The organism is Hyphomonas beringensis, from assembly GCF_000682755.1.
Lineage (GTDB): Bacteria > Pseudomonadota > Alphaproteobacteria > Caulobacterales > Hyphomonadaceae > Hyphomonas > Hyphomonas beringensis.
Map to the genome: position 1 here is coordinate 1 of NZ_AWFF01000076.1, position 115343 is coordinate 115343.

Here is a 115343-nt window from a genome sequence, read left to right on the forward strand (position 1 = left end):
GAAGGGCCTTGCGGGCCCGCTTGAACCCGGCATCCGATGCGAGGAAGGTTTCCAGCATGACAGGAACCAGGGTTTCGGGTTTCTCTTCGGTGCCATAGGTCTCGGCATAGATCGCCGCATAGTCGGCAAGCGCGGACGCGAGATCGGGTTCAACAGAGAGGGTCAGTTTGACCGGCGTGCGATCCGGCAGTTGGGCAATGCGAAGGCTCATCAGCGGCCTCCCTGAGAATAAGGCCGCAGGACAAGATCACGCGTCACGATGACCCGCACCGGCCAGCCGGGCCGGATACGAAGGGTCGGCTGGATGCCGAGGTTGCGATCAACGACGCGCTCCCCGGCCTCAGACACGCTGTCGCCGAACCCGCGCCGTATGGCACGTTCGATATCATCCTCGTCTGATCCTAGTTCCGCGCCGATGCCGAGAACGGTCGCAAGACCAGCGGCGACAAATACCCGGTCCCAGTGATGGTCTGTGCGGTCAGAAAGGCCCGCAAAACCCTGCTTGTCTGCGGCAGGTTCAGATATCTGCACAGAACTGCCATCCGGGAAGATCATTCGGTCCCAGATCAATAGTGCGCGCTGCTGGCCGAATGAGATTTCGGACTGGTAGCGCCCGATCAGCCGGGTACCCTGCGGAATGAGAAGATAAGCTCCGGTGACGGTGTCATAGACCGGCTGGGTGACCTGTCCGATGATCGAACCCGGCAGATCCGAGTTGAGGCCTGTCACAAGCGAAGCCGGGATAAGCGTGCCCGCCATGACCTGGTAGGGCGAGACCGGTGTCTCGAGATCATGCGGGTTGTAAATCGCCCCATCGCGTGCCTCGTCCGCGAAGGCGATCTTGCGGGCTTGCAAGTTGTCATCCTTACCTGGACCTGTCGGCAAGGCACCGGCGCTTTGGCTAGCGAGCGCCAGCAGCTCAGAGCCGAACGAGGCCGGAACTCCGGCAGACGGCAGGGATGCCGGCCCGATGCTCGGCCCAGCGCCAATGTCAAAGAATACGGAGGATTTGCCCGCTGCGTCGGCAAGCTTAGCCGCGACAAGACGTTCGGCCCGAAGGGCTTCATCTTCAGGCGAGGGCCTGAAATCATCCGAGGCTGCGACATCCCACTCCGGATCGAGCCCCCATTCGCGTTCCTCCGAAACCACTGTCCCGCCGAGGTCGCCGGCCATGGGTGCGCCAAGCTTTGGCGTTCCGGGCGACGGCGTCCAGGTCGCATAGGACGAGGGAAGTTCTGCCAGTCCATCCGGCGCGCGCTTCGTGGCCGTGTTGTAAAGTTCCTGGCGATCCGCGGGATCGACGGCCTTGGGCGGATCGAGCGCAATGGAGGCGGCAGCAAAGAGCCCCAGCACACCGAGCCCGGCGCCGACCATCAGGACTTTCCGGTTGATCCGTGTGACGGGTCGCGGCCGCGCGCGCAGTTTCAGGGCATCGGCCTGCTGCGGGAAAGGGGCTGGCTCGCTCATCCCTTGCTCCCGAACAGGCTGACCAAACCCGACCGCGGCTTGCGTTTGCGGATGCGCACGACGGTCTGGGGTTTCTCACCGAGCCGAAGTTCGGCGGCACGGAAGAGACGATCGACGATGTAGTAATTGCCCTTGAGGCGATAATTGACGAGTTCGGCCTCGCCAGAAGCGCCAAGGACAAAGAGGGGCGGGGCCTCCATGGTCGACAACCCTTCCGGCATCTGGATGAAAACCTGCCGCCCATCATCGAACACGCGGACGGGTCGCCAGTCTGGACGGTCACCATCGATCAGGTAATCAAAGTCCAGCCGGTCGAGAGCAACACCCGGCATGATTGATGTCTCTTCCCGCGCGAGCGCTGCGCTGTTGCGAGAGATGAGTTGCGAGAGCTCGTCGGCCGGATAGCGCCAAGACAACGCCGCCATATAGGTGCCGTCACCGCTCTCCAGTTCCAGATGATAGGTCCGCCGGTCTGTCGCAATCATGAGATTGGTCGAGAGGCCGGCGCCGATCGGTTTGACCAGAACATGTGCGCGTGCTGTTCCGCCTGAACCGGAGGATGTATCTCCCACAATCCAGCGCACCGTATCGCCAGCCGAGACAGAGACCAGCGTCTCGCCGGGCTGCAGCGCAATGTCGGAGACCTGTCCCGGCGCGGCATACAATCTGTACAGCGCCCCTTCTGTATAGGGATAGACCTGAATGGCATTTACATAGCCGTCCACGGATGGTTCGATCCGGGCTTCTGATGTGCCCTTGCGGATCGTCTCGGAGGGCGAGGTATAGACACGGGTTACCGTGCGCTTGACCCCGTCGACCGGTTTCATCTGGCCGGGAAGCGGCAAAGGTGTTGGTGTTTCGACGATCTCGACAGGACGGGGCTCTGCGTCCTCGACCTGCGCGGCGGCGACAAACAGTTCCGGCTGGATCGGCGCGGCCTCCGGAACGCTGGCGCAGGCGGTGGCAAGGGCCAATGTGGATACCAGTGTGAGAGTGCGGATCATTTGTTGTCTCCTGTGACAAGGTCTTCGCCCCAATTGAGGCTGTGGATGTAGAGGCCGAGCGGATTGGCGCGCAGCGCCCCGGCATCGCGCGGCGGGGAATGGACAAGCGTGAAGAGGCCGGTGAACCGTTTGACCCCCGTCAGCGCGCCATTCTCATAGGTCTTCTCGAGCCAGCGGGCCTGGAAGGACTCGTCTGAGACGCGCACCACGCTGACGACATCAACACTGCGCGAGCGCCGACCGATCTCGGCGAACGGGTCATTGTCGCGCGCATAGTCACTGAGTGTGATGGCCGCCTTGTCAGTCACATAGTCATAGGCGGCAAGCCAGTTCTGCCGGACGATGACGGGATCAATGGATAGGCTCCGGACATCGGAGATGAAGTTGGCAAGGTGATGCGCGACCTGCGCATCGGTCGGGTCGTAATTGGAAAGCGCGGGACCAACGGCTTTCACAGAGCCTGTGTCGTCCACTTCGACCACATATGGCGTCACCGTGGATTGCAGGCTGCGCCAAACAAGGGCGGCTGAAGAGGCCGTCAGAAGGACCAGCAACCCGAGTGCCATCAGCCGCCAGTTCCTGGCCTGTACGCGGGCAGATCCGATCCGGTCATCCCAGATCTGGCCGGCTTTCTGGTAGGGCGTTTCGGGATGCGGGCTTTGCCCGTAATGGGTGGAAGTTCGCCTGAACATGGGATCAGTCCTCGTCTCTCTGGAGTTTCGGGTTGTCGCCTGCCATGCTGCAGGCGTTGTTCTGTTCGCAGGCGCTGCGCCCAGGCCGGACTGGAACCGGACGCGCCGGACTCATTGGAAGATGCGCCTGTGGTGCCGCCCGTCGCGGCGAAAGCCGCTTCACTGCCACGGCGATAGGCGTTGCCAACAGATCTGAAGGGCCGGCCCGCCATACGGCGGACGGCGTCACCTCCGGCCTGGGCCATGCCGGCCACGCCTGCGGCCCGCCCGCGCCAGCCATCCGCGCCCGAACCGAGCCGTCCAAGGTCATAGGAGGTGCGGGCCGCGCCCGACATGGAAGCCCCGGCCTTGACCGCTGCCGAGGCCCCACCGATAGCGGCACGCCCGGCTGCAACTGTGCCTGTGCCCGCGAGGATCGCGCCTGCGCCAACTGCCGCCGTCGTGCCGACGACCGAACCGGCGCCAAGCTGCGGCGCCCCGGTGACAAGGCCCGACGCAATGCCCGGCGCGAACACACCCATCCAGAGAAAGACGATGGCGGCAAGCACGGTGCCCATCACTTGCGCCAGAGTCGTATCGCCCGGCCCGGTGAAAGCATCGGTGATCGAAGCAAAGAGCGTTGAGCCGATGCCAATGACGACAGCGAGCACCATCAGCTTGATGCCGGAGGTGACGACATTGCCGAGCACGCGTTCAGCGAGGAAGCTGGTCCTGTTCCAGAGCGCGAACGGGATCAGTACGAACCCGGCCAGCGTCGTCAGCTTGAATTCCAGGATCGCCACGAAGAGCTGAACCGCGAGCACGAAGAAGGCGACGAGGATGATCGCCCAGGCCAGGAACATGACAGCGATCAGGATAAAATTGTGAAAGAAGCTGATCGGGCCGAGCATGTCGCCGATTTCGGCCAGCAAGGGTTCTGCCGCCTCGAACCCGACGCCGGCAATATAGCCTGGTCGCATGAGATCACCTGCGGTCAGCGTGCTGGAGCCCGCTTTCACACCGAGGCTCGCAAAGCTCTCGAACACGATATTGGCGAGCAGGGTGAAGTTGCCAATGATGAAGGCGAAGAAGCCGACATAGAGCACCTTCTTCAGCAGCCCTGACATCACATCGGCATTCTGCGACAGAGCCCAGAAGAGACCGGCCAGCGTGATGTCGATCACGATCAGCGTTGTTGTCAGGTAAGCGACATCGCCCGCGAGCAGGCCGAAGCCTGAATCGATATAGGCAATGAAGGTTTCGAGGAACCGGTCGATGACGCCCATCTCTTCCATGGCGGGTCAGTCTCCGAGGAAGGATTTAAGACGGGCCCGGCCGCGTTCGGCCTCTTCAAGCTCGCGCGCGCGGTCGAAAGCGATGGCGCGGTAATGGGCGGCCATCAGCGCTTCCATCTGGATCAGCTGTTCGGCCGAGAGTGCACCGATCTGGTTGCCGGCCTGCAGGGCCTGGAGATTGCCGATGGCTGTCTGGCTCTCATCCACCAAGCCGGTCAGTGCCTCGGAATCCTCGGCATTGTTGCGCACGGTCTCAGCGACCATGAGGAGCGTGTGCTTGTGGGCACTACGCGACTGGCGCCAGCGGGTGCGGGCATCCTCGACGAGTACGTCTGATTCAGGCGGCGTGTCACCATAGGTTTCAGGATAGAGGTCCTCATACTCCTCCTCGACCTCCTCGACGCCGTATCCGATGCCTTCGGCGTCGCGCATGAGTTCTCCGATGCGGCGGATGCGGTCGGCGATGATGGCGCTGGCGACTTCGACAGGCAGGGTTTCGAGATCGCGCGCCATTTTCTCGATCATATCGATCTCATGGGTAAGCTGGCGGACCTGGTTGTCGATTTCCTGAAGTGCCCGTACGGCCTGCAAGATGTTCTGGGCATGATTGGCCGGGTCGTAGACAGCAAGCTGCGCCGAGGCGGGCGGGGCCATCAGGCCAGACAGAGGAATGGCAACAAGCGCGACGGAAGACAGAAGGGCTTTCATTTGGGGGCTCCTATTCAGCGGCGATTTGTGGGAGGGGTGCGCTCGGCTGCTCGGCCAGCAGGTCGGCGGCCCAGCCAAGCTGTTTCAGCTCCAGCCAGCTCCGGGCGAAGCCCGCTTCCGCGCCGGCTTCAAGAAGCCCATCCATCTGCTTCTGGTCGGTCGGTGAGGCAGCGCCGCAAAAAGCGAGCGCGACTTCGCCAAGGCCAAGCTCGAACAAGCGGCAGCCAAGCGGCGAGGTATAGTAATAGTCGCGCTTCGGTACGGACTTCGCGATGATGTCGATCTGACGATCATTGAGGCCGAAGCGGCGATAGACAGATTGTGATGTCGGCTCGAGCGCGCGCTCATTCGGCAGGAAAATACGCGTCGGGCAGGATTCGATCAGGGCCGGCGCAATCGAGGCCCCCTCAATGTCGGCAAGCGACTGGGTCGCGAACACAACCGCCACATTCTTCTTGCGCAGCGTCTTCAGCCAGTCGCGTAGGCGCGCGGCGAACACCGGATGGTCGAGGAACAGCCAGGCCTCATCGAGGATGAGCAGGGTTGGTCGGCCATCGAACCGGTCTTCCAGACGGTGGAAGAGATAGGTGATGACCGGCGCCACCGCAGATGGGGTCTGCATCAGCTCGTCCATCTCGAAACAGGCAACCGATGACAGGTCGAGGTCTTCGGCATCGCTGTCGAGCAGATGCCCGTAGGCGCCCTCCAGCGTATAGGGATGCAGCGCGGCCTTCAGCGTATCCGATTGCAGGATCAGGCTGAGTCCCGTCAGCGTGCGTTCGGCCTCGGGCGCCGAAGCCAGTGACCGCACGGCGTCCCACAAGACGGACTTCAGGTCCGGCGTAACGGTCACGCCTTCGGCCTCGATCAGACCGAGCAGCCAGTCTGCGGCAAAGCTCGCACCGCGCTCGGTGTCGATGTCACGAAGCGGCTGCAGCGCCGGACGCTCATCTCCGGCCAGCGGCAACCAGGTGCCGTCCGTGGCCAAGGTGACCGCCCGCGCGGATCGTCCCTTGTCGAACAGGAATATCTGGGCGTCCTCATAGCGCTGCCATTGTGCGGCGAGCAGTGACAGGAGCACGGACTTTCCGGAGCCTGTCGGACCAATGATCAGCGTATGGCCGACATCGCCGACATGCAGGTTGAGCCGGAACGGTGTCGTGACTTCGGTTTGCGCTTCGATCAGGGCGCGATCTGCTAGATGCGCATTCCACGCATCGCCGGCCCAGACCGACGAGATCGGCACAAGGTGAGCGAGGTTCAGCGTATGCAGGATCGGCTGGCGGACATTGGCATAGACATGCCCCGGCAGAGACCCAAGCCAGGCTTCGACGGCGTTCAGCGTCTCGCGGATCGTCGTGAACCCGCGCCCATTGATCACGCGCTCCACGGCGCGTGTGCGCTCTTCGACTTCTTCACGCGAGGACCCCATCAAGGTCAGCGTGGTCGTGACATAGCCATAGGAGACAAGATCCGAGCCGAGTTCCTGCAGCGCTGCATCGGCATCGGCGGCCTTGTTGTCGGCATCATTGTCGAGAAGTGCGGCCTGTTCGTTGAACAGTGTCTCCCGCAGGACCGCGCCTACGGATTTCCGCTTCGCAAACCAGTGTCGCCGCTTCTTGGCGAGGAGCTTTTCGGCCTCGGCCTTGTCCATCGCGATGTATCGCGTTGTCCAGCGATAGGCGAAGCCAAGCCGGTTGAGTTCATCCAGCATGCCGGGCAGTGTCGAGGCCGGAAAGCCCAGCAAGGTCAGCGTCGCGAGGTGCGCCTCGCCAATCCGCGGCTCCAGCCCGCCTGCAAAGCTTTCATCGGCGAGTACCGCATCGAGAAATACCGGCAGCTCCGGCACAGACACGCGGTGCCGCTTCGACGAGATGCAGGCATGGAGATAGGTAAGCGTCTCTTCATCCGAGAGCGGATGGATCTCATCCAGGGCCGTCGCAAGAAGATCGAGCGTCTGCGCGGCGCGTGTCTGGAAATGTTCGAGCCGCTGGCGCCAGTCCTCACCATCCCGCTTCTCGGGCCGCTCGATCAGCGCCTTCTCGGCCCGGCCCGTCGCATCGGCCGGCGGGAGCCAGAGCAGAGTGAGATAATAGGCGCTCTCGAACCGGGCGCCGGTCTCTTCGGCGGCTGCGCGTCGTTCCTGCTCAATCAGCCAGGCTGCCGAGCATTCAAAAGAGCTTTCCTCTAGCGATACGGCTTCCTCCCGCACCGCTTCGAAGACGAGCGCCCAGCCGGACCCGAACCGGCGGAGAACATTGTTGACCCGTGCAGTGACTGCAACGAGTTCGGCTTCTGTCGAGCTTTCAAGGTCGGGGCCCCGATAGCGGAAGCTTGCCTGGAAGGCGCCGTCCTTGTTGAGGACGACGCCCGGCGCGACGAGGCACGCCCAGGGGAGGTAGTCTGAGAGGTGTGCCGGTTTCGCCGCGTATTCGGAAAGGTTCAGCATGAAAGATGTTCCTTGTGACGGGCAGACCGGATTGCGACGGCGAGAAAATCCGGATCGGACCGGGCCATGAGGACGGCTAGCGAGTGTCCCGCCACCCAGACCACAAGCCCCGGTATCCAGAGCCGGAGGCCGAGGGCCAAAGCGGCTGACAGCGTCCCGATGGCGATGGCGGCCGAACGTGGCGCGCCGGCCATCAGGATGGGTTCGGCGAGCGAGCGGTGGAGGGGGATCTCGTAGCCGTCGAGCATCAGAGCACCGCGCCGCCGCCGAAGCTGAAGAAGGTCAGGAAGAACGATGTGGCCGCAAAGGCGATCGACAGGCCGAACACGATCTGGATCAGTTTGCGGAATCCGCCAGAGGTCTCGCCGAATGCGAGCGTCAGCCCGGTCAGCGTGATGATGATCACCGCGACAATCCGGGCGACAGGGCCTTCGATCGATTGCAGGATCTGGTCGAGCGGGCCTTCCCAGGGCATGCCGGTGCCTGCGGCATGCGCCGGCAAGGCGAGCAGGCCGACCGATGCAATTAGCGCTGCTGCCTGAACGCTGCGATTGAGCGCCTTGATCTGGTGATAGTGCATGGAATCTCTCCTCAATTGACGATGCTGATGAAGGGGGCGGCGAGCGGCTCGGTGCGATAATCCGCGCCGTCAAAGCCTGTAATGCGTAGGGCCTGCTCGACGCGCCGCGACCCACTGGCGCGGGACATGAACACGATTACATCAACCGCCTCGCCGATCAGGGCGTAGGGCAGGGCGCTGGTTGCTTCTTCGACCAGCTGTTCAAGCCGGGTGATCCCGCCTAGCGCCGAGTTCGCATGAAGCGTGGTGATCCCGCCCGGATGGCCGGTATTCCAGGCCTTGAGAAGGTCGAGCGCTTCGCCGCCGCGCACTTCGCCGACGATGATCCGGTCGGGCCGGAGCCGCATGGTCGAGCGGACAAGGTCGCGCAAGGTGATGCCTGAGCGATGCGTGCGAAGCTGTGTGACATCATCGGCTGTGCAACGGAGTTCGCGGGTGTCCTCCAGGATGACAATCCGGTCGTCTGCCAGAGCGGGCTCAGACAGGAGCGCATTGGTGAAGGTCGTCTTGCCCGACGAGGTTCCGCCCGCGACAACAATGTTAAGCCGGTCTTCCAGCGCCTGGCGCAGTCCGGCGCAGAGAGCGGGTGTCAGCGCGCCGGTCTCGACATATGTATCAAGAGCAATCGGACAACCGGCAGGTTTGCGGATCGCAAAGCAGGGCGCTTCGGCAATTGGCGGCAGGATGCCTTCGAACCGTTCGCCTGAGCCCGGCAATTCGGCTGACACAATCGGCGAGGACCGGTCGCAGGCTTCTCCGACGGAGGAGGCGACAAGCCGGATGATCCGCTCGCGTTCAGCGCGGCCGAGCGTCTCGGATGCACGGCGCAAACCAAAACCCGCCTTTTCGACCCAGACTGAACCATCGGGATTGGCGAGGATCTCGATTGTATCGGGCGCTGCGAGTGCTGCCCCAACCGGCCCATCAAAGGCGGTGCGGAGCATCGCCGTGCGGCGGGTCTCGGTCTCGCTGGGCTGGGGCATGGCAGACATGGCAGGGTGTGGTCCTCATCGCTGATGAGACCAAGATCACGTCGTTGCCGGTCGCTGCACAGATGGGCTAGAAGGGGACCGAAGGATGGGGAAGGATAGGGAAGGAGCCCAAACGGGCCAGTATCTACGCCGAAGTTTTGCCAACGCTGTGGCGTTGTGGAAAATGAGTTGAAGAATACCCGGGAGAATCTTGTTACCTAGGGGTTGAAACAACAAAGGCGACTTTCATTGGCTAAAGCGGCGTCAAAGCGAAGGAAAAAAATTGAGTTTCTCGACGGGTACCAGCTTGGCGAGACATACCTCGTCCCGCCCGACGCAAGAAGTGGCCGAGCGGGAATACTGGAAGGGTTTTCACCGGCTGGAGATGAAGTCATTGTTCGCGAGTGGCGACGAAAAGCCGGTGACGAAGATCTCGTGGAGATTTGGAAACACGAGCTCCGGCAGCTCTATCGGCTCGCCGGCTATCCGGGGGCTAGCGAACTGATTTGCCAGGTTGCTGCAGCCGGATTTGACAAGGACTCTTATTATATTGTTCTTAGCCCGTCCCAACGCCGCCCACTGAAAGTGTTCCTTGAAAGTACAAGTTCACGCGCCGCGTGGTTGCGCGGGCTCTCCCAACCCCAAAACCGCATCCGCATTTGGAAAAATGTTCTTTGTATCGTGGATGGGATCGGGATCCTCCACAAAGAGGGAATAGTTCATCGCAACCTAGACGAATGGGCTATCTTGACGTCCGCAGGGGATGAACCCGACTTCCAGCTGACTGGTTTCGAATGGTCCCTCAGGCTGAGCAGCACTACTGACAAGAAGCTTGACGATTTATTGGGTGATAGTGGCGTAATTTCCTTTGCTAGGGATTGGCATGACTTGGCGCTCTTGATTGCCCGCCTGTTCAACATTGAAGAGCAGCGACTCGGTGACCCCAAGATCGCCGACCATCGTGTCCATGAGCACATAACAGCCGCCGAAGTGCGCCTGCTGAGGGACATGCGAGCCCCCGGCCTGTTCGACAATTTCAATAGCTCCCAAGTCCGGCAACGCATCAAGGAAATAATTACTAACCTTCAAGCCTTCTCGGTCACGAATGAAGCGTCCTGGCTCCTTGTCTTCAACTTGTCGCAAACAAGCCCTCTCTCAAGGACAGTGAGGGAAGCGTCGTCGCAGGAAGTGGAAATGGACGACAAGGATGGACAGCTGAGATGGATCAGCGACGATCTGTCCCCGAGTGCAATGCTTGTTTCCACGGAGCATGATGGTCGTAAGCGCTTCTGGCTCAAGGGCAGGGAGCTTGCCTTTGAATTGCGCCAATTCGATTCGAGGAAGCGAACCCCGAGCTGGCGCATGGCGTTTGTGTCAAAAGGCATTCCGAAAGGAGAACTCATAAAGCCGTCCGAAGTCGAAGTGCCAATTCGCGTAGATGCGTTGAGGCTGTTTGATATCGGGAAAGCACATGAAGCGTTTGACAGGGTGATCGACAAGGCACCGGATTGGGAGACGCTGTTTTCGACCCTCAACAGCTCGGACAAGGACTTCTCGAGTCCATCCGACCGCCTGGTAACCGGATTCCATTTATTGCACGCGATCGATGTGGCGCTTGCCGCCACTCTCGCATTTCCAGTCGAAATTGTATCCCACCAATCCCAAGAGCGAACTATCAGCCTAAAATACAGGCGCGATTCGTCGCTTGAGCGGCTCTCAAGCGCCCTGGGTATGGAACATCCTGCTGAACGCCTCGCGCAAGCGCTTGCCGAAGAGGAATTGGACAGCAGTGATGGTTGGATTCTCAGTGAGTCGCTCAATATTGGGCGTACCAGCCAATCAAACATTGAACTCGAATTTGCGCATCTCTCTGAAGAGCCGGCTGATGATCCGCTATATACATTTACGGAACAGTTGGGGGTCAATATTCCAGGCCGGAAAGGGTACCTGCAACCCTTGGACCTGGTCGGGACCTTTACGCAGTTGCAAAGGCGCTCCAAGGCGCTGCAACTCTTAAGCGAGCACACCGAGCTAGTTGGAACCCTGGTTGATCCCAGGAGCCGTATCTCGGATACGCATGAGCGGGTGAAAAAGGACAGTTCATTCCAAGAACTGGATCTACCCAAACAAAGGGCTCTCGAGGATATCCTCTCGGTATTGCCCTTGTTCACGCTCCAGGGGCCGCCGGGGGTTGGGAAGACTTTCCTGCTGAGAGATCTCTTGGAACGCCGCTTCAGGGGCGACCAGACTTCGAGGCTATTGGTGAGCTCCCAAGGCAATCACGCGCTAGATCATTTGCTGCATGAGTTCCATTCGGGTTGGCAGGAATCTGGTGAAGAACAGCCGCTTACTGTCAGGTGCAAGTCTCGTTTCAACCGGAGTCCTCCCTCCGACTACGATATTGACAGTGTGCGAAAAAAATTGGCGACTGGTATTACGTCTTCCAGCTTGATCAGTGTTGCTTCCGGTCAAGTCGAGCAGCGCCTGCAGGACTGTGCGTCGGGATCGGGGAGCGGCGAGCGGGAAGGACGTGCGCTTGAGGCGCTTATTCTCAGGTCTGCGAACATCGTCTTGGCAACCACCAACTCTGAAAGCTTGGCGACGCTGTTGGATGAGCATGCCCAGTTCGATTGGGCAATCATTGAGGAAGCTGCAAAGGCCACCGGAAGTGAGCTTCTTTCACCAATGATGTTGTCCCACCGGCGCTTGCTAATTGGTGACCACAAGCAACTCCCGCCATTCGGCACGCGCGAAGTGGACAGGTTGCTGGGCGACCCCTCCAGGCTGAAAGAAATAGTTGTATCCCTGCCTTCGCTCTTGGACCGCAGCGTGGCCCACCTCCTTGACGACGAGATTGAAGTACGCCTTGGGAATTCAGTCGAAGAAATGGAGAAAACCTGCGGACAGGCCGCTCAAGCCTTTTCGCTGTTCAAGTCTATCCTGTTGGACGAGATCGACCGGCAATCAACAGGGAGGCCGGGCCGGAAGACCGGAGGGGCGCTGACGGAACAGCACAGGATGCACCCTGCGATCTGTGAAGTCGTGTCGAAGTGTTTCTATGATAACAAGCTCGTGACGTCTGGGCGAAGGGAGGTCTCAGCGAAGCGAAATGAGTCTTGGATCGGAACCAAGGACCCGTCGAAGTTACCATCTGCACCTATTGTCTCACTCAATATGCCATATGAAAGGACGGAAATCGGTGCGGGCCGGTTTGAACATGAGCCGAGATTTACAAACCCCTCGGAATGTCAAGTCGTCCTTGAAGCTATCGCAAACCTTTCGGTCCAGGAGCACCGGCTGGGATTACCCTCGCTTGTGGTGCTGACCCCTTACTTGGAGCAGGTCCGTTTAATTCGTCGCGAAATCAACGACTCGGAAAATGCCAAGCAATCCCTCAAGCAATTCCGGTCAGTCTTGCCAGATGGTGGTTGGGTGGCAACTGTCGATAGTTTTCAAGGGAACGAAGCAGACGTGGTCGTATTCTCACTTGTGAGGAACAACCGGGCAGCAACAATCCGCCGTGCGTTGGGATTCATAGCTGATGAGCGCCGGTTCAATGTCCTACTCAGCCGAGCCCGGGAGCGCCTAGTTTTTGTGGGAAGCCGTGAGTTCCTGAAGACAATCTCAGAACCTTTGGGATTGGAATCCAGGCAGGACGCTGCCTTCCTGAGAACCTACCTGGAAGTGACCGGCAAGTTGGGCAAAAGCGGACAGCACAGGGTGAGGGACGTCCGGATCGAGGATATCAAGGCATGAAACGGCCCGTCTATGTTGCGATGCCCATGTTGCAGCAGTCATACGAGTTTGAACTTGAGAGCGGTCGGCGCTGGAATGCAGTCGAGCACCTAATCCTCCAAGCGATTTGCCAGAAGGCCCAGTCCGCCGGCGATATTTCACGGGCGGGCAACATGCCTCGGCGGGTCGCACTCGAAGCACTCATCCGGCTAATGAGGGCCGGATGGGTCGAGTTGAGCCAAGCTGCAAGCGAAGTCCACTTTTCCGCGACGGACCGCGGACGGACTGTAGCACTGTATGAAGATCTGCCATTCACGACAGAAACGAAAACCAGGCGGCTGAGCTTTGCAGTGGATCTAGTGTCGGGCAAAGTCCTCAACAAGCGCGAACTCAAGCTCATGCGACCCGATGAATGGCGCGAATTTGCAGAAGGGAAAGTTGCAGTTGAAGTCTCCAAGCCAGATATCAGCAATACTGATTTTGGCCATACAGCGCCACTGATCCGGGCGTTGGTTCGGGAAGATGAAGATGTCGTTCGAATAAAGCCATCAGTCCATCCTCCTTTGGATAGGCTGGCAGTATTCCTCGTGCGGGGGGATAATGTTGAAGGCTTGCCCAGAGATGCAGCCGGACTGAATGGTTCGATACTTGAAGCAGCCAGTAGAGTGCCAAGCGAGGCAAAAGCAGATGGGGCGGCCAAACAGGTCAAGATAATTGCACCGGACAAGGAACAAGTCCGGCCGGTCCGTCATACGGCGGTGAGGCATGCGGATTATGTCCTAGGCGGAGCTGATCACCGTAGCCTAATACAACGGACGCTGCGCAAGGCTCGGAAACTAGTGGTTATTCACACCACGTTCCTGCGCGAGGGGGCTTTCCTCGCCCTCCAAGAGGATTTCAGGGCAGCAGTGAATCGCGGTGCAAAGATCCATGTGTTCTGGGGGCAGGGTGACAGCGCTACGGAGGCCGCCAGTTCGAGGGCCGAAGCGGAAAGGTTACGCATACAGTTAGGGAACTGGGGGTTAAATTCCAACATAACAATTCACAACGCTTCGACCAATTCTCACGCCAAGATACTCTTAGCCGATGACGGCAGCGGTGATTTTACCGCTACGATCGGATCGTGCAACTGGCTGTATTCCGGTTTCGACAGCTTTGAAGCGTCCGTTATCTTGCGCGACCCGCGACTGGTCTCGGATGTGTTATTCGAGCTGGCTGAAATGGTGCGAACGTCAAATCGGGACTTTACCGATATTGGCGTCAATTTTCTACAACTCGCCCGAACGCTCGCGATCCGCTCACCTAGGAATGGGACCTCCGAGGTAAAGATCTTGATTGGGGAAGAGCACGATGATTGCGTGCTTGATGCTAGGGACAATGCGCAGCGGCAAGTCGACGTCATTAGTCACAGGCTTGGCGTCACAGCCGTGCCAGCAATTATCCTGCCCATGGTGTCAGCGACACGGGCAAGGGGTATACAGACAAACCTGTTCTATTCAAAAGCAAGCGGGCCTGTAAGCAGCGAAGACTCACAAGAGGTGCGGAATGGCTACCAGGGCGAGGGCGTCAGTATCACCCCCGTTTACTCTCCAAGAGTACATGCGAAGATGCTCCTGCGCGATGACGATCATGGGATCATAACCAGCCTCAATTGGCTATCCGCCGATACCTCCAATGCGCGGCCACACCAAGAAATGGGCGTCATGATCCGTTCCCCTGGCTCGGCGCGGCACTTACGGGAACAGTTCCAGGTTAAGCGCGAGTATGCAAGCTAGCCGGTCCTGCAACGATTAGTTCCAGATATGCGGGTTGGAGCGGTCGACGACGCGTTTGGTCAGCGCTTCGAGCTCGCTTCGCGCACGAGCTGCATCCGCCGGCGTTTCGAACGGGTTATTGCCCGGCCGCTGCTTCAGCCATTCGAAGATGAATTCGACCAAGAGGTCCGTCTGGAACGCTGTTCCGGTCTCCAGCTTCTCGATCTGGTCTTCAACGCGCTCCAGCCGCTGGATGATCGCCGCATCGGGCCGATCTTCAGGCGGCGTGAACAGCAGGGTCAGCGCCTCATCTATCAAGGTGCCGACGTGGACGCCATGCTCTGCAGAGAACTGCTTCACCTTGCGATGGTTCGTCTCGGAGACGCGGATATGAAGCCTGGGATTGCGCGCCATGTCCTAGATCTCCCGTCCGCCATTTTCCTGGGCATGCAGGTAGTAGCGCGCAATCTGGTCTTGGATGCTACCACGCTGCTGCGGTGCGCGTTCTTCCTCCGCCGCAATATCCTGCGTGGCCTCATCCTCATCGCCGATGTCAGGGCCTACGGACCGCGCCAGCCCACCTGCATCGTCGTTAGAGGGCGACGGACCAGACTGATGATATCCGCCAAACCACGATGTATTGGCACTGGCAGCCACACTCGGCAGAGCACCGACCCGCTCGGTGAAATTTCGGTCTTCATAGTAGCGGAGTTTCTTCGCGCGGATCGGTGGATGGCTCGCCAGAAAGATCAGCGCGTCATCGGTCGGCATCTGCATCACTTCGCCGGGTGTCAGGAGCGGACGCTGTGTTTCCTGCTGCGAGACCATGACATGACTGAGCCAGGGCGCGAGCCGGTGACCAGTATAATTCTTCTGGTTTCGCTGCTCCGTCGTGGTTCCGAGCATGTCGGAAATACGCTTGGCGGTGCGCTCGTCATTCGTCGCGAACGCGATCCGGACATGGCAATTATCGAGGATCGAATTGTTCTGCCCGTATGCCTTCTCGACCTGGTTCAGAGACTGAGCAATCAGGAAGGCGCGGATCCCATACCCAGCCATGAAGGCCAGCGAACTCTCGAAGAAGTCCAGCCGTCCGAGCGCCGGGAATTCATCCAGCAACAACAGGGTCTGCCGACGGTCCTGCCCATGTGGCAACTCTTCACAAAGCCGGCGCGCAATCTGGTTGAGGATCAACCGCATCAACGGCTTGGTCCGTGAGAGATCAGACGGCGGAACGACTAGGTAGAGCGATGCTGGAATCTCTCCCCGGAACAGGTCCTCGATCCGCCAATCCGAGCCGGATGTCGCCCGCTGCACGACCGGGTCGCGGTAAAGCCCCAGGAACGAGATCGCCGTCGACACGACCGACGACTTTTCATTCTCAGACTTATTCAGGAGTTCTCGCGCTGCTTCCGCCACAACCGGATGCGTCAATGGCCGGTCACGGCTTCCCAGATGGTTCGCCTCAAGCATTCGCTCCAGCGTGTCATCGATCGGCCGGGCCGGATCGGACAGCAGGGTCGCCACGCCCGCGAGCGACTTATCATCTTCAGCGTAGATAACATGCAGGATTGCACCAACCAGCAGTGAATGCGCCGTCTTGTCCCAATGACTTCGCCGCTCGAGGGATCCATCCGGATCGACCAGAATGTCTGCCACATTCTGCGCATCCCGAACCTCGTGCGCGCCGAGCCGCACTTCCAGCAGTGGATTGAACCGCGAACTCGACAAATCCGTCGGATCGAAACGGACACAGCGAGAGAAGCTCGATCGCCACTTTGAGGTCAGCGCCCAGTTCTCTCCCTTGATGTCATGAATGATCGCATTGCCGGTCCAGGAAAGAAGGGTAGGGATCACCAAGCCCACACCCTTGCCCGACCGGGTTGGCGCAAAGGCCATTACGTGCTCGGCGCCAGCGTGCCGGAGATAGCGTCCGTTGAACTGTCCCAGCACCACACCTGACGAGCCAAGCAGGCCGGATAGTCGGACATCCCGAACCGATGACCAGCGCGCGGAGCCATAAGTCGTCGCGTTCTTCTCGCGTCTTGCCCGCCAGAGCGACGCGATGATCGCCATCACAATCCCGGCGATGCCCCCCAGCGAGGCAATCAAACCCGCACGCGCAAATACATTCGGCGCATAAGCGTCATAGGCATACCACCACTGGAACAGCCGCCAGGGTTTGTAGACCGGCTGACCCGCCACTTCGAACCAGGCTCCGCCCAAACGAGGTTGATGGTCTAGAACCCCAGCCACCCACTGCGTCGCAATCCACACCGAACAGGTGATCAGGAAAAGCGTCAGAAGAAATTGGCCAAAGAGGAATTTGGTAGGGGTCATGATCCGCCCGTCCGATTGAGAACCGGTAGGAGAATTGCCCGCCAAGCTACATCAAGCGACATGGAGCTTGAGGAGTTCCAGGGAACCAGAGGTCTCGGGGACGCGGGGCAAGGACTGGCTAGGTTCAGAGCGATTGCTTAATGTCCAACGCAATTTGTTGTTCCTCAATTGTTCTGGCCTGGGTATAAGTATGGCCATGGATCAAGCAAAAGAGAGCGAAAGCAGAACACTGCCCCAATCCCAACTTGAGGCGATTGCGCAAGCTCTGGGGGATACAGAAGACGGCTTAACGAACAGCGAGATTGATCGGCTGATCGTCGAGTGCCGAATGGTTGATCCTGGACCGGGCACCAAATGGAAGCGGATATATAACGCTTTCGCTGAAGTGCAGAACCGCAAGCAAAATCGCACTAACGTACTTGAGTTCATCCGTAGAGCGATGGCGCCGGTCAAATACATGAAATCGCCGGAACGGTTTGAGACCCTCCGCAGAAACCTCAATGGCGTTTTGCTGTTCTCGGGGATGCTGGTGGATGATCGGGGTAAATTGGTTCCAACAACAACGGCAAGCACTATCTCAGATGCCCGGCGGCGCGCAAATGATCTACGCGCTGATCTGAAAGATCGCGGTGTTCATCCTGATGTGTTGGCTTTCTGCAAGGAAGAGCTTCTCGCGGACAATTACTTTCACGCGGTCCTAGAGGCGACGAAAAGCATCGGTGACAAGCTTCGTACCAGAACGGGCTTGCAAGACGATGGAGGCGTTCTCGTTGACCGGGCACTATGCGGTAACCCGCCAATGCTCGCGATAAATCCGCTTAAAAAAGAAAGCGAAAGGTCTGAGCAAAAGGGTTTTGCCAACCTCGTCAAAGGAACATTCGGGATGTTTCGGAATCCCACCGCGCACGAAGCTCGCAAGAATTGGAACATGAGCAAGGATGATGCGACGGATTTGTTGTCATTGGTCTCGTTGATTCATCGCCGGGTTGATGCGTCGCATATGCCTGACAGGACAACAGCTAAGAACTAAGAAGATGAAGAGGTATTTGGTTTATCCGTTTGACTTTGACACGCGCGCCGAGTTGTTGCGCACGGAAATTCAAGATTCATGGGAAGAGAAGATAAAGGCGCAATGGCGCACAAATAGGGAGAGTCTTGAGGCGAGCCTTCGCAAGGAACTTGGTGACCACAACTTCGATATGAAGTTGAAGAATTTTAGAGACTGCGGATCAGCACCATTTTCCATCGTTTCGTATCACAACCCATTGTACCATCAGGCACGGTACGCGTTTTATCATGGGTACTACTATCCCGCGCTTCTGGCCGCCTGTGCTTTGGGAGAGCGTATGCTCAATCATATGATATTGGACCTGAGGGACGAGTTCAGTGGCACAGAGCAATACCGAAAGGTTGCTAGGAAAAACTCGTTCGATAATTGGGACGTTGCGATCAGCACTCTTGAGGCTTGGGATATCTTTCAAGCCGATTGCGTTACCGCCGATTTCCGCGCCTTAAAACGACTTCGGCACCGTTCTGTTCACTTTTCTCCTGAGACGTATCGAACGTTGCGTGAAGACGCCCTCAGCGCTTTGCAGCATTTGGCGTCGATAATCCGCGTACAGTTTGGATTTGACGGGGCGGCCAGATGGATGCTGCCTGGCACGAAAGGAAACCGTTTCATTAAGAAGGACAGTGAAGCCGACCCCTTCCTGGTGAAGTATTATCTTCCCCAATGCCCGCTTGTCAGCCCGATGTTTTCGATCAACTTCCAGCCTCAGGGCATCGGCTTCTTCGACTTTAAAGACACCGAGGATCGAGAGGTTTCCGATGCCGAGTTCGCTCGTCTCTACAACGAACGTGATCCGACCTTGATTGCACCGTCAAAAGTGCCGCCGGAAGACAACATAGTGTGGTATCTGCGCCAATAATGAACCTGCGCTGTCTTCTTGTTGTTTCTCTCGGATGCAGAAGAGCGGCCTGGCCACGTTTGCCTATCTCAGAGCGTCTACAATCGTTGACTAAGTTCGATAAGGCGAGAATCGGATCGCAACGAGGGATCGGCTTCTGCAAGAACTGACAAAGCAGTTTCAGCCCCATAAGGCCATCGTGACTTGTCATCGGGAAGGACCGCATACAACAGGGTCAACATGGCGGTTGGGTGTTGTCCGGCAATCGTTTCATCGCTTTTACGGAGTTCGGGGATGAAAAGCCGATCATCGCCGACTTTTGTGACCAGGGTTGCTACAATCTCTGCAATTTCCGGAAATTTGTCTTTCTGAGCTAGAGCCAACTCTACAAGGCGTGCTGACATCTTACTGGTGCGCAATGATTTTTGCTTCGGCCACACGTTGCGAAGGAATTCGACCAAATCCTCCGACCATTCTTCTTGTTTACGTGAGAAACGGTCTATTCTCCATAGAATGTTGCTCTGGAACCGATCACTCCCCTCGATGATCAGAGAACGTAGTTCTTCGTTGGAAACCACACGTTTTCCGTCGATTGTTGTTTTCCACCCCGACAAAAAGAAAACAGCCAGGAATTCGGAATTCCTATTCTCATCGTCCTCCTGTGTTCGCACAACAGCTTCAAGGTGGGGGCGGAGCGTAGTGTAGAGAGGTATTTGTGGAATGGAGCCGCTACTGAACACGCCAGCCCAGAATGCTTCAACATCGCGGCAGTCATCATAGCCATCTTGCAGGACGGAAAGGAGGCTGTCTTGCGTCCATGATGGGTCAACATAGTTGAACCAACGAATGCGCAGGCAGAACACACAAATGCAAAATGCTCTTGTGTCTTGAGGCAGGGCAAGAAGTTGTTCGGCGCTTCGTTTCCAGGATGCAGGAAGTTTTTCGCCTTTTTCAAACTCCTTATCGCCTATAGCGCTCACCAGCATTTCGGCCAGCCTTCCGGGGGAAGAATTTATCGCCGCACTCACCCAGTCACGCTTACGTTCTGTGTCGACTATTGCACTCTGTCCAGCAGTGTTGCACTGCTTCAGAGTTTCAACAAATAGCGCCCAAAGTTTCTGGTAGCTCTCTGGGGCATCGCTCAGGAGAGCGGGAGCCACTGATTCAAACCAGAATGAAGCGGAGTGAGACAGGCTTGAAAACTGTTCATCTGAGAGCTTGCATAGAGCGGCAATAATCTCTTTGCGAAAGGCAGTTGTGTCACCTTTCCGATTTTCCACCCGAAGGAACTTGTCCCAAAACTCCTCTTCAAAATGGCCGCTTGAAAGACGTGCACACAGCGCATCCAGTGCTCTCCGGGGTTCAGCAGCGCTTAAGCCGCTAAAAGGTTGGTACTCGACCAACTTACCCACAGGCCTTCGATTCATATCCAGAAGCATTGGAATGATATCTGCGCTTTCGACGCCTTTTAAAATACCAAAATCCGTATCGATGCGGACCATTCCACCACCTCCGTCGTGAGCACTTGCGGCGCTTTGCGCATATGTGTCACTCCAGTCGGGGGCATCCTTTCTTAGAAGTTCGAGTTCTTTGTCGAGGTCAAATGTGAACGAGCACCCTTGGGTGTTGAGCCATATCAGTCGTCGCAGAACAGAATGAGCGACGTAGGCTTTCTGATCATCTCTTGTCCCGCGCTTGGTCTTCGCGCGACCTGCACGAATACGCTTTTCGATTTGCGTTCGCTTCTCGATGCTAATCTCGTTCCAGCGCCTTGACAGTCCGAGAAGCAAATCTCGCTCACCTTTGAACGGCCAGAATGCATCACGGCTCAACGCCAACATAACGTCAGCAAATTCGTCTGCAGGTGCAATATCCAAATTCCCGAATGCCCAAACGCGCAAGCGTTCCCACATTCTTCCACCAGTCGGCCAACTTCTGAGCAAGGCGAGCGCCTGCGCGGGTGAGATAGCCGCCATACGTTTGAAGAGGTCCGTAAAGAGGATCACGTGCCCGGAGAGCTTGTAGCTTCGATGAAAGCTGGAATCTCCCTCATCTTCGTTCGGCTCGTCAGGCTCGATAGAGCAAATGTCCACCCACGATGAGCGGCGACTTTCAAGGTCCCAGGCAAACTCCAGTGAAGATTTCAACTTGGGCAGTAGCGCTGGAAGATACTCATCCGGAACTGCGACCTGACGAATCCCTTCTGAATAGTCCACCTCAACTTGCACAAGGTCGGAGGTCTTAAGTTTTTTGGATAGTTTGGGCGGAACGGGGCGACGGCGGTAATTTGTTAGTTTTAGGCATGGACTGAATATGTCCGCATATTCCCGTGCAAGCGATTCGTACCATCCTGTATTTCCCGTGTGTAGCGTGAGCGCATAGGCCTTATCCTTGTCGGCTTTTAAAGAATGAAATTCCCTTATCGCGCGCCAGGCGTCGAGAACCGCCTGACTGGTTCCCTCCTCCTGTTTGCGAAACAGTGAGAAATCGACGCCATCCATTACACGACGATGGATATTGCCCTGCTGGCCCGCCCACCAAGCGCATGCAGGTTCATATGCAACCCGACCTATCCAATCAGCTAAGTAGTCTATGCGTGGCGGGAGGCGTGGCACTTCATCCGCATAGTATCCACGCAGGTGAGTTACATTGTCATGCGATATACTGCGGAGATCCTTGGGCGTAGGGGAGAATGCATCCCATGTTTCCGGCGGAATACGGCCTACCCGCATCCCACCTTGTTCTTCTTTTCGTGGCGGGTGATCGCTATCCAGCTTGTAAAGGTCGAAAGGGTTTATGTTTTTCGTTTTATCATAGGAGCCGTCTTCTGGTGCAGGCTCCCCATATCGAATAACGGGGTCGAACACGCAGAGCCACTCAGATGGGAGCGGCGGGCTATACTGAGCGAATGCTTTTGCTCCCGCCGTCGAACGAACGATATGGGCAACTGCGCCTCGCTCCGCAGGGGTCAATCTTCGTGGTCCTCGTGCCGCAGATTTTAGTGTTTTGGATCGCCACTTCGATGGGTTGACTGAGCGCTTTGCCCAAACTTCAAGACTGTCCCATAGAGTACGATGCCCGCATCCGCTGTGTGTGTCGTAGAGGATGGGATCAACGCCTTTCTCGTCCCACTCGGCGATTGCTTTAGGATCACTCGCGTCCTGAAATGCATAAGCCCGTCCTTGTGAGGCATCGGATTGCCTTAGTCCTTCCAGCAAGTAACGGATCGGGGGGTCGTCAGCAGAATAGCCGACAAACACGGCGACATGCCTATCAAGTACATTTTTAACGAACTCCCGTGCCCAACCCGCCGCGAGATAGGCATCGCCAAATGAAGCACTTGAAAGGACGAACCCATCCTGTGTTGCTCCGCGATAGTCTTTGTCAACGACACCATGAAGATGTACGATCCCCCAGTCCGCCTCATTGAAAGCTATGTGAGGAAGATTTGACCGAGTCGATGTGATCAGGTTCTTCCCGGCCGTCTCAAACAACCGATCAAAGTTCGTCGTTACAATACGAATCTGTCCGGTTAGCAGGGTGCTCAGTTTGAGCAAGGTTCGATGAGCACCGAGGTCAACTTCGCCGACGCTCGATAGCGCTTCTGCGACTGCGGCTTCAATCTGAGTTCGTGTGAACTCTCGCTCCAGCAGGCCAAAAACCCTATCTGATGTAACGACACCAGATAGTTTATGCTGATCTTCGACGGACTGACCGACCTCGTATAGGCGTCTAGCTGGACTGTCATGCTTTGCCCCCAACCTGTGCAGAACGTCGGTTGTAAGGCGTTTGAAGTCGGGCAGGTCTGCGCGTGCTCTGGACACTCCCGCTCCACAGAAGAAAACAACTCGGCCTTCGTCCTGCGCCCAAAGCAGATCATCGGGTATGTCTGGTCCATCGGCAATGAAGCGCATTTGCTATCGTCGGATCTTTTACTGAGAGTTCAACGTTTCTCTGACCGTGCTATCACGGTTTGTGCTCGAGGTGATGGATAGCTTTTTCAATTAGCTGCCTTCTATGCTAATCGTCCGTGGCAACTCCTCTCAGTCGTGCTGATAGTTGTCCGTCTCGACTATTGCAATCACCTTCGATAATCCAACGGATCAGGCGTCAATGCACTTAATTGGTTGGTTCGTGAGGTTTGTTGTTCGCGAATTGCTGGAGCTTGTTTCTTTGTACCCATCTCCGGTTCGGTCAGGCTCAAAATGTTGTGCACGAAGAAACTCAGAGAATGATTGTACGTCCTTTCGCCAGCCGCCACTGAACCGAGCTTCCAGACCGCTCCAAAACCAATTCCTTGCCACGCCACAACGCATTTCGCTTAGACCATGCCGCTAGCGCAAATCCATCAGTGCCTTCAACGACCGCAAATCGTCCCTGAGCCAAGTCGACATTCCGAGTGTAGACCCCCTGAAAGCCTCGCTGAGAACCAAGCGGCACAAATGCCTTACCCTGACGCGTTTCCTCAGCCGCGATCATCTTCTCCATTTCCACTCTGCGAAGTCGAACGATAGCGTCACCCGAAAGCCGCCCATCGGGTCCAAATTCATGGCCTTCCCGGCCTAGCCAGGCAGATCGTGCCTGAACAGCAGACCTCACCTCCCGTGCAAAATCCCCGCGCCACGCTTCGATATCCTGACTGTCGATCCCGTCCAACCAGGTCTCGGCTTCGCGTTCAACCAGGGCTTCGACCTGCAACCACGACCGGACGTTGATGGAAAAGCTCCGCTGTCTCGCATCAGCATCCAGCGCGCGCCTCCTTAAGTCCGCAGGAATGCTCCAGCTGCCATCACTCCTTCGCTCAACAATACTGAGGCGCCGCAACGCCTCCAGCCGACGCTTGTGAGCAAGCCGAAACGCCGACGAACTCGTCGGGTCTGCGGCCTGGTGCAGTTCCTCAGAATACTCCCCACCATTCTGCTTTGCGATTGCCGCAATTGTGCGATCTGCAGGCTTTGGTTCGACCGTCTTCCGTCCGACTGAAACAATCCCGCCCGGCTTCGGCAGCTGAACCGCTTCCTGTTCGGTCATCTCGACTGACCAAACCCGACCATCGAGGCCTTCGATCAGTGCCGTCGTTCCATTCCGCAATTCGTCACCCGGCAAGGTGGCGGCCAGCCGTCCCAGGATTTCGCCAGCGGAGCTCAAATCACGGGGCAGGGCATGGACACGCGACGCATCGATTTTCCGGCCCTCAAGATTGGCAAGCGACCGAACCATGTCTCCGCGCCTGCCGAGGGCCCGCAGCGTATCCTGCCAACCGTCTTGCATAGCCCAGCTGCCATTCTCGTGTCGTGCCGCAAGGTCGAGCGTCCGAAGAAACCGCAGACGCCGCTTAACGACCGCACCATCGAACCTCGATAATCCGCCGCGTTCACTCTCTGGTGTGTAACGACCATCGGTCAGCGACCGCGCAATGTCATGATCGATCGCCGTAAGCGCCTCACGTTCGGCATCGTTCGACCTCGCCGCAGCCATTTCCCGCAGCCGCCGCTGGCCAAGCTCGAGCGATACGAGCTCCTGCGCCCGCGCCCGAAATCCGTGCGTGATGTATTTGCGGTCAATCAGCAGCTCGCCATTCCGGGTATTGCCGCCGCGGATCACGATATGAACATGCGGCTGCGCTGTGTCGTGATGGTTGGCAGCCACCCAGTCGAGCCGGCGGCCGAGATCCTTCTCGACCTGGCTCATGAACTCCCGCGTGAACCGCGTCAGATCCTTCATCCGCTCGGCATCCTCCGGAGAGACGATCAGTCTGAACTGCCGCCTGTCTTCAGAAGCGCGTTCGTTAAACGATTTAGCATCGGCCTCATCGACGCTCCGGTCATAGAGCTTTCCGCGCTCGCCCTCGCGCCCGGCACCTTCGCGGCGGATGTAGGCGACGTGCTTTGTAAAACTCGCCGCGCCGGTCGGGCCTGCCCGCGCAATATGGACTTTCACAATGACACGCTTGGCCCGCTGGTTGGACCAGTGCCGGGCAAGGGCGGCCTGCACCTTGCCTCGTCCTGCATGACGCACCGCTCCCGGTGCCAGAGAATTGCGGCCACGCGATCCAAGCCGCCCCTTCGCGACCACGCGTTTCAACCGCTTCAGCTGGGTCTTTGCCTTGCCCTGCGACCTGATCTTCCCGAGTCGCGGAACGAAGTCGAAATCGTTGCTCACGGCTCTAAGCGCGCTGCGGATTGCAAATCCGTGCACCCGTCTTCCGGCGCCGGGTCACACAAAAAAGGATGTGCAGACAATGGGTTAAGTGTCGCCGGGTGACACTCCCTTAATCTTGCCCTCCGGGACACAGAAGCCATTCCCGTCCCGCTATCTATCGCTTTGACGGTCGCCTGATCCTCAGCCGACCGGTTGCCATAAGTCCATATGGACCTGGCGACGCCAATGATGCGCGCGCCGTCCTGAACGCCGAAGTATCGTCCATCGACTGACAGGGGATGAGAGTTGAGCAGGAAAACTTCGCCGGCTTTGAGGGTCTGACAGCCCTGCCAGACGGGAAGGGCGCTGCCGGACTCGGTTACTTTGAGCGCATCAACAGATGTGATCCCGTTGATGGAGACCTGCGTATCGCATCTGCAAATCTCGTCACCGGATAGGCCCGCAACATGCTTCAACAAGGGCCAGTCAGAGCCAACAATTCCCTCATCGTTCAGCCAATGTCGAACCTCATCCGAGGGCGCAAACGCTACCAGATCGCCTGTCGAAATTCGCGCCGACCGGTCAACAAAGTAAAGGCCCTTGGGCACGCTTTCCGTCCGGTTCCAGATGAAGTCGGACCGGTTGATAATGCTGGCGGAGACCATGAGGCTTAGCCCGCATCCCATGCCTAACAACGCGGTTCTACGACTCATCGCGAAGGCCTGTCCCCATGAACCTACGTCCATTAGTGTAAGCGATGATGTCCTTGCCGCGATACCAGACCTTGGCGCCGATCTTGTGATAAACCGGGCCTGTTCCCAGCGAACGCATATTGACCAGGGTCTTCGGTTTGAGGCCGAGATGGTCAGCGGTTTCATCCGTGTTCATCCATTCGGTCGGGGTTGGGAGGTTTGATTTGGGTCGAAGCTCCTCTCCACTTCTATTTGTCTCTGTCATAGCGTTGCTTCTCCTTTCCTCTACGCAACTCGAAGCCCTGACAGACTGCCAACTCATCCTCAGATTAAGAGTGTCGAACTTGCACCACACGCTCGCGACACCCTTGAGTTCCCAAAGAAACCTCACGTTAGAATGCAGCGCTGATAGGCGTATCAGCACCTTCGTCTCAGACCCTTTCGGCATGAAAGAAGACCGCTCCGGAGATGTCTCCGGAGCGGCTTGGCAAGGCTGTGATCTACCCTAGTCGCGCGCGTTCCAGAGGATGACGTGCCGGCCTTTCTTGCCCTTGACCGGGGCAAGGTTCGCAAAGATCCGGCGCGGTCCGATCTGCGGGTCTGCCAGCGTCAGCGAGACATAATCGCGTCCCGATGCCTTCGACTTGCGCATCCAGCCGCCGCCGATTTCGGTCGAGGTTTCACCGGCATAGATGCGGTAGTCCGGATGACCGTCTTCGGTCTTTTCCGCATTCTTCTCTATGCGGATTGCAGCTGAGAGGTTCATCATTGCGAGGGTGCCTTCAAAGCCGGACTTGGTCTCGCTGACATATCCGAGTGCGTTTGCCATGGGGGTCTCCTTTTCTTTCCTTGGCTAAGTCTCCGGGGACCCCTTGTCCCCGTCGACGCCGGACCGCCCGGACGGGCTGAGCTGGGCCTGAACCGCATGCGGGCGTAGCGAAGCGGAGCACCGGACGGGCGGGGAATTTTGTTGCGCGAGGAAGGCGCGACAGCGCCGGGGAAAATTCTTCGTCTGTCCGGTTTCAGGGCCGGGTCAGCGCGCCCAGGTCATAAAGGCAAAGACGGGAGCAAGGGGGCCGAGGCATGCCTCCCGGAAAAGAAATCAGAACTCCCCGAAAACGTCCCGATAATGTCATTCGAGACCTCAAGACGCGCGATTTTTCTGAAGGCATTTTACAATCGCCCAGGCCTTACAGCCGCCAACCGCACGCCCGAGAATGCGCGGAGCCGCCCGGTGGTAGACACCGGACGGCTCCATATGCTGCTGAACAGGAGACGAATGCTCAGGCAGCGTCCTGTTGCGTCTCACGCGTCTCATCGGGCGTGGCTTCTGCCTCCGCTTCGAACAGTCCTGCGACCCGTGTCCACGCATCGGCGGGTGGTGACCCGGCCCCTTCGACAAGGCGTGTCGGTGGCACCTGCATCCAGCCCGGCCGCCAGTCAGGATTGGCCTCACACCCCTCACCCGCAATCCGGTTGGCCAGCACCTGCTTCTGCGCCTTGCCCGTCTCGGTCCGGCAGGAATCCGCGAGCGATGCGGTGGCAATATCCGCGATCATCGCATTGATAGCGCGCTTGTCCTTGGTGAGATCGAAGAAGGTCTCGTCCGGTTTCCAAGCCGCCGAAAGGTCGGTGCCGCAGACATGCAAGACGGCTTCGACAATGCTATTCCCGGCCTCGAGCGTGCGGGCCATGACACTTGCCAGAACCGTCAGGACTTCCTCATCCGACATGGCGAGCAGCGCAGAGAAAAGCTCGCACAAGCGGTAGTCATCGCCGTTCCGGCGAAGCGCTGGACTGACGTTGAGCGCCTTGAACAGAGCGTCGGTCTGCGCCGTCGCTTGAGCGACCGCCGCCACAGATGCCCCACCTTCCACACTCGCCTGCGTCTCATCTTTCCGGGCGCGAAGCTCGTGAGGACGCACGTCCCAAAGCGCGCTCCCCGCCATGGCATGCGCCACCATCAAGCGGAGGGCAATCGCGGGGGATGTGGCCAAACTCGCCTGAGCAGCCGCGTGGCGATGAAGCAGGATGTATTCCGCGAGCGGGCCGGACATTTCTGGCCGAACGGCTGCCGGAACGGCATCGCCTTCACCCTTCGAACCCTGTTGCCGCTTGCGGGCCTCGGCCGAGGTTACTTGTCCCTCGTGGAACTGGACCGTCCCGTCATGGCGGATTTCGATGAAGACCTTGCCGCCGTCTTCCTTGGCGCACTGGACATACTCCCATCGGTGGAAGTAGGCCCCGCGCTCAAGGCAGATAACATCGCTCCAGCCGTCGGCCCTGTGGGCCTCGACCCGCTCGGCAATCGCGGCGGATTGTGCCTTCCAGAACTGATCCGCATCCGCAAAGACGCCATGCTCGCCAAAGAGGTCGGCAGTGACCTGTCCCTCATAGGCATCAAGATCGAACAAGGCCTTGTCGGTCGTGATCGTCGTTCCGCCCGTGATCCAAGCCTTGCACGACCGCCCCATCGGGGCGCGTTCGGTTTCGCTCTGGAAGAGGCGGAACCATTCGGCCTGCTGTTCTGGCGTCGCAAGCGTAAGCGCGCGGATCGTTTCGCGGTCCAGTTCGTCTTCGGCGTAGAGTTTCCGTATCGGTTCGTCGAGCGAAGCAAGCGCGAGCACACGGCGCACCAGAAGCTCAGTCACTCCGAAGAAGCTGGCGATATCCTCCAGCGCCTTGCCTTCATCGTTGAGGCGCTTGAACGCCTCATATTGCTCCATTTCTGTCGCAGGCAGGCGTCCGACATTTTCGATGACAGATGCCGCAATCGCGGAGGCCGCATCCTTTTCAGTCATGATCGCGCATGGAACGAACGGCACCTCGCCTGTCTCCTTCGCGATTTCTTTGAGCGCAAAAAAACGGCGGCGTCCGGCGATGACGCCATAATATTTGCCTTCGCGGCGAACGAGCAAAGTCTGACGCAATCCGCTCTCCCGGATGGACGGCAGAATGTCGGATACGTCCGGCTTCTTGCGCCCATGCCGCATATTGAGTTTGGAAATCCGAAGCTCGTCGAGCGGGATGTGTTTGAGGTCGGGCTGTGCCATGGAGGTCTCCTTTTCTGGCGGGTAAAGCGAGAGACCCAGCGCCCACGCGGGGCCTCTCCAGTTGATCTTGGTGAAGGGAAAGCCGTCCGCGTCCCGGCTTGGTTGGGGGTCGGTCTCGCCCCAGTCATAATCGCGGATCGTGATCAGCGGCGCGCGGCCCTCGACCCAGATTTCGGCGACCTGGGCCTCGGCAACGACAAGCGTCATACGGGGCCGTGGGCCGAGCAATTCAGTGAGGGTGCGGGCCGCGCTCATGTCGCGGCCCAGCCTGTCACGGTCGCCGCAAGCCGCGAGGCTGCGGCACGCCCTGCGTCCAGCGCCTCCGGCAGCAGCTCGCTCGCAAACGTGGTGAGATAGCTGTTATCCGTGCCGGGATAGTTGCATTCGACGCCCCAGAGGCTGGCGGCATGACGGTCCAGTTCAATGCCGTCGCGCTCGACCGAAAGCACGATCCCGCAATAGAACCACTCGCTCTTGCGCCATGCTTCCATGACGGCTTCCGCCTTGGCCTGCGCCTCGGCGAAGCGCTGGCGGAAGCTGTTGCCCGGCCCGATGAAGCCGGGCGCATCCTTGTAGAGCGACGGCCAGAACCCATCCTGCCGCTGGTCCGGCGCATCGAGGCAGTCATCGGCAACAATCCGGGCCGTGACAATGAAGCCCTTTGCCTCGCAGCTGATCGCATCGCCTTCGCAGGCGTAGGCATCGAAGTGCTCGGTAAAGCTCATGACGCCCTCCGAAGCTCGAATCCCATCCGGTCGCAGAGTGCGCGCAGCTCGCGCGCCTCTGCCTCGTCGAACCCGTCACCGGACTGGTGATAGATCGTGCCCTGCGCGAACCCTTGCGGGGTCTTCACGACATGCGCCCAGCGATAGGGGCCAAGGCCATCTTCGCGCGGTCTTGCCTGAAATCTCGCCATGGCGCTCATCGCGTCCAGAAGACGTGAACGTCTTCGAACCCTGTCTCGAACACCATGATGTCGCCACCCAGCTCCATGTCGCGGGCGAGCGCCGACCAGTCGATATAGTATTCGAGGGCTGCGGGAATTTCGGTGCCGGTGTCGCGGTGCAGGTCCTCGGCGAAGTCTGCCCGGCTCGCATAGGTGCCTGCATAATCGTCGAAGGACGCTTCGGCCTGCTCAAGGTCGTCGCCAAAATGGCGATGGACCAGCGCGCCGAGCCTGCCATGTTCGGCAATGAAGTCGGCCAGATTGCAGACCGTCTCGAAGCTCTCATATTCCGACAGGTGCGCGCCTTCGAAGCCTTCATAGTCATGGATTGCCCATTCTTCGGCATCGGGCAGCGGCGAGTCCGCCAGCATGGCGCGAACCTCGGACATAACCTCATCTGGCGTCGTCGCCTCGATCCAGCGCCCGTGCAGGCAGCCATTATTGTAGGCGGCAAGACAGGCCACATAGATACGGGGGCGGATTTCAGGTGTGGGTGCAGCGTCTGCCGCAAGGGGGGCTGAAGGTTGCGGTGTGGTCATGGCGTCAGTCTCGTCTCCCCGCCCAAATGTCCCTCCCGCATCAGGCGGGGGTGGGCGGCGAGAAGGCCGGCAGGCCGGACCCATTAGCCGGTTGGGCAAGGCGGAAAGGTAGGACGCTGCGACCGCTTCCAGACACCTTCAGTCCCGGCGCCTTGCGCAAGCGGCGGGTCCGGGCAGACCGGTCGTTCGCCCACCTCCGTCTGAGAGGGAGATTGTCATGGACGCCAGGAAGACCGATGCGGACCAGGCTGCAATGCGCTTCAGCTTTCACCGTCAGACGATCATCGAAAACGTCATAGGTCCGCTTTCAAAGGCCACGCAGCCTGTGACCCCTCTGCATTGCAGTGGGAAGCGCAGGCTGGCGCGATCACCGGCGAGACACCCGCATGCCGCTGGGCTGCCCGGAAGGGCAGGCCAGAGGTCCGGAGACGAGCCGGGCCGCTGGCGGCGTGCCGCCCGCGAAACAGCCCCCTCGCGTCAGCGAGGGGTGATCGCCGGATCAAGGTCTGATGCCAAATTGGATCTGCTCAGGTCTGTGCAGTCAGGAGGTCCCTGTATCCGCCATCCCGGAGTTCACGTCCTCGCACGAGGGCGCGGCGCATTTCGTCTTTCATGGCCCGGCTGGGGCTCTGCCAGGCTTCGGTGGCGCGATCCTCGCCATAGATGATGGCAGCGGTTTCAAAATAAGTTAGACCGGTCTCATACGCATCGAGCGCAATGAGCGCATTGCGAAACGCAAGCGATGAGCGTGTCCAGGTGTCGTTGAAACTCGAATCGTCCTTGCCAAGAATACGCTGAGCCTTGCCGATGACTTTAAGTGTTTCGTCCATGCTCGACACATTATCGATGATCAGTTTCATGCGGACGGGTTCGACGCTGAGTAGTGACAGACCAGAACAAGCGACCTGGATGCTGTGGCCGTGCCCACGGATCATCAGGTATTCCCGGCCGACGCGATCTGTGAGGTGAGTGACTTCACACACATTGATCGTCTGATCGAAAATATCGTCGCGCTCGCTCGGATGACGCGGTACGACCTGCATGGTCAGGGCGCGAGCATAGAGGGCAGGGATCCAGAAGACGTCGGCCTCATAGCCATTCGCGTCTATGTCGGGAAAGAAAACCAAGCCGAATTTCTCAGCGTCGATCTGGTCGCATAGCGGCCGGAGCAGCCGGATGCCATGACAGGCTGGCTTTTCAGATATCTGTGAGTCGCCAGCCCGCAGGGCGGCTTGCCTGAATTCGCTATTTCGCCGAAGAAATTCCCAAGCCCAGCGACTTCTGGAGAGTCGGCAAGTATAGGCGTAGTCATCCAGATCAATACGGACCGAGGGTGTGTCGGCGGGACTCATCAGGTGCCTCCTTCACAAGCGGGTGCTGCAAAAGAGGTGCCAAAATTCTACTTCAGGCTAAAAGAAGCGCGTTTTCGACGGGTCCGAGAAGCGTTGCATAACCGCCGTCCCGCAGGTCCCGGCCGCGGGCAAGGGCACGTCTCATCTCGTCTTTCATCGCTCGGCTTGGGCTGTCCCAGGCTTCGCGGGCCCGTTCTTCGCCATATATGAACCCCGCCGTCTCAAAATATGAGAGTTTGGCATCATGACAATCGAGTGCGACCAGTGCATTGCGAAGGGCCAAGGAATGGCGAGTCCATTCCGGGATATCCGCCTCTGCTTGCGGGTCATAGACACGCTGGGCGCGCTGGAGCGTTTTCAGCTTGGCCTGGAATTCGTCGAGACTGTCGATGATGAAGCTGAGCTTGACAGGTTCGCGGGCCAGAAGTGACATGCCCGTGCAGAATACCTGAATGACGCAGCCATTTCCCTTGAGAAGAAATTGTTCGCGGCCGGCGAGGTCGGTGAAGTGCGTTATCCTGCAGATGCCAACAGTGCGATCATAGAATTCACAGGATTCATTAGGACCACTCGGAGAAACTTGCATGTGAACCCGCCTCGGATAGAGACCTCCCGACCAGAACGCGTCGGCTTCAAGGCCGCTTTCCTCTGGATCCGGGAAGAAGGCGAGCCCCCATCGCTCAGCAAGCGCCTGAGAGGCTCTAGGGCGCACGAGGGTGATCTGATGGCAGGCGGGAGCGAAACTAAGCTCACTCGCGGAAGGAAGCGACGAGTCCTCAAGAAACCGGCGGTTTCGGCGCAGGAACTCCCAGGCCCATCTGCTGTCTGACAACAACCATGTGTAGTCATAAGCACTTATATGATCTGCCAGCCGGGACATTTGTCCTCGTTTCCCAAGAGAGATTCAACTCAACAGGGAAAGCAAATTCAATGCCGGAATAGAAAGTTGATCGAGTAAATATTTGTTACGGTAACGCTTGGGAACCCATCATGCGAGGCCCAGTGACGCTGCGCGCGCACCATTTTGAGAATTTTACGCACTTGTTTCATTCCGGGTTTGGGGCATCATCCTGACTGATGCTTATCAGCATGCGCATCGCGCAGAATATCGATTCCACCATATACCGCAATCGCCGCGACTCCCAATCCGACAAGCAGATCTGGCCAGTTGGACCCAGTCCACAGTACGATTACGCCCGCGAGAATGATCCCCCCATTCGAGATGAAGTCATTGAAACTAAATGTTGTAGCGGCTCGCAGGTTTACATCCTTCTTTTCTATTTTTTTCAAAAGCCAGAGACAGATCAGATTTACAACACCTGCAATCGCGGCCATTGCCAGCATGATGAGACCGAGGGGTTCAGATCCTTCAAAGTATCGACGGATTGCGTCGCCGGCGACGCCGACGGCAAATACAAGAAGCATTCCACCTGACAGTCGAGCGGCGTTGCGTTTCCAGATCTGCGAACGTGTAAGTGCAAGCAGGCTCAAGCCATACACAATCGCGTCCGAGGAATTATCCAGCCCGTTCGCCAGGAGGGCATTGGAGTCGCCGAACCAGCCTGTGACAAAAAAGCCAATGGCTATGAGTATGTTTAGCCATAGTACGATTTGAAGAGTTCGGCGCTCGTCTGACGTCTCGATTTTCAAGTCTTCGCTACCCATCCTATGATTTTACCAACCGTTGTCTGTGAGGGGAGATGCACCGTAAGAATTTTATCGAAGCGTCTCCGTTAGAAAGCTTGGTATTGCGAGCGTATTGAGGATAGCTGGAGTAGCGGTAGGGCCCTGAGGTGGCAAGTGTGCCCTTGGCTCTTGGTGTCTCGTCGAAACCGAACCGGAAATCTGCGCGCCAAACCACCATATTCGCGATGATGAGAGGGGCAAACCCGAGGCCGAATATCGCCCAGCAGGGTACGGGAGCGGTTCCCCTACCTGAAGCCCCAATCGACAGCGCCGCTCCGAAACTCGTGATCGTACCCATCCAGATGATTGGTGCCACAAAACGCGAATAACGCTGCGGGAGCCAAATTCTCTGCGCGGGGAAGGCTGCAGACCAAATAGGAATCACAGCAACTGCGCCACCTGTGGCAATGCCGAGTATCTGGATTGTCGTATCGCCACTCATGTTGCCTCCTGCGCTTGTGTTTTCAGCCGTCAGGGTTATTTCCTGCAGTCTACAGTAACTAGAGGGGCAAGGGGCGCTATCATGGCCTTGATGACGATCGGAAAACTGTCAGGGGCGACGGCCGTAAAAGTCACGACAATCCGCTATTATGAATCCATTGGCCTGCTCGACGAGCCGCAACGCAGCGCAAGCGGACAGCGGTTGTACGCAGGGGACTCTGTAGAGCGTCTCCGTTTTATACGTCATGCAAGGGATCTGGGGTTTCCCGTCTCAGCGGTAAGGGAACTGATTTCGCTGCAGGTAGAGCCAGGCAGGGAGTGCGTCCTGGTTGACCAGATTGCACGTCGCCAGCTTGACGAGGTTCGCCGCAGGCTGACCCAATTGGAGGCGCTCGAGGCCGAGCTCAAGCGCATGATCCGCGCTTGCGAAGGCGGCAAGATCGGATCCTGCTCTGTACTCGCTGCCCTTGGCCAGCACGAGAATTGCTTGCACGAACAGCATGATGGCGCCGAGGTGCTTGCAGGGCTTCCGTCAAGAGGCGCTTGACCCTCCAGTGACTGGAGGTGCTAAAAAGAGAGTGAGCCTGTTTACCCGATCGTAAAAGAAAGTAGCTAGCCCAGCAATCATGTTTTCGTTCCAAGTCATAACGTGTTTACGAAGGTTGCTCGTCATGGTGATGGCGATAGCTTTTGTTATTGCGCCGATGACGGCTGCGGCGGATATCATGCATCCGGGCAATCAGGCCGCAGAGGAATGTTCTACGAGTGAGCTGGCCCAAGATGCCCCTGATAAGGAGCCATCGCATGAAGGTCATGACCATACCGCGCATCAGTGCGGAAGCTGTCATTTCCATCTGATAGGCGGCGGCGATCTAAGCGGCGCTCCGAAGTCTGTCGTGCAGACAAAACATTTGTTGCCTGGCGGTTCTTTTCTCGAGAACCTCCGCCCAGACGGTCTTTACCGTCCTCCTCGCGCCTAGACCAACGACACAGGAATATTTTGCGTGGCTACGGCCTCGCTGTCGTTGAATCTGGACGAGGAAACCAGCAAAAATGAAAATTCTTATATGCAGCGCGATCACCGCGCTCGCCCTGCCGGTCATGGCCGGTACGGCCTATGCGCAAGGGTGTAGTTCTGTCTATGTCGGCGCGACTGACTATGATCAATCCCGACCACTGACGCTCGACGCGGCTATTGCTCGCGCCGCCAATGCTTCGCCTGAAGTTCTGACGGCGGCTCTCGAGGCGAAAGCTTCATCGGCCGACGCCGATCAGGCGAGCCGTTGGCTTAATCCATCTCTGTCTGTCGAAACCGAGAACTTTGCCGGCAGCGGATCGCTTGAAGGCTTCAATGCCTACGAGACGACCCTGGTAGTGGCGCAGACCTTACAGCTTGGCGATAAACGAAGACTTTCCGAGCGGGCCGCCAGAGCTGAAGCCGCATTGGCGAGTGCCGAATGTTCTGTACGAAGCCTGGAAGCTCAGAAACTCGCAGGGGAACTCTATCTGGAACTTCGTGCCGCTTACGACATGGCCGAGGTCGCTCAGGCCTCAGCCGATCTCGCATCCGAGTTCTCTGGCGTCGTCCAGCGCCGCGTGGACGCTGGAGCGTCGGCTCCGCCTGAGTTGCTGCGCGCGCGGGCTGAAGCAGCAGCGCTTCAGGCGGTTGCGGATGGTGCGCGGGGCCAGGTCGAAGCCAAAGGGCTAGCGCTTGCGTCCGTTTGGGGTAGTCCAGAGATCGACTTTGTCTTGTCTGGCACTGCGGAAATCGTAACAGATCCGGCGGGTGGGTCGGCTCAACCAGATTCTGGCGTTCATCCGTCACTTGCGGCGGCTAAGGCCGGAGCGACGGCTCGTAGCGCGGCGACGGACCGGGCCCGCGCCGGCGCATGGCCTGATATAACCGTATCGGCTGGTGTCCGAAGATTTGAGGACACGGGCGATAGCGCGTTTCTGGCGGGTGTCAGTGTTCCTTTGCCGGTCTTTGACCGCAATCAGGACGCAACGCGGGCGGCGGGATTACGTACCCAGAGTGCCGAGCTATCAGCACAGACTGTTGAGGCAAGGTTGCGGGCCGAGCAAGCGAGCCTCGCCGCGCAGGTGCGGGCTGCGAAGTCTCGCTTGCAGCGTCTCGAGGGCGAAGCGCTGCCGCTCGCAGAAGAAGCCTATACAGCTGCGGCAGAGGGCTACCGGGTTGGCAAGTTCGACCTCACAGCCACGCTCGATGCGCGGCGCAGTCTGATTGAAACCCGCGCCGCCGTAATCGATGCCCGGCTGGCGCTCCAGACATACACGCTGCGGTTGCGTGCGCTGATTGGCGCCGCGCCGTTCGAAGGAGAGATCCAATGAAACTGAATTTATTCTATGCGGCGCTGCTTTCGCCAGCGCTTTTGTATCTTAGTGCTTGCGGCAGTGACGCCTCCGATTCGTCTGGTGCAAACCGGACGCCCCCACAAGCCGAAGATGGCCATGACGACCACGAAGACGGTAGTGATGAGGAGCATGAAAGCCATGATGAGGCCGATGGCGACGATCATGAGGGACATGAAGAAGGAGGCGGTCATACCGAACACGAAGGTGAAGGCGGCGATCATGTCGAGCTGACCGCCGAGGAGGCGGAAGCTGCCGGTATCCGGACCGGGCGAGCCCAAACCGGAGCGGTTTCGGGCCAGCTGGAACTGCCGGCCGAGATCCGTTTCGATGCGGACCGTGTCGCAAGGGTCTCGCCACAGGTCGAGGGCACCGTTGCTCAGCTCTATGCAGGCGAAGGCGATATCGTGAAAGCCGGCGCCACGCTTGCCCGGCTGACCAGTCGTGAACTCGCCGGCCTAAAGGCCGATTATCTGAATGCCCTGAGCGCCGAGCGCCTCGCGCAAGCCGAGCTTGAGCGTGAGGAAAACCTCTGGGAGCAGAAAATCACCGCCGAGGCCGATCTGCAATCGGCGCGTGCGGCATTCGCCGCAGCCAATGCCGGCCGGGAAGCTGCTGAAAACAGGCTTCATGCGATCGGCATTGGTCATGGCACACTGGACAAGCTTAATGAAGCTGCGGATGGGTCACTTGCACAAGCCTATGTGACGGCTCCCCTTGCCGGAGAGGTGATTCAGCGGAGCGTTTCTCTTGGAGAAACCGTATCGGCTGGCGGCGCGCCCATCTTTGTCATCATCGATGATAGCGTCGTCTGGGCCGACATCGCCGTCTACAAGGAAGATCTCGGCAAGGTCAGCGAAGGCCAGACCGTGACATTCCAGCAGGAGGGTGGCCGCGTCCTGGCCGAGGGGACAATTTCAAATGTCCTGCCTGTCATCAATGAGGCATCCCGCACTGCGACCGCGCGGGTCATTGTCGACAATGCCGAACACAGGCTGAAGCCCGGTCAGTTCGTAACGGCGCGGATCGACACGGGAGAGGGGCGCCCCGTCGTGCGCGTTCCCTCCGATGCGATCGTCAGCGTCGAGGACAGGATTTCGGTCTTCGTCCCGACCGATGACGGGTTCGAACCGCGCGAGGTCCGCACAGGGGACAGCGCGAGGGGCTATACCGAGATCATTTCCGGGCTCGAGGCCGACGAAGCATTCGTTGCCGAAGGCGCCTTCACCCTGAAAGCGCAGCTTGAAAAAGACGCTTTCGGCGACGGCCACGCACACTAGGAGACCCGCAAAATGATCAATTTGATGCACCGCCTTGCGGGTGGCCGGCTGCTTGCCGCCATTGCCGCACTCGCCCTGTCGATCGGGGGGCTGTTTGCCTTTCGCAGCCTGCCTGTCGACGCTTTTCCCGATCCCTCACCTTCTCTGGTCCAAGTCTTCACCGAAACTGAAGGCCTGTCGCCCGAAGAGGTCGAACGCTATGTCACCTATCCGATCGAGACGGCCATGTCCGGCCTGCCCAAGGTCGACGAGATCCGCTCGACATCCAATTTTGGCCTGTCTGTCATCAATATCTATTTCGAGGACGGCACGGACGTCTATTTTGCCCGCCAGGTCGTCGGCGAGCGCCTCGGCGAGGCCGCCGACGCCATTCCCGACGGTTTCGGCACACCCAAGATGGGGCCGATTTCGACCGGCCTTGGTATCATCATGTACTACCGGCTCGTCGATGAGACCGGCGAGCGGTCGCTGGTTGAGCTGCGCGAGATTGCCGACTGGATGATCAAGTATCCGCTTCAGTCGGTTGAAGGGGTGACGGAGGTTCTGTCACTAGGGGGGTTCGAGAAGCAGTACCAGGTCCGCCTCGATCCCGATCAGCTGACATCCTATGACCTCAGCGTCGGCGAGGTGATTGCCGCCCTGGAGAGCGCCAATCGGACGGCCGGCGCGCAATTCATCGAAATTGGCGCCGAACAGTACACAGTGCGCGGGGTCGGGCTCGCTCGCTCCCTCGATGATCTGCGTGAAACGCCGGTCAAGACCGTGGATGGACGAACCGTCCGCGTCAGCGACCTCGGTGAAGTCGCGATAGGTGGCGGCGTCCGGCAGGGGCTCGCAACTGCCAATGGCGAAGGGGAGACCGTCGCCGGTCTCGTCCTGAAACTTTATGGCACAAACACGTCTGAGGTGATCGAGAACGCGCAAGCGCGCTTCGACGAGATCAACCTGTCGCTTCCCGACGGTGTCAAAGCCGTTCCGTATTATGATCAGGGCGCGCTGGTGAATAAGGCAGCCGCGACCGTGACGACCGCCCTCTGGCAGGGCGCGCTCCTGGTCGCGGTCATCGTCTTCCTGTTCCTCGGCGGCTGGCGTCCAAGCCTCGTGGTTGTCATGGCCATACCCTTCTCGGTCGGCTTTGCCTTCATCGCGATGAAATTCCTCGGCATCGGGGCCAATCTGATGACGCTGGGCGGGGTGGCGATCGCCATCGGGATGATGGTCGACGGCGCCATCGTCATCGCCGAGAACGTGGATCGCGGCTTGCGCGAACGACGCGAGGGTGAAGATAGCCGCACGACGGTCGCGCGAGCGAGCGCCGAAGTGATCGCGCCGCTGATTGCTGCCGTCCTCGTGGTGATCATTGTCTTCCTGCCGCTCTTTTCGCTACAGGGCACTGAAGGCAAGACGTTTCGGCCGCTCGCCGCTTCTGCCGCGCTCGCCATGACAGGGTCGCTGATCTATGCCGCGCTCATCGCTCCGGCGATGGCGCTCGGCCTCATGCGTCCGCCCAAGAGCAATAGCCAGGAGAGCGACAGCCGGCTTGTTTCGCTGATCAAGCCGCTTGCGGCCTTCTTCGTCCGGCGACGTCTCGCGGCGGTCGGGCTAGCAGGCGTCCTGCTTCTGGTTGGGGGCCTCTCAGCGACACGCCTTGGCTCGGAGTTCACGCCTGCGCTGGAGGAAGGCGATGTCCTGTTGCGTGTGACGATGGCGCCGTCCATCTCGCTAACCGAAGCAAAGGAAACGTCGACCCGCATCGAGGCAAGACTGCTTGAAGCCTTCCCCGAGATCAGTTCCATTGTCAGCCGGATCGGTCGTGGGGAAGTCGGCGCGCATGCCGACCCGGTCAACAGTATCGAGGCCTTCGTGGCGCTCAAACCCCGAAGCGAATGGCGCACTGGCATCAGCCCGGATGAACTCCGGGCGTCGATCTCCGAGAATCTCGGCGGCTTTCCAGGCGTCAGGGTCAATGTTGGCCAGCCAATCGCCATGTCGGTTGATGAGCTCCTGACCGGCACAAAGGCGCAACTGGCGGTCAAGATCTTCGGTCCGGATACGGCGGTCCTGCTCGAAGGCTCGCAGGACTTGCAGTCCATTCTTCAGGAGGTTCCAGGGGCGACCGACGTCCAGGCCGATCAGATCACCGGCGCGCCGCAGCTTGTGGTCTCGCTCAACCGTCCTGCGCTCGGCCGGTATGGACTGAGCGTGGAGGAGGCGCTCGATGCCTTGCGTTCCGGCGTCGGCGGGGCAGAGGCTGGTGCCGTTTTCGAGGGGGTACGTCAGTTCCCTGTCATCGTGCGCTATGCCGAAGAGGACCGCAACACGCCCGCGGCCATCGGACGGATTATTCTGGAATCGTCCAGCGGCGCACGGGTTCCACTCGAAAGCGTGGCAAACATCAGGGAGATTGTCGGTCCACGTCAGATCACGCGCGAGAATGGTGAGCGATTCATCACCGTTCAGCTCAATGTGAGAGGACGCGATATTGGCAGCTATGTCGCTGATGCGCAGCAATCGGTCGCCAGCCAGCTCGACCTGCCGGCTGGTTATCGCGTCGAATGGGGCGGACAGTTCGAACTCCAGCAGGAAGCGAATGCGCGGTTCGCGGTCGTGATCCCGATCACGCTCGGTATCGTATTCCTGATCCTGCTATTGACGTTCGGGCGCATGAAATCGGCCATCCTGATCCTGCTCAACATTCCGCTGGCGCTGACCGGCGGGGCGATGGCGCTCTGGATTGCAGGCCTGCCGATCTCGGTGCCTGCGACGGTCGGCTTTATTGCCCTGTTCGGTATCGCGCTCGGCAATGGCATGGTGCTGGTCAGTTTCATGGATGATTTTGCCAGGGAGGGCCGTGGTCGCGATGAACTTGCCGTCGAGGCGGCAGGCTTGCGGGCACGTCCTGTGCTGATGACCGCCCTTACGACGGCGCTCGGCCTTGCGCCGCTGCTCTTCGCAAGTGGTGTCGGTGCTGAAGTGCAGCGGCCACTGGCCACGGTGGTCATGGGCGGGCTGGTCTCCTCGACCGTGCTAACTTTGCTGGTGCTACCCGCCCTTCACCGCTGGTTCGCACCAAAGCCCGACGCGCACCATTCCTTGTTGGAGGCCGAGCATGTTCATCCATCGTGAACTTCGCTTCGCGGTCATGTCCGTTTCTCTCGCAGCCCTGGCCGGCTGCGAGAGTCTCGACAACGTGATGGGGGCCCTTTCAAGTGAGCAGGCGGCCAAGGTGCAGGAGGAATGCGGCCTGATACCACCAAAGAGCCGTGTAAAAAACGCGGTACACGCGCGGCGACGCGCGTATCTCGATTGCAAGCGCAAGGTGCTGGAAGAGGAGGCCGATCCTGAGCCACGCACATGATCATGACGATCTTGATCCCGCGAGCGATGATCGTCGGGTCTCCATTGCCATCTGGTCAATAAGAGTGTCATACGAATCACTGATCCGCCCGCCGTTGGTGGCTGGATGATCGTTATTCTTGGCGGTGTTGCGCTGGTCATTGCAGAGCTTACAGCCCTCCTGATCTATTCGGTGCAGAATGGGAGCGTGAATATCCGGGCGCTCCTCCTTCACAATCTGTCCGACGCACTCGCATCTGTAGCCGTGGTTGCGGGCGACGCGCTCATCCTCATCTATGACTGAAAACTGTTCGATCCGTTCGTGACGATTGGTATCGCGGTAACATTCTCTGCCTGTCGTTCCGCGAAATCGGCGGGCGATCCACATGTTGTGGCTAGGTAGTCCGCCGGACATTGACAACGGTGCCGTCATTGAGGCGATGCGGAGCGGTGATGGTGTCGTGGATGTCCATCAATTGCATCTCCGGCAGATGCAGGAGCCCCTTTTGTCAGCTATCTTCGAACAGTTTGTCGGTGAGTGCGCAATCGGGTGTTTCAGCGCCGGTGCAACCAGCCATGATCTCGCCGAGCCGTCGATCCATCTGCTTCAGATCGGCGATGCGTTTACGGATATCGCCCCGATGTGCTTCTGCCAGCGCCCTGACCTCCGCGCAGCTCGGCCTGCCATCATTGATGCCAAGTAGCGAGCGTACATCTTCCACGGAGAAGCCGAGGCTGCGGGCTCGCAATATGAAACGCAGTCGTACCTGATCTTCATTCGAATACAGCCGGTGGCCACTTGCCGTGCGGGCTGGTTCGGGCAGCAATTCGATCTTTTCATAATAGCGGATCGTTTCAAGATTGCAGCCGAGCCGCCCGGCCAGTTCAGCCCGTTTGAGTGCTGCTCGCGGCGATGTGATGGCCATGATGAAATACCCACTTGTGTCTGTACCAACTACAGAGCGTAACGTGATCATGATCAATAAAGCAATGGGAACAGCTGGTCATGGCAGGTACGGAAAACAGCCCAGCAAATGAGCGTCGCTCAAGGTGGCTTGTTGCCGGTGGCACGCTGGGGGCATTCCTTGCATCATCCTGCTGCATCGTGCCGCTTGTGCTGATCAGTCTCGGTGTTTCCGGAGCGTGGATTGGCCAGTTGACGGCGCTGGAACCCTACAAGCCCCTTTTTCTTCTGGTCGCGATCGGATTTCTCGCGGCTGGGTTCTGGGATGTCTATTTTCGAAAAACCAGTGTCTGCGAGGATGGTAGCTATTGCGCCCGTTTGCAGTCGTCAGTCGTCAAGCAGGTCGCCCTGTGGAGCGGCGCGCTTGTCGTGCTGGCGGCCTTGACCATCGATGTATGGGCACCGTTATTTTACTAGCCAGGGAGACAAGTATGAAACGCACATGGATGATCGCCGGACTGGCAGGTCTGGCACTCGCGGGGGGGCTCGCAGTCGCCGGCGCGCAGAATGCTCCGGATGCCTCGGTGGAGGTCGAACAGGCGACAGCCCGTTTTACGATCGGAAACATGACCTGCGCGACATGTCCGATTGCTGTCAGGAAAGCGATGATGCGTGTCGAGGGCGTTAAATCTGTCGATATCGATTATGCGGCCAGGACCGCAGAGGTGGTTTACGATACGGCGGCGACAACGCCTGAGCTGATCGCTGCGGCTTCAACCGATGTAGGATACCCGGCAAGCGTTACGGACGGTTGAACACGCAGCATCTGGAATATCCTGATGAGGCACCTGCCAGTCGATGTTCGCATACATCGTCAGATTTTCACACAAGGCTTTCACTTTGATGTCAAAATGGACTGACCGAAAACTGCTGATAACGGGTCTGGCCGGTACCGTCATTGCGACACCTTCTTGTTTTGCATCAATGAGCATGTGCCTCAGCCCCGGCCGGGTACCAAAAATGGACAGGCTGAACCTTGAAGCTGCCTGCGCCGAGTGCACTCGGCGGGGCATCCAGGTGAACACATCGATGCGTACGAGCGATCCCGCGGTCTTCGCCGCAGGCGAATGCGGCGACAGCGGCCCCAACCTGATCCCGGCCACGCCTCCGACATCGGGTCGATGGTGTGATTTTGAATACTTGATCGAGGCCGCGTCGCCATGCCTGGTCACAAGCCAAGGAAGAAATAATGAATCAAACCGTAAAGACAGGCGATTGCTGCTCCGTCAATAAAAACGGCGACGACAGCTATGACCTCATCGTCATAGGTGCTGGCTCGGCCGGGTTTTCGGCTTCGATTAGCGCGGCCGAGGCCGGCAGGCGCGTGGCCATGGTTGGACATGGCACCATCGGCGGCACCTGCGTCAATGTCGGCTGCGTGCCGTCCAAGGCGATGATACGGGCCGGTGAAGCGGTGCATGCTGGTACAGCGGCGGCACGGTTTCCGGGCATTGAGCCCTGTGCGCAGAGCGTGGACTGGTCAGCGGTCGTCAAGGGGACGGCCGAACTGGTCGACGAGATGCGCCAGAAAAAATATATCGATTTGCTGCCTTCCTATGAGAATATCACCTATATTGAGAAAGGTGCCGCACGCCTGATCGAAGGCGGGATTGAGGTCGGCGGGCGGATCATCGCTGCACCGAAGGTTCTAATCGCCACCGGCTCGCGCCCTTTCTTGCCGGAAATTGACGGGATCGAGACCGTGGAGGCGCTCGATTCCTGGGACCTTCTCAGCCTGCCCGATCAGCCCGAAAGCATCCTGGTACTGGGCGGCGGCTATATTGGCTGTGAACTGGCGCAGATGGCGTCGCGGCTGGGCGTCAAGGTTACACTGGTCACGCGTTCGCGCCTTCTGCCCGGCGTGGAACCGGAAGTGGCCAAGGCGTTGACCGACGCGTTGAAGGCTGAGGGTGTCGCGGTCGAGACCAGCCTGTCCTACCGATCGGTGAGACGGAGTGACGGCGGCGTCACGCTGACAATCGAACGGGGTGGAAAGCCTGTGACCCTCTCCGCGCAGCGGCTTGTGGCCACCACAGGCCGGGTGGCCAATTCCGAAGACCTCGGCTTGCGCGAGTTCGGCATCGAGACCGATGCGCGTGGATCGATCAAGGTCGGAGCCGACATGGCCACAACGCGGCCTGGCGTCTGGGCAGCGGGTGATGTCACCGATCGCGACCAGTTCGTCTACATGGCCGCTTATGGGGCCAAGGTGGCGGCCAACAATGCGCTCGGGCTTCAGGATTTGCGCTATGACAATGGGGCCATGCCCTGGGTCGTGTTCACCGATCCGCAGGTCGCCGGCGTCGGCCTTTCCGAGGTGCAGGCGAAGGCAGCCGGTCATGACGTCAAGGCCAGCGTGCTGACGCTGGACCACGTGGCACGCGCCGCCGCCGCCCGCGATACCCGCGGCGTCATCAAGCTGGTCGCGGATGCGAAGACCGACCGCCTCCTGGGCGGACAGATCGCGGCGCCCGAAGGGTCTGATGCGATTCAGACGCTGGCTATGGCGTTGAAGTTCGGCATGACGAGCAAGGCGCTTGGCGAGACAATTTTTCCATACCTGACAACTGTTGAAGGGTTGAAATTGGCGGCACAGACGTTCGACAAGGACGTGGCGAAGCTTTCATGCTGCGCAGGCTGAAACCAATTTTAACCGCAACGGGGCCTCGCCAGTCCAGCCAGATCAGGAAACGTCCCAGCCATGGATATTCGCGCGACGTTGTTGATCTATGCTGGCGCGGCAACCGCCGAAATTGCCGGTTGTTTTGCATTCTGGGCCTGGCTGCGGCTTGGAAAGTCCGCTTTCTGGCTGGTTCCGGGGATGATATCCCTTGTTGTATTCGCTTGGCTGCTGACACTGGTGGAAGCGTCTGCAGCCGGGCGCGCCTATGCCGCCTATGGTGGGGTTTACATAACTTCCTCGCTCATCTGGCTATGGACCATTGAGGGGATTCGTCCCGACCGCTGGGATCTGATAGGGGTTGTAACCTGTCTGATCGGGGCTGCGGTTATTCTTTTTGGTCCGCGCATGCCAGTTTGACGCTATGGCGAAACGGGTCTTTATCGTCTTCCCTTTAGCTCGATCGGGGACAGTGCCGGAGTATGCCGCCTTACTGATCTGGAGGGTTGTCCGGATAAATCGTTTCTTGGTCCGGGCAGTCGCGGCCATTCGCGGGAATGCTGCAAATTTCCATGATGCGATGAGAACCGTCCCGGCCCCGTTTGACCTGGAAGATCACGTCATCGCCTTCAGAGAGGTCAGTCAGCTCAACATCGCCCATTAAAGCGAAACTCATGGTCATCGCGCCCATGGCGATGCCTTCGAAAGGGCCATGGTCGATGGTGACCCGGCCGTCGTCGCGATCAAGGGATGTGATCCTGCCCGTGGCCCGTCCAGTATCGCCGGGCATAGCTTCATCTGCCTGTTCGAACGGTTCAGGCCTGGTCTGGTCCGCAGGGCCGGATGCTGGCGGCGTTCGGCTTTCGGGGTCACTGCAGGCTGTCAGGGAAACGGAACCTAACAAGAAGGCGGTAATCAGAATTCTTTGAGTCATTGGGATTTCCTGGTGAACTAATCGGGAGACGCAGGCATTCCGGCCGCGGAACGCGGCCGGAACCTGATTTACGAATTTTTTGCTTGAAACAGAGGACCGGCTAGTGATCGGTGTCGTCATGATCCTTGCCTGACATGCCGGACATGGATCCGTGTCCGCCCATGTTGCAGTCCATCATGCCTTTGCCTTTCATCATCGACATCATGGATAGTTTGAAAGCATCCGGATCGCCGCCGATCGGCATCATCATGGCGATATCATAATTGTCGCTGTCGTCCTGCTTGAGCATGAAATGGACGTTGTCGCCATTCTCGAATTTGTCGAGCGCAACCATTCCGCCGACCTCGAAGTCCATTGTCATTTCACCCCAGCCGATCTTCTTGATCGGATCGTGTGAAATATTGACGGTTCGGGCATCCAGATCGACGCCGTTAATGACGCCAAAGCCGGGCGCCATGTCGCCGCAGCAGCTCATGCCGGACATGTCCATGTCTTTCATGCTGTCCATTTTCATGCCGGCCTCCTGGGCGAGCGCCGGACCAATCAGGGCCAGTCCGAGGATTGCGCCTGTGACTGCTGTCTTTCTGACGAGGGTTTTCATCGTTTTCTTCCTTTTTGATTGTCAGGCGCGGCTTTCAACAGAGGCCCCCGATGCGCGCCGGGACGGGGGAATAGGGTGGATGGACACGGGACTATTATTTCGACCTCAGATATTTGATGAGGGCAGCGATCCCGAGCAGGAGGAGGAGCACAGCAAGCAGCATGAACACCGTGCCGAACAGGCCGCCACCCATCATGCCGCCGTCGATCATCATTCTGCCTGATGAGCGATCCTGCGCGGCCGCCGGCAGCATGGCGCCACTCAGAAGCAGTGGAAACAAAAGCTGAATTTTCAACAGGTGTCTCGTCATGGTTTTTCTCCTTCGGGGGTGAATGAGCCGGCCCGGTTATCCGGTTCGGCCCGGGGTAAATCTGATGGAATCTGCAGCCCGACCCGGATGTAGTAGATGGCCGGGATCACGATCAGGGAGAGGATGAGGGTTGAGGCCATGCCGCCAAGCATGGGCAGGGCAATCCGGCGCATGACGTCCGATCCGAGGCCGTCGGTCAGGAAGATCGGGGCAAGACCTGCAAAAATGGTCGTGACCGTCATCAACTTCGGCCTGACGCGCATGGCCGCGCCCTTGCTGACAGCTGCGAAAAGCTGGCTCCTGTCAGACGGGTTCGCCTTTCGGACTTCCGCGTCGATATAGAGCAGCATCACGACGGCCGTCTCGACAGCGATGCCGCCCAGGGCGATGAAACCGACCGCGACGGCAACTGACAGATTGTAGCCTGCCAGCCAGACGGCCCACATTCCGCCGACCAGGCCGAATGGCAGGCTGGCCATGATGATCAGGGTCCGGTCGAGCCGGCCGAAATGTAGCATCAGCAGCAGGAAGATCAGTGCAATCGCAGCTGGAATGGCGATTTTCAGCCGCGCATTCGCTTCCTGCATCTGTTCATACTGTCCGGAGAACTCCACCGCATATCCCGCAGGCAGGTCGACGGCGTTGGCAATCACCTGTCTGGCGTCTGCAACATAGCTGCCCATGTCCCGGTCCGCGATGTCGACGAAAACCCAGCCAGTCAGCCTGGCATTTTCCGATCGGATCATTGGCGGGCCTTCCGCATAGGAAATGTCCGCCAGTTCGCTGAGAGGGATATGGGCGCCGGACGGGGCGGGCACGAGTATCTCTTCCAGGTCTGTGGCACTCTCACGAAATGGCCGATCATAGCGCAGGATGATGTCATAGCGTTCCCGGCCCTCGACAGACTGGGAGAGCGTCATGCCGCCCAGGGCGGTTTGGATCACGGACTGGAAGGCTGCCATGTCGATATTCCGCCGGGCGAGTTCGCCCCTATCCGGCGTGATCTCGAGATATTTTCCGCCCATGACCCTGTCGGCGAAGGCCGAGCGCGTTCCGGGTACGTCCGAAATGGCCGCTTCTATGTCCCGGGCAATGGTCTCAATCTCTGTCAGATCATCGCCGGTAACCTTGATGCCAATGGGCGTGCGCACACCTGTTGAAACCATGTCCATGCGAATCTTGATCGGATAGCCCCATGAATTCACGAGGCCGGGCATTTGCAGCTTGGCATCGAGCTCATCGGTGATGTCCTCGACCGTCACACCTGGCCGCCAATCCTCCTTCGGTTTCAGCTTGATCCATGTTTCGATCATGGTGAGTGGCGCTGGATCGGTTGCGGTATCGGCGCGCCCGGCCTTGCCGAAGACACGATCGACTTCTGGCACGGTCTTGATGACGCGGTTTGTCTGGCCAAGAATCTCCCGCATCTTGGTGGATGACACGCCGGGCAGGGTGGTCGGCATGTAGAGGAGCTCGCCTTCATAAAGGGCCGGCATGAATTCCGAGCCGATCCTCTGGACCGGCACGATGACACTGGCCGTCAGCGCGAGCGCAAGGGCGACCGTGATCCATTTGAACCTCAGGGCTAGATGGAGCAGCGGTTTGTAGGCCCAGACGAAGAAGGCGTTCAGGGGATTGGCTTCCTCGCGCCGGAACCGACCCCGCATCAGGTACAGCATCAGAACCGGGACAAGTGTCACCGACAGAATGGCCGCGAAGGCCATCGCATAGGTCTTGGTATAGGCGAGAGGACTGAAGAGCCTGAAGCTCTGACCGGTCAGGGCAAAGACCGGCAGGAAGGAGACCGTGATGATGAGGAGTGAAAAGAATATGCCGGGGCCGACTTCCTGAGCCGACTCGACCAGCGCCTGGCGGCGCACGCTCGGATCGGGTTTCGGTCCCAGATCCGCCAGTTTCCGGCTGGCATTCTCGACAAGCACAATCGAGGCGTCGACCATGGCGCCGATCGCGATGGCGATCCCGCCAAGTGACATGATGTTCGCTGTGACACCTTGCCAGGACATGATCAGGAACGCGCCGAGCACTCCGAGCGGCAAGGTGATGATGGCAACCAGAGATGACCTTACATGGAGGAGGAAGATCAGGATGACGAGCGCAACCGCGATGCCTTCCTCGATCAGCTTGTCTTTCAGATAATCGACCGAACCCTCGATGAGTGGCGCGCGGTCATACACAGTGACAATCTCGACACCTTCCGGCAGGCCGCGCTGGAGACTATCAAGTTTCTCCTTCACACGTTCGATCACCGACAGCGCATTCTCGCCATCGCGCATCACCACGATGCCGGACACCGTTTCGCCTTCGCCATTGAGTTCGACAATGCCGCGCCGGAGGGCCGGGCCTTCGACAATCCGGGCGACATGGCTCAGCTGGACGGGGGTGCCATCCTCTGCCTTGACCACGACCTGTTCGAGATCAAGCTTCTCATCGACATAGCCTGATGAGCGGATGACATATTCCGTTTCGCCCTGTTCGAGCACGCGGCCACCGACTTCGCTTGAGGCTGCGCGGACCGCGTCACGGATACGGGTGATCGACAGGTCGTAACTTCTCAGGCGATTGGGATCGAGGAGAACCTGGTATTCCCTGACAAAACCGCCGACCGAGGCGACTTCAGAGACCCCCTCCACACCGGCCAGTTCGAGTTTCAGGAACCAGTCCTGGAGTGAACGCAGCTCGGCGAGATCGGTCTTGCCGGTCTTGTCGACCAAGGCATACTGATAGACCCAGCCAACGCCGGTCGCATCCGGTCCTATCTGCGGTACGGCGCCTTCCGGGAGTTCAGACCCCAGCCGGGACAAGGCTTCGAGCACGCGCGAGCGGGCCCAGTAGAGGTCAACATCATCGTCAAATATGACATAGACAAAACTGGTGCCGAACATTGAGGAGCCGCGCACATCCTTGGTCTTCGGCAGACCGAGAAGGTTCGTCGATAGTGGATAGGTGACGAGGTCCTCGACAATCTGCGGGCTCTGGCCCGGAAAATCGGTACGAATAATGACCTGGGTATCTGTCAGGTCCGGCACTGCATCGAGCGGCGTGCGCTGGATCGCCATCCACCCGGTCACAGCCAGTGCAGCGGCGAGCATGAGGACGATGAGCTGGTTGGAAACCGACCAGGAGATCAGCTTTGCCACCCATGATCTGGAGGGGTCTTGCCCCGCGAGGTCTCTGTCGTTTCGTTCAGTCATGACCGTCCCCCGAATGCCCAGGGGCCTGGTCAGCGCCAGTCTCGCCGTCATTGGTCGTCATCGACATGCCGGCCATCGGGTTGGGCCAGTCAATCCGTTCAGCTCCATCTGCGCTGTACGGATTGGCCGGTTTGGCTTCTTCCTGCAGCCAGTACCGGCCCGTTGCGGTGTCCCGGTAGAGCACCAGACCAGCCTCGCTGTAATGCTGAGGTGCGCCTTCCAGCAGCCAGGGTTTCAAGGCCTCGACCAGGTCTGAGAGTTGTGTGGCAAGGTCTTCGCGGTCCGTGGCGTCCTGCGCGGCGGCGAGAGCGGTTTGCGTAGCATCCATGACCGGTGCCAGTTTCGTGTTCGCGTAACGGTCCCGCAGCACAGGCACCAGGGCGAGGGCGGGGTCCACGAATAGCGGATCGATGTCATACCCGTCTGTCAGGGCCTCGTGGAAGTAGAGCGCCATGTCAGTGAAGTGATCGATTTCGGCGAGGGCTTTACTGTCCACCGGTATATCGGAGAGCGGTGTTTCCGGACTGGCCGCACTCGCATCTGGAGCTTCCAGCTTGGCAAGGCCTTCTTTCAGGTTGGCTTCGCTATCGAGCAGGAACTGCCCGCTGGCGACGACCATGTCGCCGCTTTCCAGACCCGACAGGATTTCGGTCCGGCCATTGGCCGAAATGCCGGTTTGCACGGCGCGTCCGGAGAAGCGGCCATTGCCCTCGGCGATGACGACACGGGCGCCCTCGCTACCAAGTAGAATGGCTTCACTCGGAACCGAAAGACGCGGTCGGCCGCCGATATTCAGCCTTATGTCCGCATAGGCGCCCGGGCGAAGATAGCCCGACACATTGTCCACTTCGATCCGGACGTCGGCTGTACGGGTTTTCGGGTCGATTGTCGGATAGATATAGTCGACCTGGCCTTTGCCGGGGGCATCGGGCGCGCTCGGAAAATCGAGTTCGGCCGGCATGCCTGCCTGCACCAGCGGCAGGTCGCTCTCCGGCACAGAGGCAATGACCCAGACATCGGCATAGGATTGCAGGCGCAGTATGGGTGTACCGGGTTTGACATAGTCGCCATTGCGGATCTGAAGCTCGGCAACCGTGCCGCCGGCTTCTGCGTAAACCGGAACACGTTCAATGACCTGGCGGGTTTCGGTCAGCCGGTCGATGGCCGCATTCTGCATGCCAAGGGAGCGCAGGCGTTGGCGAACCGACGCGATGCGCGCTTCGTTGCCGATCTTGAACGAGTTCAGATAATCTTTCTGCGCGGCGATCAGGTCCGGACTGTAGATCCGGTAGAGGAGACTGCCGGGGCGGACGGTGTCGCCCTCGGCATTGACCGCCAGATTCTCAATCCAGCCTTCTAGCCGCGAGACGGTAACATTTTCGAGCCGTTCATTGGTCTCGACCGTGCCGAAGGCTCTCAGTACACGGCTGAAATCCCCGGTCTCGGCAGGTGCTGTCCGGATCCCCATGGTCTGGATCATTTCCGGCGAGACGGCCACGCCCGATCCGGTGCCATCGGCATAAACCGGGATGTAATCCATGCCCATGGAATCCTTTTTCGGAACGGGCGAGGTGTCCGGCTTGCCCATGGGATGCTTGTAGTAAAGGATTTCGCCTGCTGAGCTCGTTGGTTCCTGGGCCTTGTCGGCAGGCACCAGGTCCATGCCGCAGATCGGGCAGGTGCCGTCCGGATCGGTCGAAATATAGTGAGGGTGCATGGGGCAGGTGTATCGTTGCGTCTCGCTCGAGGCGTTCGGTTTTTCACCCTGGCCGCCCGGTGATCCGCCCGGTGCGCCGCATGCGGCGAGCAAGAGGGCGGCAGATGCGGTGCCCATTATCAGGAATGTCTTTTTCATTGTGTCACCAGGAGGGCATTCAGGCGTGCGATCGCAGCGGCCTTGCGGGCCGTTTCAGCTTCGATTTCCGCCCGGAGTTTGAGAATGGCGATCTCGCCGTCAATGATCGGCGCATAGCCGCCAACACCGGATTCATAGGTAATCAACTGGGCCTCGACTTCGTCTTCGACGGCAGCGATCTTGACCTGCAGGACGTCGATACTGGCATCGGTCGCGCGGATAATGGCGTCCCGGGACGCATACTGGGCCGCCGCATTCCGTGCGGCAGCCTGGTAGCGTTGCTCGGCGCCGGCCCGCTCAGCCTTTGCGGCGCGCAAGTTCGGTGCCTGCTTCCTTTCGGCCCAGAGCGGAACCGTAAAAGTCACCATACCGGAGACCCAGTCATCCCCCGCGAACATCGCGCCTTCATCGCGCTGTTGATAAGTGAGCTGAGCCCCCCATTCTGGCTTCCAGGCCGCGCGGGCCTCGTCGATACCGTAATCGGTAACGCGGACGGCCGCGTCGGCAATGCGTACGGTATGGAACTCAAGCGCTGCGCCGGACCAGTCTCTTTCAGTCAGGGGAGGGAGGCCAGTTGAAGGGACCAGTCCGACGAGTTCGATCAGGCGCGCATCGGTCTCGGCTTCCTGCCGATCAAGATCAACAAGCGTCCGGGAAACTTCTGCCCGTTCGCTTTCAATTTCGGCAAGGCGATAGACGGCCGGGCGGCCCGCGTCGATCTCGGCCTCGACAATGTCGACAAGCTCGTCATATTTGGCGTTTCGCGCTTCGGCGAGGGATCTCTGCCTGGTCAGTCTAGTCTTGTCAGCGAGAAAAGCGATGAGTTCGGCGCGCAAGGCCGCATAACGGGCATCGCGAACCGCCTCGGTCTGTGCTGACATCGCCCGGGCTTCACCGGCGCGGGCTTCACGGCCCGCGAAGCTCGGAAATTGTTGCCGGATACCAACGGCTTTATTGGTCGGCAAGTAACTGTCGAATGAGGGATCGAAAATCGGAATGTTGTTGATCCCGAGGGATACGACGGGGTCCGGGAGTGCGGTTGAGGCGACAGCACGCTCCCGGTCGGCTTCGGCATCGTAACCGAGAGCGGAGAGGCTTGGATGGGCCTCGAGACGGGCTTCAAGCTCGGCAAAGCTCTGAGCGCTGGCAACCGCCGCCAGGGGCACAGCGGCAAACGCTGCGACCAGCAGCATTCTCGAAATGTGGGGCATGATAAAACAGGCTCTTCTGAATTGTGTGAGACGATGACGACGGGCTGCTGTGGCAGCCGCAGGTCATCGCTCTCAATTCAGGAAGCGCTGCTTTAGCGATATTGGCGTGTGCTGGACGATATCCAGCCGAGGTGGAGGCCCGGTCTTTAGTGTTTCGCGCTCTGGCAGGAATGCCTTTGGTGGGTTAGCGAGAACCGCAGCAAATTCTGCGTCTACATTCGCAACAGGTGCAACTGGATTGGCGTCACTGTGCGCCTGGATAAGCATGGGTGCACAGTCGTATCCCGCGGGGCAATCAGACGATGACGCCTGATCTGTATGCCCGGTGTCGGCCATGGCTTCCATCGCCATGTCATGACAGGGATGATTGCTGCTCATTTCAGTCGGCGCGGTTTCGGAGGCCCCGACCATCAATGGACACGCCATGACCGGATGAGCCGCCATGAAGGCAGCGGCAAACAGTGTCAGGAGGCGGGTCACAAACTGCATCATTGTTCAAATACGTGAAAAGATTAAAACTTTCATTTCAACAAACTGTGAGGCCGCTACTTCTTGCGGCCACCAAGCACAGCAACAAGTTCCTCGACCTTTTCACGCCGGTCATCGACATTGCTTCCGGTCAGGGCATGATCCACACACGTTGCGATATGGTCATCCAGGATAACGGCCTCGAGGCCGACAAGCGCGGCCTTCACAGCCTGCACCTGACGAATGACATCAATACAATACCGATCGTCGGACACCATCTTCGTGATGCCGCGCACTTGTCCCTCGATGCGGGCAAGCCTCCGGGTCGCGGCCTCTTTGGTTTCAGTCTTCATGGCAAATACCCCATACAGGGTATCCATATGGGGACCTCGTGAAGCAATTTCCAGTCTCTTTATGCGTCAGAAACGAAAGGTTCAGCCCAAGATGGACTGACAGTCATCACTCAATGGCATTTCCAGCTGCGCTCCACGCCTTCATCGAGCCGATATAGACATCGACGTTCGAGAACCTCTTCCGCAGAAGCTGCGAGGCGGCAATCGTGGCACGTGCACCGCTCCCGCACATGGTCGTGACCGGTTTGTCCGGGTCGAGGTCACTGGCCGCATCAGGCAGCTTGCCGACATAAGCGTGCTTGCTGTCCTTGATATGGCCGCTCTCATATTCGTCGATGGCCCGGACATCGAGCAGGGTCCAGCCAGCCGGCGGGTTGTCTACGCGCGCGGCGACGGTTTCGGTATCGACGAAGTCGAGTGTGTCGAGCGGGCCGTTCTGGACCGCCACGGGCATGGCGCCGCTGACAAATCCGCTCACATTGTCGAAGCCGATCCGCTGAAGCGTGGTGGCCGCATCGACCGCCTGGTCGTCATCGCGTGCTACCAGCAGCACCGGTTTGTCGCCTGGCAGCAACCAGCCCGCGAAGGCGCCGCGGATCGATGACCGCAGCTTCACCATCGGCACTAAGGAAATAGGAAAGGTGGGCAAGGCCCTGTGCCTTGATCTTTTGGAGTCTCATTCTGTTTCGCTCCTTTTCGGGATCGAATGGGTCTGACTGGACGTGGAAGGCGCGTCAGTCCTCGGCGATGGCTGCCCCGGCAGCGTCGTCTGGGTTGAGCGTGCCTTCAAAGGGAGGAACGGGGCGGCTCGCCGCCTCGCTTTCCGTCGATGCCGGGCCATTCTCCGCGATGTCCGAAATCAGCCATTCCATTTCCTTGATCTCGCGGCGCTGTGCCGTGATGATCTCGTCGGCAAGCTCGCGCACGCGGACATCCTCGATGCCGGCGCGTTCACTTGTCATGATGGCAATGGAGTGGTGGGGGATCATCGCTTTCATGTAGGACCGGTCGTCGACAGTGCTCTGGCTGCGCACCAGCCAGAGGGCCAGGACGAACACGACCGCAGCGCCAATGAAAATGCCGAAATTGATCCGGCTGTCCTTGTACATGTTGAGCATGAAGCTCAGCATCACGACGGCCATCGCGGCGCCCATGATGAAGGCCATGTAGAAGCGCGTTTCGCTCCAGCGAACATGCTCCCACGCATAGGTGTTGAGGTACATCAGTCCAAACATCACGATCACCGATGTGATGATCATTGCTCCAAACCGCCAATAACTGTTCTTCATATCCACTTTCAACATCCTCCTTATACAGTGGTGGGGTATTTCCACGACTAACGGAGAAGTGTGTGAACAGGTTCCGAGTTAATCCGATTTTTGAATTCCGCCCGAAGTTGGACCATCCATTTGGTTTCGCATCAGGAGGAAAATGAAGGATGCCGAGCACGAAATCAGCAGGAAACCATTGAGTGATTCCAGTCCCGCCAGGAACCGCGAATGTCCGGTTGGATAGATATCGCCCAGCCCAAGCGATGTGTAGTTGACGAGGGAGAAATAGAATATGTCCATGAACCCGTCCGCTTCGCCGCCCTTGAAACCACCCAAGTCAAAGGCATCCAGTAGCGTAAAGCTGGTTGCATAGAGCGCTGCCTCAGCGAGGTGCGCCAGGCCTGCACCAATGATACCCGAAACAACGATCGGGAGACCTGAACGCGCTTCATGGTTCAGGCGTCGGTGCAGATGCGCCAGTGCGAGATAATGCACTGTGCTTGCCAGCACAAAAGTGAGCAGTCCGATCAAGGTTGCGATGATCATGAATGGGCTTTGTGCTGGTCGTTTCCGGACTCCTCTGCGGGAGGATTGTCGCGAAGACGTTTCAGGAAGAAATGCTCGAATAAAAAGACTGCAGCCATGCCGAAAGCCGCGATCATGATGATGACTGGATCGGCTTGCCACTTCAGGGCGATGAAGGCGATCAGGACGACGGCATCGAGTGCCATCGCACAGATAAGGATTGCGGGTGCGGCGCCGACATCCCGTCTCAAATGCCGGAAGACGCCCCAATGGATGATGATATCCATGACCAGATAGAAGATTGCGCCAAGCGAAGCGATGCGACTGAGATCGAAGAAAGCCGCGAGCAATCCGGCAGCCACAACCGTATAGACGAGCGTATGACGCTGTACCGTTCCGGGCATGCCGAAATGTCTATGCGGAATCAGGTTCATGTCGGTCAGCATGGCGAGCATGCGAGAGACGGCAAACAAGCTGGCAAGCAGGCCTGAAGCTGTCGCGATGATCGCAATCGTTACTGTGAACCACAATCCATAGTTTCCAAGTGCTGGCCGGGCCGCTTCGGCGAGAGCATAGTCCTTCGCCGCAACAATCTCCGAGACAGTGAGGGTTGATCCGACAGCGAAACAGACAAGGAGATAGATGAAAGTGCAGATCGCAAGCGAGATCATGATGGCCCGCCCGACATTGCGGGTCGGTTCCTTCACCTCGTCGCCACTGTTCGTGATGGTGGTGAATCCCTTATAGGCCAGGATGGCGAGCGCGACGCCGGCCAGGAACCCACCGGCAGATGTGCTGTCAGCGAAACCGTCTGCTGCTGGCTGGAAGCTGAATCCGGCAGCCCAGATCGCAATAAGCGCGAAAATCAGTATGCCACCAATCTTGAGAATAGCCGTGACCTTCGATACGCCGCCGATCACCTGATTACCGGCAATATTTATCACGAAAGCCAGGATAATCAGTCCGATTGCCAGCAAGGGGACGAATATGCCGCCCTCGACGCCAAACAGCTGCAGCGTGTACGCACCGAACGTGCGGGCGACCAGGCTTTCATTGATGATCATCGAGAACGCCATCAGCAGGGCTGCGCTTCCAGTCACGGTAGACGGGCCGTAAGCGCGTTGGAGTATCATCGCGATGCCGCCGGCGCTCGGATACTTGTTGGAGACCTTGATATAGGAATAGGCGCTGAAGCCGCTGATGATGGCTGCCGTGAGGAAGGCGAGCGGAAACAGGTCGCCTGCAAATTCAGCGACCTGACCGGTCAGGGCAAAGATGCCGGCACCGATCATCACGCCCGTCCCCATGGCGACGGTGCCCGCCAGCGTCAGTGACCCTTGCTTGTAGTCATCCTCACTCATGGTCTTGCCGGTTCGGAGACCAATTGCGTTCCCCGATAGGAGGCATATGTCCTGGCATCCTCTCCAGAGAAGATGATGACATCATACCGATCTGGCGCGTTCGGTGTTTCCATGCCGGGAGAGCCTTGCGGCATGCCGGGCACCGAGACGCCGTTGACGTCAGGCTTTTCTTCGAGCAAGCGTCGTATTTCCCGAGCGGGAACGTGACCTTCAACGACATATCCGGCGACTTCTGCGGTATGGCAACTCATCAGTTCATCCCGAACACCAAGCCGTGACCGAATGGGTGTCAGGTCCTCTTCCTCTTTCACGATGACGTCGAAACCCTCGTCATGCAGGTGGTCCACCCAGGCGGCGCAGCAACCGCACCATGGCGTCTTGTGTACAGTGACTGTTTGCGCGTTGGCTGTGGGTGACGCGGAGAAGAGCATCATACCCGCTATCAGGGCTGCAATCATCAGCGCACCGAGCGCGCTCATAGCAAGTGGTCTGGACATGTCTGTGCTCCGGAAAATTAGAGTTTAAGGGTTCTCAGCCGCAAGGCGTTGCCGATAACAGATACGGAGCTGAAACTCATGGCGGCCGCCGCGATCATCGGGCTCAGTAACAAGCCGAAGAAGGGATACAGAATGCCAGCGGCAACCGGCACGCCAAGCGTATTGTAGAAGAACGCGAAGAACAGGTTCTGGCGGATGTTGCGCATCGTGGCGTGGCTGAGCTCCCGGGCCTTTGCGACCCCGATCAGATCGCCTTTCACAAGCGTTACACCGGCACTCTCCATGGCCACATCGGTTCCGGTTCCCATGGCGATTCCGACATCCGCCTGAGCGAGCGCGGGCGCATCATTTATGCCGTCACCGCACATGGCCACGCGGGCACCGTTCTTCTGGAGTTCGGACACGATCCGATGCTTGTCTTCAGGCGAGACGTCGGCGTGAACCTCATCGATGCCGACCTTGTCGGCGACCGCGCGTGCTGTCGTCTCATTGTCACCTGTCAACATCACAATCTTCAACCCTTCGGCATGAAGACGTCTGATGGCTTCCGGTGTCGTCTCCTTGATCGGGTCCGCCACAGAGACAAGGCCTGCCGGTTTTCCGTCGACGGCGGCGAACATAACCGTCTGGCCTTCGGTGCGGTACTGGTCAGCGCGTGTCCCGAGGTCGTCAGACCAGCCCCCGATCCGCTGCATCATCTTTCTGTTGCCGATGGCGACGGTTTGGCCGTCGACGCTTGCCTGCGCACCTTCGCCAGTGACGGATTCAAATCCGTGCGCATCCTTGTGAGGCGCGCCCTTGCCTTTTGCGCCACGCACGATCGCGTCGGCAAGTGGGTGCTCGCTCAAACGTTCCACCGCGGCTACGAGACTAAGCAACGAGGCTTCGTCGAAGCCTTCGCCTGGCTGGACGCGTACCAGTTCGGGACGTCCGAGCGTCAACGTCCCGGTCTTATCGACCACGATCGTATCGACCTTCTCAAGCGTCTCCAACGCTTCAGCATTCTTGATCAGGATGCCGTTGGACGCGCCCTTGCCCGTGCCGACCATGATCGACATTGGGGTTGCCAGACCTAACGCACAGGGACATGCGATGATCAGGACGGCAACGGCATTCACGATCGCAAAAGCCATCGCCGGGTCGGGTCCGAACACGGCCCACACGACAAAGGTCAGGATCGCAATTCCAATAACAGCCGGAACGAACCAGGCAGCGACGAGATCAGCGAGCCGCTGGATTGGAGCTCGGGACCGCTGAGCGGCGGCAACCATTCGGACAATCTGGGACAAGAGCGTGTCTTCGCCCACATGTGTCGCCTTCATAACGAGCGACCCGGTTCCGTTGACCGTGCCGCCGGTCACACGGGCGCCAGTGGCTTTTTCGACGGGCAGGGGTTCGCCGGTGACCATGGACTCGTCAACCGACCCATGGCCGTCGACGACCTCGCCATCGACCGGGATCTTCTCACCTGGCCGGACCCGCAGCTTGTCGCCAGACTTTACATCCGCGAGATCGACATCCTGTTCGCTGCCATCGTCAGCAATCCTGCGCGCAGTAGCAGGGGCAAGCTCCAGCAGTGCACGAATGGCTCCTGAGGTGGCGTTGCGCGCGCGCAGTTCGAGCACCTGGCCAAGTAAAACCAGCGTAACGATGACGGCGGCCGCCTCGTAGTAGACTGCTACCGCGCCGCCATGCCCACGGAATGAATCGGGAAATATGCCGGGCGCGAATGTTGCGACCAGGGAATAAATATAGGCCACGCCGACGCCCATCGCGATCAGGGTGAACATGTTGAGGTTGCGTCGCTTCACGGATTGCCAGCCGCGCTCGAAGAAAGGCCAGCCGGCCCAAACGACAACGGGAGTCGCGATCAGGGCCTGAAGCCAGACACTCCATGTCGGATCAATCCAGTGCCTGAGCGGGCTGCCGGGAATCATTTCGCCCATGACAAAGGCGAGCAGTGGCGCCGAGAAGACAAGGGCGACCCAGAAGCGCCGCGTCATGTCATCCAGTTCGCTGGTATCCTGCTCGGCCGTCACCGTTTCCGGTTCGAGCGCCATGCCGCAGATCGGGCAGCCTGTATTGGCAGTTTCGCGTACCTGCGGATGCATGGGACAGGTCCAGACGGTGCCGGCATAGCCGATCGGAACCTTGTCATAGGCATCATCGGGCTTCTCTGGAGCGGCCTGATCGTTGTGATGGCACGCATGTCCGGAATGGGCGTGAGAAGTGTCGTTGGTCATGGCTCTGACTCTTTCAGCAGGAGTGCTTCACAGGATGAGGGTATGCATCACTTTTATGCGCTGCTGTTTCGGTTGAAGAAGTTGAACAAGGGAACGAACAGAAGGGCGATGTACCAGCCATAGAGATAGCTCTCGACAAGGCCGATCAGGAAACCAGTCAGCGTTCCAAACTCAAATCCGGGCAGTAGATCCTGCCATGCTGGATGCATGTGAAGGCTGGACGGCGTCACACTCCCCCAGCCGACGCACAGCAAATAACTGACGAGCAGGAACAGAGACAGCGAGTGTCCGACGGGGATAATTTTCATTCTGACCTCCAGCGGTCCAGGCAAGAGCAAGTAGGACAGTCATAGTATAATACCCCTAGGGGGTATATTCAATATCATCGCCGCTTGCCGGTTGCTTTTCAACTTGGCCGGCAAGCGGCAGTTTGGATTTCCTCCTTATCGCGGCGCACGGGAGGACGAGTGCGTGTGAATGACCTGCCAGGTGCCGGCGACCTTGCGGAACAGCACCGTTTGTTTCCCGATACGCTCCAGGCGTTCGCCATTGGAGCTGAACGTTCCACTGATCGCTGTGTCCGCGACAGCCCATGCAAAGTCACTTCCCTCGAATTGCACGTCTATATTCGAGAAGTCGAGTTCGAGATCCGGAATGGTATCTTTTTCGGGCTCGACATGATTTTCGACAAGGTCGAGCAGGCCAGTATTCTCGCCGCCTGACTCAAAGTACCGGGCGCCTGACCAGTCGAGAAAGTTCTGTCGGAACAGTTCGCCATCGCCGGTCTCCCAACCGGTTTCGATCGCGGCCATGATATCCAGGATCGCCTGTTCATCAGTCGAGACCGGTTTGGTGTCGTGATGGCCGTCGGAGTTGTCGTGTCCGGCGGGGACCGTGCCTGACATTTCTCGATCAGCTGCACCGTCGGTATGGTCGTGATCATGTCCATCGCCGCTCGCCGATGATCCATCCATCGTGTCGGATGGAGGCGCTCCGTGAGCGTCTTGATGATCGTCTGTTGAATTTACGGTGCCTTGGTCGCCATGACCGGCTCCGCCGCCATGATCATGATCGTGGCCTGGCCCGCTGGCTTCAGGAAGGGTCTGCACGCCAAGTCCGTACTTGTAGACAATTGTGCCTCCCCACCACGCTGTAACCGTCAAAAGACCTGCCACCACCAGGGCACTGATCGCAAATACCGGGCCGGGCGACGAGGCCCTTCTCAGCCAGCGCCAACCGGCGAGGGCCAGTAAGGCGAGGCCCGTGGGAACAGCCCAGTTGCGATGGGTTGTCATCGCTTCATGGGACGGCGCATCGTGAGCAACGCTGTAATAGGCCTGAAACCCGGCCGCGATGGTGGCCAGAACCGCCAAGGCAGCCAATGCCAGCATCCAGTCGGCGGCCGGTCGAAGGCTGTCGCGCCAGCGGCCTGCAGGTACGAGGAGGCCAGCCACATATGCCAGGGCTGCAGATGTGCCGAGGGCATAGGTAAAATGCACCAGCACGGGGTGAATATTGGGTTCTATGAAACCGCCCATCTTGTTCTCCTAATACCAGGTCCGCAGGCCCACGAGAAAGACGATATCGTCGCCTTCACCGCCTGCGGCTTTGATCATGTCGCGTGTCTCACCGAAGGCGCTTTGCCATTCGACGCCGACATAAGGCGCAAACTCCCTCCTGATTTCATAACGAAGCCGCAAGCCGGCATCGAGTGTGCTAAGTCCCGCGCCCGTTTCCCTTTCCGGTATGTCCTGCGCGGAAAGATTTGCTTCGATCCGAGGCTGCAAGATCAACCGCTGGGTCAGGAGCAACTCATATTCAGCCTCGATGCGGGCCGTTACATCGCCTTTTTCACTGAGAAAGGCGGAAGCGTCGACTTCGAACCAGTAGGGCGCCAGACCATTCAGTGCGACGACCCCATGCGCGAGACTATCCGGTTCGATGTCGTAGCGAACGCCCGCCTGAACATTCCAGAAAGGCGCAACCGCACGGGAATAGAGCGCCTGGATCTCGGCGTCATCCACGCCCTCTCCATTCAGAGAGGCGCGGCCCTCGCTCTTGAACCAGAGCTTGTTGATATCGCCTCCATACCAAGCCTGTCCGTTCCAGTACAAACTGTCGCCCTCGTCAGACATCTGAGCCTCGAGCTGGTTGAAGAGGATGTAGAAGCTCTTCTGGTCTCCGCCTTCGGCAAGAACGTCCCGGCGAGCCTCCGCCATTGCATCCTCGCCGTAGATGGCGTCGGCCTGATCCCAGGGCGGGGTTTGATTTGTGTCTTCCGCGAACGCGCTGCCGGTCGCGTAGAGCGCGAAGCCGAGGAGGAGAGGGGCTGCCAAATTCTGTTTCATCATGATTTTCCCTCCCCATGGTTCATGCCGTGATGGTCCATGGGCATATTCATCTGACCTGCCGGCATTTTTTCAGCTGGTGTCGTATCGTCTGCTGGCGGAATGACGCTGACGACCTGCATCATGCCAGCGTGCATGTGGTAAAGCAGATGGCAGTGGAACGCCCAGTCACCGACATGTTCTGCGGTGATGTCGACGCTGACCCTGTCTGCAGGCTTGACCGTTACTGTGTGCTTTCGAGGCATGTGATGACCACCGCCATTCACGAGATCGAAAAACATGCCGTGCAAATGGATCGGGTGTGGCATCATTGTATCGTTTACGAGCGTCAGGCGAACACGTTCACCCTCGTAGAACTTGATTGACTCGGTTACCTCGGAGAATTTTACACCGTCGAACGACCACATGTAGCGTTCCATGTTCGACGTCAGATGAATGACAATTTCGCGGCCAGGCGGGCGATGGTCCTCATTCATGTCGAGCGCGCGAAGCTGGTTATAGGTGAGCGTGCGGTGGGGGACATCATCAAGCCCGAGACCGGGTTCGCCCAAGCGGCTCATCGTCATGCCTGATACTTTTGCGACACCGGGGCCGCGCTCTATATCTGCTTCGATCTTGACGGGCTGGACCGCCGGACCATGAGGATCGGGCATCATCGACATGGCACCCATGTCGTGGCCTTTCATGTCGTCCCCGGCCGTCGCGGTGTCCGGACCATGATCCATGCTCCCCATGCCTGACATGCCCGCCATGTCTCCATGGGCCATTCCCATGTCCCGCATGGTCAGCATGGGCACGGGACGAAGCGCAGGCGCATCGGCCCGCATACCGGCACGCGGGCCGAGCGTGGCGACGGCCTGGCCGGAGCGGTCGATCGATTCGGCAACAAAGGCGTAGGCGCGCGCTTCGGTCGGCGCGATGATGACATCATACGTCTCGGCCACGCCCATCTGGAACTCGTCGGTCTCAACCGGCTGGACATTCAGACCGTCGGCCTGGACCACCGTCATCGGCAAGCCCGGGAGGCGGACATTGAAGAGGGTCATGGCGGAGGCGTTGATAATGCGCAGGCGAACCCGCTCGCCCGGCTGGAAGACCATATTGAAATTATCGGCCGTCGAATGGCCATTGATCAGGTAGGTGTAGGTTTCGCCGGTCACGTCTGCGAGATCGCGCGGGCTCATTCGCATCTGCCCCCACATGCCGCCAAGCCCGGTTGGGTTCGACAGGGTCGGGCGGTTGAAATTCAGGCTCTCGGCATTCTTCTTGAGCTTGTCGAAGATCCGGTGCGGATGCGTGAAACTCCAGTCGCTGAGGACGAGCACATATTCCCGGTCATAAGCCACTGGATCTGTACCTGCCGGATCTATGACGATCGGACCGTAATGGCCGAGTTGTTCCTGCAGACCAGAATGGGAGTGATACCAGTAAGTGCCATTTTGCGGCACCTTGAACTGATATTTGAACGTTTCGCCCGGTTTGATGCCCGGGAAGCTGACGCCCGGCACGCCGTCCATATGGAAGGGGACAAGCAGTCCGTGCCAATGGATCGAGGTGTCTTCGGCAAGCCGGTTGGTGACGTTCATTGTAACGTCATCGCCCTCGCGCAAACGCAAGAGCGGGCCGGGAAGTGTGCCATTGATTCCGGTTGCCATACCGACTTTGCCGTTGAGCCTGACCGGGAACTGCCCGATTTCGAGGTCGAAGCGCGTGCCCGAAAGTGAGGGCACACCAAGGTTTCCGTTGCTGGAAGATTTTGCCCAAGCGGGCAGGAGGCTGCTTGCCCCCCAGGCTGCGCCGGTGCCGAGCACCGTCTGCAGCATATGTCGTCTGTTCAACATAATCGTCTCCGTGAGGTGAATTTATGCAATCGGGCTGCTAATGCAGCGACGCACGAAATCAGCTCAGGGAACGCACCTTTAATGTGACTGGCGTTTGTTGCAGCAGGTAACTTCGGACCTCAGGCCAGGGCGTGCGGACATTGACGACGCGCTTCCATGCGTGTTGCCATGAGGGTGTAGCAAGCCCGATGGGCGTCGTATCGCCTGATACGTGCTGGACCGGGTTCGCCGTCTTGTCGGCTTGGGCGACCGTTGCTGTCTGAAGCTTGCAGTGATCAGTCTCATCATCGCAGGGCGCCTCAGGCCCATCGGCGGGCGCCTGGTGAGAATGAGCGGTGAACTCGGTTGCCATGCTGTTCGTCGCCGACATATCGACGGGACACGCGCAGAGCACCTGCGACAGGCTGAAAAATACAGTCACGAGAGTTGCGACAACAAAGTTCATGACCACCATTTATACCCCACAGGGGTTTAAATCAATAAAGAACCTCTGAGCTCTCGAAATAGGCCTGTGCCGGGCAGAGCGAACGCACAACCACCGGATAAACTCTCGGCGAACAAGTATGCGACGCGTTACACAAAGCGTTTCGCGCACAGACCCGCCCAATTATGATTGATCCAGGCCAGGAATGTTATTGGGGCGAGGTTCAGCAGTAGTGAAGGCGGGCCAATCTCGGTCACGTTCAGCCTTGTCCTCTCGTTACGATTGTGTCCTCACATAGCGCGCGATGAGCCACCACAGTATCGCCCAGGCCGCGCCAAATCCCCAACCGGCCACAACGTCGCTTGGCCAGTGGACACCAAGGTAGACACGACTGCATCCAACCAGAATCGAAATGAAAATCGCGCTCGCGATCAGAAATACTTTCAGGCGTTTATGGCTTTCCGCCTGAGCGAGAAGGAGGCCGAGCGTGAGATAGACCAGTGCCGAACTGGCGGCGTGTCCGCTCGGAAAGCTTGAACTCGAGGCGTGTGTCAAATGATCGACGAGGTCCGGGCGCGGCCGGTCGAAGCCGAGCTTCAGTAAAGAAATCAGAAGCGTGCCCGAAATGATCGAACAGACCAATAGCAGAGCTGTCCGGATCCTGTGCTCAAGGAGCAGGTAAAGTGTTGAAAGCACCACAATCAGAGTCAGGACCGCGTATCCACCAAGCGAGGTCATATCTCCCATTGCAAATTGCAGCCATGCCGGACCTATCGGGTCGCTGGTATCGCCCGCCTGTCTCAGCGCGAGCAAAAGTGTCTCATCGACCTGGTGGCTCTCGCCTTCAAGGACATCTTCTGCAATGGCCCCGAACAGCAATAGTCCACCAACCATGATGCCAAAAGCCACGATGACCTGGAGTTCGAATGCCGTGCCGGCGAACCGATGTCGCAGCCACGAAGAGAGCGCGCGAATCATGGCGCTGCCACGCTCCTGCGGCTTAGCGCTGCGTGGATTAATGGCGCGGCAATCAGAACGAGCGGCGCACCGACGATCAGTCCCGATATGATCGCGGTGGCCATCGGCGCGAGCAGGGCGGATCCTTGGCCGACCTTCAGAGCCAGGGGGGCAAGCGCCAGAATAGCAATGAGCGCAGACATCAAAATTGGGCGTAATCGGGCCTGGCCGGCAGAGATTCGGTCATCATGGGTCGCGCCATCGCCTTCGAGTTCTGCAAAATAGAAGACGCCGAGCTCGGCGATGATCCCGATCACCATGGTCAGGCCCATCATGGCTGAGATGTTGAGTTCCGTTCCTGTCAGGACCAGTCCGGTCAGGACCCCTGCAACCGACAGTCCGACAACGCCCAGGATGGAAACGGCCTGGGACAGGCTCTTGAAGAGGAAGAGGAGGAGGAGGCCGGACAGCAGGAAGGCTGCCGCGAACACGGCCATCAGGTCGTTGAACGATTTTTGCTGCTCTGCATAGAGTCCGCCAAATTCGTAGCGCACACCCGCGGGCAGGGCGAGGGCCCCGATCGCCTGCCGGACATCAACCATGGCCGACCCCATATCGCGTCCTTCAAGGCGGCCCGTCACGGCGGTCATCGGCTGCAAATTCTCACGGCTCGACTGGGCCTGACCGGACACGGTCTCGACGCTGGCGACGCGTTCGAGCGGTACGAGATGGCCGTCAGGCGCGCGCAGCATGAGATCCTCGATCTGCGGCACGCGTTGCCGGAGTTCGGGTGGCGACCAGAGGCGGATATTCAGACTGCGTTGCCCGGCGAGAATAGCGCCGGCAGATCGTCCCCCGACCAGCGTTTGAAGCTGCGCGCCCACGTCTGCGGGATCGAGGCCTTCAAAGGCCAGCGCGGTTCGGTCAAGCCTCACGACGATCGCATCGCCGGCTGTGCGATCTGATTTCCTGACCTCGACAACGCCTCGGACGCCTTCGAGCGCTAACAAGGCCTGGTCGGCCGCGATGGAGAGGGAACCTGGATCGTTGCCGTACAGTTTGACTTCAATAGGCTGCGGCACTGCCGTGAGATCACCGATCAGATCGCCCATGAGCTGTATGGTCTCAATCTCGAGCCCGGGAACGCTTTCGGCTACCCGCTGGCGGACTTCAGACATGACGGCTTCGATTGGTCGGCGGGGAAAGGGCGTGAGGCGGATAAACATGTCGCCTTCATTCGCCTCGGTGAGGCCGCCGCCCAGTTGGACGCCGGTGCGCCGCGAGTAGCTCGCAACATCGGGAATAGTCTGGATGATCTCTTCCATCTGCGACACAAGTCGGTCGGTTTCAGTAAGGGACAGGCCGGGCGGCGCGACATAGTCCAAAACGAATCCACCCTCATCCATTTGCGGCATGAAGCCGGACGCGATCCGGCTGGACGATAGGGTACCGGCACCAAGTGCCGCCACCACAAGCAAAAACGCCGCGACACGCGCATGGCCGAGCAGTTTTCGCATCAGTCCGGCATAGGCCCGCGCCAGCCCATCGAGCCAGCCAGCGGCGCCTTCGGCCCGGATGGCATCTTCCTTTCGTGCAAGCGTGCGGGCCAGGACCGGAACGACGGTCATGGCAAAGATCATGGAGAGAACCAGGCTTGAGGCCATGGTGATCGCCAGCGCTTTGAAGAATCCGCCCGTCACGCCTGACAGGAAGGCGAGCGGTGTAAACACAACAATTGTTGCGAATGAGGAGCCGACAAGCGGCTGTAGCATTTCGGAGGCTGCCTCGAGAACACCCTTTGTACCTTCGGCGAGACGCCGCGCGACATGTTCGAGCATGACCACGATATCATCGACGATCAGTCCGACCGCGGCCGCCATGCCGCCAAGCGTCATGATGTTGAGGCTCTGTCCCATGACCATCAAAAGCAGGGCCGTCGCGGCCAGTACAGATGGCAGCAGAATGGCCACGATCAGGACCAGCCTCAGACTGCGAAGGAAGAACAGCAAAACGAGACCCGCCAGCAGCGTCCCGATCAGAATGGCGTCACGGACGCTCCCGGCGGCGGATACAACAAGGTCTGACTGGTCATAATAGGACGTTAGGGTCAGATCCTTGGGAAACGCTACACGCTCCCTCGCGATCGTATTCTTGACGGCGGTGGTCAGGGCCAACGAGTTTGCGTCCGGCGACTGTCGGATGTTTAAAAGAACGGCCGGTTTCCCGTCGGCGGTCACCCGCGTCCAGTCCGGCGCTACGGCAAGGCGAATGTCGGCCACATCGGAGACTTCGACCGCGCCGCCACCGGCCAGGCTTTTCAGCACAATGTTGCCGATGTCTTCGGCGCCAGTAAGCTGATCGTCAACAATGGTCAGATAGAGCCGCGACTGGTCCTCAAGGCGGCCTGAGGCCGAAACGATGTTCGACGTGGAAATGGCGGTTTCGACATCCAGCACGGACAGGTCCCGCGCCTTCAGCCTCGCCGGATCGACGAGCACCTCATACTCAGCGTCGCGCCCGCCAAGCACGGAGACTTCGACGACGCCGTCAATTGACGCAATGAGAGGCCGCAGAGTGAATTGTGCGAACGTCTTCATCTCGACCTGGGACAGTGTGTCGGATGTCAGGGAATAGCCCATGACCGGAAAGATGGTCGGATCCATGCGGCGGATCTGGAAGGCAAAGCCCGGCGGCAGGGACGGCGCCAGCCTGGCGAGTTCTGATTCCGACTGGAGGGCTGCTGTTACGATGTCTCCCCCCCAGTCGAAGGTGACCGAAACCTCAGCAGAGCCTCGGCTGGTTTGCGAGCGGATATTGCGCACGCCGGGAACGGCGCGGAGCGCATCCTCGACGGGCCGGGTCACCAGCGCTTCCATCTGGTCGACCGGGCGGTCTCCAGCTTCCAGCGACACGGCAAGCCGGGGAAACTGGATGGTCGGAAACAGGCTGACAGGCAGCTGGGTCAGCGCGAAGCCTCCGCCTGCGGTCAGCAGACAAAACGCGGCAAGGATGAACCGCGCCTGCTGGCTCAGCCACCGGCTCATTTCGGTGCTTCCGGATTAACTGCCTGGCCGGTTGCGGTGTCGCCAGAGGTCAACTTCATCCCATCCGACAGAATTGCGCCGCCTTTAATGACCACCTGTTCGCCTTCCGAAACTCCAGAGACAATCTCTGTGAGGTCTCCATTCGTCTCGCCACTCTCGACCCTTCGGCGCTCCGCTTTGCCTTGTTGATCAATGAAGACATAGTCGCCCTGTTCGTCTGTAAACACCGCGCTGCGTGGCGTGAGAATGACTTGGGATTTTGTGTCCCCAACAGCCGTGGCGCGCACGGCCTCGCCCGCCAGGAACCCATTACCAGGAGGCAGCGGAACAATGATAGAGGTCATGCGCGTTGCCGGGTCGACCCGCAGGTCTATGGTCGCAATCGCCGCATCCGTCAGATGAGTTCCGCCATCAAGGCCTGTGAGATGAACGACATCGCCGCTTGCCAGCCGTGTCGCGTCTTCCAGTTCGAAATTGATCCGGGCCTGTATCGCATCCGGCTCTGACAATCTGACAAGCGGGCTACCCGCCGGAACCACGTCGCCGGGTGAAACGAGTACAGCATCGACCACGCCGCTCGATTGAGCCGATAGGGTCCGGACGTCACCGATATTCCTGCTCAACGTATTGGCTCTTGCCGTGAGATCATTCGCGCTCGTCTGTGCCCGCTCCACATCGCCGTCGCTTGCCAGGCCATCGGCCCGCAATCTTTGCTGGCGGGCCAGTTCATCCCGGGCGCCCGCGGCATCAGCCAGTGCCTGGGTCAGATCGAGGCTGGACGCCGAAGAGGGGGCGAGGCGTAGGAGTGGTGACCCCGCATCCACAGTCGCACCCGGCTGGACAAGGGTTTCTGCGACGCGGGACTCGATCTGGGTCGTCAGGACCTGCTGGCGCGAGGGATCAAATTGCACCGTGCCGTAACCGATGACATTGAGCGGGAGATCGCCGCGCACGGCGGGCGCCGTTGAGACACGGGCGACCGGCTCGGCGACAGGGGGCTCAGACGGCTTCGAGCATCCAGCTAGCAGGGAAAGTGTCAGGATGGCGATAGAAGGAAACAGGCGCTTTTTCATTTGTTTGTGTCCAGTGGCTGGCCGAGCGCTGTTTCCAGCGCGATTGATGCTTCGGCAGCCGAGAGTGCCAGCGTGTCTGCGAGGATTTCCTTGTCGAGTGCGGCCAGGCGTGTCGCAGCGGCAGATGTCTCGGCGATGTCGCCTCGGGCAGCTGCGGCCTCGGTTCGGGCAGCCTGGTCAGCGATACCCGACAGGCCTCTTATGACGTCAGCGCGTTGCCGGCGCGCAATCTCGAAAGCTGACACGGCTGATCCGATGTCCGCGCGAACGGTTTCGGCGCGCGCCTGATATTGCGCTTCCAGCACCGACAGGTCGGCCTCGGCCACTGCAATATCGCCGCGCGCCTGGTTCCAGACGGGAAGCGTGAACGTCACGGCCGGTCCAAGGGTACGGATGTTGCCTGTGTCTCGCCCGGCATTGATGGCAATTGAAGGTAGCGGGAAGCGGGACGCGTCGGCGACAGCAACCCCTGCGCTGGCCGCGCTCAAACCGTCCCGCAGACCTTTCAGGTCTGCGCGCAGCTCCAGAGCGCGCGCAAAGAGGTCCGGCATCGCGGGAAGATCGGCACTGAACGCTGGCGGCTTTTCTACAAGAATCGTGAGGCTTGGCGAGACGCCGAGCAGGCGATTTAAATCGAGGCGCGCTGCGGCAAGCTGGCTCTCTGCTGTGCGGTCCCGATCGGCGGCATCTGCGGCGCTCAGCCGCCGGGCATCGACCTCAACGGCGGCGATGTCGCCGCGCCCAGCTGCGCGCAGGGTGCGATCGAGGTCCTGATCGGCGACTTGCCGATATTGGATCGTCTTTTGCCGCACCTCTTCGAGCCATGATATCCGGCAGGCCAGCAGCTTGGCATTCTGCCGTGTTAGCCATTCAGCCCAGACTATGTCCTGGCGAACACTGGCCGCATTGGCTTTGGCTGCCTCAAGCCTGGCAGGTCGGGTCGAAAGTCCTGCCAGATCAAGTCCCAGAGACCCCGCGATGGCGAGGACTTCATTGGTTCCGTTCAGCGGCGCATCCACACCCAGGCTAAGGCTGGGATCGGGCAGTAGCCCTGCGGCAAAGATCTGGGCCTCGGCAAGGCCGGCCCGCGCCCGCATGGCATTCAGGTCTGGATTACCGAGCACGGCAAGCCCGGCGAGCTCGTCTGAAGCAAGAGGTGCGGCCGTCGACATCGAAGCGCCCGTGTCGGAAATCTGAGGCGCTGTGTAAGTCTGTACAGGCGTCGCGCAGGCGGCCAGGATAAGAAAAACTGGCAGGACCATAGGTGTTTTGATCGCGCTTCGTAAGCTTGGTTTGGTCACGGACCGAAACCCGCAAGCGTTTCGGTATAGTCGAGGGCTCCCCCTGTGCCGATCAAACATTATCGCCTCCTAGGATAAGGGTTTTGAGCCAATGCGGCGCCATTCGATCCAATCTGGGGTGCCGGTTGATTTGTCTTGCCATCCACTGCTTACCCTGGCGTGAGTTGCGGGCCAGCAAAGCCGCGCCCGCCACGCCAATTCCAACGCCGATCGGTATGAATGGAAACGGCGTCAGGATCGCGATAGGAACAGACAGGATGAGAAGCAGTACGCCCGTCCCCGCCAGACTGACTCGCCAGACGGATACTCTCTTGCGGGGGCTGTTTTGTACTTGCTCAGTCACGTGATTTCAACGCCTCCGAAAATGGTTTAAATCCCACGCGGACCGCTAGACCAGGCTTTGCATCTGAAAGTCGCAACCCGGCCTTATGCAGGTCGGCAATAGCCTTCACCAGGGCAAGTCCGAGGCCGGACCCCGGCGTATGTCGCGCCTTGTCGAGACGGTAGAACCGCTCTGTAACCCGCTCATATTCCTCTGGTGGAATGCCCGGTCCATCGTCGGATACGCTAAGCCAGACGCCATTCAGGCCGGAGCCGGTTTCGAGCCGGATTGTTGCGCCCTGACCCGCGTGCCTGATCGCATTCTCGATAAGGTTGGCGCCAAGTTGGGTGAGAAGGTCCTGATCACCATGTACGAGCGTGTTGGCATCCATGTTTGAAGAAACCAGTAATGTCTGTCCCGCATCGTCGCAGACTGCAGCATAGGCCTCGTACAGGGCTGCTGCGATACCGGCGATCGGGACAGCGCGAAATTTGGCCTTGCGGGCCCCCGCTTCGATTTGCGAGATTCGTAACAGCGCATCGAATGTGTTGGTGATCTGACGGATATTCGACGACGCCTGATTCAGTTTGTCCTGAAGCGCCGGCTGGTTGCTTGCTTCCAGGGTCAGGCTCTCAACCTGGATGCCGAGACGATTGATGGGCGTGCGCAGGTCATGGGCGATATCAGCGCTGACCTGTTTTATGCCAAGAACGGTGGCCTCCAGTTGTTCAAGCGCATCATTGATACGCTCGGACAGTCGGCCGAGATCGTCGCTGTGCCCATGCGTTTCTATTCTTTGCTGCATCTCCCCTGCGGCAACCTTGCTCAGAACGCTTGAGATCGCTTCGATCCGCAACTGTCCGCGGCGGGACAATATGAAGGCAACCAGTGCCGAAAGGAGCGTTACAATCAGGGTCGCCGCACCGAAGGACTTGAGCACCGTGCGGGCAATATCGTCTGTATCTTCATAACTGCGCGCGGTAATCAGGCGAAGATCACCGATTTGCCGGCTTGTCAGGAGGTATGTGTCGTCATCGTCCTGTCCCAGCCGGGTTCCGGACACATCACCGACTGCCAGGTCTTGTGGATCGGGCAGGCGGTGACCGGCGAGAAATGTTCCATCCGCAAGTCCGAGCCAGACGATGTCATCCTCAGGGTCTAGTGCAGTAGCACGCGCCCTAGTCGCCTCGACAAGCGCGTCTCTTCCATCTCTCTCAAAGGTGTCAGCCAGTTCGACCGACATCAAGACGGCAGCCTGTTCCACGCGGCGATCAAGGTCGTCATGGATCGCCTGGAAGGCAATCCAGCCCGCGCCGAGATTGGCCAAGACGAATAGGCCTGCCAGAACCATGGCAAAACGAAAGTACGTGCTTCGAAGAAGATCCCGGCTAAACACGAAGCGTGTATCCTACATTCTTGATCGTATGTAGAAGCTCAGTCTCAAAGGGTTTGTCGATCTTGGCGCGCAAGCGGCTGATATGGGTCTCGACCACTGTCGTCTGAGGGTCGAAATGGAAATCCCAGACCTGCTCGAGCAGCATGGTTCGCGACAGCACACGCCCTTCGGACCGCATGAAATATTCAAGGAGCTGGAATTCCTTTGTGAGGAGCTCAATAGGTTGTCCGGCGCGCGTCACGGACCGGCGCACCAGATCCATTTCGAGATCGGCAACAGTTAGTCGAGTCTGCTCAACTACCTGGGTGGGGCGCCTGCTAATGGCGCCGAGGCGAGCTGAAAGTTCGGAGAAGGCGAACGGTTTGGTCAGGTAGTCATCGGCGCCGGCTTCCAGGCCTTCGACACGGTCATCAACACCGCTGACCGCCGTGAGGAACAGGACAGGGGTCTGTACATTGGCGCCCCGCATCGCTTTCAACATGGACAATCCGTCCATGCCGGGAAGCATGCGGTCGAGGATGGCAGCGTCATACGAAGCGCGAAGCGCCAGGGTCAGCCCGTCGATGCCGTCTGTAGCATCGTCCACTACGTGTCCGGCGCCGCGGAGGCCATCGAGCACATATTTGCGGGTGACGTCATCATCCTCGACCAGCAGTATTTTCATGTTTCAGCCCCCTGCGCCGACCGGTTCTGTCAGTCTTCCATCTCGGTTTTCAGCACTTCGCCAGTCGCCGCGTCGATGATCACTTCGACTTCTTCATTGTCAGATCGCAGGACCTCTATCGAGTAGGCCCAGTGGCCATCTTCTTCTTCGAACTCACCAGACAAGGCCCGGCCATCGCCAGCTTCTTCGGCAATGCGCACCGCATCACGAAGCGATACAGTCGAAGCGAGGAATGCTGCAGCCTCGCTTTCGGAATCATCCTCTCGGCTATTTTCGCTGGCAAAGGCCGCAGTCGTTCCGGAAATCATCACGAGCGCTGCGGCAAAGATCTTAATAGGAGCATTTTTCATAGTGTGTTCCATATCTTGAGATTACCCTCTCAACCCTGCCGGAGTGATTACCCTACTGATCTCAATTACGCCGTTCGGCCAATATACATCGGTGTAAGCTTAGCACGCGCGAAACGCGCGACTGGTGCGCAGGGCTATCGTTCATCAGCGCTAGCGTGTCGGGTAGGCTTCTTTTAGCGAGCGAATTTGTATTCTCACGCGAATATTTGCATGGCTTCTGAAGCAGAAACGAAGTTGAATGTGTCGTGTAAATTGGGCGCTTGAGACGCAGTTCGGATCAAAGGATCAAGCATGTTGCCGGAATGCACCAAAAGCTTGTCAAGTTTACATATGGCACAGCCTACATGATTGAAAATCCAGCCAATTTTATTGTCGGAGCCGCTGACGGTAAAAGTTATCCACAATATTCTGCGAACTGCAGTAATTATTGCAGGATACGCAACTAGTTCATCATCGAGTGGGAATGATCCAGGATCTCCCGCAAATTAGAAGAGCGGGAAAAGCAACACAGCCTCAAGGGCGTGACGTTTGGGAAGATGGCGACCGCCTGGCTATTCGCTGACAGTACGCGGGATATGCGCCGAGCTATACTCGAGCCTATGAAAAGGCCGGCAGTAGCGTGCGTTCTCGTCGTAATAAGGTCGAGTACGTGCGAGTTCTCTGCTCGATTGTTGGAATGACGGCCGGAAAAGAATCCCAATGATTTGCGTCGGGCTGCCATTACCAGGCTTCGTATGCCTGGCCTTCCTGCGCACCCTGAAGCAGACCCAGCCATTCGGCGATCATGGCCGGGCGGTCCCTGTTCTCGATTTCGATATGGTTTTCTGTCTTGATCAGATATTGCCTGTCGCCACGGTCGCGAACCTCCAGGAGGCGCATCCGATTCCGTATGCGGCTGCCGACAGGAACAGGCTCGATCCACCTGACGCGGTCGAGGCCGTAATTGTAGGCATACACTACGTCCTCCGGCAGGAAATCGAGCGCGTGACTGAAATGTGTAAGCAGTGAAAGAGTCAGAAAGCCCTGGCCGATCGTCTGCCCCACAGGGCCGCGTTTGGCGCGCTCGACATCGATGTGCATCCAGTCGGGGTCAATCGTTACATCGGCGAACCGGTTGACCTGCTCCTGGCTGATCTGCACCCACGGCGAAACGCCCAGCTCTTGACCGGTTTTCTCAACAAGCTCTTCAAGTAGTCTTACGCTCACAATAGCATCCTCTTACACCGTGTCGCATTCGAGCATTTCGGCGAGCGCGCCCTTGTCCACCTTGCCAATTGGCAATAGCGGAAACTCTGACAGCGGAACAAATGATTTCGGTATTTTGTAGTTTGCCATGCGCGTCCCGAGGAAATCCTTGAGCGCGTCTGGCGCGAGTTCGGCTCCGTTTTTCAGACGAATGAAAGCAGCGCCGACTTCCTGGAATTTCGGATCGGGGATGCCGATCACTACCGCTTCCAGAATGTCCGGGTGTGTCTCGATGGCGAGTTCGACTTCGCGCGGATAAACATTGTAACCGCCGGACTTGAACATGTTCTTCGATCGACCGCAGATTTCAACCAGGCCGTCGGCGCGCAGAAAGCCCAAGTCGCCGGTCTTAAGGAATCCATCGGCGGAGAAGGCACCCTTCGTGCTCCTCTCATCTTCGAAATAGCCGATGAAGTTGGTCGGTCCGCGAACTTGAAGCTCTCCGACTTCCCCTTGAGAGAGAGGCGCGTCGGTCTCAGGTGCCGCGATCCGGAGCTCGATCTCGTCAATCGGCGTACCGATCGTCTCGGCCAGTTGGGCTTCGGACGCATCGTCAGGGGTGAAGCAGACATGGCATGACGTCTCGGTCATGCCGTAAGCCGCTTTCAAGCGCGCGCCTCGCGCTGAGAATTGCCCGACGGCACGCTGGGACATCGCGGCACCACCCCAGAGGACGAGCTCTACGGAAGACAGATCGGTCGATCGAAACGCTTTCTGCTCCAGTAGGGCATGAAGCATTGTTGGAACGCCGCCGATAATGGTCAGCTTTTCCTGTTCAATCGTTTCCAGCATCAGTATCGGGTCGAAGGCCTCCTGAAAAACCAGTGTTCCACCCCCGACCAGGGTCGTTGCACAGATATCCGCAACACAACCGACATGATTGATGGGCAGATTGCAGATGATTTTGGGGTCACTGACGGCAAAATGAGCCGTTTGTATCTTTGCGCCAGCCGCGAGCCCGTGGTGAGAAATCAATGCTCCCTTGGGCTTTCCTGTCGTGCCGGACGTAAAAACGATCAGTGCCGGATCAGAACCGCTTGCCGCGAATCCTTCGCTATCATCTGCCACAGGCGGGTGTGCCGGCTTCAACCGTTCAAGATTTGCAGACGCGCTGTCTGACGCATGAAGCCGCACCCGTTTCGGGAGTGCGCTGTCTTTGGAAAGCGCCAGTTCTAGCCGCCCCGGACGCTCTCCATCTGAGACTTCGAGCACCAGCTTGGGACGGGAGAGAGAGGTAACGTGGCTAATTTCCTCTGCGGAATATTTCGGATTGATCCCGACCCAGATAGCGCCGACCGAAATCGTCGCGAGGAACATGATGTAGAACTCCGGACGCGGCGCGGACATCATGGCGACGCGATCTCCGCGCTCAATTCCTGCCTCGATCAGCCAGGCGCGCAGAACACACACGCGCTGCTCTAGCTCGAGATATGTCCAGCGCTCGTGCTTGAATATGACGGCCGTCTTCTGAGGGCATGCGATCGAAAGGTCTTTCAGGGTGGATGGTAAGCTGCCGCTTGTCTCTTTGCTCTCAACGCCGCTCATGACCAATCTCGCTTCTGTGAGTGAACCTCGTAACTTTTTTTGATATCTGTGTCAAATTTATATAGCGCCGCCATAATTCCTTGCAAAAATTGATATATTTGTGCATTTTTAAGCTTAATTGGCCTATCCTCGGCCAAGTATATTGAGGTGGACCACAATGCCCGCAGCCCGCAAAGAATCAGAGAGGACGAAAAGTCCTGTATCGAAAGGCAAATCTGCCATGCCGGTTGCAGACCTGGCTTGCCACCCTCTATCGTTCGACATGGCCGAAGTGTTCGACGAGCAACAAGACGCGCCAGGTCTGACCAAAGGGCAGCGCACCCTTCTGAAGGTGAAAGCAGCTGTCGCACGTGCGCTAGAGCAGACGCCTTACCAGATGCTCCGCATTTCGGATGTCGCTGACCAGGCCCAGATTTCGTACGGACTTTTCTATCACTATTACAAGGATAAGGAGCGCGCGACGGTCGAGGTCCTGCTGGACTTCCTGGAGCATCTCGAAAAGACCTATGCGCAGATCCACGTCAGTGACGATGACTACGCGTCGCTGTACCAGCCCAATCTGTTCTATCTCGATGTGAATCGCAGAAATGCCGGTCTCATCCGTGCCTGCCTGACTGTTTCGGAGGAAGTCGAATCCTTCCGCGAACAGTACACTTTGCTCATCGACCGCTGGCACCGCCGAATGGCCCAGTCGATCCGGCGGAACCAGAAAACAACCGACGAGCTCCTGCCGGATGCCGAACTTGTCGCCTATGGCGTCGGCGGTATGATCGACCAGTATTGTCGGCAGGTTTACGCCCAGCAGAATCCATTTTTGTCTCGGCTCATCGAGAACACCCACCACTTCGCGGAAACGGTTTCCATCATGTGGTACCGTGCCGTGTACGGGCGATCTCCGACGAAGCAGCAGATCCTGAATTGCCGCCCAGATCATAAATCGGGCGAGTGAAGCGCATCATCAGATAACGGGATGATGCGCTCAGGCCTTACTCGGATAGCGCATCACTCAGGGCCTTGCTGAGACAGCTCAATCCCTCGGATAGCTCGTCGCGTTGAGGCCACGCATAGCCAACGCGAAAATATCGCCTGGACTGTTCAAACCAGTGTCCGGGCCCGACATATGTGCCGTATTTGTCGTTCAATATCTCGTAGAACCGGTTGATATCGACCTTGATGTCTTCTCGAATTCTGGGGAAACAGACACAGCCTCCCACAGGGCGCACCCATTCGAACCGGTCATCGCCTTCAATCCACGCCTCCACGAGACTGAGATGGTCAGCGATCAGTGCATTGTTTTCTGGAAGCCACTCTTCCCGTTGCTCCAGCACTTTCAAGGCAACCGCCTCGTCGAGGACGCTTCCGCAGATGGTAACCTGCTCTTTGGCGCAGAGCAGCCTGTACATAAAGTCCTTGTCCGTGCTCGCCGCCCAGCCGATGCGGATGCCCGGCACCCCATAAGTCTTTGACAATGAGGACACAGCGACGGCCATCGGACTGAGAGAGGCTGCGGACGGAAGGACCTGTTCGCTCGCCATTTCCCGGTACGTCTCGTCAACGAGAACCCGAATTCCGCGCGACTCGCCGAGCGCAAGAATGGATTTCAGGTCATCGACCGAAATCGACGCGCCGGATGGATTGTGGGGAAAGGTCAGGCTGATGAGCTTGGTCTCTGGGCGCAACAGCGCCTCTAACTTCTCAGCGGATACCTGAAACTTCTCCTCGAAGGCGAGGTCGTAATAGGAAATGTCGCATTCAAACATGCGCGGAGTTTCAATGTTTGTTGCATAGTTAGGCCGTACAACCACGATGTGGTCTCCGCGCTCCAGCGTCGCCATGGAGATGAAGAACAGTGCCGCCGCTGCGCCTGGTGTGATCAGAACGTCTTCTTCATCGATCCCACCGCATACTAGCGCGACCGCCGCCCTGAGTGACTTTTTGCCCAGGTGATCATCGTAGCACAGTAGGTCGTCCTGAATCGTTATGCCCAAATCCTTGAGCGAGCGATCGCGCACAGAGCTTTCGGTCAAGTTGTACTTGATGCGCTCATATCCGAATTGTTCAGGCGATTCCTGCTCGATCGGCATCCGGACCAGCTTCATTTCTGTCTCCAATTCATAGGTCCCTGCACGGAGGAACCGTTCTGAGTTTCAAAGGTGTTTCGTTAAGAGATGGGGCAGGGCATCAGCGCTTCGGCGATGCCCTGTCTCAATTGGCCGCGGCGACTTTCTAGAAGTCGAAAGACAGCATGACGCCGTATGTCCTCGGCTCGCCATATGTGGCGAAACGCTGCTCGACGCCGATGGTCGATGCGAGATTGCCGCCGTCATAAGCTGCGATCACATAATCTTCATCGGTGATGTTACGCGCCCAGAAGAATAGAGACACACCATTCTGTGAGGTCACGCCAATTCTGCCGTTCAAAGTCTTGATGGAGTCGAGCGCAGACGTCGGGTCCAGGCCATCTCCTGGTGTGTCGCTCCGATAGGAGTAATCAAGCCGTCCTGTGGCTTCCAGATTGGCGCTGATCGGACGGGTATACTGGGCCGCCGCACTGAGCGTCAGGTCCGGTGCATCAAGCCGCGTTCCGCTGAGGTCTACGCCTGGCGCGGCGTCCGGATAGCTTTTGTATTCTGCATCCGCATAACCAACCGCGGCCGAGAGATCGAGGCCCTCGGCAGGCCGGGCGGAGAATTCGACTTCAAAGCCCTGGCTGCGTGCCTCTGCTGCGTTCGCCGTCTCGAAACTGCTCGTCACAGAGTTGAAGCGGGACACCTGGATATCCTCATAACTCATGTGGAAGAGGGCGACATTCAACCGCGCGCGGCGATTGAAGAAATCCGTCTTCAGACCGACTTCATAACTGTCGATCGACTCCGCGTCGAAGATGATGTCTTCGGGATCCGGCGAGCTAAGAATGTCTGCGTTCCAGCCGCCGCTTTTGAAGCCGCGCGCATAACGTGCGTACAGCAAAGTGTGGTCTGTCGGGCTGAAGTTCAGGCCGATCGTAGGCGAAAGATCTTCTTCCTCGATCTCGTCGCTGAAAGGGGCGATCGTCGGAAGCCCCAGAACATCGATTCCGTCCTGACCGAAGACCAGGTCCTTGCTTTCCTTATTGTAGCGAAGACCACCTTCAAGCTCGAGACGGTCGGTGATGTCTACACTCAGATTGCCGAAGAGCGCGAACGACTGGGTTTCCACAGTCCCGAAATATGTGAGGTCATTAAGCAAGGCTGGAGGCACGCCAAGTGCGCCCAGCGTTGACCGCATGTCTGAGCCGAGGACGAGAGATCGGGAGGAATCTGAATCCTGATCCAAATAGTATATCCCGGCGATATAGCGCCAGCGCTGGTCCTGAGGCGAGGCGAGCCTGATCTCCTGCGTCAACTGGGAGATCTCGTCGATATAGTCTGTGGCAAGATAAGATGCCGGTTCACCATCAAGGTCGGCATCCGGCAATCCATATTCGATATTGCGCAGCGCCGAGATGGACGTCAGCTCATAGCCGGAGTCGAACGTGTATTCTGCCGTGAGAGACGTGCCCGACAGAGTCCGGTCTTCCTTGTTCTTGCCATCAATGGAGACAGTCCTTGGGCCCGGAACATCCCCGACAAGCGGAAGCCCGACGGGATTGCTGAGAATGGCTTCAACTTCACCATTCAGCACCCGTCGGTCAGCTGCGGTATAATCGCCCCGCAGAGCGATATCGAGCGCGGGTACCGGTGTGTAGCGAAGCTCGCCGCGAACACCCCAGGTGTCTTCATTGTTGACTGTTTCTGGTCCGTCCGGATTGATGTTCTCGACGAAACCGTCCCGCTGGCGCACATATCCGGAGAGTTTCGCGGCCAGTATACCTTCGACGAGCGGCCCCGACATATAACCTCCGACGTGAACGTGATCGAAGTTGCCATATTCAGCGAAGACGCTGCCCTCAAAATCATCTCCTGGCCGGCGGGTGACGATATTCAGCGCCCCCGAAACACTATTCTTTCCGAAAAGCGTGCCCTGTGGCCCGCGAAGAACTTCCACGCGTTCGATGTCGTCGAGCTGCTGATTGAAGCCTGACGTTCGCCCCATATACACGCCGTCGACATATACCCCGAGACTGCTTTCGAATCCGACATTGCGTGCCCCGGAAGAAACGCCTCGGATAATGAAGTTCGGATTGAAGTCGGTTTGCGAATAAATTGAGAGATTGGGCACCGCATCTTGCAGGTCGCGCAGCGATTCGGCGCTTCGGTTTCTCAATTCGGTTTCGGATATGGCGGTAACGGAGATCGGCACATCCTGAATGTTCTCAGCGCGCTTCTGTGATGTGACGACAACCACATCCAGCCCAAGATCATCTTGCGCTGCAGCGGACAATGCCGGCATCCCTGCAAGTGCGATTGCTACAGCCGAAACTGTCTTAAACAAGTCAGATAACCGCATTCCGGCCTCCATAATTGACAACAAAGTCAATAATGAAAAGTTTTTGATAATTTTGTCAACTTTTATAATTGCTGCCCATTGCGCCGTTTTCCGAAGTGACAAATTTACAACAAGTTTATTTAGGTCGAATCATGTGCCCCCAGGCCGGAAAATGGCCCATGCCTATGCGGATCAGTTTCGCAGCGAAAATACGGGCAGTGTGCCGGCGAAGGCCTCGCGCATCGCGCTGTCGCCACCGTCCACCGGAAGGATTACGCGTGTGTCTGCGTCGCCGGTCACTATTGTCCAGGTTGCATCTTCCTGGAGCGGAATACGATCAAACAGGCCCTTATCTGCGCCAGCCAGAGAGATTCGGATCCGGTATCCGGCGGGCAGCTCCACGGATGTCGCGAGAAGATCGATACGAAGATCGAAGACCTCGCTTGGTAAAGCTTCAGCCCCGTCCTCGCGCCAGAAGCCAGGAGGCGGCGTTGGCAATTGATAGGGGGGCTGACGATCTGACGTGCGTCTGTGCAGCAAGCGCATGACACCCTCGGTAAGGTAGACGACGTCACCGTCCGGCGACACGCCTTCAAGATAGGCAATGACGAGGCCGTCGCTTGCCGTGGTCGACATTTTCAGGCTGATGGCAGGCGCGCCCGTTATCGTGATGGCGCTCTCCGTCGGTGGCGTTTCGAAAGTAATCCGCGGGCCGTCTGCCAGGGCAGAGGATTTGTAAACCACATCGCCGCGGTCCATCTGCGTGTGCCATCGGGTCGAGCCTCCGGTCGATACATCGAAATCGACGCTATACGTCACCTCTTGCTTCGGAGCCTGGCCGCCGAGGCTTACAGAGACCATGTCGACGCCAGCAGGGGGCCAGACATCGGTTTGCGTCCAGGTGCGGGCGCCCATAGTAAAATAGTGAAGTTCGGACTGGGGCGGTGCTTGCCGGCCCGGCTGACGCAAGTGCCTATCAAAGAAGTCGGCAACTTGTTCCCATTGCTCTGAAGTGCTTGGTACTGGCGACGTGTCGGTAGGCGCAAATGGGTCCACATCCTGCTCACCGCCATGTGACCACGCGCCGAGATATACCGTCTGCGGATTGCTGAAGGTCATATATCTGGCAATTGCGCCGTCGGCGGTCGCTGCATCCATCCATCCTGCCAGGACGAACATGGGCGTATTCGATCTCTCGATTTGGTCTTTCGCTCCGTAGGGGCTGACATCCTTCAGTGACAGACCGTCAGCGCCCGCCATTTCGTCATCCCTGAATTCGACCGTCTTCAGCGCGTCCAGGACATTGTTGCTGCGCCGCTTCTCAAGAAGTTTCGAAAGCGTCTTGCCGGACCGGTCCTGATCGACGGGCTTTACGCCGCGGGTCCACCATTTCACGAGAAAGCAGCGCCAGGCGGGCGATTGCGCGAGGAGGCAGATGTCGTTCTCGTCCAGTGCGGCATTTGCCTGCCCCCATTGCGTAATGAACCCTGTATTAAATGCGCCGCCGGGCATGGCATTGTGAAACTGGGGATCGAAATCGCTGAAGAGAGGGGCAACGGCTCGCACGGCCGGTGTATTCGTCGTCGCAAGCATCTCGGCGGTGTTTCCTGAGTAGGAGACACCAAGAGCGCCGACGGCTCCGTTAGACCAGGGCTGCCTCGCGGCCCATTCGCCAATTTCTCCGAAATCCTCGATTTCTCGCGGGGACCATTCACTCTGGCGGTCACCGCCTGAGGCGCCTGTGCCGCGTGCATCAACCTTGATGACGATGAAGTCCCGCCGGTTGAGCGCATTGACGATAGTCGACTCGTCTGGCGAGGTGTCCAGCAAGCCGGCTCCGAAAGCTGCGCGCTGCAGCCAGCCTATATGTTCGGCCCGCCAATAACGGGTCATGGTCATCAGAACCGGAAGGTCTTGCTGCGGCTGGATGTCGGCGGGGAACCAGATGTCGATGGCGATGTCGGTGCCATCGGACATCTCGACATATTGCGCGATATTGCGCGGCATGCCGATCGCCGTTTCCCTTTCCCCGGTAAGCTTCGTGAAGGCGACGAGGCAGAGAACAATCACGCTCGTCAGCAGTAGGATAATAAGCATCAGGGCGCCGGCCGCTTGAATAACCGAACGAAAGAGAGGCCGTTTCAGAGAAGGCATGACGTCGCCCCTTCGTTTGACTGGAAATCAGCGTATTGAACGCCCGCTATCATTTATTGACTTTTGTATCAATTATTGATGCCTAGCCAAGTTGTGAAATATTTTTGCTTGCAGAAGAAAGAGAGTCTTCCAAATGAATTAATTGACATTGGTATCAATTTTATTCAAGGTGGCGATAAGGGCGCTCGGGGGCGCTGGAGCAAGAAGGTCGAGCCGATCGATGAAAGCCGAAATCAGTTTAACAGGCGCCGTCTTCATCATTGTCGGCTTCGTCATCGGCGCTTCGATCTATGTGTTGCCGGGCGACCTCTATGAACTTGCCGGCCCATTTCTCATCATTTCCTTTCTGGTCGCAGCCATACCGGCCGCAATGTCATGTCTACTTGCGGCCTGCATAGGCTCCGCCTTTCCCAGTGAGGCAGCGAACATAAAAGTGGTTCGGAGGGCTTTGTCTCCTTTTCTGGCGGGAATGACGGCTTGGGGCTTCGTCGGCGCCTCAATCGTAGGCACGTCTCTTCTTGCCTATGGTTTTTCCGATTACTTGATCACACTTTTCCCAAGCATTGGAGCAGGGCGCGCGGCAGTGGCCGCCGCTCTCGTCGTCGTGTTTGGAATGATCAATTTCTTTGGGGTGCGAAGCTCTGCCCGAATACAGACCTTGTTGGTCAGTCTGCTAATCATCGCGCTCTCGGGGTTTGTTGCATTCGGCGTCAAAGATTTTTCGGCGGACAACTTCATCCCATTCAGCGAGAAATCCCCGAATGGCGCAATTCTGGCGATCATTCCTTCGTTTTTCGCATTCCTGGGTTTCTCTATGGTCGTGGAGATTTCAGGGGACGTCCGGGACCCTGAGCGCAACGTGCCGCTTTCACTGGCTTGGGCGATGGCCATCATCGTCATGCTGTACATGGCGGCTATTGTGGTTGTGGTAGGTGTCGTGCCTGGCGACCTGCTCGCCGAAAGCAATTCGGCAATCGGTACAGCCGCTGAGATCATCTCGCCCGGCGTGTTCGCCTTCATCATCAAAGTCAGCGCTCTTCTGGCGGCAGCCACCTCGGTGAACGCGCTTATTTTGTTGTCATCACGGGATGCGCTCGCGTTCTTCCATATGACGAAACGTGCCGACCGGATCGAGCCTCACGAGAGCCGCCGATCCGAAGGGCTTGCCGTGATCGGCGTGAGTGCGGCAAGCATCCTCTGCATTCTCTCAGGACTGGATATCGCGACTTATGCCATCATTACGGTAGTCGGATTTCTGCTGTCGCAGATCATCATATGCCTTGCTGCGATGCGTCTGCCTGACCTTGCAGGCACGCGCTATGAGACGCTGCCTTTTCGTCTTTCGCCTTTGATGCTGCGATCGATTTGCTGGGCGCTGCTGATCTGCTGCGTTGCCTTCATCGGGGTGAGCTTGCTCGGCAGCGCAGGCCCCGCCATCGCGACGGCTATTTTCTTTGCCGCCGGCGCCGCCTTCTTCAAACTTATCCAGAAGCAAGATTCATCAGGAAATTTGCATGTTTAAACTCGGTATCGCGTTCAAGATTATAGCAGCTCTGGGGCTTTGCGCGGTCTTGTTCGCGTTCGGCTGCAGCTCCTTTGCACAAGGTTCTGACGCCACCGCCACTGCAGAGGGGGCCGTGCCGCCCAATAGCAAACTGGTGGAGAGTTTTCTCGAAGCGCGACTGGAACCGCTGGTCGAAGAGGGCGTAATCCCGGGCGCGGTAATCACCATCGTGGAGGGCGACAGGATCACTGTGCTGCGTGGTCTCGGTTATGCCGATATCGAACGCCGCATACCGCTTGATCCTCGCCGCACGCTTGTCCGCATCGGCTCCATTTCAAAGTCGTTCACGGCGGTTGCAATACACCAACTCATTCAGGAGGGGCGCATCAGCCTGGACGCTGATGCCAATGAATACCTCCGTACTGAACACATCCCCGAAAAATTCGGCGCTCCGGTGACAGTCCGTGATCTTCTTAGCCATCAAGCCGGTTTCGATGGCAATATCTCTTACGTCTCGTCGACGAGGAGAGATGAAACGCAGCCCGGGCAAGGGTGGATATCACGCCAGCTGAGACGGCTTCGGCCCGCGGGGCAGGTCTTCGCCTATGATAATAGCGCCTATGCCGTACTTGGGCAGATCCTCGTGGATCAGGAGGGGATGCCATATGGTGATGTCATCAAGAAGCGTATCTTCGAGCCGCTTGGCATGCGCAACAGCGTTATCGGTATCCCGGTAGACCGGGAGGGCGAGATCGCGACCTGTTACAATCGTGCGAGCGGAGAGCTCGTCGTGTGCGAGCATCAACTGCTCATGGAAACCTATGGCGCGGCCGGCGACATCAGCCTCACCGGTGAGGACATGGGCAAGTTCCTCATTGCTCTGCTCAATAAGGGCGAAGCGAATGGCGCCCGAATCCTGGAAGACGCTGAATTCAATGCGTTCAGCTCCATTTCCAGCCGGCTGCATGAGGACGGCCCAGGTGTCGCGCTAGGTGCCTATGAAATGGGACCGCCAGGACACCACGTGTTCGGCCATTCTGGCGGCATCCGCGGGGGCAGTTCGTTTTACGCCGTCATGCCTGAAGAAGACATCGCGGTCTTCGTCTCCATAAATGCAAGCCTGTCGACCGATGTCATATCGACCCTGAGCGGAATCGTCAGTCTCGCGACGGCGCCTTCGGTCGAGAACAATTTCGATCCTGGCGATCTGATGACGTATGAGTTTCCGGCGGCGGTGCCGGGCCTCTTCAACAGCGTGCCCGACACCGGCGTGTCTGAACAACACTGTGCGCTTGGAGAGCTGGAAGGCGAGTATCAATATTTGCGGGCGACGATGTTTTCCAGCCTGACCATGCGCCTCCTGGGCCCCCTAGCGCTCACGCCTGTCGAGGTTGAACGGCTGGAAGATGGCAGCTGGCGTATCGAAGGCGAGGGGCCGTATGACGAGATTTCGCCATGCCTCTTCAAGCTGCGGGGCGCCTCTTACGCTGACGGTCAGATGTCCACGCTGATTGGCTTCACGAAAACAGAAGACGGCACGATCATTGGCGGCAGCCACCCACTTGCCGCCTGGGCCAAGGTTCCCTGGCACGCCTCGGCAATGATCAGTGTCGTGCCGTATTTCGTCTCAATACTCGGGCTGATCATTATTGGCCTTGCCGGTAGCGTGTTCTCCAGCGCCTCAAGACGCCTCCATGTTGCAGCCCTGGGCGGTGGCGTGCTGCTTCTTCTGGGCCTTGTCTGCGAGATGCAATTCGAGACGCCAGTCTACCAGTATGGAGGCCATGTCCTACCTGTCCTAGCCTGGCGCATCGCGCTCAATATCGGCCTCGTCCTGATTGCATTTTCGGTGATTTTGGCGGTGAGGCGGATGGTGTCGCGGGGCAGGGGGGTGCCGGGACGGATCACAGTCTTCCTGATCGTGACCGCGGGCGTGATCAGCCTTTTGTTGAGCGCCTATTGGGGCGTGCTCGGAAAATTCCTCTGATTGCTGATGGAAGTGTGCGATGACGAGACATAGTGGATTTACGCGGCGAGCGGCGCTGCTTTCAGGTGCAGTCACGCTTGCAGGGTGCGCGTCACTGCCAATCAGAAGGCAGCCCGACATTCTGATCAGGAACGGGCTGGTTCTGGATGGAACAGGGCGCGATGGCGTTCGAGCAGATATCGCCATTCATGGCGATACAATTTCGGCCATCGGTAATCTCGCGGATGTACAGGCGAACTCGGTTATCGACGCGAGCGACCTTGTGGTCTGCCCCGGCTTCGTCAATTCGCTGAGCTGGTCGACAAACACGCTTTTCGCTGATCCACGATGCATGAGTGATGTGATGCAGGGCGTCACCACGCAGGTGGTCGGCGAAGGCACGTCGATGGGGCCCCTGAACACATCCCTGCGCGACCAGCTCGCGAACGAGCCTTTCATCGGCGCTGATGATATCGCGTGGTCGACGCTCGGAGGTTTTCTGTCGACGGTGGAAGCTCGCGGGCTGTCACCAAATATAGTCTCCTTCGTGGGAGCCGCGTCTGTTCGCCGTATCGCGATTGGTGATGACAACCGTTCGGCGACGGCAGACGAGCTGCAGCAGATGGAGCGACTGGTTCGGCAGGCGATGGCCGACGGTGCGATTGGCGTGTCCTCTTCGCTGATTTACCCGCCTGCAACCTCAGCCGACCTTCAAGAGCTTTCGGCACTTGCGGCTGCTAGCGCGCCCTCCGGTGGTCTGTACGCGACCCATATGCGCAGCGAAGGCGACAATATTCTGGACGCCCTGGATGAAACGCTGGCCATCGCCTCATCCGCTGGCGTGTGCGCAGAGATCTTTCATTTGAAGGTTGCCGGCGTTCGCAACTGGCCAAAGGCGCAGCAGGTATTGGACAAGATCAACGCTGCCCGCGAGGAGGGCGTCTGCGTCGCGGCTAGCCTCTATCCTTATGTTGCCGGCGCAACCTCCCTGGCTGCCATGTTTCCCCCTTGGGCGTGGGATGGTGGCTTTGGAGCGCTGCTGGACAGGCTCGATGACAGCGAGACACGCCGGAAGATCGACAAGGAGGTTGAGAGTCAGAACACCGAATGGGAAAGTCTCTATGCGCTGTGTGGCGGCGCTGATGGCGTGGAGGTTCTAGACCATGGAAATGTCTTGCCTGTTGCGCTTCAAGGGGAGCGGCTTTCGACCATCGCCCGCCACCTGGAGATGTCGCCGGTTGAAAGTGCCATGCACCTCATCCGGCAAAGCGGTGAGCCGCTGGAGGCGGCCTATTTCGCGATGAACGAAGAGACAGTCCGAAAAATCCTTGTTCAGCCCTGGGTGAGCATATGTTCCGATAGCGGAGCGCCATCCATCGAGCCGCCATTTACGGAGCAGAGCGTGCATCCGAGGGCATTTGGGGCATTTGCGCGGATCCTTGAACGCTATGTTCGTAATGAGGGGATCATCTCGTTGCCCGACGCGGTGCACAGGATGACGGGTCTACCGGCATCGAAGTTTGGTCTGAGCCGGCGCGGCATTCTTCGCGCGGGAAACTTTGCCGACATCACGATCTTCGACCCAGCCGGCGTTCGCGAACGGGCCACATTCACGCGCCCTTATGCCTATGCTGAAGGCATTCAGCACGTTCTCACCAACGGCGTGCCAATCGTCGAACTTGGCCAGCATACCGGCCAACTGCCGGGCCGGGCTCTGCGCGGCGGCGGATTTGTTTCCGCTTAAGACAAGTCACACATCATGGAGATACAGAAACCATACGTCCTGTTACCTTTCAGGCCCGCAACTCCAAGGCCTATGAGGTAGAACTTCTCGGCGCGCCTTCGCGCGAGCAAACGATGAGCCAACATGACAAATCGCGTCCGGTGCTCCTTCCGGAGATTGCAGATTGAGGCGGTTTTTCATAATCGAGTGGAAATAGCGTTCCACAGTCACAAATCAGCAAAGCGCCGTCGAGTTCTAGGCGATGGCGCTTTTTCTTATGCCTTGGGGGTAAACTCGCAGCCAGAAAACGTCCTTAAAGGGAAAGGTTGTTTTCCGAGCTTGCTTTGCCATTTCCATGATAGAGGGAAATTATCCCATCACTAGCTATTTCTGCGTATCAATTTGGGATGGATGTGCAGATTTCACGATGTACTTCACCCATTCTGAAGTTTACGCTCTTCTCAGACGCTGCAAAAAGCCTGCTTGAAGAATTGGCCACGCAGCTGTCGCTCAGGGAGGTCAGGAAGTTTCTGGCAAGCAGCCTCAGAGCGTTAGAGGATGGATAGATATATCGCGGAAGCACAAGGACGGATCCTTCAGAATCTCTGGAGAGATGTGTCACCATTGCTCAGGGACAGAACGGGCAACCTTCGGCAGTTATACGACCCAAGCGAATCTGGCGGAGTTCCTTTTCCGCGGATCACAATACGCAACTACAGAAACAGGCATCGAAAACTGTCGCGACACAGCGGACCATCTTGGAGCCATATGAATGAGTTCAGACATTTCAGGCCGCAAGAGGAAGGGCACAGGCGGCATCTTTTCGGTTTTCCGCGAACAGGAGGCCGGGTTACGCCGCTTCCTTCGGCGGATATCACCCTCAAGCTCCGACATTGATGACATCACCCAGGAAACGATCCTGAGGGCGCTGCAGGCAGAGCGTGAACGGGAGATTCTGCAGCCCAAAGCCTATCTCTACACAATCGCCCGTAATGTCGTCCGGGACTCTCTGGATAAAAAATCACGCTCGGTGATAGATTTCATAGAGGATTTTGCGCCGGAAACCGTCTCATCAAATGAGCCTCTGGTAGAAGACCAGGTAGATGGCCGTCAGCGCATGCTCCTGTTCTGGGAGGCTGTGGCCACGTTGCCTGAGCAGTGTCAGCAGGTGTTTGTATTGAAAAAGGTGTATGGCTATTCTCATGCAGAAATATCCAAAGAACTCGGCATATCTGTCAGCACGACTGAAAAGCATGTTGCAGCAGGCCTGAGGCGCTGCAGTGAGTTTCTGGATAAGCGGTCGGTACGCTTCGGCAAAGAGTCTGAAAGCGCCAGTCTGCAAGGTTGAGGATGTTGTGCCTGCTACGTCAGGCGCTGTGATTGGTGCGAAATGAAACAGAAAGACGTGCTCTCTTCCACCGCACCCGACCTTACGGCGGAGGCGGCTGCGTGGCTCGCGCAGTTGGAGACGGGCAAACTGTCGAGTGAAGACATGGCCGCTTTCCGCGAATGGATTCAGCGCAGCCCAAGACATTATGCTGAAATCCGCCGGCTGGCCGGAGTGTCACTGGAGACCAATGTGCTGGCCGGCATGGCCGAGCCATTAAGGACGGCGGCCAGTAATCGCAAGCATTTGAAACGCATAGAAAAACCGTCTCGCGGTCGTTCCTTCAAAGTGCCATTAGGCGTTGCCGGCATGCTCACCGCGTGTGCCTTGGCCGTGGCATTCTATATACAGCAACCGGTCACTTCATCTACACCTGATGAGCCGATACATGCGGCGACGGAGGTCGGTCAGACGGAGGAAATCGCTCTGCAGGATGGCTCGCGTATAAATCTGAACACGGACAGCAAACTCGACGTGGCATTCGTCAAAGCTGAGCGGAGCGTCTATCTGGAGAAAGGGGAGGCGTTTTTTGATGTCGCCCATGATCCGGATCGCCCCTTTACCGTCTATGCTGGCACGCATTCCGTCACCGCTGTAGGTACGGCGTTTTCTGTCCGCTGGACCGACGATGAGCTGATCGTCACCGTTTCTGAAGGTAAGGTCGTCTACGATGACGGTCCACCCGAAAAGGCGGCGGAGGGGCTGAAGACTGCCGCCAGCAAGACCGCGAAGCCTGTCGCGCAGAAGACTTTTCTGGCAGCCGGTGAACGACTTGAGATATCTCCTGTCAGTCAGCAGGAGAAGATTCAGCAATTACCGGATCAAACCCTTTCACGAGAACTTGCTTGGAGATCCGGCTTCCTGGACTTCGAAGACGCACAGCTACGGGACGTTGTTCGGGAAATGCAGAGATACACACCGATGCGTATCGAGATCGCCGATGAAGACCTGGCAGAACTGCGTTTTGGCGGGGTTTTCCGGATCGGGGAAACCGATGCGTTCTTTGAGGCACTTGAGCTGTCTTTCGATGTGCAGGTTGAGGAAGCCGGGGACGGGCGCCTGATACTGACCTCGGCAAAATGATCCCGGATCGGACTATGATCCATGAGGTCGAAGGCCAGCGGAATGTGATAGAAATACAACATCGCCACATATGATGAAAAAAAGTTCCAAAAAAATAGCAAAATGTATAGCGGGTTTTTGTCTGCGGTCAGTCTTACCAATGAGACGGCCAATTGGGGCAATCGACGTTTGTCGTGACGAGGAGGAAGGGGAGCTGAAATATGCCAAATGAGGCTGTACGCATGGCGTGCTGTCTCGCGGCGCTGGTTGTTATGTCAGCCGGCGTGTCGGTGGCGCAGGAAGCGTATGAAGTGGACATATCTTCGGTTCGCGCCGCAGATGCCATCAAATCGCTGTCCTTCCAAACCGGGCACTCAGTTCTCTTTCAGACAGAAGATGTCGGCTCGATCAGAACGAACGCGATAAAGGGGAGGATGACCCTTCGCGAAGCCATGGATGCGCTTTTCGAAGGTACAGCTCTAACCGGCGGTCTTACGGACAGCGGGATCATCACGATCTCGTTGGACGATGGTCAAAACCAAGATCGTTTGGAGAGCGATGTGAGCATAAAGAATTCAAAGAAAACCCTTATGGCGACTGTATCTGCCATGGTGTTTGGGGTCGCGGGTGCAAATGCCCAGGACGCTACCGCCGCCGCAGATGACACGCGTCGTGAGGAAGTTGTCGTCGTCGTCGGCAGCCGGATTTCAGGCGCGGATGTCGCTGGGGCGTTGCCGGTGACGGTCGTCGGCGCTGATGAGATCGAAGCCATCGGCGCAGTGTCTGGTGAGGATTTGTTCCTGGCCATTCCGCAATTTGGCGATGTCAGCTTCAACCAGACCTCTGGCCAGGTCAGCAGCAACTTCGCACGCGGCGATGTTGGCTCTGTTGACCTTCGCAATCTAGGCGTTGGCAGCACGCTGGTCCTTATCAATGGCCGTCGCGGTGTGAACTATCCAAGCAGCCAGGCAAGCGATACGCTGGCCCCGGTCCTGACATTCAATTCTAACACGGTGCCAGTGAACGGAATCAAGCGCGTTGAAGTGCTGCGCGACGGCGCGGGCGCCATTTACGGCTCCGACGCTGTGGCGGGTGTCGTAAACATGGTGCTGCAGGATGATTTCGAAGGCGCCCGTCTGGAAGCGCAATATGGCGGCGCACCGGACACCAATCTGGACGAACTGACACTGAATGGTCTGTTCGGAACGGCATTCAACGGGGGGCGTGGCAATGTCACCCTGTTTGCGAACTATACAGACCGCTCTGCGCTGTTGGCGAGCGATCAGGATTTCTCTGCGTCTGCGGATCTTCGGCCTTTCTTTGTCGGCACGGAGTTTGAAGGCAGCAATTCTCTTCTGAACAGCAGCACGACAACGCCATGGGGCGTCTTCAGAACCGTAGACGGCGTACCTGTTCTGCAAAACGGTGCGCGGATCACCAGCGGCAGCGGCAGCTTCCACCTGCAGCCCGGCACCAATGCGGGCTGCCTGTCCGATATTGGAAACGATATCTGCATTGATGATGGTAATCCGTCGACGACCGGAGCAGATGTGAATTTGCGCTGGGATGCACGTCAGAACTACCCAATTTCCATCACGCCAGACCTTGAACGCATCAACCTTTTTGCCACGAGCAAATATGATCTGGGTAATGGCATGGAGCTGTTCGGGGAGGCCGCCTACTACCGCGCCGAAACCGAAAGCGTGCAGGATTCTATCTTCACCATCGGCTCAGTCAAAATGACCATCCCGGCTTCAAACTACTGGAACCCGTTTGGCCCAGTCCGCTTTGAAGACGGCACCCTGAACCCGAACCGTCTGCCTGGCATTGATGCGCCAGCAGAAGGTGTTCCGCTTGTATTGCAGACCCTGCGCTTTTCAGACCTTGGCCCGACCACGGTACGCGTGACGGCAGAGCAATATCGCGCACTTGCCGGCCTGCGCGGCGATTTCAATGGCTGGGATTGGGAAACCGCGCTTCTCTACAGCGAAGCAACTGTGGATGATCGTCAGGAAGGCATTGATGCAACGGCATTCCAGGCCAATCTGGCACTGTCAACGCCGGATGCTTTCAACCCCTTCGATGGTGGTAACCCGCTAAACCCTGGCAGCGATAATACTTTCAGCTCTCAAGCAACCATCGACGCCATCATGTTTGAGACGAACCGGAAGAATAAAACCACGCTGTTCCAGTGGGATGCGAGCATCTCACGATCAGACCTTTTCCAGACGTGGGCCGGTGATGTCGGCATGGCTGCCGGTATCGAGTTCCGCCGCGAAACTCAGCTAGATGATCGCGACCCCAATGTTGACGGCACGATCACTTGGTATGACACCGTTCTGGACGTCACCCAGGAAAGCAACATGTTCGGTGTCAGTCCGACCCCTGACAATAGTGGCTCGCGCAATGTTACTTCGGTATATACCGAATTTGCCATTCCACTCGTCTCGGAGGAGATGAACATACCGCTAGTACAAGCGCTGAACCTGCAGCTTGCCGGCCGCTACGAAGACTATAGCGACTTCGGCAGCGTCGCGAAACCGAAGGTCGCCCTCTCGTGGGATGTCGTCGATGGCTTGAGACTGCGCGGCGCGTATTCTGAAGGCTTCCGGGCACCGAACCTGGAGCAGGTTAACGCCACGGTCGTCACACGCGGAAACACCCGCACAGACTGGGTGCTGTGCGAGGCAGACCTGCGCGCCGGCCGCATCACTTCGTTTGATGATTGTAACGCGTCTGTTGTGGCCACAGGCCGCAGGGCAGGGAACCCGGATCTTGAAGCCGAAGAATCGACGAACTGGACGGTGGGAACTGTGTTCCAGCCGCAGGGCATGGCTGACTTCCTGGGTAATATGACCTTCACGGTTGATTACTGGTCCATTGAACAGACCGGCCTGGTCGGTGTGTTCGGCGGAGGCAATGCGCTGATTGTCGATTATCTCAACCGTGTTGAGGGTTCGAGCAATCCAAATGTGATCCGCCTCGATCCAACGTCTGATGATATTGCCCGCTTTGCAGGAACAGGCCTCGACCCTGTCGGTCAGGTTCTTTATGTGGATGATATCTATCAGAACCTTCAGCCCCAGACCGTCGAAGGTGTCGACCTTGGATTCATGTGGAGCCTGGATGACACGCGTGCAGGTGACTTCGATTTCAGCCTGAATGCGTCCCGTCTACTGACATATGAGCGTGGGGTGTCTCCTGATATCGAAGCGATGTATGCGGCACGTGAGGCTGGCCTGATCAACGAGTTGACCGAGCTGCCGGAGTCAGAAGACCTGATTGAGCAGAACGGCAATCCGAAATGGCGTCTGTCTTCCACGCTGACCTGGACCTTTGATCAGTTCCGCGTTGGTGCCAGCGCCACTTATGTTGGCGGCATTGACGACACGTCACTTTCGAACGGCGCAGGCAACTACTACCGTGTGGATGACCACACATTGGTCAATCTGTATGCGCAATACAGCTTTGAGCAGGACGGTCTGTTCGGCAACAGCCGCATTCGTGTTGGTGCACGCAACCTATTTGACCAGGCCCCGCCGCTTGCAGATGAAACATACGGATATAGAGGATCGCTCTACCCAGCGACCCCACGTTATCTGTATGTAAGTGTTCAGAAGGAATTCTAGCACTTGCAGGCCCGGCGTAGCTTCCCCCGCGCCGGGCCTTTTTTCTCCACATGAATTCAACAGAAGGGCCCGGATCATGACTCCGCGTGTCTTGGTACTTATAGCATCATTGGTGCTTGGCTTTTGTCAGGCATGGGCCGCACCTGAAGCGCCATACCCATCAACATACAAGCCTGCTGATTCCCAACCTACGCTCATAAAGCGCGCAAATATCCTTACGGCAGATGGCCCGGTTCAAGAGAACGCGGACCTTCTGATACAGGACGGGAAGATTGTTGCCATCGGACAGAACCTAAGTGCGCCTGCAAACGCAATCATCATGGATGCTGGCGGAAAGTGGGTTACCCCGGGAATAATCGACATTCACTCACACCTTGGCGTGTTCTCATCACCAGGTGTGCCGTCGATGCGCAATGGAAACGAGAAAACGGGCAAGAATACTGCCGAAGTCTGGGCCGAGCACTCCATTTGGCCGCAAGACCCCGGCTTTGAGCTTGCACGCAAGGGAGGTGTTACAACACTCGCAATTCTGCCAGGATCTGCCAATCTTTTTGGGGGGCGCTCTGTCACCGTAAAGAACGTCCCCTCTGTCAGTGTACAGGGTATGAAGTTTCCGGATGCGCCCTATGGATTGAAAATGGCCTGCGGTGAAAACCCGATCTTTTATGCATCACGAGGCAATGACCCATTTACCCGTATGGGAAATATGGCGGGTTATCGTAGTGCCTTTATTGATGCGCAGGCATATCTGGATAAACAGAAGCGCGGCGAGAAACAGAAGCGGGATTTGCGCCTTGAAACTCTGGCCGGTGTACTGTCTGGCGAGATCACGACCCATATTCACTGTTACCGTGCGGATGAAATGATGCAGATGATCGACCTCTCTAAGGAGTTCGGTTTCAAGATTGGTACATTCCATCACGCCACAGAAGCTTACAAGATTGCCGATAAGCTCGCGGAAGAGGGCATTGCTGTTGCTACCTGGGCAGATCGCTGGGGCTTCAAACTTGAAGCCTATGACGCCATACCCCTGAACGTGGCAGCCCTGGAGTGGGCAGGTGTACATACAATGCTGCACTCAGACAGCGCAATCCTGGTGCAGCGCCTGAATCTGGAGGCAGGTATGGCCATGGCATCCGCCAGACATGCAAACCGTCAAATCAGCCGCGAAGAAGCAATCCGCTGGATCACGATCAATCCCGCCATCAAACTGGGTATTGATGACCGAACGGGCAGTCTCAAGGAGGGGAAGATGGCAGACGTTGTGCTGTGGTCTGATGATCCGTTCAGTGTTTATGCCATCGCAGAGAAAGTCTTTATTGACGGGGTGTTACTTGTGGACCGGGAGGCTGAAGAATCAGAGCCGGAGTCTGACTTCCTTGTCGGCCAATCAGTCAGGGAGATGGCCCAATGAATTTGAAGTCTATATTGTTTTCAACAGCTCTGCTTGTCATGGGACAGGTGGCGTCCGCTGAAACCATTGCTTTGCGCAATTCCACAATTATGACTGCCGATACGCAAGGCCAAATCGAGAATGGAACAATACTGATCGAAAACAGCCGCATTGTCGCTGTTGGGCAGAATGTCAGCGTTCCGTCTGATGCGCGCATTGTGGACCTATCAGGCATGACCGTCACACCGGGCTTTATCGTGACCGACACTCTGTTGGGCATAGTCGAGATCAGTGGAGGGGCGAATGCCGCTGAAACATCCAGCCAGACGAGTGATATCAGCGCCGGCTATAACGTTCAGCATTCAATCAACCCTCTTTCCACTGCCATCCCGGTCGCACGGAAAGGCGGCGTAACTCGCGCCGTGGTCATGCCGTATCCCGGCGCAGATGGTGCAACATTCGCAGGTCAGGCTGCCATCCTGGACCTTAATGGAAACCTGGAAGGAAACATTTCCGGGCCTGTTGGAATAGTCTGGGATATGCGCACCAAGGAGTATGGTCGCGGTGCAACCTTTACACAATTGCAGGCTGATCTTGATGATGTGCGCAAATATGTCCGCGATGCCTCATCGCTGCAGAAAGGCAAGCTTTTGTCGCGCGATTGGTCGCGTGCAGATCTGGACGCGCTTTCCCCCGTGGTGAAAGGAGATATGCCGCTCACAGTCAGAGTGGACCGAGCCTCAGATATCCTGACACTTCTGAATCTCGCAAAGGCACAGAAAATACGCCTCGTGGTCGTCGGAGCTTCTGAAGGGTGGCTCGTCGCAAAGCAAATTGCCGATGCAGGCGTGCCGGTTGCGGTCGACCCGTCAGATAATTTGCCTGGCAGCTTCGATGCAGTGGGTGCCATGTCAGACAATATTGCCAGGCTGTATGAGGCGGGCGTTCGCCTGATCATTCGCGGTGGATCTTCCGCGCATGATGCGGGCAAGCTTCGCTACTTTGCCGGTATGTCGGTCGCCAAGGGGGTGCCTAGCAATGAAGCCTTGAAGGCAGTTACATCCACACCCGCAGGGGTTTGGGGCGACGGAACTTTCGGGATGATCAAAGCCGGCATGGTGGCGGATATTGCCGTCTGGACGGGTGACCCGTTCGAGCCAATGACTGACCTTTCATCCTTATATATAAGTGGCGTGGAGCAAAAGCTCGAAAGCCGGCAGGACGCTCTGGCGCAGAAATATATTCCTTTTGCAAAACAGTAAGTCTCAACCTGGCTGATAAGTATATATCGATCTGGATGCCCCTGATTTTGGACCATGATCTGAGAGCAGGGGCATCTGCATTTCTATCGGAGTTCAAAGTTGAGATTCAGAGTCGCTTCGCCTGATTTAGGTAAGCTGGAGTCTTAAAGCGACCTCAGTTTTCCAGAATGTCTGCTTGAGCTGCAGGACTCTTCCACGCAAAGCTTCGCGGAAGACCTAGTCGAAGTGCGGCGTCCCATGGCGGGCTTTTGGGGATGGGGACGCGATTGGCCCAGCTGCCCAATGCCTGGGTCATTCGTCTACCCCGGTCCGTGAGATTGTATTCTGGGCCCAAATTCAGTCTTTCCCGTACGGCGCCAGGCAAGATGCTGACGGCCGCATGCACAACCATGCTCTGCATACCGCGCGGCACAAAACTGGCGGCGCGGCCAGACTTCATGATGGTGAGAAACTCTTCGTTGATGGGGTGTGGCTCAAACCCGGGCATCAATTGCTCAAGAAGTGTATGGAATTCTGTCAGAGAGGCGAGGGGGTGTTCAACACCATAAAGCCGGGTGATCGGCAAGGATTCCTGAAGGAAACGATCTGTGTCCTCCACACTTAGCGGTTCGACAAACCGATCATAGGCCGTCAGAAATCCATAGCTGGCCGTGGCGCTTACCCAGGCAAGCAATACCGGTTCGCGGGCGCTATAGGCTACACCATCAGGCGTGAGCCCACTTACCTGTGCGTGCATGTTGGTAACGCCCTGTATCACACGACGCGCTGCGCTTTGCGGGCCATAGACGCCCACCATCGCCGCAATGCCAGTTCTCTTGGAGCGCCCGACAGGGTCTGTTTTGAATGTCGAGTGCTCCCACACTCCAGTGCGTATTCTCGGGTCCGCGAATTCGAGCAGCACGGCGCAGATACCGCCAATAGCCAGCGCCACTGGATTTTTGAAAATACGCCAGGAGACGGAATCCGGCTTTGTAAAGGCTGGCTCCCCAAAAGGTTGAGTGAAATCAACATTCCAGCCGAGATATGTTGACGGTCCAAGCATGGTAAAATTTTCCTTAAAACGACCGATATGTAATTATTTCTACCTTTGCGACACAAAAATGCTATCTTGGATATACCATGCAGGGGCCATTGTTGACACTCGTTCTCGGGACGTCGATAGCTGTTGCAGGTGGGAGACAAGGATAGTTTCGTGCCGGAAAAACAACTCAGAAGAGTTGATGCAAAAGGCGTCCAGAATGAGACCGCCGAGCGCATCATAATGACGTCGATCCGTCTTTTCAGTCGCTATGGCTATGATGGCACCAGCACGACTGCTGTGGCGCGCGAAAGCGGTGTGTCCCAACCGACCATACATTATCATTTTTCAGACAAGCTGACCCTTTGGAAAAGGGCCATGAGGCACATGCTGTTGAACATGATGAAGGACAACTCCCACACGGAGATGCTTCTTCAGGAGAAAGATCCGCTGAAGCGCCTGCGTCTCAGAATGGTCGCGCTGATGGAGGCTGTCCGTGTACACAAAGCTTTCGGCCGCGTTGTGATGTTGGAGGGCATATCCGGAGGACCTCGCCTGAACTGGCTAATTAGAGAAGCGCTATCGCCATTCTATCAACAGTTCGTAGCGGACATCGAAGCCTGTCAGGCCAGCGGAAAAATGAGGCGGGTCGAGGTTTCCAAACTGGTTATCATTCTACATTCCGTGGCAACCATGTATCACAACGTAGCTCCACTCGTTCGCGAGACCTTCAATGAAGACCCCAGCGATATGGAAGAGACAGAGCGCTATCAGAAAATGGCTCTGGACATCATTTTCAGAGGGCTCGCACCGGAATAACGACGCAACGTACCGTCTGGACACTCCGCGCCAAGACTGCCAGCTAGGCATGAAACGGAATCCAGGAAAGGAAAGCCCTGATGTCGATTATTCTGCTGGAGAAGCGCGGGCCCATTATGGTCATGACGCTCAACCGCCCAGACGCGATGAACGCGCTGGGGGAAGAGGGGGATGGACCTGCGATTGCGGCAGCCTGCAACGAGATCGTCGCCGATCCTGAAATCCGTTGCGCCGTCCTGACCGGAGCAGGGCGCGCCTTCTCGGCCGGGGGTAACGTCAAAGCGATGAAAGAGAAGACCGGAGCTTTTTCCGGCAAACCTCACATTGTGCGCAATGGCTATCGCAACAACATCCACATGATCGTGAAGTCGCTCTACAATATGGAAGTGCCGTTGATCTCTGCCATCAACGGTCCTGCTATCGGGCTCGGCTGTGATGTCGCCTGCATGGCGGATATCCGTATCGCGTCCGAGAAGGCAAAGATGGGTGTAACCTTCCTCAAGCTGGGTCTCATACCCGGTGATGGTGGAGCATGGCTGATGCCGCGCCTGATTGGTGCGTCCCGCGCCGCAGAACTACTGTTCACGGGTGACGTTATCGACGCGCACAAGGCTGCTGAATGGGGCCTGGTTTCAAAAGTCGTGCCTGCTGACGAGTTGATGGACGAAGCCATGGCGCTCGCCGAACGGATCGCGCAGCAACCACCACAGGCGCTACGCCTGGCAAAGACGCTGATGCGCCACGGCAATACCGCCTCCTATGAGACCATCATGGAGATGTCTGCCGCAGCTCAGGCCCTCATGCACGAGACGGAAGATCACCTCGAAGGGGTCGACGCAATCCTCGAAAAGCGCACGCCGGACTTCAAAGGGCGCTAGCCAACCTTGATCGTGCCGTCTTCAATCATGTCTGCGATCTGCGCCTCGGAGTAGCCAAGTGCTCCCATGACGTCGCGCGTATGCTCGCCCGGTGCGGGCGATGGTCCCTTTGGTCCGTCGTCAGCGCCGGGGAAGCGGACTGGCGAGGCGGGGGAGGGGTAGGTCGAGCCGTCCCCCTTCGCGCTTGGCGTCTGAACGATGGCCCCTGCAGCATGTGCCTGTGGATCTTTTGCGACCTCTGCCAGCGTCTGCACCGGCGCCCAGGCGAGAGACTGGGCATCGAGACGCTCGGCAATTTCGTCTTTTGTGTATTTCGCGAACCCCTCATCTATTATGTCGACCACTTCGGCACGATGTTTCCGCCGCCCTTTGGCGGAGGTGAAGCGGGGGTCCTCTATCAGGTCTTCCCGATCAATGGCCCGGCAAATCGGGCCCCAATCGACTTCGCCCTGGCGTGAGACCAGACAAATCCAGGCGCCATCGCTGGTCTGGAAGAAATTCGTGATGGGCACATTCTGATCATGTCGCGGCTTGGTGGAGGCCACGCGGTCAAACATGAGCTGAATGGCAAAATCAGAGCCAAGCGCATAGAGTCCGGCGCGGAAGAGGGAGGCCTCAACCAGGCGGCCTTTGCCTGTCCGGCCAGCTTCGACGAGCGCGGCGCAAATGCCTGCGGCCGCTGACATGGAAGTCGTGTGGTCGCCAAAGGCCGTCCGATTGGCAAACAATTCTTCGCCCTTGGGCACTGTCAGGCGCGCAACGCCCGTGCGGCTCCAGAAGCTTGCAATGTCAAAGCCGGGGCGGTCGGCATCAGGGCCCTGAAGGCCGTATCCCGTGAGGGAGCAGTAAACGAGCTTTGGGTTGAGGGATTTGAGGCTGTCATAGTCCAGCCCTGAGCGTTCAAGCCCGCCCGGGCGGACATTGGTGAGAAACACATCGGCATCCGCCACGAGTTTGCGGATGATCTCCTGGCCCTCATCTTTGGAGGTATCAACGATGATCGACTTCTTGCCGCGATTATCGAAATCAAAGACCGGATTGTCCTGAAGGTCTGTGCCGATCGTGCGAAAGAAAAGGCGTACCGGATCGCCGCCGGGAGGCTCAATCTTGACGACATCTGCTCCCCAGTCCCGCAATATCGCGCCCGCACCGGGGGCAGCCATGTAGGTGGCATATTCGACGACCTTGATGCCTTCGAGCATTCCGCTTCCTCCTTTTTATCTTGCTTAAGCCAAAACTGGCGCATTCGCTCCGCAATAGCCAGACCTGCCGGCAGGAGAAGCAGCCGCTCTCTAGACATATTTAGACCGCCAGTCTAAATATTGCAGGATTAGACCAGCGGTCCACGGGCTTTGTTACATGCAGACTTCAGCGTCTTCACCAATCAGCAAACAGCGCCAGCGCTTCCTCGCCTTAAGTCCGGAGCAACAGGCAGGATGGCTGGATCCTGCCGAAAAAGAGTTTTCTCAACATGGCTTTACAACAGCATCCATGAATCGGATTCTGCTTGAGGCTGGCGCAAGCAAGGGGCAATCCTATTACTATTTCCAGGACAAGGCAGACCTTTACAGGGCTGTGATCGAGCGTGCTTTCGCGCAATTCCTGGAACTGGCTGATCTGAAATATCCAAAGCCCTCCTCACCAGAAGATTTCTGGCACCAGTCTGCTGCCAACATGGCGACGGTGTCAGCGATCATGAATCAGGACGCTCGCCTGGCCGATCTGGCGAGGGGCATTCATCAGGATCTTGCCGCTCAGCAAGCGCTCGCCGATTTCATGCAAATGCTGACACAGCGCCTGACCTTGCTGATTATCATAGGCAGGGAAGTGGGGGCCGTGCGCCAGGACCTGCCTCTGGATCTCCTTGTATCTACTGCGTTTTCCACTATGCGCGAAGTCGACAACTGGTTCGCTCATCACATGGAGTCTGTCGCGCCAGCCGAGCGGGGAGCTCTCAATCTGCGCGCAACTCAGCTCATCTTCATGATGTTGGCGCCTGCCGACATGTCAGCCAGGCTCACCCAAACACTTTCACCGAAATCAGGAGATCAGACATGATGAAAACCCTGCACTGGGGCATTGTTGCCCTGCTTGTCGCTTCAGCTGCCAATCTTTGCGTCATGGTCCCGGGGGGACCGATTGAGGAGCGGGATTTCAGCGCCATCTCTCCCATCATTCTAGGCAGCTTCAATCTATTCCTCACCCTGCTGGGGCTCAGCAGCTTTGCGCTTGCATACCTGATCGCATCGAAACGCTACAACGGATATATTCTGGCAAGCCTGATTGGTCTTGGATATTTCGCCGTATATGCGCTGGATCTGGCTTTCATTTTTCCGAAATCGCCAACGCCGATGCCTGAATTGCTCTTCAAGCTGGAGTGGCTGGGCATTTTCCTCGCGATTCCGCTGATCCTGGGAGCTGCGATGATGTCAAAGCAGACTGCACAGCACGAGCCTGCCGCCAGAGGGGCAACGTTCACATTGCCAGTTATTCTGGGAGCCGGAGTGCTGATCGTGGCGATTGTGACCTTCTCGACCTATTCGGCGATGGGGCTTTAAAGGCAGCGATTTGCATAAGAGTGGCGGAGGAGGAGGGATTCGAACCCCCGGAGCCCGCGAAGGCTCAACGGTTTTCAAGACCGCCGCATTCAACCACTCTGCCACTCCTCCAGAGACGCGCTGTTTCGGACAAGGCGGCGCGTTTTGCAAGCCCTAATCTGTGCATCATGCAGCGAAACATGCGCGTAAAGGTATGGTTAAAATGAAGGCCTAAACTGGTTAATCTGGTTCATCCTGTGTCCACCCAAGCGTGGTAAACAAGGAAGGTACGGCAGAAAAGCCGAAGATCTGGCGCAAAGCGCCAATGATGAACTCAGAACGAGGTTGCCAAGCGAATGTTCGCCAAACCAGAGTCCAGCTCCCTTCATTTTTCCTCCCTCATGGCCATCGCCATGGTTGCCTTTACTGTAGCCGGTACAGCTGAGGCAGGAAAAGGAAACCCTGCGCCTATCGTTTACAAGGGCCAGTCCGTCGGTGGCGGACGCATCTCCAGTGAGCGCGAGACCGTTTTCATCTCTCCTGACCAGGCCCACGTGGATCGCGATAAGGCTCGCGCCCGAGTTCAGTTTAACTATCCGGGGCAGGGCGCCAGCACCTCTGCTGCGCAGACACCAAAGCCCGCCAAACGTGAATATGCCAGCATCAGCGCGCCGCTGAGCTCTATGCAGGCACCGGTCTATGACCCGACGGTCAACCAGAAGAGCTTCGATGCGAAAGCCGCTGCGGCGCAGATTGTGCCTCAGCAGACCGAACCTTCTGTCGAAACCGAAGCCCTGCCCGCACTTGCTGCTCCCGCGCCGACAGAGCAGGGGGCCGCGCAACCGGTTCCGCCGCGCGCACAACAGCAGACACCTGCTACCGCTCAGGCGATTTCACTGGACCCTGTCCCGGTCTTTGACGAAACGGGGCTGGCCACGATCTTTGGCGATGAGTTCGAGGGGCTGCCAACTGCCAATGGCGAGACCTTCAGTCAGAATGATCTGGTTGCCGCGCACCCGAGCCTGCCGCTGCCCAGCCTTGTGGAGGTCATCAACCCGCAAACGAATGCCCGAATTATCGTTCGCGTAAACGATCGTGGGCCGTTTGAAGAAGGCGCCATGTTGCAAGTCTCCAAACGTGCCGCCAACGAGCTTGGTCTCAATGGAGCAGGGGGTGGCAACATCAAGCTCCGCTATCTGGGGGCTGCACCCGCCATTGCGCCGAAAGCGCATGCTGAGACTCCTGCGGCGACCTATCGGACAGCTTCTGCAGAGATTCCGCAGGATGCTACACCGGCGCCTGTCTACACATACACGCCTGTCGCCACGAAGCCGACACCAACTGCGACAGCGCCTGGCCGCTATCAACCGCAAGCCATGGGCGACTATTATGTCCAGGTCGGCGCATTCTCTGATATTTCGAATGCGCAGTATCTCGAAAGAAGCCTGCCGGCTGGCATGGCAACTGTGGTGGTGCCTGCCCGCGTAAATGGTGCAGACTATTTCCGCGTCCGCGTCGGGCCCTTCATGAGCCGTGATAGCGCGCAGCGTGTCCAAGCAGACCTGCGCGCTGATGGCTTTGGTAATGGCCGGGTTGTCACCGCCGACTAAAGAAAACACTTCACTGCCACCATTGACGCTGACCACAAACCGGCCCTTTTTCCTGTATAGACAGGACGAAGGGCCGGTTTCCTGTTTCGGCCCGGACATCAGCACATTCCGGAGGCCAGACATGCTGCCGAAAGCGAAGATTTTTTCCGCAATGCTCGCCACTGCCCTGATTGTGTCAGGTGCACGCGCGCAGATCATGGACACCCCGGCCTCGCATGCCGTCATCATGGATCATGCGACCGGCACCATACTCTTCTCGAAAGACGGCGCGGAACCTATGATCCCGGCGTCCATGACGAAGATGATGACCGCCTATCTGGTCTTCGAACTTATTGACCGGGGTGAAATTTCTCTGACCGACCGGCTTACCGTCAGCGAGGACGCCTGGCGCCGTGGCGGCTTCCCTTCTGGCACGTCCACGATGGGCCTTGCCCCCGGCGACACGCCCACGGTCGAGGAATTGCTGCACGGTGTCATCATCATGTCCGGCAATGACGCGTGCATGGTGCTGGCCGAAGGTATTTCCGGATCTGAGGAAGCTTTTGCGCGCCGCATGACCGCCCTGGCCCATGAACTGGGTTTGAACTCGGCCAACTTCAAAAATGCCACTGGTCTGGAAGCTGTTGGCCATGTCATCTCCGCAGAAGATCTGGCCAAGCTCGCCAAGCTGACCATCGACAACTATCCGCAATATTATGAGTGGTACGACATGCCGTCATATACATGGCGTGACTACACTCAGGCCAATCGTAATCCACTGCTTGAGATTCCTGGCGCGGATGGGCTGAAAACAGGGCACCTGGACGAGTCCGGGTATGGCCTGACCGGGTCCGCTATACGCGATGGCATCCGCCGCACGATTGTGATCAACGGTCTCGAAAGCAAGGCCGCACGGGCCCAGGAAGGCGAACGCATGATGCGCATGGCCTTTCAGAGTTATGACCTGAAGGTGATTACGCCTGAAAGCGTCGTCTTGCCGGAAGTGAAAGTCTGGCTCGGCGAGCGCAGCACTGTTCCTGTCTCACTGGCAAGCCAGATGACCATTGCCGGTCACAAGGCTGTGCTGGAGAAAGCCAAGACAGAAATCGTGCTGGACAATGCGTTGGAAGCGCCCATCAAGGAAGGCGATACGGTGGGCAAGCTGGTCGTCACTATCGATGGCCAGCCACCCGTTGAAGCCCCAATCGTGGCCGAGGCCGGCGTCAAGAAACTGGGTTTCTTTGGCCGCGCAGTCGAAGGCCTCAGCCAGATGATCTCTGGTGGCAATGGCTGATACGGCGCAAACCCGATTCATCACGCTTGAAGGCGGTGAAGGCACCGGCAAGTCTACCTTGCAGCGCGCTATAGCGGAGAAACTTGTCGCGACCGGCGGCGAAGTTGTCACGACGCGCGAGCCTGGTGGAACACCTCTGGCTGAGGCAGTCCGGGAATTGGCGCTGCATCCGCCAGAGGGTGATTCCTGGTCGGCTATGGCTGAAGCCCTGCTGATGAATGCCGCGCGAAGCGACCATCTGGACAAGCTGATCCGGCCTGCGTTGAAAGACGGAAAATGGGTGATCTGTGATCGCTTTGCTGATTCCACACGCGTCTATCAAAGCGTCAAAGGCGGTGTGGCTGAGGCCATTCTCCGGAATATGGAAGCCTCTGTTCTCGCTGGCACAATACCTAGCCTCACGCTGGTACTCGATGCGCCCCTAGAGACAACATCAGACCGACGCTCGCAACGCGGCGGCGCGAAAGATTCGTTCGAGAAGCGGAATGATGACTTTCACCACGCGGTGCGGCAGGCTTTCATAACGCTCGCGCGGTCTGAACCTGAGCGCTGCGTGCTGATTGATGCTTCGCGAGATATCGACAGTGTCTTTGAGGCGGCGTGGACGGCGATCTCCAAGCGCTTTGACTTGAAGGCTCACGCCTGATGGGCATCGCTTGGCCTCTCTTCGGACATCGCGCGGCTGAGATGTCTTTCCACGCTGCGGCTGTCAGCGGAAAGCTGCATCATGGTTGGCTGATCGAGGGACCGTCGGGCATTGGCAAAGCGCGGCTCGCGCAGCGGCTCGCGGCCTACATGCTCGGCGCGCGTGGCCCGGAAGATGCGCCCTTTGATATCAGCGATGATGACCCGGTGGCACGCATTTGCCTGTCAGGCGGCCATCCGGACTTGCGTATTGTGCACCGGGAACTCAACGACAAGGGCAAGCTGCGCCAGGACATCTCAGTCGAGCAGATTCGCGAACTGACGCATTTCTTCTCTCTGAAGCCGGCCCAGGGCGGGTGGCGCATCGGCATCATTGATGCGCTGGACGAACTCAATCGCAACGGCGCGAACGCCCTACTGAAGACACTTGAAGAACCGCCAGAGCACAGCGTGCTGTTCCTGGTCAATCACGGCACCATGCCCATCCTGCCGACCATTCGCTCACGCTGCCGGGTGCTGCGCCTCGGCCGTCTCAGCGATGATGATGTGAAAGCTGCGCTCGATTTGGCGGACGCGCCAAGAGAAGCCGTATCTCTCGCAAAAGGCCGACCAGGTCTCGGCGTCAGGCTTTCCACGCCGTCCGGACTGGCCTCCGCAAATGCCGCACGGGCTCTACTACGCAGCTTGCCGAAACCCAATGATGCGCTGGTTACAGATGCCATGCAGTCTGCCAGTCAGGATGAGACGGCTTTGCAGGCTTTCCTGGAAGAGATTCTGGCATGGCTGGCCGATCGCGCAGAGACGGATGCCCATGCCGCAAAAGTGTGGCTTGAGACGTCACGGCTCTCCGGTCAGGCCCGTGAATTGAAGATGGATGCAGCACAGACCGCGTCCAAGCTGATTGCCGGCCTTTATGGCGTCGCCAGAACGCACTAAGTCGCAGACATGTTTGATACCCACGTAAATCTGCACGGCGAGCCCTACGAGGAAGACTTGCAAGACGTGCTTGCGCGCGCCCGCGAAAGCGGTGTCCAGCGCATGTTGGCGATCTGTGACCGCCTCGACAACTTTCCGGCTGTCCTGCGGATCGCAGAGGCGCAGCCGGATATCTGGTGCTCCATTGGCGTCCATCCACACCATAGCAAGGACTTCACTGATTTGACGGTCGACGCGCTGGTCGAGGGCGCAAAGAGCGCGAAAGTTGTGGCGATCGGAGAAACCGGACTGGACTTCCATTATGGCTACAGCCCGGAAGATGCCCAAGTCAAAAGTCTGAAAACCCATATTGAGGCGGCGCGGCAGACCGATCTGCCGCTCATCCTGCACACACGTGAAGCCGACGATATGATGGGCGACATACTGGAAGAAGAATTCGCGCGCGGTGAGTTCGTGCCTCTGTTGCATTGCTATACGGGCGGCTTGCGACTTGCGCAGCGAGGCCTGGCGCTCGGTGGGTTTGTCTCTGTATCGGGCATCCTGTCATTCAAGAGCGCGCGCGAGGTTCGAGCCGTCATCGCCGAAGTGCCGATGGAGCGCATCATCCTGGAAACCGATTGCCCGTATCTGGCGCCTGTGCCGATGCGGGGCCGGCGCAACGAGCCTTCATATCTGCGCCACGTCGCAGAAGCGCTGGCGACCTTGAAGGACATACCGGTTGATGAGGTCATCGCCATGACAGACGAGAACGCTCAGCGACTGTTCTCCAAGGTTCGCGCAAAATGACCAGGAATGTGTTCACTTTGCTCGGCACCGGCTCTTCTGGCGGTGTGCCACGGGTTGGGGGCGATTGGGGCGCGTGTGACCCGGCGGACCCACGCAATCGGCGAACACGCTGCTCAGCCATGGTGCAGCGCTTTGACGATGCGGGCAATGTAACGAATGTCCTGATCGACACGTCGCCGGACCTGCGCCAGCAACTTCTGGACGCCCAGATTGGGCATCTCGACGCGATCCTTTACACACACGACCATGCGGACCAGAGCCACGGCATCGATGATGTCCGGCCGCTATTTATTAAGATGCGGAAACCCATTCCGACCTATATGAGCGCAGAAGCGCGCAGCACACTGACCAAGCGGTTCGCATATTGTTTTGAGGGGAAGGGCGGCTACCCGGCGATTCTGGACCTTCAGGATGATCTGGAGCCTCTCCAGTCTGTTACCGTTAGTGGTGCAGCTGGCGGCTTTGATGTTCTCCCCATCGACATGGAGCACGGCCGCATCCGCTGCATGGGTTTTCGGATCGGCAATCTCGCCTATTGCAATGATTTGAACGGCCTGCCTCAGGAGAGCCTGGAAGCCCTCAAGGGTGTCGATACATTCATCATCGATGCGCTACGCTACACAGAGCATCCATCGCACGCCAATCTGGATCAGGCGCTTGAATGGATCCGCGAGATCAATCCAAGGCTGGCTGTACTAACGAATATGCACGTGGACCTGGATTACAGGACGCTGGAGCGGGAATTACCCGGAGGCGTCATTCCGGGATTTGACGGCTTAAGCCTTGAATTCACTATATAAGTATGAAACATTATTTCCCATAATGTTGATTATGCGACTCGCAGATCAAAACTTTCGGGCCCGTATACTAAGCTGAACGTCTGTGCTTTGGCGCTGCTCAGATACCGCTTCCTTCCGCATACGGCTCACGCGTTGATCTACTGGCTGCCGTGGTGTCGTAGGTGTGCCGTCAGAGTAAGAGTTCGTTTACCCCTATTCCGCCTCTTAAAGCCTGAACTCCGGCATCCAGCTCGACAGGAGTTCCTGCTTCTCTTTCTGGTCCACGGCCGCTTCAGCTGGGGCCCTCTTCAGGAACATGACGGAGTCGCCAGGTCTGATCTGGCCCATCAGGTGCCGGTCAGAGCGGTTGACCTGCAGGATGTGCGGATAGCCGCCGGTTGTCTGACAGTCAGGAAGCAAGAGGAACCCCCTTCCCTGTGGCGGCAATTGCAAGGCGCCCGGGAAAATGCCGGCACTGGGCAAATTGCGGTTTGACTCAATCGCAGGAAAATTACCGTCGAGTTCGATACCAATACGACTGGCCCGTCGTGTGGCCGAAAAATTCTGTTCCCAGATCTCGATCTCATTCTCAGGCAGGTCTGGGCCGGGCGTTGCACGCAAAGCAAAGGCATTCGTAAACGGCAAACGTAACTCAGACGGCGTTTTGAGCATCTCGTCTGCCCCTTTGGCGCTCGCTTCGCTTATCGCCAGCATATCCCCCTGCTTCAGAGCCCGACCATCAACCCCGCCGAGATGCGCTGGAAGATATGTAGACGGACTGGAGGCGAATACTTCTCCTTCGAAACCTCCGGCCACAGACACATAGGTTCGCAATCCGGCTGTAGGATGACCGAGCTTCAAGGTTTGACCCGTACCGACTGTCAGCGTCTCATGAAATGCAACAGGCTGGTCAGAAACACTCGCCTCTGAAATGGCGCCTGTCAGGCTGATGCGGGCATTACAGCGAAAAGTGGCTTCAAAAGGTCCATACGTGATTTCGATAGACGCACAGCTGGTATCATTCCCGACAAGTCGCGCGCCCAGCGCGTGGGACAGCGGATCAGCCGCGCCAGAGGCCGGAATGCCGATATGGCGCATTCCGTTTCTGGACGTCGCCTGAAGCGTGCTTTGCGGACCAGCTTGCAGGATTTCAAGGCTCATTGCGACACTTCCAGTTTTATACGCGTGCCAGGCGCGAGCAGAACCGGATCCTGCGAGGTCTTGTCAAACAGGCGCTCTGATATCCGGCCTATAACGGGCCAGCCCCCTGGACCATCCAAGGCGTAAATCCCCAAGAAGCCCTGAATGAAGCCGACTGATCCTGCATGTGTTAGCTGGCGAGGATGCTCAAGTCTTTGCCCGGCGAGAGTGTCATCAACGCCAGAGACATATGCAAAGCCCGGCGCAAAGCCCAGCATGTCCACTATAAGGTCAGACCGGGTAATCCGATCAAGGAATGCGTCCACGGGCAGACCATTGGCTTTTGCACAGGCGGCGAGTTCTGGCGCGCTCTTTTCATCAATCCGCATACGTAAAGTAATGGAGCTGCCGATCTCTTGCTGCGCAAGGTCCGCTTGGTCCATAGCGCTGAGGATATGCGTCCTGGCCACCTCTGGCGGCGTTTCGCATGGATCATATTGGACGGTCACGCTCTCTCGCCCGACGACCACTTCATCCCAAACGTCACTACTGCGGAGCGCTTCCGCAATCGAATGTCGCTGATGATTATCTGACGGGATCAGCCTGTAGGCATCATCGCCGCACGCAATGATTTTCTGAGCGGTCATAAGGCGGGGGTTTCAATCTCTATATCGTGGGCATGCAAGGCAGCACGCAATGTCAGCGCGCTTTGTATAGCGCCTGGAGTGTCACCATGAAGGCAGATAGTGCGCACTTTAAGCTGGACCCGTTCTCCCGTCGCTACTTGGACAGAGCCATTATCGACAAACTCCATAACCTGACTAATCTGGTCCTTGATATCGCTAAGCACGGCGCCCGCCTCAGAGCGCGGCATCAGGCTTCCATCCACCTGATAGCGGCGGTCCGCAAACCCTTCTGGAAGATAGCTCAACCGGAACTCTGCGGCGGCACGAGAAAGCTCGCTGTCCGGAGGTCCCACCAACACCTTCAGCCGCGCTTCGCGCGCCACAGCCGCGACTATGGAAGCAAGGCCTGCATCACGCGCGGCGTCATTATAAAGTGCGCCATGAGGTTTGAGATGTTCAACGGGCGCACCGATATCCCGCGCAATGCTCAGAAATGTCCGCACTTGCTGGCGCAGAGTGTCTTTCAAGTCCTCTGATGACATGGACATGCTGACACGTCCGAAATTCTCCTGGTCGGGATAAGACGGGTGCGCGCCAGCGATGACATTGCGAGCCTTGGCCGCCTTGAGTGTCTGGCTCATGCTGGTTTCATCACCTGCATGGCCGCCACACGCGATGTTGCAGCGGCTGACAACATCCAGAATGGCGCGGTCCATCGCGCGGCCGTTCTGCCCAGGCAATTCTCCAATATCAGCGTTGAGGCAGATTGTGCGGGTCATGGCCAGACATTTAAGGCGCGCAGCACCAGTCTCAAGCCAAGGCCGAAACATATTATCACGACCGACACGCCAATCAGATTGGCTGGAAGACTATTGGTATGTGCCCCCAGTAATGCCTTTCGGTTCATCAGGATCAAAAGGAAGCTCGCCAGGACTGGAAGGAGGAGGCCATTTGCGATCTGGGCAAACATGATGACACTGACGGGCCTGATGCCTGAGAGCGCCACCAAAGTCCCAATCAATAATACGGCAAGGGCAATGAGACGGAAGCCTCGTCCATTGCGCTTCCATTTCATGATTTCGCTCATGGCGTAGGCAGTGGCCAAAGGTGCCGTGATAGAAGACGAGAGCCCCGCCGCAAATAATCCTGCGCCAACCAGATAGCGCGCGACCGGGCCATATGCAGGTTCAATGGCAATCGCCATATCGCTGGCCGAGTTGATTGTCTGCTCAGTACCGTACAGGCTTGCTGCAGCGGTGGTCAGCACAAGGATGGAGATCAGGCCGCCCAGTCCAATAGATAATCCGGTATCTCTTCGGGCTTCCCTCATAGCGGCGTCTGTGTCGCCAGGCCATTTCTCTCTTACTGAAGACGAGTGCAGGAAAAGATTATATGGCACGATTGTCGTACCAATCAGCGCAACGGCCGTGAAGAGCCCGGTCTCGGGAATGCCTGGCTTCAGACCTGCCAGCAAGTCACCTACATCTGGCCGCGTTATGAAGACACTTCCGGCGAAGGCGAGGCTCATCAGAATAACAAGGCCAATGAGAAGCTTCTCGATATGCCCGTACTTTCCGAAATAGAGGAGCAGGCCGGCCAGAAGACTGAGTCCCATGACCACGAAATATCTGGATGTTTCAGAGTCCCCGGTGATGGCTTGAATACCAAGCGCACCGCCTGCAAGGTTTCCGGCTTCATAGGCAGCATTGCCGACCGCAAGTGCCGACACGCTTAGCAGGATGGCGATCGAGCGAAAGACCATTCCATTCGATGGATGCACGAGCGCAGCGCCTAGCCCCATTCCGGCGGCAAGCCCCAGTCGCGCCGACATCTCCTGTAGTATGATGGTCGCAAGGGTCGCGAAGACGAGTGTCCAGATGAGCGCATAGCCAAAGCTTGCGCCTGCCACGGTGCACACCGTCACTGTACCCGGGCCGATAAAGGCGGCTGCCACGAGTGCGCCCGGACCGATTGGCAGTTTCAGGCGCACTGTTTCCCCTTATGGCTATGTCTCAGGACAGGTATCAGACGTGTATGACGCGTCCTTCGGCATCAAGAACCGATTCATGCATCGTTTCAGAAATGGTTGGGTGCGGGAAGATCGTGTGTATGAGATCCTGCTCTGTCAGTTCACCCTGACGCGCGATGACATAGCCCTGGATCAGTTCAGTTACCTCAGCTCCGATCATGTGCGCCCCCAGCAATTCGCCGGTCTTCTTGTCAAAGATGGTTTTAACGAGGCCTTCGCTGGCGCCCATAGCAATCGCCTTGCCGTTGCCGATGAAAGGAAAACGGCCAACCTTGATGTCGTAGCCTTTCTCCTTAGCGACCTTTTCGGTGAGGCCGACGCTGGCGACCTGCGGATGGGAATAGGTGCAACCCGGAACATTCCATGGGTCAAACGGCTCAGCGTGCTCTGCACCTGCAATGCCTTCCACGCAGACCACGCCTTCATGAGATGCCTTGTGCGCGAGCCATGGCGGGCCGGTCAAATCGCCAATGGCGTAAAGGCCTTTGACACCTGTGCGTCCAAAATTGTCGACGGTGACATGCGTCTTCTCGAATTTGACGCCCAGGTCTTCCAAGCCGAGATTTTCGACATTTCCAACAATCCCCACAGCGAGGATCGCGCGGTCGAATTCCTTCTTTTCCTTCTTACCGGATTTATCGGTGATCTCGGCTGTCACCGTATTCTTGCCGGCCTTCAGGTTTTCGACCTTCGCACCCGTTACAATGTTCAGGCCTTGTTTCTTGAAATCCTTTTCGGCGAGTTTCGAAATCTCTTCGTCCTCAACTGGCAGGATACGATCCATGACCTCGGCCACAGTCACCTCTGCGCCAAGTTCATGATAGAAGCTGGCGAATTCAATGCCGATGGCGCCTGAGCCGATGACAAGTAGGCGCTTGGGCATAACGTCCGGGGTCATCGCTTCGCGGTAGGTCCAGATCAGCTTCTTGTCGGCAACAAGGCCAGCCTGAGGAATATCGCGCGCGCGAGCGCCAGTGGCCAGCATCACATGCTTTGACTGATAGCTCGTTTCCTTGTCGTCCTTGCCTTTGACTATGACCTTCGGCGCAGGCGTGCCCTTTTCGAGACGGGCCGTGCCTTCGATGACATCGATCTTGTTCTTCTTCATCAGGAACTTCACACCGGTAGACAACTGGTTGGCTACACCGCGCGAGCGCTTCACCACAGCATCCAGATCAAAATCGGCCTTGTCGATCTTCAGGCCAAAATCCTTGGCATGGTTCGCAAGATGCAGAACTTCTGCAGATCGCAGAAGTGCCTTTGTCGGGATGCAGCCCCAGTTCAGGCAAATGCCGCCAAGGCTTTCCCGCTCGACTATGGCCGTCTTCATGCCTAGCTGGGTTGCGCGGATCGCGGCGACGTAACCACCGGGGCCGGAGCCGATAACGATGAGGTCGTATTGGTTGCTCATTGAGTAATTCCTCTCATCTCGTCCCATTTCTTTTGGGCCTCGGCGACCCGAATGGATGAACCTTCGAACATTTCCGGTGTGCAGATATATTCCGGTTCCTCAGTACTGATCTTGTTCATCATCGTGACGCTGTCAGCCGCGATGCTCTCTCTCACTTCTTTGGAAATCCCGCTATGGCGTAGCTCTTCCATGAAGGTGCTGAGATTGTCATCACCGCTGGCTTCGCAAAGTAAATTCATGCCTCTTTCGATGGCGAGGTCATTCGCGATGAGGCGAACTTCCGTTTCGTTGATCCCTGCGGAGGATTGTGTCCCTGATATATCCTGCCGGCAGTTTGCAACTGCCAGCAGGCACATCAATGCAGCGGGCACGCTCCGGATCAAAGCAGCATCGCCTCCGGCGTTTCGACATAGCGTTTGAAGGCCTGCAGCCATTTCGCGCCTTCCGCCCCGCCAATGACGCGGTGATCACAGGTGAGGGTAACGGTCATGATAGTACGGGCTGCGATGCCGCCCTTGTCATCAACCACAGCGCGTTTCTCCCCTGCCCCGACAGACAGGATCATGCCCTCGGGCGGATTGATAATGGAGGCGAAGTTCTTGATGCCGAACATGCCGAGATTGGAGATGCTGAATGTGCCGCCCGTATATTCCTGCGGTTTCAGCTTGCGATCGCGTGCACGGCTGGCAAGATCTTTCATCTCTTCAGAAATCTCGGCGAGACCTTTGGTTTCCGCCTTGAACACAACAGGCGTAATCAGGCCGCCATCAATAGCCACGGCGACAGAGACATTCGCATGCTTGTGATATGCAATGCCATCATCTGTATAGGACGCGTTGCAATCCGGCTCAGCTTTTAGAGCCAAGGCAGCGGCCTTGATCAGCATGTCATTCACAGAGATTTTTATGCCGTCCTTGGCGGCGGCATTAATCGCCGCCCGACTGCTGAGCAGTTTGTCGAGTTCAATATCCACATTCAGCGGGAAGTGCGGCACCTGCATGAAGCTGGTCGTCAGGCGCTTGGCCACGGTCTTGCGCATGCCATCCAGCGGCACAAGCTCATATGTATCCGGAGCATAGACACGGTCATCAAGCACTTGCGGCAGGATCAGGCCATCTGGCTGAGCCGTCGTCCCGGAGGATTTCGATGCGGCAGGTTTGGCGCTCTCGACATCACGTTTGATAATGCGACCGCGTGGGCCGGTCCCCTCAAGACTTTTGAGGTCAATCCCCTTCATATCAGCGATGCGCCGAGCCAGCGGACTGGCTTTGATGCGACCATTATCCGTGTTCGCAGATGGAAGAGGTGTAGAGGCGAGTTGCTTGGTGCCGGAAGGTGCTTCGGACTTGGACGACTCTTGCTTCTTTTCTTTGGGCTTTGACTCCTCGGCAGGTTTCTCTGCCTTGGCGTCTTCCTTTTTGGGCTCTTCTTTCTTTGGCGCGTCTGTCTTAGCGGGTGCCTCAATCGAGGAGGCATCTTCGCCCTCTTCCGCGAGCAACGCGATCACTTCATTGACCTTGACGCCTTCAGTCCCGGCCTCAACAAGGATCTTCGCCATAGTGCCTTCGTCGACAGCCTCGACTTCCATCGTCGCCTTGTCGGTTTCGATTTCCGCGATGACATCACCGGAAGAGATCGTGTCACCTTCCTTTACGAGCCATTTCGACAGAGTGCCCTCTTCCATCGTGGGAGATAGGGCGGGCATGGTGATATTGATCGGCATGTCTGTCTCCTAGTCCACGTAGCAAACCTTGCGGGCGGCGGCGACAATGTCGTCAGCATCCGGAAGGCTCATGGCTTCGAGGTTGGCAGCGTATGGCAGCGGCACATCTTTCTGGTGTACGCGGGCCGGCGGGGCGTCGAGATAGTCGAAGGCTTCTGCAGTCACCGTCGCGGCGATCTCAGCGCCAACACCAAAGAAGCGCCAGCCTTCCTCACAGCAAACGATGCGGTTCGTTTTCTTCACGCTTTCGACCACTGTGTCGGTGTCCAGCGGGCGAATGGTTCGCAGATCGATTACTTCAGCATCGATCCCCTGCTCTGCCAGAATATTGGCCGCTTCCAGCGCAAAGCCAACCATGCGCGAATGTGCAACCAAAGTAACATCAGTGCCTTCACGTTTGATAGCTGCCTTGCCGATCGGCAAGACATGGTCATCAAGATCAGGAACGGGGAAGCTGTTCCCGTAGAGAAGCTCATGCTCAAGGAACACAACAGGGTTCGGATCGCGGATCGCTGCTTTCAGCAGGCCCTTGGCATCAGCCGCATCATAAGGCGCGACGACTTTCAGGCCCGGGACGTGACCATACCACGCAGCATAGTCCTGGCTGTGCTGAGCGCCTACGCGGGACGCTGCGCCATTCGGGCCGCGGAACACAATCGGACAGCCCATCTGACCACCAGACATGTACAGCGTCTTGCCTGCCGAGTTGATGATCTGGTCAATCGCCTGCATGGCGAAGTTGAAGGTCATGAACTCCACAATTGGCTTGAGGCCCGCAAAAGCAGCGCCGACACCAAGACCTGCAAAACCATGCTCTGTAATCGGCGTATCAACGACGCGCTTCGAGCCAAACTCCTGAAGCAGTTCACGGGTCACCTTGTAGGCGCCCTGGTATTCGGCAACCTCCTCGCCCATGACAAAGACCGCTTCGTCGCGGCGCATCTCTTCTGCCATCGCATCACGAAGGGCGTCACGAACGGTCGTATCTGTGAAA

At 58.0% G+C, this 115343-nt stretch carries 100 protein-coding genes, 1 tRNA gene and 2 pseudogenes (1 of these 103 running past the window's edge); 36 read left to right on the forward strand and 67 right to left on the reverse strand.

Going from position 1 to position 115343, the window contains the following annotated elements:
• The 10 genes and pseudogenes from HY29_RS15430 to trbB all read right to left on the reverse strand — a co-directional run.
• On the reverse strand, positions 1 to 211 hold a 211-nt coding region (locus tag HY29_RS15430; RefSeq protein WP_034798577.1), incomplete at its 3' end, for a DUF2274 domain-containing protein.
• A complete protein-coding gene (locus HY29_RS15435; RefSeq protein ID WP_034798578.1) occupies positions 211 to 1467 on the reverse strand; it encodes a TraB/TrbI/VirB10 family type IV secretion system protein in 1257 nt (418 codons plus the stop codon). The genes HY29_RS15435 and HY29_RS15430, both read right to left, overlap by 1 nt.
• Positions 1464 to 2471 (reverse strand): P-type conjugative transfer protein TrbG, encoded by a 1008-nt coding sequence (gene trbG, locus HY29_RS15440; protein WP_034798580.1) that lies wholly within the window; start codon positions 2469 to 2471, stop codon positions 1464 to 1466. Before trbG ends, HY29_RS15435 begins: the two co-directional genes overlap by 4 nt.
• Entirely contained in the window at positions 2468 to 3163 is a 696-nt protein-coding gene (trbF, locus tag HY29_RS15445) for a conjugal transfer protein TrbF (protein WP_034798582.1), read from the reverse strand. The genes trbG and trbF overlap by 4 nt, the downstream gene beginning before the upstream one ends.
• A pseudogene (gene trbL, locus HY29_RS15450) lies at positions 3130 to 4437 on the reverse strand (P-type conjugative transfer protein TrbL); the annotation flags it as partial. The pseudogene trbL and the gene trbF, both read right to left, overlap by 34 nt.
• 6 nt (positions 4438 to 4443) lie before the next feature.
• The gene (gene trbJ, locus HY29_RS15455) at positions 4444 to 5145 is read right to left on the reverse strand and encodes a P-type conjugative transfer protein TrbJ (protein WP_034798584.1); all 702 of its coding nucleotides are present in this window, start codon (positions 5143 to 5145) and stop codon (positions 4444 to 4446) included.
• A 10-nt stretch (positions 5146 to 5155) separates the two neighbouring features.
• Positions 5156 to 7594, reverse strand: a complete 2439-nt coding sequence (gene trbE, locus HY29_RS15460) for a conjugal transfer protein TrbE (protein WP_034798586.1) — start codon at positions 7592 to 7594, stop codon at positions 5156 to 5158.
• Complete coding sequence (locus HY29_RS15465) at positions 7588 to 7842, reverse strand: VirB3 family type IV secretion system protein (RefSeq protein ID WP_034798589.1); 255 nt, start codon at positions 7840 to 7842, stop codon at positions 7588 to 7590. Before HY29_RS15465 ends, trbE begins: the two co-directional genes overlap by 7 nt.
• The gene (locus tag HY29_RS15470) at positions 7842 to 8174 is read right to left on the reverse strand and encodes a TrbC/VirB2 family type IV secretion system protein (RefSeq protein WP_034798591.1); all 333 of its coding nucleotides are present in this window, start codon (positions 8172 to 8174) and stop codon (positions 7842 to 7844) included. The genes HY29_RS15465 and HY29_RS15470 overlap by 1 nt, the downstream gene beginning before the upstream one ends.
• An 11-nt stretch (positions 8175 to 8185) precedes the next feature.
• Positions 8186 to 9166 (reverse strand): P-type conjugative transfer ATPase TrbB, encoded by a 981-nt coding sequence (gene trbB, locus HY29_RS15475; RefSeq protein ID WP_034798592.1) that lies wholly within the window; start codon positions 9164 to 9166, stop codon positions 8186 to 8188.
• Positions 9167 to 9394: 228 nt separating this feature from the next.
• Here trbB and HY29_RS15480 point away from each other — a divergent pair, with 228 nt between their 5' ends.
• Both HY29_RS15480 and HY29_RS15485 read left to right on the forward strand, forming a co-directional pair.
• A complete protein-coding gene (locus HY29_RS15480; protein WP_034798594.1) occupies positions 9395 to 12901 on the forward strand; it encodes a DEAD/DEAH box helicase in 3507 nt (1168 codons plus the stop codon).
• A complete protein-coding gene (locus HY29_RS15485) occupies positions 12898 to 14655 on the forward strand; it encodes a phospholipase D-like domain-containing protein (protein ID WP_034798596.1) in 1758 nt (585 codons plus the stop codon). The genes HY29_RS15480 and HY29_RS15485 overlap by 4 nt, the downstream gene beginning before the upstream one ends.
• 15 nt (positions 14656 to 14670) lie before the next feature.
• On the opposite strand, the gene HY29_RS15490 is transcribed toward HY29_RS15485, so the two are convergent.
• Together HY29_RS15490 and traG are read right to left on the reverse strand one after the other, a co-directional pair.
• Complete coding sequence (locus tag HY29_RS15490) at positions 14671 to 15048, reverse strand: hypothetical protein (RefSeq protein WP_034798598.1); 378 nt, start codon at positions 15046 to 15048, stop codon at positions 14671 to 14673.
• Positions 15049 to 15051: 3 nt separating this feature from the next.
• Positions 15052 to 16974: an IncP-type conjugal transfer protein TraG gene (traG, locus tag HY29_RS15495; RefSeq protein WP_081811444.1), complete on the reverse strand. Its 1923-nt coding sequence runs from the start codon at positions 16972 to 16974 to the stop codon at positions 15052 to 15054.
• 190 nt (positions 16975 to 17164) lie between these two features.
• On the opposite strand from traG, the gene HY29_RS15500 reads away from it, so the two are divergent.
• Together HY29_RS15500 and HY29_RS15505 are read left to right on the forward strand one after the other, a co-directional pair.
• Complete coding sequence (locus HY29_RS15500) at positions 17165 to 18004, forward strand: TIGR02391 family protein (protein WP_241765233.1); 840 nt, start codon at positions 17165 to 17167, stop codon at positions 18002 to 18004.
• Positions 18005 to 18008: 4 nt separating this feature from the next.
• On the forward strand, positions 18009 to 18902 hold the full coding sequence (locus HY29_RS15505) for a hypothetical protein (protein WP_051601614.1): 894 nt from the start codon (positions 18009 to 18011) through the stop codon (positions 18900 to 18902).
• 77 nt (positions 18903 to 18979) lie between these two features.
• Here the strand turns inward: HY29_RS15505 and HY29_RS15510 are convergent, their stop codons facing one another.
• The 12 genes from HY29_RS15510 to HY29_RS15565 all read right to left on the reverse strand — a co-directional run bounded on the left by HY29_RS15510 (position 18980) and on the right by HY29_RS15565 (position 33269).
• Positions 18980 to 22795: an SIR2 family protein gene (locus HY29_RS15510; RefSeq protein WP_034798599.1), complete on the reverse strand. Its 3816-nt coding sequence runs from the start codon at positions 22793 to 22795 to the stop codon at positions 18980 to 18982.
• A gap of 310 nt (positions 22796 to 23105) precedes the next feature.
• On the reverse strand, positions 23106 to 25043 hold the full coding sequence (locus HY29_RS15515) for a DUF3363 domain-containing protein (RefSeq protein ID WP_034798600.1): 1938 nt from the start codon (positions 25041 to 25043) through the stop codon (positions 23106 to 23108).
• Entirely contained in the window at positions 25040 to 25735 is a 696-nt protein-coding gene (locus HY29_RS15520) for a S26 family signal peptidase (protein WP_051601615.1), read from the reverse strand. The genes HY29_RS15515 and HY29_RS15520 overlap by 4 nt, the downstream gene beginning before the upstream one ends.
• On the reverse strand, positions 25725 to 25979 hold the full coding sequence (locus tag HY29_RS19410) for a helix-turn-helix transcriptional regulator (RefSeq protein WP_013301514.1): 255 nt from the start codon (positions 25977 to 25979) through the stop codon (positions 25725 to 25727). Before HY29_RS19410 ends, HY29_RS15520 begins: the two co-directional genes overlap by 11 nt.
• 240 nt (positions 25980 to 26219) lie before the next feature.
• On the reverse strand, positions 26220 to 26543 hold the full coding sequence (locus HY29_RS15530; RefSeq protein ID WP_034798601.1) for a DUF736 domain-containing protein: 324 nt from the start codon (positions 26541 to 26543) through the stop codon (positions 26220 to 26222).
• Positions 26544 to 26997: 454 nt separating this feature from the next.
• Positions 26998 to 29022, reverse strand: coding sequence for a ParB/RepB/Spo0J family partition protein (locus HY29_RS15535; protein ID WP_051601619.1), 2025 nt, complete (start codon positions 29020 to 29022; stop codon positions 26998 to 27000).
• The gene (locus HY29_RS15540) at positions 29019 to 29492 is read right to left on the reverse strand and encodes a hypothetical protein (protein WP_034798604.1); all 474 of its coding nucleotides are present in this window, start codon (positions 29490 to 29492) and stop codon (positions 29019 to 29021) included. Before HY29_RS15540 ends, HY29_RS15535 begins: the two co-directional genes overlap by 4 nt.
• Entirely contained in the window at positions 29489 to 29683 is a 195-nt protein-coding gene (locus tag HY29_RS15545; RefSeq protein ID WP_034798795.1) for a hypothetical protein, read from the reverse strand. The genes HY29_RS15540 and HY29_RS15545 overlap by 4 nt, the downstream gene beginning before the upstream one ends.
• Before the next feature lie 5 nt (positions 29684 to 29688).
• Positions 29689 to 30252, reverse strand: coding sequence for an antirestriction protein ArdA (locus HY29_RS15550; protein WP_051601621.1), 564 nt, complete (start codon positions 30250 to 30252; stop codon positions 29689 to 29691).
• A 527-nt stretch (positions 30253 to 30779) separates the two neighbouring features.
• Positions 30780 to 31604 (reverse strand): DNA -binding domain-containing protein, encoded by an 825-nt coding sequence (locus tag HY29_RS18650; protein ID WP_013301508.1) that lies wholly within the window; start codon positions 31602 to 31604, stop codon positions 30780 to 30782.
• Positions 31605 to 31656: 52 nt separating this feature from the next.
• Complete coding sequence (locus HY29_RS19005) at positions 31657 to 32484, reverse strand: DNA -binding domain-containing protein (protein WP_081811446.1); 828 nt, start codon at positions 32482 to 32484, stop codon at positions 31657 to 31659.
• A 185-nt stretch (positions 32485 to 32669) separates the two neighbouring features.
• Positions 32670 to 33269, reverse strand: coding sequence for a cation efflux transmembrane domain-containing protein (locus tag HY29_RS15565; protein WP_013301506.1), 600 nt, complete (start codon positions 33267 to 33269; stop codon positions 32670 to 32672).
• A 137-nt stretch (positions 33270 to 33406) separates the two neighbouring features.
• Here HY29_RS15565 and HY29_RS19275 point away from each other — a divergent pair, with 137 nt between their 5' ends.
• The 8 genes and pseudogenes from HY29_RS19275 to HY29_RS19965 form a co-directional block, all read left to right on the forward strand.
• On the forward strand, positions 33407 to 33619 hold the full coding sequence (locus tag HY29_RS19275; RefSeq protein ID WP_155838382.1) for a hypothetical protein: 213 nt from the start codon (positions 33407 to 33409) through the stop codon (positions 33617 to 33619).
• A 194-nt stretch (positions 33620 to 33813) separates the two neighbouring features.
• A complete protein-coding gene (locus HY29_RS15575) occupies positions 33814 to 34278 on the forward strand; it encodes a MerR family transcriptional regulator (RefSeq protein WP_081811447.1) in 465 nt (154 codons plus the stop codon).
• A gap of 130 nt (positions 34279 to 34408) precedes the next feature.
• Positions 34409 to 34711 carry a hypothetical protein gene (locus HY29_RS19960; RefSeq protein ID WP_370172165.1) on the forward strand — a complete coding sequence of 101 codons (303 nt, stop codon included), beginning with the start codon at positions 34409 to 34411 and terminating at the stop codon, positions 34709 to 34711.
• Positions 34712 to 34784: 73 nt separating this feature from the next.
• Positions 34785 to 36080, forward strand: a complete 1296-nt coding sequence (locus tag HY29_RS15585; protein WP_034798621.1) for a TolC family protein — start codon at positions 34785 to 34787, stop codon at positions 36078 to 36080.
• Entirely contained in the window at positions 36077 to 37381 is a 1305-nt protein-coding gene (locus HY29_RS15590; RefSeq protein ID WP_034798625.1) for an efflux RND transporter periplasmic adaptor subunit, read from the forward strand. The genes HY29_RS15585 and HY29_RS15590 overlap by 4 nt, the downstream gene beginning before the upstream one ends.
• Before the next feature lie 12 nt (positions 37382 to 37393).
• Entirely contained in the window at positions 37394 to 40507 is a 3114-nt protein-coding gene (locus tag HY29_RS15595; protein WP_034798630.1) for an efflux RND transporter permease subunit, read from the forward strand.
• Positions 40491 to 40739 carry a hypothetical protein gene (locus HY29_RS15600; protein WP_034798633.1) on the forward strand — a complete coding sequence of 83 codons (249 nt, stop codon included), beginning with the start codon at positions 40491 to 40493 and terminating at the stop codon, positions 40737 to 40739. Before HY29_RS15595 ends, HY29_RS15600 begins: the two co-directional genes overlap by 17 nt.
• A 72-nt stretch (positions 40740 to 40811) precedes the next feature.
• A pseudogene (locus HY29_RS19965) lies at positions 40812 to 41217 on the forward strand (cation efflux transmembrane domain-containing protein); the annotation flags it as partial.
• Between the two features lie 9 nt (positions 41218 to 41226).
• Here the strand turns inward: HY29_RS19965 and HY29_RS19645 are convergent.
• Positions 41227 to 41643 (reverse strand): MerR family transcriptional regulator, encoded by a 417-nt coding sequence (locus tag HY29_RS19645; protein WP_034798637.1) that lies wholly within the window; start codon positions 41641 to 41643, stop codon positions 41227 to 41229.
• An 80-nt stretch (positions 41644 to 41723) separates the two neighbouring features.
• On the opposite strand from HY29_RS19645, the gene HY29_RS15615 reads away from it, so the two are divergent.
• From HY29_RS15615 to HY29_RS15630, 5 genes are all read left to right on the forward strand, one after another.
• The gene (locus HY29_RS15615) at positions 41724 to 42098 is read left to right on the forward strand and encodes a mercuric transporter MerT family protein (RefSeq protein WP_034798640.1); all 375 of its coding nucleotides are present in this window, start codon (positions 41724 to 41726) and stop codon (positions 42096 to 42098) included.
• Between the two features lie 14 nt (positions 42099 to 42112).
• A complete protein-coding gene (locus HY29_RS15620; protein ID WP_034798642.1) occupies positions 42113 to 42436 on the forward strand; it encodes a heavy-metal-associated domain-containing protein in 324 nt (107 codons plus the stop codon).
• 175 nt (positions 42437 to 42611) lie between these two features.
• Entirely contained in the window at positions 42612 to 42914 is a 303-nt protein-coding gene (locus HY29_RS19760) for an FAD-dependent oxidoreductase (protein WP_256434990.1), read from the forward strand.
• Complete coding sequence (merA, locus tag HY29_RS15625) at positions 42871 to 44322, forward strand: mercury(II) reductase (protein WP_034798644.1); 1452 nt, start codon at positions 42871 to 42873, stop codon at positions 44320 to 44322. The genes HY29_RS19760 and merA overlap by 44 nt, the downstream gene beginning before the upstream one ends.
• Before the next feature lie 60 nt (positions 44323 to 44382).
• On the forward strand, positions 44383 to 44721 hold the full coding sequence (locus HY29_RS15630; protein ID WP_013301493.1) for a YnfA family protein: 339 nt from the start codon (positions 44383 to 44385) through the stop codon (positions 44719 to 44721).
• Between the two features lie 70 nt (positions 44722 to 44791).
• Here HY29_RS15630 and HY29_RS19765 read toward each other — a convergent pair whose 3' ends face one another.
• The 28 genes from HY29_RS19765 to HY29_RS15775 form a co-directional block, all read right to left on the reverse strand.
• Positions 44792 to 45355, reverse strand: coding sequence for a copper-binding protein (locus HY29_RS19765; protein WP_241765235.1), 564 nt, complete (start codon positions 45353 to 45355; stop codon positions 44792 to 44794).
• Positions 45336 to 45836: a copper-binding protein gene (locus tag HY29_RS15640; RefSeq protein WP_013301491.1), complete on the reverse strand. Its 501-nt coding sequence runs from the start codon at positions 45834 to 45836 to the stop codon at positions 45336 to 45338. Before HY29_RS15640 ends, HY29_RS19765 begins: the two co-directional genes overlap by 20 nt.
• 94 nt (positions 45837 to 45930) lie before the next feature.
• Positions 45931 to 46146 (reverse strand): hypothetical protein, encoded by a 216-nt coding sequence (locus HY29_RS15645; protein WP_034798647.1) that lies wholly within the window; start codon positions 46144 to 46146, stop codon positions 45931 to 45933.
• Positions 46143 to 49358: an efflux RND transporter permease subunit gene (locus tag HY29_RS15650; protein WP_034798648.1), complete on the reverse strand. Its 3216-nt coding sequence runs from the start codon at positions 49356 to 49358 to the stop codon at positions 46143 to 46145. Before HY29_RS15650 ends, HY29_RS15645 begins: the two co-directional genes overlap by 4 nt.
• On the reverse strand, positions 49351 to 51213 hold the full coding sequence (locus tag HY29_RS15655; protein ID WP_034798649.1) for an efflux RND transporter periplasmic adaptor subunit: 1863 nt from the start codon (positions 51211 to 51213) through the stop codon (positions 49351 to 49353). Before HY29_RS15655 ends, HY29_RS15650 begins: the two co-directional genes overlap by 8 nt.
• Entirely contained in the window at positions 51210 to 52424 is a 1215-nt protein-coding gene (locus tag HY29_RS15660; protein WP_034798650.1) for a TolC family protein, read from the reverse strand. The genes HY29_RS15655 and HY29_RS15660 overlap by 4 nt, the downstream gene beginning before the upstream one ends.
• Before the next feature lie 72 nt (positions 52425 to 52496).
• Entirely contained in the window at positions 52497 to 52913 is a 417-nt protein-coding gene (locus HY29_RS15665) for a hypothetical protein (protein WP_198019773.1), read from the reverse strand.
• Between the two features lie 56 nt (positions 52914 to 52969).
• On the reverse strand, positions 52970 to 53245 hold the full coding sequence (locus tag HY29_RS15670; RefSeq protein ID WP_034798806.1) for a metal-sensitive transcriptional regulator: 276 nt from the start codon (positions 53243 to 53245) through the stop codon (positions 52970 to 52972).
• A gap of 106 nt (positions 53246 to 53351) precedes the next feature.
• The gene (locus HY29_RS15675) at positions 53352 to 53894 is read right to left on the reverse strand and encodes a rhodanese-like domain-containing protein (protein WP_241765236.1); all 543 of its coding nucleotides are present in this window, start codon (positions 53892 to 53894) and stop codon (positions 53352 to 53354) included.
• Positions 53895 to 53979: 85 nt separating this feature from the next.
• The gene (locus HY29_RS15680; protein ID WP_034798811.1) at positions 53980 to 54534 is read right to left on the reverse strand and encodes a DUF305 domain-containing protein; all 555 of its coding nucleotides are present in this window, start codon (positions 54532 to 54534) and stop codon (positions 53980 to 53982) included.
• A gap of 78 nt (positions 54535 to 54612) precedes the next feature.
• Positions 54613 to 55062 carry an ion channel gene (locus tag HY29_RS15685; RefSeq protein WP_034798652.1) on the reverse strand — a complete coding sequence of 150 codons (450 nt, stop codon included), beginning with the start codon at positions 55060 to 55062 and terminating at the stop codon, positions 54613 to 54615.
• Positions 55059 to 56402, reverse strand: coding sequence for an APC family permease (locus tag HY29_RS15690; protein ID WP_034798653.1), 1344 nt, complete (start codon positions 56400 to 56402; stop codon positions 55059 to 55061). The genes HY29_RS15685 and HY29_RS15690 overlap by 4 nt, the downstream gene beginning before the upstream one ends.
• Positions 56399 to 56899, reverse strand: a complete 501-nt coding sequence (locus tag HY29_RS15695; protein WP_034798655.1) for a DUF411 domain-containing protein — start codon at positions 56897 to 56899, stop codon at positions 56399 to 56401. Before HY29_RS15695 ends, HY29_RS15690 begins: the two co-directional genes overlap by 4 nt.
• Positions 56900 to 56916: 17 nt before the next feature.
• Positions 56917 to 59142 carry a copper-transporting P-type ATPase gene (locus HY29_RS15700; RefSeq protein ID WP_034798657.1) on the reverse strand — a complete coding sequence of 742 codons (2226 nt, stop codon included), beginning with the start codon at positions 59140 to 59142 and terminating at the stop codon, positions 56917 to 56919.
• Between the two features lie 53 nt (positions 59143 to 59195).
• Positions 59196 to 59450 carry a hypothetical protein gene (locus tag HY29_RS15705; RefSeq protein ID WP_034798659.1) on the reverse strand — a complete coding sequence of 85 codons (255 nt, stop codon included), beginning with the start codon at positions 59448 to 59450 and terminating at the stop codon, positions 59196 to 59198.
• A gap of 135 nt (positions 59451 to 59585) precedes the next feature.
• Positions 59586 to 60680 carry a DUF2231 domain-containing protein gene (locus HY29_RS15710; protein ID WP_034798660.1) on the reverse strand — a complete coding sequence of 365 codons (1095 nt, stop codon included), beginning with the start codon at positions 60678 to 60680 and terminating at the stop codon, positions 59586 to 59588.
• Positions 60681 to 60689: 9 nt separating this feature from the next.
• Positions 60690 to 61493 carry a copper resistance protein B gene (locus HY29_RS15715; RefSeq protein WP_034798662.1) on the reverse strand — a complete coding sequence of 268 codons (804 nt, stop codon included), beginning with the start codon at positions 61491 to 61493 and terminating at the stop codon, positions 60690 to 60692.
• Complete coding sequence (locus tag HY29_RS15720) at positions 61490 to 63331, reverse strand: copper resistance system multicopper oxidase (RefSeq protein ID WP_034798664.1); 1842 nt, start codon at positions 63329 to 63331, stop codon at positions 61490 to 61492. The genes HY29_RS15715 and HY29_RS15720 overlap by 4 nt, the downstream gene beginning before the upstream one ends.
• A gap of 58 nt (positions 63332 to 63389) precedes the next feature.
• The gene (locus tag HY29_RS15725) at positions 63390 to 63785 is read right to left on the reverse strand and encodes a hypothetical protein (RefSeq protein ID WP_034798665.1); all 396 of its coding nucleotides are present in this window, start codon (positions 63783 to 63785) and stop codon (positions 63390 to 63392) included.
• 246 nt (positions 63786 to 64031) lie between these two features.
• Positions 64032 to 64733, reverse strand: coding sequence for a phosphatase PAP2 family protein (locus HY29_RS15730; protein WP_051601628.1), 702 nt, complete (start codon positions 64731 to 64733; stop codon positions 64032 to 64034).
• Positions 64730 to 67756 (reverse strand): efflux RND transporter permease subunit, encoded by a 3027-nt coding sequence (locus HY29_RS15735; RefSeq protein WP_034798667.1) that lies wholly within the window; start codon positions 67754 to 67756, stop codon positions 64730 to 64732. The genes HY29_RS15730 and HY29_RS15735 overlap by 4 nt, the downstream gene beginning before the upstream one ends.
• Entirely contained in the window at positions 67753 to 68829 is a 1077-nt protein-coding gene (locus tag HY29_RS15740) for an efflux RND transporter periplasmic adaptor subunit (protein WP_034798669.1), read from the reverse strand. The genes HY29_RS15735 and HY29_RS15740 overlap by 4 nt, the downstream gene beginning before the upstream one ends.
• Positions 68826 to 70091, reverse strand: a complete 1266-nt coding sequence (locus tag HY29_RS15745) for a TolC family protein (RefSeq protein ID WP_051601630.1) — start codon at positions 70089 to 70091, stop codon at positions 68826 to 68828. Before HY29_RS15745 ends, HY29_RS15740 begins: the two co-directional genes overlap by 4 nt.
• A 374-nt stretch (positions 70092 to 70465) precedes the next feature.
• Positions 70466 to 71848: a sensor histidine kinase gene (locus HY29_RS15755; RefSeq protein ID WP_155838383.1), complete on the reverse strand. Its 1383-nt coding sequence runs from the start codon at positions 71846 to 71848 to the stop codon at positions 70466 to 70468.
• Complete coding sequence (locus tag HY29_RS15760; protein ID WP_034798671.1) at positions 71841 to 72512, reverse strand: winged helix-turn-helix domain-containing protein; 672 nt, start codon at positions 72510 to 72512, stop codon at positions 71841 to 71843. The genes HY29_RS15755 and HY29_RS15760 overlap by 8 nt, the downstream gene beginning before the upstream one ends.
• Before the next feature lie 29 nt (positions 72513 to 72541).
• Positions 72542 to 72862, reverse strand: a complete 321-nt coding sequence (locus tag HY29_RS15765; protein WP_034798672.1) for a PepSY domain-containing protein — start codon at positions 72860 to 72862, stop codon at positions 72542 to 72544.
• 720 nt (positions 72863 to 73582) lie between these two features.
• On the reverse strand, positions 73583 to 74068 hold the full coding sequence (locus HY29_RS15770) for a MaoC family dehydratase (RefSeq protein WP_051601637.1): 486 nt from the start codon (positions 74066 to 74068) through the stop codon (positions 73583 to 73585).
• Positions 74069 to 74080: 12 nt separating this feature from the next.
• A complete protein-coding gene (locus tag HY29_RS15775) occupies positions 74081 to 75652 on the reverse strand; it encodes a class I adenylate-forming enzyme family protein (protein WP_034798676.1) in 1572 nt (523 codons plus the stop codon).
• A 157-nt stretch (positions 75653 to 75809) separates the two neighbouring features.
• Here HY29_RS15775 and HY29_RS15780 point away from each other — a divergent pair, with 157 nt between their 5' ends.
• On the forward strand, positions 75810 to 76601 hold the full coding sequence (locus HY29_RS15780; RefSeq protein WP_034798677.1) for a TetR/AcrR family transcriptional regulator: 792 nt from the start codon (positions 75810 to 75812) through the stop codon (positions 76599 to 76601).
• Between the two features lie 37 nt (positions 76602 to 76638).
• On the opposite strand, the gene HY29_RS15785 is transcribed toward HY29_RS15780, so the two are convergent.
• The 3 genes from HY29_RS15785 to HY29_RS15795 all read right to left on the reverse strand — a co-directional run bounded on the left by HY29_RS15785 (position 76639) and on the right by HY29_RS15795 (position 82156).
• Positions 76639 to 77751 (reverse strand): aminotransferase class I/II-fold pyridoxal phosphate-dependent enzyme, encoded by a 1113-nt coding sequence (locus HY29_RS15785; RefSeq protein ID WP_034798818.1) that lies wholly within the window; start codon positions 77749 to 77751, stop codon positions 76639 to 76641.
• A gap of 127 nt (positions 77752 to 77878) precedes the next feature.
• On the reverse strand, positions 77879 to 80080 hold the full coding sequence (locus HY29_RS15790) for a TonB-dependent receptor (RefSeq protein WP_162176748.1): 2202 nt from the start codon (positions 80078 to 80080) through the stop codon (positions 77879 to 77881).
• A gap of 171 nt (positions 80081 to 80251) precedes the next feature.
• The gene (locus HY29_RS15795) at positions 80252 to 82156 is read right to left on the reverse strand and encodes a CocE/NonD family hydrolase (RefSeq protein ID WP_162176749.1); all 1905 of its coding nucleotides are present in this window, start codon (positions 82154 to 82156) and stop codon (positions 80252 to 80254) included.
• Between the two features lie 277 nt (positions 82157 to 82433).
• Here HY29_RS15795 and HY29_RS15800 point away from each other — a divergent pair, with 277 nt between their 5' ends.
• The 8 genes from HY29_RS15800 (at position 82434) to HY29_RS15835 (ending at position 96139) form a co-directional block, all read left to right on the forward strand.
• The gene (locus HY29_RS15800) at positions 82434 to 83735 is read left to right on the forward strand and encodes an APC family permease (RefSeq protein ID WP_034798681.1); all 1302 of its coding nucleotides are present in this window, start codon (positions 82434 to 82436) and stop codon (positions 83733 to 83735) included.
• A complete protein-coding gene (locus HY29_RS15805; RefSeq protein ID WP_034798683.1) occupies positions 83728 to 85704 on the forward strand; it encodes a serine hydrolase domain-containing protein in 1977 nt (658 codons plus the stop codon). Before HY29_RS15800 ends, HY29_RS15805 begins: the two co-directional genes overlap by 8 nt.
• Before the next feature lie 19 nt (positions 85705 to 85723).
• Positions 85724 to 87427, forward strand: a complete 1704-nt coding sequence (locus HY29_RS15810; protein ID WP_034798685.1) for an N-acyl-D-amino-acid deacylase family protein — start codon at positions 85724 to 85726, stop codon at positions 87425 to 87427.
• Between the two features lie 751 nt (positions 87428 to 88178).
• Positions 88179 to 88754, forward strand: coding sequence for an RNA polymerase sigma factor (locus tag HY29_RS15815; RefSeq protein WP_051601641.1), 576 nt, complete (start codon positions 88179 to 88181; stop codon positions 88752 to 88754).
• A 42-nt stretch (positions 88755 to 88796) separates the two neighbouring features.
• The gene (locus HY29_RS15820; protein WP_034798687.1) at positions 88797 to 89876 is read left to right on the forward strand and encodes a FecR family protein; all 1080 of its coding nucleotides are present in this window, start codon (positions 88797 to 88799) and stop codon (positions 89874 to 89876) included.
• Positions 89877 to 90076: 200 nt separating this feature from the next.
• Positions 90077 to 93484, forward strand: a complete 3408-nt coding sequence (locus HY29_RS15825; RefSeq protein WP_206741985.1) for a TonB-dependent receptor — start codon at positions 90077 to 90079, stop codon at positions 93482 to 93484.
• Between the two features lie 76 nt (positions 93485 to 93560).
• Entirely contained in the window at positions 93561 to 94898 is a 1338-nt protein-coding gene (locus HY29_RS15830; protein WP_034798688.1) for an amidohydrolase, read from the forward strand.
• Positions 94895 to 96139, forward strand: a complete 1245-nt coding sequence (locus HY29_RS15835) for an amidohydrolase family protein (protein ID WP_034798690.1) — start codon at positions 94895 to 94897, stop codon at positions 96137 to 96139. The genes HY29_RS15830 and HY29_RS15835 overlap by 4 nt, the downstream gene beginning before the upstream one ends.
• Positions 96140 to 96293: 154 nt before the next feature.
• On the opposite strand, the gene HY29_RS15840 is transcribed toward HY29_RS15835, so the two are convergent.
• Positions 96294 to 97181, reverse strand: a complete 888-nt coding sequence (locus HY29_RS15840; RefSeq protein ID WP_034798692.1) for an oxygenase MpaB family protein — start codon at positions 97179 to 97181, stop codon at positions 96294 to 96296.
• A 150-nt stretch (positions 97182 to 97331) separates the two neighbouring features.
• On the opposite strand from HY29_RS15840, the gene HY29_RS15845 reads away from it, so the two are divergent.
• Positions 97332 to 97976, forward strand: coding sequence for a TetR/AcrR family transcriptional regulator (locus tag HY29_RS15845; RefSeq protein ID WP_034798694.1), 645 nt, complete (start codon positions 97332 to 97334; stop codon positions 97974 to 97976).
• Between the two features lie 80 nt (positions 97977 to 98056).
• Positions 98057 to 98854 (forward strand): crotonase/enoyl-CoA hydratase family protein, encoded by a 798-nt coding sequence (locus HY29_RS15850; RefSeq protein WP_034798696.1) that lies wholly within the window; start codon positions 98057 to 98059, stop codon positions 98852 to 98854.
• On the opposite strand, the gene HY29_RS15855 is transcribed toward HY29_RS15850, so the two are convergent.
• On the reverse strand, positions 98851 to 100056 hold the full coding sequence (locus HY29_RS15855; RefSeq protein WP_034798697.1) for a CaiB/BaiF CoA transferase family protein: 1206 nt from the start codon (positions 100054 to 100056) through the stop codon (positions 98851 to 98853). The two genes, HY29_RS15850 and HY29_RS15855, sit on opposite strands and share 4 nt — an antisense overlap.
• 157 nt (positions 100057 to 100213) lie before the next feature.
• Between HY29_RS15855 and HY29_RS15860 the strand changes: the two genes are divergently transcribed.
• Positions 100214 to 100912 carry a TetR/AcrR family transcriptional regulator gene (locus HY29_RS15860; protein ID WP_034798699.1) on the forward strand — a complete coding sequence of 233 codons (699 nt, stop codon included), beginning with the start codon at positions 100214 to 100216 and terminating at the stop codon, positions 100910 to 100912.
• A complete protein-coding gene (locus HY29_RS15865; protein WP_051601644.1) occupies positions 100909 to 101412 on the forward strand; it encodes a DUF8051 family protein in 504 nt (167 codons plus the stop codon). The genes HY29_RS15860 and HY29_RS15865 overlap by 4 nt, the downstream gene beginning before the upstream one ends.
• Positions 101413 to 101433: 21 nt before the next feature.
• Here the strand turns inward: HY29_RS15865 and HY29_RS15870 are convergent.
• Positions 101434 to 101523, reverse strand: a tRNA-Ser gene (locus HY29_RS15870).
• Between the two features lie 224 nt (positions 101524 to 101747).
• On the opposite strand from HY29_RS15870, the gene HY29_RS18660 reads away from it, so the two are divergent.
• From HY29_RS18660 to HY29_RS15900, 6 genes are all read left to right on the forward strand, one after another.
• On the forward strand, positions 101748 to 103001 hold the full coding sequence (locus HY29_RS18660) for a septal ring lytic transglycosylase RlpA family protein (protein WP_051601645.1): 1254 nt from the start codon (positions 101748 to 101750) through the stop codon (positions 102999 to 103001).
• A gap of 121 nt (positions 103002 to 103122) precedes the next feature.
• A complete protein-coding gene (locus HY29_RS15880; protein WP_034798703.1) occupies positions 103123 to 104274 on the forward strand; it encodes a D-alanyl-D-alanine carboxypeptidase family protein in 1152 nt (383 codons plus the stop codon).
• On the forward strand, positions 104267 to 104920 hold the full coding sequence (tmk, locus tag HY29_RS15885) for a dTMP kinase (protein ID WP_034798705.1): 654 nt from the start codon (positions 104267 to 104269) through the stop codon (positions 104918 to 104920). Before HY29_RS15880 ends, tmk begins: the two co-directional genes overlap by 8 nt.
• The gene (locus HY29_RS15890) at positions 104920 to 105855 is read left to right on the forward strand and encodes a DNA polymerase III subunit delta' (RefSeq protein WP_051601647.1); all 936 of its coding nucleotides are present in this window, start codon (positions 104920 to 104922) and stop codon (positions 105853 to 105855) included. Before tmk ends, HY29_RS15890 begins: the two co-directional genes overlap by 1 nt.
• Positions 105856 to 105864: 9 nt before the next feature.
• The gene (locus tag HY29_RS15895) at positions 105865 to 106641 is read left to right on the forward strand and encodes a TatD family hydrolase (protein WP_034798707.1); all 777 of its coding nucleotides are present in this window, start codon (positions 105865 to 105867) and stop codon (positions 106639 to 106641) included.
• Positions 106638 to 107441, forward strand: coding sequence for an MBL fold metallo-hydrolase (locus tag HY29_RS15900; RefSeq protein WP_034798709.1), 804 nt, complete (start codon positions 106638 to 106640; stop codon positions 107439 to 107441). The genes HY29_RS15895 and HY29_RS15900 overlap by 4 nt, the downstream gene beginning before the upstream one ends.
• 204 nt (positions 107442 to 107645) lie before the next feature.
• Here HY29_RS15900 and HY29_RS15905 read toward each other — a convergent pair whose 3' ends face one another.
• The 8 genes in view from HY29_RS15905 to HY29_RS15940 are tightly spaced (at most 34 nt apart) and all read right to left on the reverse strand, a layout consistent with a single transcriptional unit that may run on beyond the window.
• Positions 107646 to 108581: a 5-oxoprolinase subunit C family protein gene (locus tag HY29_RS15905; protein WP_034798711.1), complete on the reverse strand. Its 936-nt coding sequence runs from the start codon at positions 108579 to 108581 to the stop codon at positions 107646 to 107648.
• Positions 108578 to 109207: a 5-oxoprolinase subunit B family protein gene (locus HY29_RS18665; protein WP_051601649.1), complete on the reverse strand. Its 630-nt coding sequence runs from the start codon at positions 109205 to 109207 to the stop codon at positions 108578 to 108580. Before HY29_RS18665 ends, HY29_RS15905 begins: the two co-directional genes overlap by 4 nt.
• Complete coding sequence (pxpA, locus tag HY29_RS15915; protein WP_034798713.1) at positions 109204 to 109965, reverse strand: 5-oxoprolinase subunit PxpA; 762 nt, start codon at positions 109963 to 109965, stop codon at positions 109204 to 109206. Before pxpA ends, HY29_RS18665 begins: the two co-directional genes overlap by 4 nt.
• Entirely contained in the window at positions 109962 to 111176 is a 1215-nt protein-coding gene (locus HY29_RS15920) for an Nramp family divalent metal transporter (protein WP_034798715.1), read from the reverse strand. The genes pxpA and HY29_RS15920 overlap by 4 nt, the downstream gene beginning before the upstream one ends.
• A gap of 34 nt (positions 111177 to 111210) precedes the next feature.
• Complete coding sequence (gene lpdA / locus HY29_RS15925; RefSeq protein ID WP_034798717.1) at positions 111211 to 112626, reverse strand: dihydrolipoyl dehydrogenase; 1416 nt, start codon at positions 112624 to 112626, stop codon at positions 111211 to 111213.
• Positions 112623 to 113060 (reverse strand): hypothetical protein, encoded by a 438-nt coding sequence (locus HY29_RS15930; RefSeq protein WP_155838384.1) that lies wholly within the window; start codon positions 113058 to 113060, stop codon positions 112623 to 112625. The genes lpdA and HY29_RS15930 overlap by 4 nt, the downstream gene beginning before the upstream one ends.
• Positions 113006 to 114349 carry a pyruvate dehydrogenase complex dihydrolipoamide acetyltransferase gene (locus HY29_RS15935; protein WP_034798721.1) on the reverse strand — a complete coding sequence of 448 codons (1344 nt, stop codon included), beginning with the start codon at positions 114347 to 114349 and terminating at the stop codon, positions 113006 to 113008. Before HY29_RS15935 ends, HY29_RS15930 begins: the two co-directional genes overlap by 55 nt.
• A 9-nt stretch (positions 114350 to 114358) precedes the next feature.
• Positions 114359 to 115343 carry the 3' portion of a pyruvate dehydrogenase complex E1 component subunit beta gene (locus tag HY29_RS15940; protein WP_034798723.1) on the reverse strand. 416 nt of this gene lie beyond the right edge of the window, so 985 of the gene's 1401 nt are visible here — the last part of the coding sequence; the start codon falls outside the window, past its right edge; it ends in the stop codon at positions 114359 to 114361.

Bases quoted from the DNA above. Each gene is read 5' to 3' on its own strand.
- HY29_RS15595 (WP_034798630.1), top strand. From the start codon at position 37,394: ATGATCAATTTGATGCACCGCCTTGCGGGTGGCCGGCTGCTTGCCGCC.
- HY29_RS15660 (WP_034798650.1), bottom strand. From the start codon at position 52,424: ATGCCCCACATTTCGAGAATGCTGCTGGTCGCAGCGTTTGCCGCTGTG.
- HY29_RS15765 (WP_034798672.1), bottom strand. From the start codon at position 72,862: ATGAAAAATGCTCCTATTAAGATCTTTGCCGCAGCGCTCGTGATGATT.
- HY29_RS19765 (WP_241765235.1), bottom strand. From the start codon at position 45,355: ATGACGACACCGATCACTAGCCGGTCCTCTGTTTCAAGCAAAAAATTC.
- HY29_RS15825 (WP_206741985.1), top strand. From the start codon at position 90,077: ATGCCAAATGAGGCTGTACGCATGGCGTGCTGTCTCGCGGCGCTGGTT.
- HY29_RS19005 (WP_081811446.1), bottom strand. From the start codon at position 32,484: ATGTCCCGGCTGGCAGATCATATAAGTGCTTATGACTACACATGGTTG.
- merA (WP_034798644.1), top strand. From the start codon at position 42,871: ATGAATCAAACCGTAAAGACAGGCGATTGCTGCTCCGTCAATAAAAAC.
- HY29_RS15645 (WP_034798647.1), bottom strand. From the start codon at position 46,146: ATGACGAGACACCTGTTGAAAATTCAGCTTTTGTTTCCACTGCTTCTG.
- HY29_RS15730 (WP_051601628.1), bottom strand. From the start codon at position 64,733: ATGATTCGCGCGCTCTCTTCGTGGCTGCGACATCGGTTCGCCGGCACG.
- HY29_RS15795 (WP_162176749.1), bottom strand. From the start codon at position 82,156: ATGCTTATTATCCTACTGCTGACGAGCGTGATTGTTCTCTGCCTCGTC.
- HY29_RS15780 (WP_034798677.1), top strand. From the start codon at position 75,810: ATGCCCGCAGCCCGCAAAGAATCAGAGAGGACGAAAAGTCCTGTATCG.
- HY29_RS15530 (WP_034798601.1), bottom strand. From the start codon at position 26,543: ATGGCAAACGCACTCGGATATGTCAGCGAGACCAAGTCCGGCTTTGAA.
- HY29_RS15600 (WP_034798633.1), top strand. From the start codon at position 40,491: ATGTTCATCCATCGTGAACTTCGCTTCGCGGTCATGTCCGTTTCTCTC.
- HY29_RS15620 (WP_034798642.1), top strand. From the start codon at position 42,113: ATGAAACGCACATGGATGATCGCCGGACTGGCAGGTCTGGCACTCGCG.
- HY29_RS15895 (WP_034798707.1), top strand. From the start codon at position 105,865: ATGTTTGATACCCACGTAAATCTGCACGGCGAGCCCTACGAGGAAGAC.
- HY29_RS18650 (WP_013301508.1), bottom strand. From the start codon at position 31,604: ATGAGTCCCGCCGACACACCCTCGGTCCGTATTGATCTGGATGACTAC.
- HY29_RS15860 (WP_034798699.1), top strand. From the start codon at position 100,214: ATGCAGACTTCAGCGTCTTCACCAATCAGCAAACAGCGCCAGCGCTTC.
- HY29_RS15465 (WP_034798589.1), bottom strand. From the start codon at position 7,842: ATGCTCGACGGCTACGAGATCCCCCTCCACCGCTCGCTCGCCGAACCC.
- HY29_RS15930 (WP_155838384.1), bottom strand. From the start codon at position 113,060: ATGGCTGCAGGCCTTCAAACGCTATGTCGAAACGCCGGAGGCGATGCT.
- HY29_RS15655 (WP_034798649.1), bottom strand. From the start codon at position 51,213: ATGAAAAAGACATTCCTGATAATGGGCACCGCATCTGCCGCCCTCTTG.
- HY29_RS15700 (WP_034798657.1), bottom strand. From the start codon at position 59,142: ATGACCAACGACACTTCTCACGCCCATTCCGGACATGCGTGCCATCAC.
- HY29_RS15830 (WP_034798688.1), top strand. From the start codon at position 93,561: ATGACTCCGCGTGTCTTGGTACTTATAGCATCATTGGTGCTTGGCTTT.
- HY29_RS15575 (WP_081811447.1), top strand. From the start codon at position 33,814: ATGGCCTTGATGACGATCGGAAAACTGTCAGGGGCGACGGCCGTAAAA.
- HY29_RS15745 (WP_051601630.1), bottom strand. From the start codon at position 70,091: ATGGTCCTGCCAGTTTTTCTTATCCTGGCCGCCTGCGCGACGCCTGTA.
- HY29_RS15710 (WP_034798660.1), bottom strand. From the start codon at position 60,680: ATGGGCGGTTTCATAGAACCCAATATTCACCCCGTGCTGGTGCATTTT.
- HY29_RS15650 (WP_034798648.1), bottom strand. From the start codon at position 49,358: ATGACTGAACGAAACGACAGAGACCTCGCGGGGCAAGACCCCTCCAGA.
- HY29_RS18660 (WP_051601645.1), top strand. From the start codon at position 101,748: ATGTTCGCCAAACCAGAGTCCAGCTCCCTTCATTTTTCCTCCCTCATG.
- HY29_RS15540 (WP_034798604.1), bottom strand. From the start codon at position 29,492: ATGAGCTTTACCGAGCACTTCGATGCCTACGCCTGCGAAGGCGATGCG.
- HY29_RS15715 (WP_034798662.1), bottom strand. From the start codon at position 61,493: ATGATGAAACAGAATTTGGCAGCCCCTCTCCTCCTCGGCTTCGCGCTC.
- HY29_RS15810 (WP_034798685.1), top strand. From the start codon at position 85,724: ATGACGAGACATAGTGGATTTACGCGGCGAGCGGCGCTGCTTTCAGGT.
- HY29_RS15550 (WP_051601621.1), bottom strand. From the start codon at position 30,252: ATGACCACACCGCAACCTTCAGCCCCCCTTGCGGCAGACGCTGCACCC.
- HY29_RS15720 (WP_034798664.1), bottom strand. From the start codon at position 63,331: ATGTTGAACAGACGACATATGCTGCAGACGGTGCTCGGCACCGGCGCA.
- HY29_RS15840 (WP_034798692.1), bottom strand. From the start codon at position 97,181: ATGCTTGGACCGTCAACATATCTCGGCTGGAATGTTGATTTCACTCAA.
- HY29_RS15785 (WP_034798818.1), bottom strand. From the start codon at position 77,751: ATGAAGCTGGTCCGGATGCCGATCGAGCAGGAATCGCCTGAACAATTC.
- HY29_RS15685 (WP_034798652.1), bottom strand. From the start codon at position 55,062: ATGATCATCGCAACCTTGATCGGACTGCTCACTTTTGTGCTGGCAAGC.
- trbB (WP_034798592.1), bottom strand. From the start codon at position 9,166: ATGTCTGCCATGCCCCAGCCCAGCGAGACCGAGACCCGCCGCACGGCG.
- HY29_RS15670 (WP_034798806.1), bottom strand. From the start codon at position 53,245: ATGAAGACTGAAACCAAAGAGGCCGCGACCCGGAGGCTTGCCCGCATC.
- trbF (WP_034798582.1), bottom strand. From the start codon at position 3,163: ATGTTCAGGCGAACTTCCACCCATTACGGGCAAAGCCCGCATCCCGAA.
- HY29_RS15535 (WP_051601619.1), bottom strand. From the start codon at position 29,022: ATGAGCGCGGCCCGCACCCTCACTGAATTGCTCGGCCCACGGCCCCGT.
- HY29_RS15490 (WP_034798598.1), bottom strand. From the start codon at position 15,048: ATGGCGCGCAATCCCAGGCTTCATATCCGCGTCTCCGAGACGAACCAT.
- HY29_RS15520 (WP_051601615.1), bottom strand. From the start codon at position 25,735: ATGAGTCGTAGAACCGCGTTGTTAGGCATGGGATGCGGGCTAAGCCTC.
- lpdA (WP_034798717.1), bottom strand. From the start codon at position 112,626: ATGAGCAACCAATACGACCTCATCGTTATCGGCTCCGGCCCCGGTGGT.
- HY29_RS15500 (WP_241765233.1), top strand. From the start codon at position 17,165: ATGGCCATGGATCAAGCAAAAGAGAGCGAAAGCAGAACACTGCCCCAA.
- HY29_RS15585 (WP_034798621.1), top strand. From the start codon at position 34,785: ATGAAAATTCTTATATGCAGCGCGATCACCGCGCTCGCCCTGCCGGTC.
- HY29_RS15695 (WP_034798655.1), bottom strand. From the start codon at position 56,899: ATGTCCAGACCACTTGCTATGAGCGCGCTCGGTGCGCTGATGATTGCA.
- HY29_RS19760 (WP_256434990.1), top strand. From the start codon at position 42,612: ATGTGCCTCAGCCCCGGCCGGGTACCAAAAATGGACAGGCTGAACCTT.
- HY29_RS15880 (WP_034798703.1), top strand. From the start codon at position 103,123: ATGCTGCCGAAAGCGAAGATTTTTTCCGCAATGCTCGCCACTGCCCTG.
- HY29_RS15835 (WP_034798690.1), top strand. From the start codon at position 94,895: ATGAATTTGAAGTCTATATTGTTTTCAACAGCTCTGCTTGTCATGGGA.
- HY29_RS19410 (WP_013301514.1), bottom strand. From the start codon at position 25,979: ATGACAGAGACAAATAGAAGTGGAGAGGAGCTTCGACCCAAATCAAAC.
- HY29_RS19960 (WP_370172165.1), top strand. From the start codon at position 34,409: ATGGCGATAGCTTTTGTTATTGCGCCGATGACGGCTGCGGCGGATATC.
- HY29_RS15510 (WP_034798599.1), bottom strand. From the start codon at position 22,795: ATGCGCTTCATTGCCGATGGACCAGACATACCCGATGATCTGCTTTGG.
- HY29_RS15735 (WP_034798667.1), bottom strand. From the start codon at position 67,756: ATGAGCCGGTGGCTGAGCCAGCAGGCGCGGTTCATCCTTGCCGCGTTT.
- HY29_RS15590 (WP_034798625.1), top strand. From the start codon at position 36,077: ATGAAACTGAATTTATTCTATGCGGCGCTGCTTTCGCCAGCGCTTTTG.
- trbG (WP_034798580.1), bottom strand. From the start codon at position 2,471: ATGATCCGCACTCTCACACTGGTATCCACATTGGCCCTTGCCACCGCC.
- HY29_RS15740 (WP_034798669.1), bottom strand. From the start codon at position 68,829: ATGAAAAAGCGCCTGTTTCCTTCTATCGCCATCCTGACACTTTCCCTG.
- HY29_RS15690 (WP_034798653.1), bottom strand. From the start codon at position 56,402: ATGAGTGAGGATGACTACAAGCAAGGGTCACTGACGCTGGCGGGCACC.
- HY29_RS15680 (WP_034798811.1), bottom strand. From the start codon at position 54,534: ATGAAGAACAGTTATTGGCGGTTTGGAGCAATGATCATCACATCGGTG.
- HY29_RS15855 (WP_034798697.1), bottom strand. From the start codon at position 100,056: ATGCTCGAAGGCATCAAGGTCGTCGAATATGCCACCTACATGGCTGCC.
- HY29_RS15850 (WP_034798696.1), top strand. From the start codon at position 98,057: ATGTCGATTATTCTGCTGGAGAAGCGCGGGCCCATTATGGTCATGACG.
- HY29_RS15790 (WP_162176748.1), bottom strand. From the start codon at position 80,080: ATGCGGTTATCTGACTTGTTTAAGACAGTTTCGGCTGTAGCAATCGCA.
- HY29_RS15505 (WP_051601614.1), top strand. From the start codon at position 18,009: ATGAAGAGGTATTTGGTTTATCCGTTTGACTTTGACACGCGCGCCGAG.
- HY29_RS15775 (WP_034798676.1), bottom strand. From the start codon at position 75,652: ATGAGCGGCGTTGAGAGCAAAGAGACAAGCGGCAGCTTACCATCCACC.
- HY29_RS19645 (WP_034798637.1), bottom strand. From the start codon at position 41,643: ATGGCCATCACATCGCCGCGAGCAGCACTCAAACGGGCTGAACTGGCC.
- HY29_RS15725 (WP_034798665.1), bottom strand. From the start codon at position 63,785: ATGGTGGTCATGAACTTTGTTGTCGCAACTCTCGTGACTGTATTTTTC.
- HY29_RS15485 (WP_034798596.1), top strand. From the start codon at position 12,898: ATGAAACGGCCCGTCTATGTTGCGATGCCCATGTTGCAGCAGTCATAC.
- HY29_RS15865 (WP_051601644.1), top strand. From the start codon at position 100,909: ATGATGAAAACCCTGCACTGGGGCATTGTTGCCCTGCTTGTCGCTTCA.
- HY29_RS18665 (WP_051601649.1), bottom strand. From the start codon at position 109,207: ATGACCGCTCAGAAAATCATTGCGTGCGGCGATGATGCCTACAGGCTG.
- HY29_RS15805 (WP_034798683.1), top strand. From the start codon at position 83,728: ATGTTTAAACTCGGTATCGCGTTCAAGATTATAGCAGCTCTGGGGCTT.
- traG (WP_081811444.1), bottom strand. From the start codon at position 16,974: ATGACCCCTACCAAATTCCTCTTTGGCCAATTTCTTCTGACGCTTTTC.
- HY29_RS15800 (WP_034798681.1), top strand. From the start codon at position 82,434: ATGAAAGCCGAAATCAGTTTAACAGGCGCCGTCTTCATCATTGTCGGC.
- HY29_RS15900 (WP_034798709.1), top strand. From the start codon at position 106,638: ATGACCAGGAATGTGTTCACTTTGCTCGGCACCGGCTCTTCTGGCGGT.
- HY29_RS15470 (WP_034798591.1), bottom strand. From the start codon at position 8,174: ATGCACTATCACCAGATCAAGGCGCTCAATCGCAGCGTTCAGGCAGCA.
- HY29_RS15565 (WP_013301506.1), bottom strand. From the start codon at position 33,269: ATGGGTAGCGAAGACTTGAAAATCGAGACGTCAGACGAGCGCCGAACT.
- HY29_RS15640 (WP_013301491.1), bottom strand. From the start codon at position 45,836: ATGAAAACCCTCGTCAGAAAGACAGCAGTCACAGGCGCAATCCTCGGA.
- HY29_RS15665 (WP_198019773.1), bottom strand. From the start codon at position 52,913: ATGCAGTTTGTGACCCGCCTCCTGACACTGTTTGCCGCTGCCTTCATG.
- HY29_RS15820 (WP_034798687.1), top strand. From the start codon at position 88,797: ATGAAACAGAAAGACGTGCTCTCTTCCACCGCACCCGACCTTACGGCG.
- trbJ (WP_034798584.1), bottom strand. From the start codon at position 5,145: ATGAAAGCCCTTCTGTCTTCCGTCGCGCTTGTTGCCATTCCTCTGTCT.
- HY29_RS15545 (WP_034798795.1), bottom strand. From the start codon at position 29,683: ATGGCGAGATTTCAGGCAAGACCGCGCGAAGATGGCCTTGGCCCCTAT.
- trbE (WP_034798586.1), bottom strand. From the start codon at position 7,594: ATGCTGAACCTTTCCGAATACGCGGCGAAACCGGCACACCTCTCAGAC.
- tmk (WP_034798705.1), top strand. From the start codon at position 104,267: ATGGCTGATACGGCGCAAACCCGATTCATCACGCTTGAAGGCGGTGAA.
- HY29_RS15705 (WP_034798659.1), bottom strand. From the start codon at position 59,450: ATGAAAATTATCCCCGTCGGACACTCGCTGTCTCTGTTCCTGCTCGTC.
- HY29_RS15935 (WP_034798721.1), bottom strand. From the start codon at position 114,349: ATGCCGATCAATATCACCATGCCCGCCCTATCTCCCACGATGGAAGAG.
- HY29_RS15630 (WP_013301493.1), top strand. From the start codon at position 44,383: ATGGATATTCGCGCGACGTTGTTGATCTATGCTGGCGCGGCAACCGCC.
- HY29_RS15890 (WP_051601647.1), top strand. From the start codon at position 104,920: ATGGGCATCGCTTGGCCTCTCTTCGGACATCGCGCGGCTGAGATGTCT.
- HY29_RS15615 (WP_034798640.1), top strand. From the start codon at position 41,724: ATGGCAGGTACGGAAAACAGCCCAGCAAATGAGCGTCGCTCAAGGTGG.
- HY29_RS15760 (WP_034798671.1), bottom strand. From the start codon at position 72,512: ATGAAAATACTGCTGGTCGAGGATGATGACGTCACCCGCAAATATGTG.
- HY29_RS15905 (WP_034798711.1), bottom strand. From the start codon at position 108,581: ATGAGCCTTGAAATCCTGCAAGCTGGTCCGCAAAGCACGCTTCAGGCG.
- pxpA (WP_034798713.1), bottom strand. From the start codon at position 109,965: ATGACCCGCACAATCTGCCTCAACGCTGATATTGGAGAATTGCCTGGG.
- HY29_RS15435 (WP_034798578.1), bottom strand. From the start codon at position 1,467: ATGAGCGAGCCAGCCCCTTTCCCGCAGCAGGCCGATGCCCTGAAACTG.
- HY29_RS15815 (WP_051601641.1), top strand. From the start codon at position 88,179: ATGAGTTCAGACATTTCAGGCCGCAAGAGGAAGGGCACAGGCGGCATC.